We start from the raw sequence: 115,343 nt of genomic DNA on the forward strand, positions 1-115,343 counted from the left end.
GAAGTACTTCAACGCACGCTGACGTGTGTCTCGCTCAGCACACTGATCGGATAAGACGTACACTGGTCGGTCCACTGCAGGCCGGTTCCCAGCCCGGGAACCGGCCTGGTCGTCCCTCAAGGAGGTGCGCCCGGATGACCAGTACGGTCCCCGCGCTCGGAACCCGTACGGCCGAAGGCTCCGCCCTGCAGGCGGTGCTTCTGGACATGGACGGCACCCTGGTGGACACCGAGGGCTTCTGGTGGGACGTCGAGGTGGAGGTCTTCGCCACCCTCGGCCACACCCTCGACGAGACCTGGCGGCACGTCGTGGTCGGCGGCCCCATGACCCGCAGCGCCGGCTTCCTCATCGAGGCGACCGGCGCCGACATCACCCTGGCCGAACTCACCGTCCTGCTCAACGAGGGCTTCGAGGACCGCATCGGCCACGCCCTGCCGCTGATGCCGGGGGCCGCCCGGCTCCTCGCCGAGCTGCACGAGTACGAGATCCCGACCGCCCTGGTCTCCGCCTCCCACCGGCGCATCATCGACCGTGTGCTGACCGTGCTGGGCCCCCACCACTTCGCCCTCTCCATCGCCGGCGACGAGGTCTCGCGCACCAAGCCCTTCCCGGACCCCTATCTCCTCGCCGCCGCGGGACTGGGTGCGGATCCGGCCAGATGCGCCGTGATCGAGGACACCTCGACCGGAGTCGCCGCCGCCGAGGCCGCGGGCTGCCGGGTCGTCGCCGTACCCTCCGTCGCACCCATCGGCCCGGCCGAGGGGCGGACCGTCGTCTCGTCCCTGGAAGAGGTCGACCTGGCATTTCTCCGGGGCCTGATCACGCAAATGTCCTAGCCGTTCACTGGCGGTACCCCTGCACGTAGAGCAGGTGTGCAAAGTCCATTGGCCGCGCTGGACATATTTCCGGGGAAGTACACCGGACCGTAATTCGGAGCGTCCCCACCGGCCGAATTCTGCTGACCGGTCACACAGTTGGGGGTGTGACGTTCCCCACCTCGGACGCGCTCGACAACGTTGGCCAAGTGTGCTGAAGGGGCCTGTCTGTGCAGAAACCGAGGGACCTTGTGTCCCGATTGGTGGGATGCTGCACTAATCCTGCCGCTGTCGGGTTTTCGGTCTGTCCGCAGCCGGTTCCACTGCGTGATGGCGGGTCAACTCACGCGGCTGTGAACCCCGCTGCGGGCGCGGACTAATCTCATCGCGAGAACATCGCCGAAGAACCCCCGTGATCCGCCGCACCACCCATGCATGCCGGATACACGGACCCGAACAGCTCTGGAGAAACTCCCGCATGAACCGCAAGACTTTGGTGCTGCCGGCGGTGGCCGGCCTGCTCACCCCGGTTCTCGCCGCGTGCGGCGGGTCCGACAGCGGGAGCAAGAGCGGCGACGCCATCGTCGTCGGCACCACGGACCGGTTCACCGTCACCAAGGACGCCCCGGCGCCCCTCGACCCGGCCTACGCCTACGACGTCGGCACCTGGAACATCCTGCGCCAGTCCGTGCAGACGCTGATGGCCCAGCCCAAGGGCGAGGGCGACCCCGTCCCGGACGCCGCCGAGAGCTGCTCCTTCACCGACAGCGGCAGCGAACGCTACGCCTGCAAGCTGCGTGACGGACTGCAGTTCGCCAACGGTGACCCGGTGACCGCCGCGGACGTCAAGTACTCCATCGAGCGTGCGCTGCGCATCAACGCCGACAGCGGTGTCTCCGCCCTGCTGAACACCATCGACACGATCGAGACGCAGGGCGACCGCGAGGTCATCTTCCACCTCAGGACGGCCGACGCCACCTTCCCGTACAAGCTGTCCACCCCGGTCGCGGGCATCGTCAACCCGAAGGACTACGAGAAGGACAAGCTCCGCGACGGCTTCGTGGTCGACGGCTCCGGCCCCTACACCTTCCAGGCCGACGTCGAGGACGACGCGATCGTCAGCGCCACCTTCACCAAGAACCCTTCCTACAAGGGCAGCGTGCAGGTGAACAACGAGAAGGTCGAACTGCGCGCCTTCGCCGACGCCGACGCCATGAGCACCGCCATCGACAAGGGCGACATCGACGTCATGAGCCGCACCATGTCGCCCGCCCAGGTCCAGAAGCTGGACGGCGGCAGCAACAGCGACGTCGACCTCGTCGACATGCCGGGCCTCGAGATCCGCTACCTGGCCTTCAACACCAGCGCGACCAGCGTCAAGTCCAAGGCCGTACGCCAGGCCATGGCCCAGCTCATCAACCGTGGCGAGCTGACCTCCAAGGTCTACGGCACCCAGGCCGAACCGCTGTACTCGCTGGTCCCGGCCACCGTCACCGGCCACTCCAACTCGTTCTTCAACAAGTACGGCAACCCCAGCGCCGACAAGGCCAAGAGCCTGCTCGCCAAGGCCGGCATCACCACCCCGGTGAAGCTGACCCTGCACTACACCACCGACCACTACGGCTCGGCCACCAAGCAGGAGTTCCAGATCCTGCAGCGGCAGCTCAACGGCAGCGGCCTGTTCGACGTCTCCGTCGAGGGCCACCCCTGGGCGGAGTTCCGGCCCGCCGAGCAGAAGGGCGAGTACGACGTCTACGGCATGGGCTGGTTCCCCGACTTCCCGGACGCCGACAACTTCCTCGCGCCCTTCCTCGACAAGGACAACTTCCTGGGCTCGCCGTACTCCAACAGCACCATCCAGCGCTCGCTGATCCCGCAGTCGCGCCGTGAGGCCGACCGGCTCAGCGCCGCCAAGAGCCTGACCGCGATCCAGGACACCGTCGCAGAGGACGTCCCCGTCCTTCCGCTGTGGCAGGGCAAGCAGTACGTTGCCGCACGGGACGACATCACGGGCGTGTCCTACGCCCTCAACTCCTCCTCGACGCTTCAGCTGTGGGAGCTCGGCCGTGGTGTGAGCGGCTGACGGCTCTCTCACCCGGGGGCCAGGGACGGCTGCCCCGGGTCCCGGGGCCAGGACGGCGGCCCCGGGGTGACGAACCGACGACAAGGCACAATTCAAGTGAACATGCGCAACCAGTGGCCAGTCCTGCCCATCGTGGCGGGGCTGGCCTCCGGCCTGCTGACCGGCTGCGGCTCGGAGACCGGTGATTCCGGGGGGACCGGCTCGTCCATGGTGATGGGGATGTCCGACGACGTCCTCGCCACGGATCCGGCCTCCGGCTACGACCCCGGCTCCTGGCTGTTGTTCAACAACGTCTTCCAGTCCCTGCTCAACTTCCCCAAGGGCGCCACCGAACCCGAGCCCGAACTGGCGAAGCGGTGCAGCTTCACCGACACCCGGGCCATGGTCTACCGGTGCGAGCTGAAGGACGGCCTCAAGTTCAGCAACGGTGACCCCCTCACCTCCGCGGACGTGAAGTTCTCCTTCGAGCGCATCCTGAAGATCAACGACCCCGCCGGTCCCGCGATCATGTTCCCGATGCTGGACAAGATCGAGACACCGGACGCCAAGACGGCCGTCTTCCACCTGAAGGTGCCCGACGCCACCTTCCCCAGCAAGATCGCCTCCGGCGCCGGCTCCATCGTGGACCACCGCCAGTACGACGCGAACGGCCTGCGCACCGACCACAAGGCGGTCGGCTCCGGCCCCTACAAGCTGGACTCCTTCGACAAGGAGCAGGCGGTCTTCTCGGTCAACGACAACTACAAGGGCACCGTCAAGGTCAAGAACTCCGGCGTCACCCTCAAGTTCTTCCACGGCGACCGCCGCGCCCTGAAGCAGGCCCTGCTCGACGACAACATCGACATCGCCTACCGAGGCCTGACCGCGTCCGACATCACCGACCTCGACCAGCAGAACGACGACCAGGGCGTCGACGTCATCGAGGGCAGCAGCGCCGAGGTCCAGCACCTGGTCTTCAACATGAAGGACCCGGTCGCCGGCAAGCTCGGCGTCCGCAAGGCCATGGCCTACCTCATCGACCGCGACGCCCTGATGAAGGACGTCTACCAGGGCACCGCCACCCCGCTGTACTCGATCGTCCCGGCCGGCATCGCCGGCCACAACACGGCGTTCTTCGACACCTACGGCGCCCGCCCCTCCCGCGCCAAGGCCGCCGCCGCCCTGCACGCCGACGGCATCAACGGCAAGGTGAAGCTCACCCTGTGGTCCACGCCGTCCCGCTACGGCCCCGCCACCGACGAGGAACTGAAGGCCATCGCCGGCCAGCTCAACGCCAGCGGCCTGTTCGACGCCGACGTGAAGTCCATCGCCTTCGACCAGTACGAGAAGGACGTCGCGGCCGGCAAGTACGGCGTCTACATCAAGGGCTGGGTGCCGGACTACCCGGACGCCGACAACTTCACGGCCCCCTTCTTCGGCAAGGGCAACGTGCTGCAGAACAACTACAGCAACCGCACCATCACCGGAACCCTCCTCCCGGCCACGGCCGCACAGAGCGACCGCGCCTCGACCGACAGGGAGTTCGGCAAGCTCCAGGACATCGTCGCCGACGAGCTGCCCGTCCTGCCGGTCTGGCAGGCCAAGCAGTACGCGGTCGTCCGCGACGGCGTCTACGGCCTGGAGTACTGCCTGGACGCCTCGACGGTGTTCCGGTTCTGGGAACTCAGCAAGAGCTGACACCGGTCATGACAAGGGCGCCACTCCCACGGGAGGGGCGCCCTTCGCCGTCGCGGACCGAGACGCCGTACGACCGCCGCGCCCTTCCCCCCGACACCTCACCGGCCCCGGTCCTTCCCCCCCGACGCCTCACCGGCCCCGGTCCGTCCGCCCGACGCCTTACGGACCTGCGTCCCTCCGCCCGCGGCCCGCGTGCCTCACTGGGCGCCGGGCCGCACCAGCCCGCTCTCGTACGCGTACACCGCCGCCTGCACACGGTCCCGGAGACCCAGCTTGGTGAGCACATGTCCCACATGGGTCTTCACGGTCGTCTCGCTGACGAACAGATCGGCCGCGATCTCCGCGTTGGACAGCCCGCGCGCCACCAGCTTCAGCACCTCCACCTCACGGTCGGTGAGGGTGCCCAGGGTGTCCGGCACCGGCTCCTCGCCGGACGGCAGATGCGTGGCGTACTTGTCCAGCAGCCGCCGGGTGATGCTCGGGGCGAGCATGGCCTCACCGGCCGCGACGACCCGGATCGCCTGCACCAGCTCGTTGGCGGGCGCGTCCTTGAGCAGGAAGCCGCTCGCCCCGGCGCGCAGCGCCTCCACCACGTACTCGTCCAGGTCGAACGTGGTCAGCACCAGCACCTTGGCCGGGCCGTCCCGACCGGGGCCGGTGATCTGCCGGGTGGCCTCCACGCCGTCCATGCGGGGCATCCGGATGTCCATGAGCACGACATCGGGCTGCAGAGCGCGCACCTGGTCGAGGGCCTGCAGGCCGTCCCCGGCCTCGCCCACGACCGCGATGTCCTGCTCGGCCTCCAGGATCATCCGGAAACCCGTACGCAGCAGGGGCTGGTCGTCGACCAGTAGGACGCGGATGGCCACGTGACACTCCTTCGCTAGTCCGGCCCCAATTCTGCCCTGCGCCCGATCACCGGTTCACACCGGTTCACACGGTGTCGGACCCGGGCGCGCCCACCGGCAGCGGATAGGGCGGGGGAGTGCCGCCGAACTCCGGGCAGTGCGCCTGGTGGTCGCACCAACCGCACAGCCTGGTCGGCCGCGGCCGCCAGTTCCCGGTCTCCGTGGCCTGCCGGATGGCCTCCCACAGCGCGTGCAGCTTGCGCTCCACCCGCTCCAGGTCGGCGAGGACGGGGTCGTACGTCAGCACGTCCCCGCTGCCCAGGTAGACGAGCTGCAGCCGGCGCGGGATCACCCGCTTCAGCCGCCACACCACGAGGGCGTAGAACTTCATCTGGAACAGCGCGCCCTCCGCGTACTCCGGCCGCGGCGCCTTGCCCGTCTTGTAGTCGACGATCCGCACCTCGCCGGTCGGCGCCACGTCCACCCGGTCGATGATCCCGCGCAGCCGCAGGCCCGACTCCAGCTCGGCCTCCACGAACAGCTCCCGCTCGGCCGGCTCCAGCCGCGTCGGGTCCTCCAGCGTGAACCACCGCTCCACGAGCCGCTCGGCCTGCGCCAGCCAGCCGGCCATCCGCGCCCCGTCCGGATCGTCGGCGAACAGCTCGCCCACCTCCGGGCGGTTCTCCCGCAGCCGGTCCCACTGCCCCGGGATCAGCGCCTTGGCCCGCGGGGCGGTCCGCTCCCCGGCGGGCGCGTCGAACAACCGCTCCAGCACGGCATGCACCAGCGTCCCGCGCGTCGCCGCCTCGCTCGGCTTCTCGGGCAGCCGGTCGATCACCCGGAACCGGTACAGCAAGGGGCACTGCATGAAATCACTGGCCCGCGACGGCGACAGCGAGGTGGGCGCCACAGCGACCCGCTCCGCCCGGGCCGCCACCTCCGACGCCGGCACCGCTACCGACTCCGCCACCGCTTCGCCGGCTGCTTCCGAGGCGGTCGCCGGCACCGGTTCCGCGGCTGCTTCCGGGGCGGTCGCCGGCACAGGCTCCGCGGCTGCTTCCGGGGCGGTCGCCGGCACCGGTTCCGCGGCCGGTTCCGAGGACGCCTCCGGCACCGGTCCCGCGGCCGTTTCCGCCCCTGTCCCCGCGGTCGGGGGCACCGAGGGATCCGGCGGGGCCGCCCGGACCGGGGCCGCCGGTGGGGGGATCGCCGGCTGCCGCGGGGCGGCCGGTCCCGTCTGCTCGGCGCCGCCCTCCCGGGCCGCCGCCTCCTCGATGCTGCTGTCCATGTCCACAGACCATACGGCCCAGCACTGACAGTGACCCAGTCGCCGGGCGCATCGCCCGTGCGACCCCGGGGCAAACACAAGGGGTGCCGGGGCAGAACGCGCCACCAAGGCCGCATACCATCGACCAGAGACCCTTCCGGCCGTCAGGTACGGAAGACGCTTCGAACGAGGGGAAACCGTGGACGTGAGCGGCGGGAGCGGGCAGCCGCGGTCCGGTAACGACGAGCCGGCCGAGCACTCCGCAGACCCTACGACCCCGCCCGACCCCGCCCCCGCCGACCGCACGGCGGACGAACGCCCCACGGACACCACGCCCGACGGCACCACCGAGACCGAAGCCGAAGCCGCAGACCAGCAACCCGACGCCGCCGGAGCCGGCGCCGCCGACCAGCAGCCCCACGCCGCCGAAGCAGAAACCGGCGCCGCCGACCGGCACCCTCACGTCGCCGAAGCAGAAACCGGCGCCGCCGACCGGCACCCTCACGTCGCCGAAGCAGAAACCGGCGCCGCCGACCGGCACCCCCGGGCCACCGAAACCGGCGCCCCGGAACAGTGCCCCCAGGCCGCCGGCTCCACCCCCGCCGAGCACCGCACTCTCGCGCACTCCGGGATCGCCAAGGGGGAGCCGCCCCAGCCGCGCCCGCGGGAACCCGGCGGCGGCATCCTCATGGGGCGGCCCTTCGGCGTGCCCGTCTACGTCGCACCGAGCTGGTTCCTCGTCGCCGCGCTGATCACCTGGGTCTTCGGCGGACAGCTCGACCGCGTGCTGCCCGAACTGGGCGCCGCCCGTTACCTGGTCTCCCTGTTCTTCGCGGTCGCCTTCTACGCCTCCGTCCTGGTCCACGAACTGGCCCACACGGTCGCCGCCATCCGCTTCAAACTCCCGGTCCGCCGCATCCAGCTCCAGTTCTTCGGCGGCGTCTCGGAGATCGAGAAGGAGGCCGAGACCCCTGGCCGGGAGTTCGTCCTCGCCTTCGTCGGCCCCCTGCTCTCCCTCGTCCTGGCCGGCCTGTTCTACCTCGCCATGAAACCCGTCGAACCCGGCACCGTACCCGGCGTCCTCCTCGCCGGCCTCATGATCTCCAACCTCATCGTGGCGATCTTCAACCTCCTCCCCGGCCTCCCCCTCGACGGCGGCCGGATGCTCCGCGCCGTCGTCTGGAAACTGACCGGCAGGCCGATGAGCGGCACCGTCGCCGCCGCCTGGGTCGGCCGCGCCCTCGCCGTCACCGTCCTGATCGGCCTCCCGCTGCTCAACCAGTCCGGCGCCATCGGCAACGGCAACGAGGACGTCGGCGGCATGGACACCGTCACCGACGCCCTGCTCGCCGCCATCCTCGCCGCGATCATCTGGACCGGCGCCGGCAACAGCCTCCGCATGGCCCGGCTGCGCGAACACCTCCCCGAACTGCGCGCCCGCGCCCTCACCCGGCGCGCCGTACCCGTCGAGAACGACACCCCCCTCTCCGAAGCCCTGCGCCGCGCCAACGCCGCCGGCGCCCGCGCCCTCGTCGTCGTCGACGCCGACGGCAACCCCCTCGCCCTCGTCCGCGAGGCCGCCATCGTCGGCGTACCCGAACACCGCCGCCCCTGGGTGGCCGTCAGTGGCCTCGCCCAGGACCTGACCGACGGCATGCGGGTCTCCGCCGAGCTGGCCGGAGAAGACCTCCTGGACACCCTGCGCGCCACCCCCGCCACCGAGTACCTGGTGGTCGAGGAGACCGGCGAGATCTACGGCGTGCTCTCGGCCGCAGACGTGGAACGCGCCTTCGTCAAGGCGATGGCCCGGCCCGCCTGAGGCACCCCCGCCACTGGCCGAGCCCCCCGCACGGAACCGGTAGGCTGTTCACATGTCCGAACCGACCGGTGCCGCCCGCAGGCGCGGGCCCTTCAAGGTCGGGGACCAGGTACAGCTGACCGACCCCAAGGGCCGCCACTACACGTTCACGCTCGAAGCCGGAAAGAACTTCCACACCCACAAGGGTTCCTTCCCGCACGACGAACTGATCGGCGCTCCCGAGGGCAGCGTTGTCCGCACCACCGGCAACGTCGCCTACCTCGCGCTGCGCCCCCTGCTCCCCGACTACGTCCTGTCCATGCCCCGCGGGGCAGCCGTCGTCTACCCGAAGGACGCGGGGCAGATCCTCGCCTTCGCCGACATCTTCCCCGGCGCCCGCGTCGTGGAGGCCGGCGTCGGCTCCGGCTCGCTCAGCAGCTTCCTGCTGCGCGCCATCGGCGACCAGGGCATGCTGCACTCCTACGAGCGCCGCGAGGACTTCGCGGACATCGCCCGGCAGAACGTGGAGCGCTACTTCGGCGGCCCGCACCCCGCCTGGCAGCTCACCGTCGGCGACCTCCAGGACAACCTGTCCGACACCGACGTCGACCGCGTCATCCTCGACATGCTCGCCCCCTGGGAGTGCCTGGAGGCCGTCTCCAAGGCACTCGTCCCCGGCGGCATCCTCTGCTGCTACGTGGCCACCACCACCCAGCTCGCCCGGACCGTGGAGTCCATCCGCGAGATCGGCTGCTTCAACGAGCCGACCGCCTGGGAAACCATGATCCGCAACTGGCACATCGAGGGCCTGGCCGTCCGCCCCGACCACCGCATGATCGGCCACACCGGCTTCCTGCTCACCGCCCGCCGCCTCGCCGACGGCGTCGAGCCCCCCATGCGCCGCCGCCGCCCCGCCAAGGGCGCCTACGGCGAGGACTACGCCGGACCCAACGCCGACGGCGGCGCCGGCCGCTGACCGGCCACACACGCGAACAACACCAGGGCGCCGTGCCCGAGTTCCCACCCACTCACGGGAACTCGGCCACGGCGCCCGTCCGTTCACCCGGCACCAGGACCCCCGTCCGGCACCAGTATCCCGCGCCCGCACGCCCCGCGAAAGCGCCGAACCACGGGCCGTACGACCACGCGCCTGCCACCCGGGGGAAACCCGGACCCCGCCGTTCCCCCGCACCGTGACGTGTGGCAGCATGCAGGCCACCCCACCGGCACAGCCCTCACAGGAGACACTCCTCGTGCAGCAATCCGCCGTTCCGGAGCTCGCCCACACCCAGACCCGGCCCATCCACTGGGTCGCCACCGCCACGGCCCTCGCAGGCGTCGTGGCCCTCTCCTCCCTCGCCCGGCCCGGATCGGCCACAGCCGCCCAGTCCGCCACCGGCACGGACCCGAAATCCGCCCCCGCCGCCGTCGCACCACCGAGCACCGCCGGCGTGAAGTTCCCCCTCGAATGCGGACCCGTGAAACCCGTCGTCGTCAAGAAGGCCACCGGCGACCTGGACGGCGACGGCAGACCCGAAACCGTCGCCGTCGTGCACTGCGACGCCCCCATGGGCACCCCACCCGACGGCGTCTACGTCCTCACCCGCTCCGCCGACGGCAGCACACCACACGTGGTCGCCACCCTCGTCGAACCCCGGGACCGGTCCACCGTCACCGACTTCGCCATAGCCGCGCGCACCGTCTCCGCCACACTGCTCGGCTACTCCTCGGACGCCGTGCCCAGTTGCTGCCCCGACCAGAAGACCCCGGCCACCTGGCAGTGGAACGGCAACGCCTTCGTCCGCTCCACGCAGGCCGGGGCCCACAGCGTCTGAACCGGGCTCACTCCGCGTCGGGCCCGTACACCTCGACCCTGTCCGAAACCCGGCGCACATGGATGCAGTCGCCCGGACACTCCCTGGCCGAGTCCACCACGTCCGTCAGCAGCGGCAACGGCACCGGCGCGGTCGCCCCCGGCGCCTGGAGCAGCTCGTCGTCCGCTCCCTTCACATACGCCAGCCCGTCGATGTCCAGCTCGAACACCTCCGGGGCGTACTGGGCACAGATCCCGTCGCCGGTACACAGGTCCTGGTCGATCCAGACCTCCAGCGCCTCGCCGCCCGGGGCCTCCTGCTGCACGGTCACCTCTCCTGCCGTCGGTTTCGCCGGACGGCCCCGACGCCCCGAAGGCCAGCCCGGTCCGCTCCAGCGGCTGTTGAACAACCCCGACCCTACCCCTGCCCGGATTGCGGCCGGCTTCGGCCGGTTCGGGGTTTCCCCACCCGCCCCCTCGGGTACCAGCGCCCGACCGGGAAAGGGGACGCCCCAGCCGCCCGACCGATCAGTTCAGGCCGCTCCCCCAGTGACACCACCCACCCGAGTCGTCGCTCTGCGTGATGAACGCGGGAGCGCGCCGCGTGCTGCCCGCACGCCGGCCCGACCCCACCCCCGACCGGACAACTCCAGCCAGCCATGGCGGATTTTGACCACGCCACGCCCGGAACAGGCTGCTTTCCCCTCACGTTGAGTGGGTATCCCCTCGATGCGAGGGAGAGCGCACCGGGTGACCGACGACACACCTTGACAGTCTTTGTGATCTAGGGGTTTCAATCGACACCCACCCAGGTAGGGTCTGGAAGCGTCCAGCTCCCCTTGGAGGAGGTGAGGACCGTGGCAGCCCACGACGACGACATGAACCGCGGCATCCGCCCGGGACGCGGGTCCGACGACCCGGCCGGGCAGATCGCCTACCTTGAGCAGGAGATCGCCGTCCTGCGACGCAAGCTCGCCGACTCTCCGCGGCACACGAGGATTCTCGAGGAGCGGATCGTCGAGCTGCAGACCAATCTGGCCGGCGTCTCCGCACAGAACGAGCGACTGGCCAACACCCTCCGTGAGGCCCGCGACCAGATCGTGGCCCTCAAGGAAGAAGTCGACCGGCTCGCCCAGCCACCGGCCGGCTTCGGTGTCTTCCTGCAGGCCAACGAGGACGGCACCGCCGACATCTTCACCGGCGGCCGCAAACTCCGCGTGAACGTCAGCCCCAGCGTCGACCTCGACGACATGAGGCGCGGCCAGGAGGTCATGCTCAACGAGGCACTCAACGTGGTCGAAGCCATGGAGTTCGAGCGCGTCGGCGACATCGTCACCCTCAAGGAAATCCTCGAGGACGGCGAGCGCGCCCTCGTACTGGGGCACACCGACGAGGAACGGGTGGTACGGCTCGCCGAGCCGCTGCTGGACGTCACCATCCGCCCCGGCGACGCCCTCCTGCTCGAACCCCGCTCCGGCTACGTCTACGAAGTCGTGCCCAAGAGCGAGGTCGAAGAACTCGTCCTCGAAGAGGTCCCCGACATCGGCTACGAGCAGATCGGCGGCCTCGGCAACCAGATCGAGGCCATCCGCGACGCGGTCGAGCTGCCCTACCTCTACCCGGACCTGTTCAAGGAGCACGAGCTGCGCCCGCCCAAGGGCGTCCTGCTCTACGGCCCCCCCGGCTGCGGCAAGACACTCATCGCCAAGGCCGTCGCGAACTCGCTGGCCAAAAAGGTCGCCGAGGTCACCGGCCAGGCCGCGGGCAAGAGCTTCTTCCTCAACATCAAGGGCCCCGAGCTGCTCAACAAGTACGTCGGCGAGACCGAACGACAGATCCGCCTCGTCTTCCAGCGAGCCCGCGAAAAGGCCAGCGAGGGCACCCCCGTCATCGTCTTCTTCGACGAGATGGAATCCCTCTTCCGCACCCGCGGCTCCGGCGTCAGCTCGGACGTGGAGAACACCATCGTCCCCCAGCTCCTCGCCGAGATCGACGGCGTCGAAGGCCTGCAGAACGTCGTCGTCATCGGCGCCTCCAACCGCGAGGACATGATCGACCCCGCCATCCTGCGCCCCGGCCGGCTGGACGTGAAGATCAAGATCGAGCGCCCGGACGCCGAAGCGGCCAAGGACATCTTCGGCAAGTACCTCACCGAACGCCTCCCGCTCCACGGGGACGACCTCGGCGAGCACGGCGGCGACAAGGCCACCACCGTCCAGAGCATGATCCAGACGGCGGTCGAGCACATGTACGCCGAATCCGAGGAGAACCGCTTCCTGGAAGTCACCTACGCCAACGGCGACAAGGAAGTCCTCTACTTCAAGGACTTCAACTCCGGCGCCATGATCGAAAACATCGTGGGCCGCGCCAAGAAAATGGCCATCAAGGACTTCCTCGACAAGAGCCAGAAGGGCCTCCGCGTCTCCCACCTGCTCCAAGCCTGCGTGGACGAGTTCAAGGAGAACGAGGACCTGCCCAACACCACGAACCCGGACGACTGGGCCCGGATCTCCGGAAAGAAGGGCGAGCGGATCGTCTACATCCGCACCCTCATCACCGGAAAGCAGGGCGCGGACACCGGACGCTCCATCGACACGGTGGCGAACACCGGTCAGTACCTGTAACAGCAGGGCGGCTGCGGGTGCCCTCACCGGGGGTACCCGCAGCCGACTGTTTTTCGGGCCACGACCGGAGCAGCGAATGACGCAAATGATCTCCCCACCAGCGCAAAGGCGTTCTAGGCTCTTTCCTACCGCCGAGTCGCGCAGTGCGGGGACGGGCACCGCACACGCACCGGAGCGCCAGCGGTACGTGAGCGGCGCCCCCGACCGAGGGTGCCGCCGGGCAAGGAGGGCCGCATGACCGTACGGCGAGTAATGGGCATCGAGACGGAGTACGGGATCTCCGTCCCCGGCCACCCGAACGCCAATGCCATGCTCACCTCGTCCCAGATCGTCAACGCCTACGCGGCGGCGATGCACCGGGCCCGCCGGGCCCGCTGGGACTTCGAGGAGGAGAACCCGCTCCGGGACGCGCGAGGCTTCGACCTCGCCCGGGAAGCCGCCGACGCCAGCCAGCTCACCGACGAGGACATCGGCCTCGCCAACGTGATCCTCACCAACGGCGCACGGCTCTACGTCGACCACGCCCACCCCGAATACAGCGCCCCCGAAGTGACCAACCCCCGCGACGCCGTCCTCTGGGACAAGGCCGGCGAACGGATCATGGCCGAGGCCGCCGAGCGAGCCGCCCAGCTCCCCGGCGCCCAGCCCATCCACCTCTACAAGAACAACACCGACAACAAGGGCGCCTCCTACGGCACGCACGAGAACTACCTCATGAAGCGGGAGACCCCCTTCTCGGACATCGTGCGCCACCTCACCCCGTTCTTCGTCTCCCGCCAGGTCTTCGCCGGAGCCGGCCGCGTCGGCATCGGCCAGGACGGCCACGAGCACGGCTTCCAGCTCAGCCAGCGCGCGGACTACTTCGAGGTCGAGGTCGGGCTCGAGACCACCCTCAAGCGCCCGATCATCAACACCCGCGACGAGCCGCACGCGGACGCCGAGAAGTACCGCCGGCTCCACGTGATCATCGGCGACGCCAACCTCTCCGAGATCTCCACCTACCTCAAGCTGGGCACCACCGCCCTGGTCCTGTCCATGATCGAGGACGGCTTCATCGCCGTCGACCTGGCCGTCGACCAGCCCGTCCGCACCCTCCACCAGGTCTCCCACGACCCCTCGCTCAAGCGACTGATCACACTCCGCAGCGGCCGGACCCTCACCGCGGTCCAGCTCCAGATGGAGTACTACGAGCTGTCGCGCAAGTACGTCGAGGAACGCTTCGGCGCCGACGCCGACGACCAGACCAAGGACGTCCTCAGCCGCTGGGAGGACACCCTCACCCGGCTCGAGAACGACCCCATGAGCCTGGCCGGCGAACTCGACTGGGTCGCCAAACGGGAACTCATGGAGGGCTACCGCCGCCGCGACGGCCTCGACTGGGACGCCGCCCGGCTGCACCTGGTCGACCTCCAGTACGCCGACGTACGGGCCGAGAAAGGCCTCTACAACCGCCTGGCGGCCCGCGGACGCATGAAGCGGCTCCTGGACGAGTCCGAGGTCGACAGGGCCCGCACCAAGCCACCGGAGGACACCCGCGCCTATTTCCGGGGCCGCTGCCTGGAGCAGTACGCCGACGACGTCGCCGCGGCCAGCTGGGACTCGGTCATCTTCGACCTCCCCGGCCGGGACTCCCTCCAGCGCGTTCCAACCCTGGAACCGCTACGCGGAACGCGAAATCACGTCAAGGAGCTGCTCGACCGCTGCCGCACCGCGGAAGACCTGGTCAGGGTTCTCTCGGGCGGCTGAGCACGACCAGCGGGTACTCGTACCGCCCCGGGCGGACAGGGTGGAAACCCCACCGCCCGGGAATCATCGAGGTGGCCCCCGCACGTTGTGGAAACTGCGGGGCCGATGTCGGACCCGGCCTATAGGGTCTGATCATCACCGATCGGCAGGCGAACTGAGCGGGGTGAGGGATATGGCAACCAAGGACACCGGCGGCGGTCAGCAGAAGGCGACGCGCTCCACCGAGGAGGTCGAGGAGCAGGCGCAGGACGCGCAGGCTTCGGAGGACCTCAAGGAGCGGCACGAGAAGCTGTCGGACGACGTGGACTCCGTCCTGGACGAGATCGATGACGTACTCGAGGAAAACGCCGAGGATTTCGTGCGTTCCTTCGTGCAAAAAGGCGGGGAGTAGAGGCGCAACGGTCGCCTTGCCTTCGAAATGAAGGTAACGGGGGAGTTGGGTGGCTGAGGAGCCGGATGCGAAGGAGTGCAGGAAGTGCAGGCGTGATCTGCCGACTGCGGCCTTCGCGAGGGACAGGAATCGGCGCGACGGCCTCCAGGTGCATTGCCGGGAGTGCGTGGCGGAGTACAGCGCCGCGCACTACCGGCGCCGCCGGGAGGCCCTGGGCAAGCCGGTCCGGGAGAGGGTGGACGTCCCGGCCGGGCACAAGCTCTGTCGCATGTGCGGGGAGATCAAGCCGCACAGCGAGTGGCATCGAAACGCGACTGCTTCCGACGGGTTGTCGACGCGCTGCAAGGCGTGCCGTGCCGCGCTCGGACGCGAGGATCACTTGAGGCGCAGTTACGGCCTCACCAAAGCCGAACGCGACGCGTTGATCGCCTCTCAAGGGGGCGTCTGCTGCATATGTTTGGCGGCTGTGCCCGCACATGTGGATCACTGCCATGAGACGGGTAGGGTCCGTGGCGTACTGTGCTTCAGCTGCAACGCTGCGCTGGGGCAGTTCAAGGATCAGCCCGAAGCCATAAGGCGGGCTGCTGCATACGTGGAAGGAAACGCGTGGAAGCCAACACTCGTAGCACCGGGCGTCTACCAGCTGCCTTCCTGACGCCGGGATCCTCTTCCTTCATGGACTTCCTGTCGGAGCACCAGCCGGAGCTGCTGCCCGGCAACCGGCAGCTGCCGCCCACCAAGGGCGTGCTGGAGGCGCCGCACGGGACGACCATCGTGGCGGTGACGTTCCCCGGTGGCGTGGTGCTCGCCGGTGACCGCCGGGCCACGATGGGCAACGTCATCGCCCAGCGGGACATCGAGAAGGTCTTCCCGGCGGACGAGTACTCGGCCGTCGGGATCGCCGGCACCGCCGGCCTGGCCGTCGAGATGGTCAAGCTCTTCCAGCTGGAGCTGGAGCACTTCGAGAAGGTCGAGGGCGCCCAGCTGTCGCTGGAGGGCAAGGCGAACCGGCTGTCGACCATGATCCGCTCCAATCTGGGCATGGCCATGCAGGGCCTGGCCGTGGTGCCCTTGTTCGCCGGGTACGACCTGGACCGTGAGAAGGGGCGCATCTTCTCGTACGACGTCACGGGCGGCCGTTCCGAGGAGCACAACTTCGCGGCGACGGGTTCCGGGTCGATCTTCGCGCGGGGTGCGATGAAGAAGCTGTTCCGGGACGACCTGAGCGAGGAGCAGGCCACGACGCTCGTGGTTCAGGCCCTCTACGACGCGGCTGACGACGACTCGGCGACCGGTGGTCCCGATGTCGCCCGCCGGATCTATCCGATCATCACCGTGATCACCGAGGACGGTTTCCGCCGGCTCACCGAGGACGAGTCGTCCGGGCTGGCCCGTGCGGTGCTGCAGAAGCGCCTGGAGGAGCCGGACGGCCCCAAGGCCGCCCTGCTCTGAGCGCGGGCCCGGTTCTCATCGAGGTGATCCAGTGACCATGACAGAAAGGGACGGGTAACCGGTGTCGACGCCGTTCTATGTCTCCCCCCAGCAGGCCATGGCGGACCGCGCGGAGTACGCCCGCAAGGGCATCGCCCGCGGTCGCAGTCTGGTCGTGCTGCAGTACGCCGACGGCATCGTCTTCGTCGGCGAGAACCCGTCCCGTGCGCTGCACAAGTTCAGTGAGATCTACGACCGGATCGGTTTCGCGGCCGCCGGCAAGTACAACGAGTACGAGAATCTGCGGATCGGTGGTGTGCGCTATGCCGATCTGCGTGGTTACACCTACGACCGGGACGATGTGACCGCGCGCGGTCTCGCCAACGTGTATGCCCAGACGCTGGGCACGATCTTCTCCAGTGCGGCCGAGAAGCCGTACGAGGTGGAGCTGGTCGTCGCGGAGGTCGGGGAGACGCCCGAGGGTGACCAGATCTACCGGTTGCCGCACGACGGTTCCATCGTGGACGAGCACGGCTCGGTGGCGGTGGGTGGCAATGCCGAGCAGATCAGCAGCTTCCTGGACCAGCGGCATCGTGACGGTATGTCCCTCGCGGAGGCTCTGAAGCTGGCCGTGCAGGCTCTGTCGCGGGACACGAACGGGAGTGAGCGGGAGATTCCCGCCGAGCGCCTGGAGGTCGCGGTGCTGGACCGTACGCGTCCGCAGAAGCGGAAGTTCAAGCGCATCGTCGGCCGTCAGCTCGGCCGGCTGCTGGAGGCGGACGGCGCGGCCACGGAGGCGGAGAGCTCCGAGGAGGAGTGATCCCTCCGTGTCGCCTGGCGGTGCCCCGGCCGGTTTTCCGGCCGGGGCACTCGTCTTGTCCGGGGGTGACGGGGGGTGACGGGGTGACGGGGGTCGGGGGTCCGCCTGAGGACTCCTGCGACTCGTGGCGGGGGCTCGAGGGCCGCTTGAGGGGCTCTAGGACTCGCGGGGCGGGGCCGTGGAGCCCCTGACGACCAGCTCGACGGGGATGTCCCCGCTCTCCGGCTCGCGGCCGTCCAGGACGGCGAGCAGGGCCTGCATGCCTCGCTCTCCGAACAGCTCGGCGTCCAGGCGTACCGTCGTGAGTTCGGGGTCGATGGCGGTGGCGAGGGCCAGGTCGTCGAGGCCGGTGACGGAGATGTCGTCCGGGACGCGCAGGCCGAGGCGGCGCAGTGCTTTGTAGGCGCCGGCGGCGAGTTTGTCGTCGTCGCAGATGACGGCGGTGGGCCGGGGGCCGGGTGTGGTGAGTGCGGTCGTGGTGGCGGTGAGTGCGCCGTCGATGGAGATGGGTGCCCGGGTGGTGCGGACGTCGGTGCCGGGGACGGTGGCCATGTGTGCCGCGAGTTCCCGGGCGCGTACCTCGAAGGTCCAGGAGGGCACGTCCGCGGCGAGGTGCAGGACGCGGCGGTGGCCGAGGTCGAGCAGGTGCCGGGTGACCTGGCGGACGCCGTCGGCGATGTCGAGGTTGACGGTCGCGGCGCCGAGGCTGCCTTCGGGGTCGCTGTCGAGCATGACCAGGGGGAGTTGGTCGCCGCGGATGGCGGTGAGGGCGTCGGCGGCCATGGAGGAGGCGATGACGCCGTCCAGGGCGGCCTGGGCGGAGGCGAAGGGGTCGCGGGCGGGGCCGATGCCTTCGGGGGAGGGGTAGAGGACGACGCCGAAGCCGTTCTGGGCGGCCACGCGGGCGGCGCCGGTGTAGACGCCGGCGAAGAACTCGGTGGTCAGGGCGGGGACGACGAGCAGGACGGTGCGGGTGTGGCCGAGGCGGAGGTTGCGGGCGGCGAGGTTGGGGCGGTAGCCGAGTTCGCGTGCGGCCTCGCGGACCCGTTCGGCGGTGGCCTCGGAGACCCGGCCGCGCCATTTGTCGCCGAGGACGAGGGAGACGGCCGCCTGGGAGACCCCGGCCGCCTGGGCGACGTCACGGCTGGTCGGGCGCGTGCTGCTGGGTGCCACCGCGGGGTTGCTCCTCGTGTCGGTCGTTCGTCGTCTGGACGGGTGAACAGCGCACATGGTACGTATGGAAGAGGACGTTATACGTAACACTTCGGGGCGTTGGAGGGCAGGACATGGCCACGGGATACCTGGAGATCCTGAAGGCGAGGCACGCGCTCCGGCTCCTGACCGGCACTCTGGTCGGCCGGCTGCCGAACGCCACCGCGGCCATCGCCCTGGTGCTCTTCGTCCGTGCCGAGGGCGGCACCTACAGCCTCGCCGGCGGCCTGGCGGCCGTGTACGGCGTCGCCAACGCGGTCGGCCAGCCGGTGCTGGGCCGGCTGGTGGACCTGCACGGCCAGCCCCGCGTCCAGTTGCCCGCGGCCCTCCTCGCGGCGCTCTCCATGACGGTGCTCGCGTTCTGCGGCACCGATCCGCTGCCGCTCGCCTATCTGGCCGTGGCCGCGGCCGGCCTGTTCACCCCGCCCCTGGAGGGCGGTCTGCGGGCCCTGTGGCCGTCGGTGCTGCGCCGCGAGGAGCAGGTGCACACCGCGTACGCCATGGACGCGGTGGCGCAGGAGATCATGTTCACGGTCGGCCCGCTGCTGGTGACCCTGTGCGTGTCGGTGTGGGACGAGCGTGCCGCCCTGCTGGTGCTGAACCTGCTCGGGGTGCTCGGTGCGCTCTCGGTGGTCCTCTCGCCGCCCTCGCGCGCGTGGCGCTCGGCGCCGCGCGAGGCGCACTGGCTGGGCGCCCTGCGCTCGCCGGGGCTGCTCGCCCTGCTGGGCGCCTTCCTGTTCATCGGCATCGCGCTGGGTTCGATCACGGTCGCCTCGGTGTCGTACGCCGACGGGCACGGCGGTGACGCGGTCTACGGCTGGCTCATGGCAGGGCTCGGCCTCGGAGCGCTGGTCGGCGGGACGGGCTACGGTGCCCGCCGGTGGGCGGGTGTGCCCGAACGGCGACTGAGGGTGCTGGTGGCCCTGCTGGCGGTGTGTTACCTGCCGCTGATGCTGATGCCGGGCGCGTTCGCCATGGTGCTGCTCAGTGTGGTCTCGGGGGTGTTCCTGGCGCCGTGCATCGCCTGCGCCTTCATCATCGTCGACCGGCACGCGCCGCGCGGGACGGTCACCGAGGCGTTCTCCTGGCTCGTGACCACGTTCACGGTGGGTGCGTCGGTCGGAACGGGCCTGGCCGGGCCGGTGGTCCAGGCGGGTGGCACGGTGTGGGGTTTCGCGCTGCCGGGGGCGGCCGGGGCCGTGTCGTTGCTGGTCCTGCTCGCCTGCGGGCGGGTCCTCGCTGCTCCCGCGCGCGGGGCGGTCGTTGCGGCTTCATCGGAAAATGATCCAAATCGTGCTGTCGAACCCCGTTTCAGCTCGGGGGATCGGGCGTAATGTTCCCTCATGGACCGCCGCATTTTCGGGCTGGAGAACGAGTACGGCGTCACGTGCACGTTCAGGGGACAGCGGCGTCTGTCTCCTGACGAGGTGGCGCGGTACCTCTTCCGCCGTGTCGTGTCATGGGGCCGCAGCAGCAATGTCTTTCTGCGGAACGGCGCCCGGCTGTATCTCGACGTGGGCTCACATCCGGAATACGCGACTCCCGAATGTGACAACGTGACCGAACTGGTCACCCACGACAAGGCCGGCGAGCGCATTCTCGAGGGACTCCTGGTGGACGCGGAACGACGCCTGCACGAGGAAGGAATCGCGGGCGACGTCTACCTCTTCAAGAACAACACCGACTCGGCGGGCAACTCCTACGGCTGCCACGAGAACTACCTGGTGGCACGGCACGGGGAGTTCTCCCGGCTCGCGGACATCCTCATCCCGTTCCTGGTCACCCGGCAGCTGCTGTGCGGCGCGGGCAAGGTGCTGCAGACCCCGCGCGGCGCGGTCTACTGCGTCAGCCAGCGGGCGGAGCACATCTGGGAGGGCGTCTCCTCGGCGACGACCCGTTCCCGGCCCATCATCAACACCCGCGACGAACCGCACGCGGACGCCGAGCGTTACCGCCGGCTGCACGTCATCGTCGGTGACTCGAACATGTCCGAGACGACGATGCTGCTCAAGGTCGGGGCGACCGACCTGGTGCTGCGCATGATCGAGGCGGGCACCGTGATGCGCGACCTCACGCTGGAGAACCCGATCCGGGCGATCCGTGAGGTCAGCCACGACATCACCGGCCGGCGCAAGGTGCGTCTGGCCAGTGGCCGGGAGGCCTCCGCGCTGGAGGTGCAGCGCGAGTACTTCGACAAGGCCCTGGACTTCTGCGACCGCCGTGGCATCCGTACGGGGACGGTGGCGCAGGTGCTGGACCTGTGGGGCCGCACCCTGGAGGCGATCGAGAACGAGGAGCTCGACCGGATCGGGACCGAGATCGACTGGGTCATGAAGTACAAGCTCATCGAGCGGTACCGGGCCAAGCACAACATGACGATGTCGCATCCGCGGGTCGCCCAGATAGACCTCGCCTACCACGACATCCACCGCCGTCGTGGCCTGTACTACCTGCTGGAGAAGAAGGGGCAAGCCGCCCGGATCTGCAACGACTTGAAGATCTTCGAGGGCAAGTCGGTTCCGCCGCAGACCACTCGGGCCCGGCTGCGCGGTGACTTCATCCGGCGGGCGCAGGAGCAGCGCAGGGACTTCACGGTCGACTGGGTGCACCTCAAGCTCAATGACCAGGCGCAGCGCACCGTGTTGTGCAAGGACCCGTTCCGTTCGGTGGACGACCGGGTGGAGAAGCTGATCGCGGGAATGTAGCGAAAGGCAGGCGAGTCAAGCGTTTCCGGGCCGAAATGCCGGAACGCCACACGGGCGCCGTACGTTTCCCGTACGGCGCCCTTCTCACGTCGTAGAGTTGCGCGCACGCCATCCGCAAGATCGACCGATTACGAGGCTCTTCCGTGCGCCGACGCTCACTTCTCCTCGCCGCCGTACCCGCAGGACTGGCCACGCTCGCCGCGTGCGGTGACGACAAGTCCGACTCCAGCAAGGCCAGTGCGTCACCGTCGGCGTCGTCCTCGCCCCCGCCCAAGATCGTGGACGGGCCGTTGCCGGCGGTCACGGCGGGGACGAAGTTCGGTGAGAAGCCGACCGTCGCCAAGGGGCCGGGTGCCCCGTCGAAGGACCTGGCGGTCAAGACGCTGATCGCGGGCAGTGGGCGCACGGTCGCGGAGAACGACTTCATCCAGGCGAACTACCTCGGTCAGATCTGGTCGACGGCCAAGGTCTTCGACAACTCCTACGACAAGAAGCGTCCGCTGGTCATGCAGCTCGCCCAGGGCAGCATCATCGACGGCTGGCGGTTCGCCCTGGCGGGCAAGAAGACGGGCAGCCGGGTGCAGATCGCGGTCCCGCCGGACCTGGGCTACGGCAAGTCGGGGAACTCGCAGGCGGGCATCAAGGGCACCGACACGCTGGTGTTCGTCATCGATGTGATCGATTCGTACAACTCCAAGAGTTCCGCCACGGGCAAGCCGGTGCCGCAGGAGGACGGGGATCTGCCGAAGGTGGCCACCAACACCGACGGGCAGGTGCCCAAGGTGACGATCCCCAAGACGGACCCGCCGAAGAAGCTCGTGTCGGAGTACGTGCTGGAGGGCGACGGCGCCGAGCTGAAGGCCGACCAGGTGGTGCTGTGCCAGTTCCAGGGCCTGGTCTGGGACGGCGGCAAAACCTTCCAGCGGACCTACGGCTCCGGCCGGCTCAGCCAGTTCTCGCTGGAGCAGATGCAGCAGGCGGTCAAGGGACTCGCGCAGGGCCTGACCGGCAAGAAGGTGGGCAGCAGGGTCCTGATCGTGGTGCCGCCGGACCTGGGGTACGGGGACAATCCGCCGAGCGGCGGGCCGATCAAGAAGGGGTCCACTCTGGTGTTCACGGTGGACATCCTCGCCGCGATGTAGTGCCCGGTGCGCCCGTGGCGGGCGGGAGGGCCGGGGAGATGAAAGACTGTCCGCGTTTCGTGTCGTACACAAGCAGGAGCTTTTGACGTGAGCATCGAGAAGCCCGAGATCGACTTCCCGGAGGGCGAGCCGCCGGCGGACCTTGAGATCAAGGACATCTGGGAGGGTGACGGGCCGGTCGCCGAGGCGGGTCACAACGTCACCGTCCACTACGTCGGCGTCGCTTTCAGCACCGGCGAGGAGTTCGACGCCAGCTGGAACCGGGGCACCCCGTTCCGCTTCCCGCTCGGCGGGGGCCGTGTCATCAAGGGCTGGGACCGGGGCGTGCAGGGCATGAAGGTCGGTGGCCGTCGCCAGCTGACCATCCCCGCCCACCTCGCCTACGGCGACCAGAGCCCGACCGCGGCGATCAAGCCCGGTGAGACCCTCATCTTCGTGGTGGACCTGCTCGGCGTCTGATCCGCCGCCCGGGTCCGACCGGATCCGATCATCTGGGGCCCATGCCTGTTCGGGCATGGGCCCTCGGCTTTTGTCCCCGCGCCGCGGAGCGGTACGGTCATCGGTCAGAAGCACCATAGGGAAGGCGAAGGGCGTCGATGGCCATTGCCAAGGCCGAGCGGCTGATGAACCTCGCGCTGTGTCTGCTCGGCACACGCCGGCCGCTCAGCAAGCGTGAGCTGCGCGATTCCATTGAGGCGTACGTCGAGGCCGTCAGGCCGGTGAATGGTGCAGCCGGGAGCGAGGACTCCTTCAACCGCATGTTCGAGCGGGACAAGGACGATCTGCGCGAGCTGGGCCTGGTCATCGAGACCGTCGAGAACCTGGACGGCGAGGTCGGCTATCTCGCCCGCCGGGACAGCAACCGCCTGCCCCCCATCACCCTGGACGCCGAGGAGGCCGCCGCCCTCGGCCTCGCCGCCAAGGTCTGGCAGCAGGCCCGGCTGGCCGGCGCGGCCAGCGGTGCCCTGCAGAAGCTGCGTGCCGCCGGGCTGCCCGACGGCGTCGACCCGTACGAGGCGCACGGTGCGCTGGAGCCGCGCATCCCGGTGCACGAGGCCGCCTTCGAGCCGCTGATGCTGGCCTGCCGCGACCGCCGCCCGGTCCTCTTCGACTACCGCAAGGCGTCCGCCGCCCGCCCCGAGCCCCGGCACGTCGAGCCGTGGGCCCTGGAGTGCTGGCGCGGCCACTGGTACCTGGCCGGCTTCGACCGCGACCGGGGCGCCGAGCGTGTCTTCCGGCTGTCGCGGATCACCGGCAGGGTCCGCTCGCGCGGCACGGGGTTCACCGCGCCGGTGCCGGACGTCGTCACCGTGCGGGAGACCGTCGCGAGCTGGGCCGGTGAGATCGCCGACCGCTCGGCGCTGATCCGGCTGCGTTCCGGGGCCGGTTACCCCCTTCGGGCGAAGGCCACGGAGGTCCGGGAACTCGGCGACGGCTGGGACGAGTTGGAGATTCCGTACGGGCACGGCCTGGACGCCTGGCTGGTGGAGTTCGGGCCGGACGTGGTGGTCCTGGAGCCGGCCGAGCTGCGGGCCGACGTGGTGGACCGGCTGCGTGCCGTGGCCAAGGGCTGAGGGGGAGCAGGACTGTGGCAGGCAAACCGGCCAGGACCGTCAACGCCATCGACCAGACCCGGCGGATGCTCTCCCTGGTGACGTATCTGCGGGAGCGTCCCGGTGCGCGGATCGCCGATGTCGCGCGCGCCTTCGGTATCAGCGAGGACGAGCTGGTCGCCGACCTCGACCTGCTGCCCATGTGCGGCACCAGCTTCCGCGGCGGCGACCTGCTGGACATCGACACCGACGGCGAGCGCATCTGGTGGCACAATCCGGCCGCGCTCGGCGAGGAGGCGGCCGAACCGCTCCGGCTCGCCGCCGACGAGGCCACGGCGCTGCTGGTCGCCGCCCGCGCGGTCTCGACCCTGCCCGGGCTGCGCGAGGGCGACCGTCAGGCTCTGCTGCGGGCCACGGCCAAGGTGGAGACCGCGGCCGGTGAGGCGGCCGGCGCCAGTTCCCGCCTGTCGGTGACCTTCGAGTCCGAGGGGGGTGTGTTCGCCGACGTCGACCGGGCGATCTCCGAGCGCCGCAGGCTGTGGATCCGCTACTACTCCCCGGCCCGCGACGAGGTCACCGAGCGCGAGATCGACCCCATCCGGCTGGTCAGCGTCGGCCACACCTATGTCGAGGCCTGGTGCCGGCGTTCCGAGGCCCGGCGCACCTTCCGGCTCGACCGGGTCGCCGAGATCCGGATCCTCGACGAGCCGTCCGCTCCGCCGGAGATAGAACTGCGTGACCTGTCCGAGGGGCTGGTGCAGCCGGCCGCCGAGGACCCGGAGGTCGTGGTCGAGGTCGGCCCCGGCGGGCGCTGGGTCGCCGAGTACTACCCGCACGACAGTGCCGATGAGCTTCCCGACGGCGGGCTGCGTATCACCCTGCGCACCCCCGATCCGGCCTCCCTGCGCCGGCTGGCGCTGCGGCTCGGCCCGGACGGCCGGATCGTCTCCCCGCCGGACCTGGCCGAGAGCGCCCGCCGGGCGGCCCGCGAGGCCCTGGCGGCGTACGACGGCCCGGTGGGCGCGGTGCCGGGTGCCGGCGGGGGCCGGTCCGAGCGGTCCGCGTGAGCCGAGGCCGTGGCACCGGCGGCGACCAGAGCGACCAGAGAAGAGGAGCGAGTGCTGTGAGCGAGTCTCCGACGGCCGGTGCGGGTGAGATGACGGTGGCGACCGCCTTCGCGGGGATGCGGAGAGCGGTCCCCGTGGTGTTCAAGGCCGGCTGTCCGGACTGCCGGGGCCGTTTCGAACTCGGCGCGGGCGCCCTGCGGCTCGCCATCGGCGCCAGCAGCCGGACGACGTTCTACTCCTTCACCTGTCCCGACTGCGGTTCCGCGGTCCGCAAGCCCGCCGGGGAGCGGATCGTCGAACTGCTCACCGGCGGCGGGGTCAGTACGCTGCGGCTGCACTCCACGGTCTAGTCTCGGGGCATGTTCTGGCCGATGTTCGCGGTAGCCGTGAGTTTCCTGGGTCTCGCCGTCCTGGGGGTGCTCGCCGTCCGGGTGTTCCTGGAGGCGCGGCGCCTCGGGCAGCAGGTCTCGGACTCCGCACGCCGTATCAACCGGGCCGCCGAGGACCTGGAGCGGGCGGCGGGTTCCGCCGCCCGGGCCGTGGACGCCCTGTGAGCCGTGACGGGCGATGTCGGTGAGTCGTACGGTACAAGCGGTTTGCGTCACTTCGCCCTGTCATCCGGCCCTACGGGACAGGTACGCTGCTGGTCGTGGTGTGGTGAACGAGGCCCGCACCGTGGACCGGGAGTACGCACGGGGATTGCCCGACGTTTACCCCTGAGCGTTACGATCGCTGCCAGCACGACCTCGGACACATGTCCGACTGGTCGGACAGCACCCACCCAGCCGCCTCGGTGAGAAGGTAAAGATTCATGTTCGGTGGAAAAATCGGCGCTCCCGAGATCATCCTGATCCTCGTCGTCGTCATTCTGCTGTTCGGCGCGAAGAAGCTGCCGGACATGGCCCGCTCGCTCGGCAAGTCCGCGCGCATCCTCAAGAGCGAGGCCAAGGCGATGAAGGAAGAGAGCAACGCTTCCACCCAGGCCTCCGGCTCCAACGAGCAGTCCGCGGCCCAGCGCACCATCCAGGCGGCTCCCGGCGACGTGGCCAGCTCCCGGCCGGTCAACGAGCCGACGGACACCACCCAGCGCTGACACAGGGCCGGACGGTCCCGGCCTGCCGCACGAGATGAGGACGTGGGTTGCTCAAGCCTGCCCGCAAGAAGGAGAAGGATCCCGAGGGGCGGATGCCCCTTGCGGATCACCTTCGTGAGCTCCGCAACCGGCTCGCGAAGGCGATGCTGGCCATCGTCATCGTGACGATCGTCGCGGCCTTCTACTACAACGACATCATCAATTTCCTGACGAAGCCGATCCTCGACTCGGTCGGCTGCCGGGAAACGTTCGAACAGCTGGCGAAGTCCAGCGGCAAGACCCAGTGCGCGGAGATCACCATCAACGGTCTCCTCGCTCCGTTCACGCTGGCCCTCCAGGTCTCGCTGATGGCGGGCGTCGTGCTCGCGTCGCCGATCTGGCTCTACCAGCTGTGGGCCTTCGTGGCGCCGGGTCTGCACCGGCACGAGAAGAAGTACGCGTACGCCTTCGTCTTCACCGGCGCCCCGCTGTTCTTCGGCGGCGCCTTCTTCGCGTACAAGCTGCTTCCGACCACCGCCAAGGTGCTGATCGACTTCACGCCGAGCGGCGACATCAAGAACCTGCTGCCGCTCGACGACCTGCTCCAGCTGGTCACGCGCATGGTGATCGTCTTCGGCCTCTCCTTCGAGCTGCCACTGCTGCTGATCATGCTCAACCTGACCGGGGTGCTGTCCGGCAAGCGCATGATGGGCTGGTGGCGCGGCATGATCCTCGGCATCACGGTCTTCGCGGCCGTGGCCACGCCGAGCACCGACCCGCTGTCCATGCTCGCCCTCGCCGGGCCGATCTGGGTGCTGTACTTCGCCGCGGTCGCCTTCTCACTGCTCAACGACAAGCGCAGGAGCCGTCGCGAGGCCGAGGGCCCGGCCGACCACGAGGCCTCCGAGCTTGACCTCACGCCCGAGGACATCGGCGAGGTCGAGCCCGTCCCGGCCACCCGGGCGCTGCCCGAGCAGTCGGGCACGGACCGGGTCAACGGCTACGACGACGTGACCTGACCCGTTCACCGAACCGTGTGACGATGCCCCCGTCCGGCAGGACGGGGGCATCCGTCTTCGTCGATCAGCCCATGTTCCGGATAATGATCGTCCTGTTGTCAGTGGGGCCCGGTACGCTCGAAAGCACGATGACAGAGGACCTCTCACCGGCCGAGCGGTATGCGGCAGCCCGGCGACGGGCTGCCGAGCAGGCCACCGCACTCGCGTCCTTCCGCGAGATGTACGACTTCGGCCTCGACCCCTTCCAGATCGAGGCCTGCCAGGCACTCGAAGCGGGGAAGGGCGTGCTGGTGGCCGCCCCCACCGGCTCGGGCAAGACGATCGTGGGCGAGTTCGCCGTCCACCTCGCCCTGCGCCAGGGCAAGAAGTGCTTCTACACGACACCCATCAAGGCGCTGTCGAACCAGAAGTACGCCGACCTGTGCCGCCGCTACGGCGCGGCCAAGGTCGGCCTGCTGACCGGCGACAACAGCGTGAACTCCGACGCCCCGGTGGTCGTGATGACCACCGAGGTGCTGCGGAACATGCTCTACGCCGGCTCGCAGACCCTGCTCGGCCTCGGCTACGTGGTCATGGACGAGGTGCACTACCTCTCCGACCGCTTCCGTGGCGCCGTCTGGGAGGAGGTGATCATCCACCTGCCCGAGTCGGTGACCCTGGTCTCGCTCTCCGCGACCGTGTCCAACGCGGAGGAGTTCGGCGACTGGCTGGACACCGTCCGCGGCGACACCGAGGTGATCGTCTCCGAGCACCGGCCCGTGCCGCTGTTCCAGCACGTGCTCGCCGGCCGCCGGATCTACGACCTGTTCGAGGAGGGCGAGGGCCACAAGAAGGCCGTCAATCCCGACCTGGTCCGGCTGGCCCGCATGGAGGCCACCCGGCCGTCGTACCAGGACCGCAGGCGCGGCCGGTCGATGCGCGAGGCCGACCGGGAGCGGGAGCGCAGACAGCGCTCGCGCGTCTGGACCCCGGGCCGCCCCGAGGTCATCGAGCGGCTGGACGCCGAGGGCCTGCTGCCCGCCATCACCTTCATCTTCAGCCGCGCCGCCTGCGAGGCCGCCGTCCAGCAGTGCCTGTACGCGGGCCTCAGGCTCAACGACGAGGACGCGCGGGAGAAGGTCCGCGCCCTGGTCGAGGAGCGCACCGCCGCCATCCCGTCGGAGGACCTGCACGTCCTCGGCTACTACGAGTGGCTGGAGGGCCTGGAGCGGGGCATCGCCGCCCACCACGCGGGCATGCTCCCGACCTTCAAGGAGGTCGTCGAGGAGCTGTTCGTACGCGGCCTGGTGAAGGCCGTGTTCGCCACCGAGACCCTCGCGCTGGGCATCAACATGCCCGCCCGTTCGGTGGTGCTGGAGAAGCTCGTCAAGTGGAACGGCGAGCAGCACGCCGACATCACGCCCGGCGAGTACACCCAGCTGACGGGCCGTGCGGGCCGCCGGGGCATCGACGTCGAGGGCCACGCGGTCGTCCTGTGGCAGCGCGGCATGAGTCCCGAGCACCTCGCCGGCCTCGCGGGCACGCGTACCTATCCGCTGCGGTCCAGCTTCAAGCCGTCGTACAACATGGCGGTCAACCTGGTCGAGCAGTTCGGCCGGCACCGCTCGCGCGAGCTGCTGGAGACCTCCTTCGCGCAGTTCCAGGCCGACAAGTCGGTCGTCGGGATCTCCCGGCAGGTGCAGCGCAACGAGGAGGGGCTGCAGGGCTACAAGGCCTCCATGACCTGCCACCTCGGCGACTTCGACGAGTACGCCCGGCTGCGCCGCGAACTGAAGGACCGGGAGACCGAGCTGGCCCGGCAGGGGGCCGCCCAGCGCCGCGCCGAGGCCGCCGTCGCCCTGGAGAAGCTCAAGCCGGGCGACGTCATCCACGTGCCCACGGGCAAGTACGCGGGCCTCGCCCTCGTTCTCGACCCCGGTCTGCCCGCGGGCCGCTCCAACGGCCACCGCGGCTTCGACCACCACGACGGGCCGCGCCCGCTGGTGCTGACCGCGGAGCGGCAGGTCAAGCGGCTGGCCTCGATGGACTTCCCGGTGCCGGTCGAGGCGCTGGACCGGATGCGGATCCCGAAGACCTTCAACCCGCGCTCGCCGCAGTCCCGTCGGGACCTCGCCTCCGCGCTGCGCTCCAAGGCCGGGCACATCCCGCCGGAGCGGGCTCGCAAGAAGCGGTCCCAGGCCGCCGACGACCGGGAGATCGCGCAGCTGCGCACGGCGATCCGCGCGCATCCCTGCCATGGCTGCGACGACCGTGAGGACCACGCCCGCTGGGCCGAGCGCTACCACCGGCTGCTGCGCGACACCTCGCAGCTGGAGCGCCGGATCGAGGGCCGTACCAACACCATCGCGCGGACCTTCGACCGGATCGTCGCGCTGCTGACCGAGCTGGACTACCTGCGCGGGGACGAGGTCACCGAGCACGGCAAGCGGCTGGCGCGGCTCTACGGCGAACTGGACCTGCTGGCCAGCGAGTGCCTGCGCGCGGGCGTCTGGGAGGGGCTCGCCCCCGCCGAACTGGCCGCCTGTGTCTCGGCGCTGGTGTACGAGGCCCGGGTGGGCGACGACGCCATGGCGCCGAAGCTGCCCTCGGGCAAGGCGAAGGCCGCGCTCGGGGAGATGGTCCGGATCTGGGGCCGGCTCGACGGTCTGGAGGAGGACTTCCGGATCAACCAGACCGAGGGCGTCGGCCAGCGCGAGCCGGATCTCGGGTTCGCCTGGGCCGCGTACATGTGGGCGTCCGGCAAGGGCCTCGACGAGGTGCTGCGCGAGGCGGAGATGCCGGCCGGTGACTTCGTGCGCTGGTGCAAGCAGGTCATCGACGTCCTCGGGCAGATCTCCGCGGCCGCTCCCGCCGAGGGCTCGACCGTGGCCAGGAACGCGCGCAAGGCCGTGGACCAGTTGCTGCGGGGCGTCGTGGCCTACTCGTCGGTGGGCTGAGCCGGCCCACTAGTCGACGGTCCGGCCTGATCGTTCCCCGGGCGCGGGCGCACTGTGGCTGATCGCGCAGTGGCCCGCGCCCTCGGCATTGCCGCCCGCTGTCCCCGGAGATGCCCGGGCGGTGCGGGACGTGACCCGGTGTGGCGGTCACGGTGAGGGGAACGGCCACCGGCCGCGTCGAGGAGCGGTCCCGGCCCCTGATTCACTCTTCACGGTGAGGGGCTCTCGTACGCCCGTGCGTCGTCACGGAGTGTGTGCGAGCGGAAGCCTGGCGTGTAAAAGAAGTTGAGCGTACTCCTGTCGCCGGGGCGATTTCAGGTGCTTGCCGAATATGACACGGCGATGATCCGGTCGGACTAAGCTCGCCCGCGGCGCACCGAGTTGAGGTAATTCGTGCGCTTGTTCCCAAACACGAAGTAGATCCCGACAGTTCCCATGAACCTTCCCCCCGAAAGCTCTCCCGACACCCAGCCGACTCGTCTCAGAAGGCATCCATGGTGAGTGTGCAGAAGCCTCCCCGCGGCCGTGAACGTCCCTATGCGCGCGTGCTGTTGCCGCCGGCCATAGTGATGGCCGCCGCCACCGGGGCAGCCGTGGCCCTGGTACCGCACTCCGCCCGGCTCGCCGTCGGCGTGTGCGGGGCGCTGGCCGTACTGCTGGTCCTCGGCACGGCCGGGGAGGCCGCCCGCCGCGGCCGTCGGCTCCGTGAGGCGCAGGCCGAACACGCCCGTCACGCCACGTACCTGGAAAACCAGATCCTCGCCCACCAGCAGGTGGTCGACACCTTCATCGGCGACGTGCTGCCCACCGGCTTCCTCCGGCTGCGCCGCGGCGAGGCGCTCCGTGACGTCGTGCGCAACGTCTACGACGCGGACCCCGCGCTGCGCGGCCTGCCCGAGCCCTACCGGGACCTGGTGCGTATGGCGCTGCGCGGCGCCGACCACGAGATCTCGATGCGCGACGCCACCGAGCGCTCGTACGTGAGCATCGCCCGCCGCGTCCAGGCCATCGTCCACCAGCAGGCCAAGGAACTCCGCGAGATGGAGGAGGACCACGGCCGCAACCCCGAAGTCTTCGACGACCTGCTGCGCATCGACCACGGCACCTCGCTGATCGGCCGCCTCGCCGACACCATCTCCGTCCTCGGCGGCGGCCGGCCCGGCCGCCAGTGGCCCCTGCCGGTCTCCCTCTACAGCGTGCTGCGCGGCGCGATGTCCCGGATCCTGGAGTACCGCCGCATCGAGCTGAGCAGCATCATCAACATCAACATCAAGGGCACCGCCGTCGAGCCGGTCATCCACGCCGCCGCCGAACTCCTCGACAACGCCACCCGCTACTCGCCGCCCACCACCAAGGTGCACGTCACCGCCTCCGAGGTGCAGGCCGGCATCGCCATCGAGATCGAGGACGCGGGCGTCAGCCTGAGCGAGGAGTCCCGAGCCCGGATCGAGAAGGCCATCGAGGACGCCAAGAACCTCGACGACGCGGACAACCTCGGCGAGAACCCGCGCCTCGGCCTCGCCGTCGTCGGCCGGCTCTGCAAGCAGTTCGACATGGAGGTCTCGCTGCGCGCCTCCGCCTACGGCGGCGTCCGCGCGATCCTCATCGTGCCGCGCGTCATGACGACCACCGAGCCCGGCGTCGGCGCCGCGCACGGCATCGGTGCCACCGGCATCCCGAAGCCCGAACTCGGCGCCGTCGAAGGCCCCAAGCGCCCGCCCAAGAAGCGCCGCCCCACCAGCCCCAAGATCCCGGCCGGGATCTCCATGGAAGACGACGTCCCGGAGGTCACCGAGTGGACCGCGGGCGGTCTGCCGCAGCGCCGCAGCCGGGTGAAGACCCCGCTCAGCCAGCGGATCGCGGAACAGGCCGCCATCGAGCGCGCCGAGCGTGAGGGCCGGCCGACCATCTGGTCCCAGACCCGCGCGGAACCGGAACCCGAGCCCGAGATCGACCCCGAGCGCAAGAAGCTCATGGACCAGCCGCCGGGAGCCGGGATCGAAGCCTTCTGGGAGGGCCTGCGCAAGGGCATGCCCCCGGACGCCACCGGACCCGAGCTGACCGACTTCACCCGGAACCCGACCAAGTACCTGCATCTGCTCAACGATTCGGACGGCCTCCCCGAGGGCGCCGCCGACGATGACGACGAGAGGGACCTCAAGTGATCCAGCAGCGAGGCAACCTGGACTGGATGCTCAAGCAGCTGAACGACGGTGTGCCGGGCATCGAGATGATCGTGGTCCTCTCCGCCGACGGACTGCGCATCGCCCGCTACGGCGGCGACCCCGACGCCGCCGACCGGGTGGCCGCGGCCTGCGCGGGCGTGCAGAGCCTGGCCGGCGCCATCATCCAGGAGCTTCCGGGGGCCGGCGAGATGCGGGTCGTGGTCTTCGAGATCGAGGGCGGCTACTTCTACCTCATGAACGCCGGACCCAACGCCTTCCTCGCCGTGCTCGCCGACGTCACCTGCGAACCCGGCCGGATGAGCGGCATGATGCGCGACCTCGTCGTCCGGATCGGCGCCCATCTCACCAGTCCGCCCCGGCGGAACGGGCAGACCGTATGACACCTCCACGACGCAAACGGCGCCAGCCGCGACATCTTCCGCCCCCGCCGCCACCGCTGCCCTCCCCGGCACCGGCGGACGGCCAGGAGCGACCCCGAAACCCCGAGCGGCTCTACACCATTGCCGCAGGCGCCGACGGCGCCCGCGCCGAACTCGACCTGGTGACCCTGATCGTGGCGCGCTCCGGGCCCACGCCGTCCGCCTCGCCGGAGGAAGCGGCCGTGCTCCGGCTCTGTATCGCCCCCCTGTCCATGGCCGAGCTGGCGGCCTACCTCCAACTGCCGTTCAGCGCGATGACCGTACTGATCACCGAGCTGATCGCGGCCGAACTGGTGCAGGCGCGTGCCCCGATCGTCCGCCAGGCGGTTCCCGACCGATCACTCCTCGAAGCGGTGATGCATGGACTTCAAAGGCTTTGACGCGTTCCCCGGCCCGCGCACCGAGGACCAGCTGCCGCACACGGCCCAGACCGCGGTGAAGATCGTGATCGTGGGCGGCTTCGGCGTCGGCAAGACCACCATGGTCGGTTCGGTCAGCGAGATCAGACCGCTGACCACCGAGGAGACCATGACCCAGGCCGGCATCGGCGTCGACGACAACTACGGCTCCGACTCCAAGACGGCCACCACCGTGGCCATGGACTTCGGCCGCATCAGCATCACCGAGAAGCTGGTGCTCTACCTCTTCGGCACCCCCGGCCAGGAGCGCTTCTGGTTCCTGTGGAACGGCCTGTTCGAAGGCGCTCTCGGCGCCGTCGTCCTGGTCGACACCCGGCGGCTGGAAGTCAGCTTCGACGTCATGGGCCGGCTGGAGGAACGCGGCGTGCCGTTCGTCGTCGCCGTCAACACCTTCCCCGACGCGCCCCGTTACCCGGTCGAGGAACTGCGCACCGCGCTGGACCTGACCCCGGAGATCCCGATCATCGACTGCGACGTGCGCCGTCGGGCCTCCAGCAAGGACGTGCTGCTGACCCTCACGCGCTTCCTGCACTCCCTCGCCCTCTCCGGCTCCCTGACCTGAACCACGCCGACCGACCGCCCCCACCCCATCCGTTCCGGAGCGACACCGTGACGTCTGAATCCCCATCCCTGACCGGCACCGACCCCACGTCCGGCCCGCCGCCGGGCTGCCCGGCGCACCGCCTCGGGCCCGGGGGAGTGCACCGGATCTACGGCCCCGACGCCGAGGACCTCGGCGGCCTCTACGAGCGGCTGCGCGAGGAGCACGGTCCCGTGGCCCCCGTACTGCTCCACGACGACGTACCGATGTGGGTCGTGCTCGGGCACGCCGAGAACCTGCAACTGGTGCGCAGTCCCTCGCAGTACACCCGGGACAGCCGGATCTGGACCCCGCTGCGGGAGGGCATGGTCAAGCCCGACCACCCGCTCATGCCGCACATCGCCTGGCAGCCCATCTGCTCGCACGCCGAGGGCGACGAGCACGAGCGGCTGCGCGAGGCGGTCACCTCGGCCATGGCCACGATCGACCACCGCAGTGTCCGCCGGCACATCGGCCGCCACACCCAGGGCCTGGTCAACGGCTTCTGCGAGCTGGGCCGGGCCGAGCTGGTCTCGCAGTTCGCCGAGCACCTGCCGATGGCCGTCATGTGCGAGGTCCTCGGCATGCCCGAGGAGTACAACGACCGGATGGTGCAGGCCGCCCGGGACGCCCTCAAGGGCACCGAGACCGCCATCCAGAGCCACACCTACGTCATGGACGCGCTGAGCCGGCTCACCGCCCGGCGGCGCACCCGGCCCGAGGACGACTTCACCAGTCACCTCATCACCCACCCGGCCGGGCTCACCGACGACGAGGTCCGCGAACACCTGCGGCTCGTCCTCTTCGCGGCCTACGAGGCCACCGCCAACCTCCTCGCCAACGCGCTGCGCATGGTCCTCACCGAGCCCGGCTTCCGCGCCCAGCTCAACGGCGGCCAGATGACCGTGCCGGAGGCGATCGAACAGTCCCTGTGGGACGAGCCGCCGTTCAGCACCGTCCTCGGCTACTACGCCAAGCAGGACACCGAACTGGGCGGCCGGCGCATCCGCAAGGGCGACGGGCTGCTCTTCGCGCCCGCCCCGGGCAACGTCGACCCGCGGGTGCGGCCCGACCTGTCCGCGAGCATGCAGGGCAACCGCTCGCACCTGGCGTTCGGCGGCGGCCCGCACGAATGCCCCGGCCAGGACATCGGCCGTGCCATCGCCGACGTCGGCGTCGACGCGCTGCTGACCCGGCTGTCCGACATCCAGCTGGACTGCCCGGAGGAGGACCTGCGCTGGCGCTCGTCCATCGCCTCCCGGCACCTGGTGGCCCTGCCGGTGCGCTTCGAACCCAAGCCGCAGCAGGACGTCGACCTGCCGCCGCGCGCCGTGCCGCTGCCGCCGCAGCGGTCCGGATGGCAGGTCGGCACGCTGAGCAGCGACCCGGTGCCGACCGTCCCGGCGCAGCCGACGCCACCCCGGCCGCCGCACGTGCCGCAGGCCCTTCCGTCCCCTGCGCAGCCGGCACGGCGGCGGGGTGTGTGGCGGCGCCTGGTGGACTGGTGGCGCGGCGAGTGACAGCGCCCCGGCCCCTCCGCGGAGGGGCCGGCACCGCCCGGCGACGGCGAGCGCTCCCTGGCGGGGCAGCCTGCGCGGGCCCTCTCTTTGACGGCGAGCGCTCCCTGGCGGGGCAGCCTGCGCGGGCCCTCTCTTTGACGGCGAGCGCTCCCTGGCGGGACAGACAGCCTGCGCGGCCCACTCTTCGACGGTGAGCGCTCCCGGGCGGGTCAGCCCTCCGCGGTCCACTCCTCGTACGACGTCCACGCCCTCAGTTCGCGCCCGCTGACGAACGCGTGCTGCCTGCCGGTGACCGGGTCGGTGAACTCCAGCCTGCGGGCGAGCAGTTGCAGCGGGCGCCGGAAGTCGCCGGCCGGTACCGGGTCCGTCACCTCGGGATACAGCGGATCGCCGAGTATGGGCACGCCGAGCGCGTTCAGGTGCACCCGCAGCTGATGGGTCTGCCCGGTCGCCGGCAGGAGCCGGTAGCGGCCCAGGCCGCCCCGGTGCCCGGCCGGTTCCACGCGCGTCTCGGCGTTGGGCTCGCCGGGGACCTCCCGGGCGGCAGGCACCCCGCGCTCCTTCACGATCCTGCTGCGCACCGTGCGGGGCAGGCTGAGCGAGGGGTCGTACGGCGCGATCGCCTCGTACTCCTTGCGTACCCGGCGGTCCCGGAACAGTGTCTGGTAGGCGCCGCGCTCCCCGGGCCGGACGGTGAACAGCACCAGGCCCGCGGTGAGCCGGTCCAGGCGGTGCGCCGCTGTCAGCGCCGGAAGCCCCAGCTCGTGCCGGAGCCGGGCCAGCGCGGTCTGCGCGACGTGGGTGCCGCGCGGGGTCGTGGCCAGGAAGTGCGGCTTGTCGGCGACCACGATGTGCTCGTCCCGGTACACCACCTCCACCGGGAACGGCACGGGCACCTCGGCGGGCAGGTCCCGGTGGAACCAGACGAACATCCCCGGCCGGTACGGCGCGTCCGGCGCCACGGCCCGTCCGTCGGCGCCGACCACCAGGCCCGCGTCGAACATCGACGCCACCACTCCGGGTCCGGCGCCCGTGAGCCGCTCCACCAGATGCTCCCGCACGGTCGCCCAGGCCCCGTCAACGGGCAGCCGCACCCGCACGGGATCGACACCGGCGCGCTGGGGGAGCGGGGAGGGCGGGGGAGGGGTACGGCGTCTCATCGGGGCCAAGGGTACGGCGGCAGGCCGTCGCCGGCGGGGAGGGCGGGCTGCGGAGTCCGGGCGAGGGCCCGGGGGGGCAGGACCGGGCCGGTGAGAAAGGGCATGATCCACGCCCTGCCGACGGCCGGCCGTGCGGCCCACCGGTCTTCGGCCGCGCCCGCGGCGACCTGAGCGTACCTTGCGGAGCCTGCCCCGCCCGCTGCTTCGTGGTCTCAGGCTGCCGCTGCCGTGCCGTCCTCCTGCTCGGCCTCGATGCGGGCGTTCCAGTCCCGCTTGGAGGCCTGCCAGCCGTCCTCGTTGTGGCCGAGGCGCCAGTAGCCGGAGATCGACAGGTTCTCGCGCGGGATCTGCCGCTCGACCCGCAGCAGCCGGCGCAGCTCCTTCACGAAGCCCGCCTCGCCGTGCACGAACGCGTGCAGCCGGCCCTCCGGGAACTCCAGCCCACGCACGGCCTCCAGCAGGGCCTCGCCGACCGGCCGGTCCCCGCGGTGCAGCCAGACGACCGGCACCTCGGAGTCGATCTTCTGTTCCTCCTCGGGCCCGGACACCTCGACGAAGGCGTGCGCACGGGCGTCGGCGGGCAGGGTCTCCAGGGAGCGGGCGATCGCGGGCAAGGCGCTCTCGTCACCGGCGAGCAGATGCCAGTCGGCCTCCGGGTCGGGCGCGTACGCGCCGCCGGGCCCCATGAAGCGCACGGTCTCGCCGGGCCGTGCCCGGGCGGCCCACGGCCCGGCCAGCCCCTCGTCACCGTGGATCACGAAGTCGAGGGTGAGTTCCCGCTGCACCGGATCCCAGGCGCGCACGGTGTACGTCCGGGTCACCGGCCACTGCTCGCGCGGGAGTTCGGCACGGATCCGCTCCAGGTCGAAGGGCTCCGGGTAGGTCACGCCGGCCGCGCCGAACAGCAGCTTCACATAGTGGTCGGTGCACGTGTCCGCGGAGAATCCGGCCAGGCCCTCGCCGCCGAGCACCACCCGCTGCATGTGCGGAGTCAGCCGTTCCGTGCGTACGACCTGAGCGGTATGGGGTTTGCGCGGCTTCCGTCCCGGACGCTCTGCCATCACGGCCTCCTGCAGGGGTTGGTTAGGTTTACCTAAGTTAGCACCTCGCTCGGCGTCAACACCTCTTTCCCGAGGCCCTGGTGAGAGCCCTTTGCCGGAATATTCCGTCCGGTCAGCGGCCGAGCGTGGTGAGCAGCCGCTCCAGCGAGCCGCCCAGCCCCCACCGGCGCGCCAGCTCCTGCAGTGCCACGGGGTCCCGCGGGGCCCCCGGCAGGGCGGTGTCGACGTCCGGCAGCGGCACGTCGCCGGCCACCCGCACCACCTTCGGCGCGACCGCGACATACGGCCGCGCCTCGGTGAGCCGCTTGCGCTGCGACGGCGTCAGCTTCGCGCCCGGGTCGTCGACGGCCGCCATGATCCCGGCCAGGTCACCGAACTGGGCGAGCAGCTTGGCCGCCGTCTTCTCGCCGATGCCGGCCACGCCCGGCAGGCCGTCGCTCGGGTCACCGCGCAGCAGTGCCAGATCCGCGTACCCCCGCCCGTCGACGCCATACTTCTCGCGCAGCACCGCCTCGTCGGTGAGCTGCAGCGTGCCGACCCCCTTCAGCGGGTACAGCACCCGGATCCCGCGCACGTCGTCCACCAGCTGGTAGAGGTCGCGGTCGCCCGTGACGATGTCCACCGGGCCCTCGGCGCGAGCGGTGAACGTGCCGATCACATCGTCCGCCTCGTACCCCGCGACGCCGACCCGGGCGATCCCGATCGCGTCCAGCACGTCCTCGATGACCGGCACCTGAGGGGCGAGGGTGTCCGGCACCTCCTCCTCGTCCGGTGCACCCTCGTGCTCCTCGGCGACCCGGTGCGCCTTGTAGGTGGGGATGAGGTCCACCCGCCACTGCGGCCGCCAGTCGGCGTCCATGCAGGCCACCAGTCGCTCCGGCCGGTGGTCCTTGACCAGCCGGTCGATGAAGTCGAGCAGTCCGCGCACGGCGTTCACGGGCGTGCCGTCCGGCGCCTTCACGGAGTCCGGCACGCCGAAGTAGGCGCGGAAGTACAGCGAGGCGGTGTCGAGAAGCATGAGTCGTCCGGTCACGCTCGCATCATGCCGTACGGCACCGACAGTCCCGCCGCGCCCCGGAATACGTTGCATGACGCGCACCGCCGCCCGGAGGGCACGTACGAGGCGGCGACGGCCGCCCGCCGGCTTCTCGACGCTCGCTGCGGGCCGCGCGCTCCACGCCGGGCCGCCGACGCCCGACGTCGGCCCGCGGAGGTCCCGCCTGCGGCAAGGGCCGCCGAGGTTTCACCTACGGCAAGGATCAGGCCAATCACTCACGGTGACGGGCACTGGCCTGTGCCGGGGCACTCGGCCCAGCTGGCGGCATATTCACCCCGCAGGGGTACCCGGTACCGGAGCGTTCCCCGTCCCCGGGACACTGGCGCGAACTGTGAGGGTGGGGAACCACCTCCTGTCAGGGATGTGACAGGCACGTGAAACGGTTTGCCGAACATGCGTAGGGTGCAGAGAAGTCATCAGACGTGTGGTGCGCCGGCGCGGGCACCCGGTCGGCGGCACGACGAGTGAGGGAGGGAGCCGGAGCGATGGGCGACCACAAAGAGCAGCAGCCCGTACGGGTGGGCGCGGCCGTCCGGCGGCGCCGCCGTGCACTGGAGCTGACCCTCGCCGTCGTGGCCGAGCGCACCGGGCTCTCCGTGCCCTTCCTCAGCCAGGTCGAGAACGACCGGGCACGCCCGAGCCGTACGTCCCTGGAGAAGCTGGCCGACGCCCTGCGGACCACGGCCGTCGAGCTGCTCGCCGCCGCCGACCCGGCCGCCAGCGTGGACCTCGTCCGTGCCGAACCCGCCGCCGAGGACGACTTCACCCCGCGGACCCGCTCCCTGGTCCGGGGCCACCACCAGCTGCACGCCTCCGAGTTCACCGGCGACCACGACGCCGGCCGCGAGTTCCAGCACCGCAACGACGAGCTGATGTACGTCGCCGACGGCGCGGTGGAGATCGAGGCCGAGGGCCGTGCGTACCGGCTCGGCCGGGGCGACACGCTGTACCTGACCGGCGGGGTCCGGCACCGGTGGCGGGCGACGGTTCCCGATACGCGGGTCGTCGTCGTCGCGGTGGCGGAGCACATCGAGGCCGTGCAGGACAGGTCCCGCTAGGTGCGCCACGGAAGGGGCCGCCGGCCGTCCACGGGCCCGTCACGGCTCGCCGCGCGGTGCCCCGCGCCCGCGAGGGGCACCACCCCGGCCGGAGCCGCGTAGTGCGCGTCGTCTCCCTGGTCCCCTCGCTCAGCGAGGCCGTGGCCCTGACGGTCCCCGGCGCCCTGGTCGGCGCGACCGACTGGTGCACCCACCCGGCCGGCCTCGACGTCACCCGGATCGGCGGGACGAAGAACCCCGACGTGACACGGATCCTCGCCCTGGCCCCCGATCTGGTGATCGCCAACGAGGAGGAGAACCGCGCCCCCGACCTGGACGCCCTGCGACAGGCGGGCCTGGAGGTGCTGGTCACCGAGGTGCGGAACGTCCCGCAGGCCTTCACCGAGCTGGACCGGGTGCTCGGCGCGTGCGGCGCGCCGGGCCGGCCCGGCTGGCTGGCCGAGGCGGAGGGGGCCTGGACGTCCCTGCCGGAGCCGCGGCGGCGTACGACAGCGGTCGTACCGGTCTGGCGCCGCCCCTGGATGGTCCTGGGCCGGGACACCTTCGCCGGAGACGTCCTGGCCCGCCTCGGCGTGGACCACCTGTACACCGGCCACCCCGAGCGCTACCCCCGCGTCCCGCTGGATGAGCTGCGCGCCGCCGCCCCGGACCTGGTCGTCCTCCCCGACGAGCCCTACCGCTTCACGGCCGAGGACGGCCCGGAGGCCTTCCCCGGCCTGCCCTGCGCGGTGGTCAGCGGACGGCACCTGACCTGGTACGGGCCGTCGCTGGCGCGGGCGCCACGGGTGCTGGCCGAGGCCCTGCGAGCAGCTCACCGCTGAGCAGGCCCCGTACGGTCCCGGAGGCCGCCGCGAGCCAGCCTGCGAACAGGGCGCCGTACAGCACGAAGGCCAGGACGTCGTACATCACGAGGCCGGTGTGCCGGGCGAGGGCCGCGGCGCCGGTGACGCAGGTGCCCACCGGGAAGGTGAACGCCCACCAGGTCATCGCGAACCCCATGCCGTGCCGGCGCGCCCGCACCACGTGCACGGTCGCGAACGCCAGCCACAGCAGCGCGAACCCCATGACGGGCACGCCGTAGAGCAGGACGAACACCGCCAGGCCACGGTCGTAGGGAGCCGGTACGACCCCGGGCGCGGCGTCGGCGACCAGTCCGACGGCGGTGGTGGACTGTCCGAGCGGGCCGAGGACCAGCAGCAGGGCCGGGGTCAGCGCGAGCGGCAGCGGCCCGGAGGTGATCAGCCGGGCGAAGACCAGCGGCAGCATCAGCAGCACCGCCAGCAGGCTCAGCCCGAACAGCGCCAGACAGGCCAGCAGCAGGGACTCCCGGGGCTGGCCCGGCGGCAGATGGGGCACCAGGAGCGGACCGACGGCGGCCGACACCATGGGTGCGACCAGGGGCAGCAGCCACACCGGGGAAGCCTGGCCGGGTTCGACGCGATGCCGTACGGCCATGAGGTACGGCACGGCCACGGCGGACGCGAGCCCCACCGCCGTACCGAGGGTGAACAGCACCGAGTCCAGGGCGACGGCGGCCGGGGTGCCGATCACGCCCTGCCCGGTGGTCAGGGCGCCGCCGCCCACCGCCAGCAGGGCCATGGCCAGGCAGCCGTAGAAGGGCGCCGCCCCCGGGTTGAGGAGGTCGGCGCGGGCCTGGTCGCGGTGCCGGGCCCAGTGCCGCGCCCGGCCGCACAGCAGGGCCGCGAGCATCAGCAGGGACAGTGCCCAGAAGGCCGCGAAGACACCGTTCAGCGCGTGCACGGGCCCGGGCAGGGCGATACCGGCCGAGCCGACGACGGCGGTACCCATCACGGAGGCGTACCAGTTCGGCCCGAGGTGGCGGACCGAGGCCGCCCGGCGGAGGGAGAGAGGTGGGACTGCGGTGACCATGGGTCCACCGTCCCGCCCACGGTCCGCCCTGACCAGGGAGTTCTCCTCTATCAGGGCATAAGCTGGTCTTATGAGTGAGGCGGAGGAACAGCACGGGCGGACCCGGTCGCTGGCGCACCGGGTGCCGGACCTCGCCGCGCTGGAGCTGCTGCTGGCGGTGGCGCGGCTGGGCAGTCTCGGGGCGGCGGCACGGGAGGTCGGCATCACCCAGCCGGCCGCCAGCAGCCGGATCCGCTCCATGGAACGGCAGCTGGGCGTGGCCCTGGTCGACCGCTCGCCGCGCGGCTCCCGGCTCACCGATGCGGGCGCCCTGGTGACGGACTGGGCCCGCCGGGTGGTGGAGGCGGCGGCGGCCTTCGACGTCGGCGCGCAGGCGCTGCGGGACCGGCGGGACTCGCGGCTCCGGGTCGCCGCGAGCATGACCATCGCCGAGTACCTGCTTCCCGGGTGGCTCCTCGCCCTGCACGCGGAGCGGCCCGACACCGCGGTGTCCCTGCTCGCCGGCAACTCGGCGAAGGTGGCGGAACTGCTGCTGGCCGGCGAGGCGGACCTGGGGTTCGTGGAGGGGCTGTCGGTTCCGGCGGGCCTGGACTCGGCGGTCATCGCCCGGGACCGCCTGATCGTGGTCACCGCCCCCGGTCACCCGTGGGCGCGCCGCCGGCGGCCCGTGACGGCGGACGAACTGTCCGCGACCCCGCTCATCCTCCGGGAACGCGGCTCCGGCACCCGCCAGGTCCTCGACGCGGCGCTCGGCGGTCTGGCGAGGCCCCTGATCGAGCTGTCCTCGACCACGGCGGTGAAGGCGTCCGCGGTCAGCGGGGCCGGGCCCTCGGTCCTCAGCGAACTCGCCGTGGGCGAGGAACTGGCCATGCGCCGGCTGGTGAGCATCCCCGTGGAGGGCGTCACCCTGGGCCGGGACCTACGAGCGGTATGGCCGACGGGCCACCGCCCCACGGGCCCGGCACGGGAACTGCTGTCCTTGACCCGCGGCTGAGCGCCCCAGAACCACTCGCCGGCGCCCCCAGGGGCGCGGGAACTGCACGAGTGTCCGCGAGCCACCGGCACCTGGCGGAGGCCGGCGCCGTCCTTCCTCAGGGGTGCGGGGAACTGCGCGAGAACCCGCGGCGCACCCGCGCCTCGCGGAGGCCGGCGCCGTCCTTCCTCAGGGGTGCGGGGAACTGCGCGAGAACCCGCGGCGCACCCGCACCCGGCAAGCGGCCGTCGCCCTCCGTCGCGCTCAAGAACCCGCCGTCACCAGCCCCCGCATCACCCGTAGGTCCTCCCCCATCTCCGGATGCCACTGCACCCCGAGCACCCACCCCCGCTGCGGCGGCAGTTCGACCGCCTCCACCGTGCCGTCCTCGGCATAGGCCGACGGGACGAGACCCTCGCCGAGGCGTTCCACCGCCTGGTGGTGGTACGTCGGCACCATCAGCTCCTCCGGGACGATCCCGGCGTAGAGCGTGCCCGGTACCGGCTTCACCGGGTGCCCGCCGAAGACGCCGACCACCTCCGCGTGTCCGTCCAGGTGCTGGACGAGCGTTCCGCCGAGGGCCACGTTCAGCAGCTGCATCCCCCGGCAGACACCCAGCAGCGGCGTCCCGGCGTCCAGCGCGGCCCGGATCAGGGCGAGTTCCCACGTGTCACGTGCCGTCGCGGGCGGCCCGGTCCGCGGGTCGCGCTCGGCGCCGTACCGGGCCGGATCCACGTCCGGGCCGCCCGCGATCACCAGCCCGTCCAGCCGGGCCACCGCCGCCGCCGCATGCTCGGGCGCGTCCGGGGGCAGCATCGCGGCGAGCCCCCCGGCCCGCTGCACCAGCCGGGGGTATCCGGCCGGCAGCAGCGCCGCGTCCAGCTCCCACACGCCCCAGCGCGCGCCGCTCTCCAGATACGTGCTCACACCGATCAGCGGCCGTACGGTCATGCTGCCCTCCACCGAGTCCAAAGGTTCACGCGCATACCTTTGCAGAGCCGGCTCACGTCAGGAAGCCCCGCAGCAGGGCCGCCGTCCCCGCGCAGTGCTCGCGCATCATCTCCCTCGCCCCGTCCGCGTCCCCGTCCAGCACCGCCTCCACCAGCGCGGTGTGCTGCCGCTGGGAGTGCTCCAGGTTGCGCACCAGCAGCGGGATGCAGTCCAGGAGGTCGTTGACCGTGGCCCGGACCGCCGCGTACTGCGCGGTCAGCGACGGTGAGCCGCACAGCTCGGCCAGCGTCAGGTGGAGCAGCGTGTCCGCCCGCCGGTAGTCCGTGAGCGGGGCCCCGTGGGTGCGGTCCAGTGCCTCGCGCAGCCGGCCGGCCTGCTCCTCCGTCAGCCCGTGCGCCGCGCACAGCCCGGCCGCGCCCACCTCGAGCACCTCGCGGAACCGCAGCACGTCCTCGACGTCGACCTCGGCGATCCGCCGCCGCAGCTCGTCCTCGCCGGCCCCCTCCGTGCGCGGCAGCACGAACGTTCCGCCGTACCGCCCGCGGCGCGCCTCCACCAGCCCCTGGTCCTGCAGCACCTTCAGGACCTCGCGCAGCGTCACCCGGCTGATCCCGAGCCGCTCCGCCAGCTCCCGCTCGGCCGGCAGCCGCTCGCCGCCCGGCACCAGGCCCAGCCGGACGACCTGGAGGATCTGCTCCAGCGCCTCCTCGAAGCCGTTGCCCGCCCGCACCGGCCGCAGCACCGGAGCGAGCCGGTCGTCCAGCCCGCTGAACTCCATGTCCTGCGACATCCGGCGTACCCCCTTCCCAAGCAATGGTTCTCCGCAATACCTTATGGCTCCCGGCCCGGCAGAAAAAGCGCGATGGCGCCGAAGGAGGCTCTCCCGTGGCAGACCGCACACCCCCGCTCAGCGTCGAGGAACTGCACGCCCTCGTCGCGAGCGGTGAGATCGACACTGTCGTCCTGGCCTTCCCCGACATGCAAGGGCGGCTCCAGGGCAAGCGGTTCGCCGCCCGCTTCTTCCTCGACGAGGTCCTGCAGCACGGTACCGAGGGCTGCAACTACCTCCTCGCCGTCGACACCGAGATGAACACCGTCGACGGCTACGCGATGTCCTCCTGGGACCGCGGCTACGGCGACTTCGCCATGCACCCCGACCTGCACACGCTGCGCCGGATCCCCTGGCACCCCGGCACCGCCCTGCTCGTCGCCGACCTCGCCTGGAACGACGGCTCCCCGGTGGCCGCCGCCCCGCGCCAGATCCTGCGCCGCCAGCTCGACCGCCTCGCCGAACTCGGCTACACCGCCCAGGTCGGCACCGAGCTGGAGTTCATCGTCTTCAAGGACAGCTACGAACAGGCCTGGGACGCGGGCTACCGGGGGCTCACCCCGGCCAACCAGTACAACATCGACTACTCCATCCTCGGCACCGGCCGCATCGAGCCCCTGCTGCGCCGCCTGCGCAACGACATGGCCGGCGCCGGCCTCACGGTCGAGTCCGCCAAGGGCGAGTGCAACCCCGGCCAGCACGAGATCGCCTTCCGCTACGACGAGGCCCTCACCACCTGCGACCAGCACGCCCTGTACAAGACCGGCGCCAAGGAGATCGCCGCCCAGGAGGGCGTCTCGATCACCTTCATGGCCAAGTACAACGAGCGCGAGGGCAACTCCTGCCACATCCACCTCTCGCTCGCCGACGCCGACGGCTCCAACGCCATGGCCGGCGAGGGCGAGGGCGGCATGTCCGACGTCATGCGGCACTTCCTCGCCGGACAGCTCGCCGCCCTGCGCGACTTCTCGCTGCTCTACGCGCCGAACATCAACTCCTACAAACGCTTCCAGCCCGGCTCCTTCGCGCCCACCGCCGTCGCCTGGGGGCACGACAACCGCACCTGCGCCCTCCGCGTGGTCGGCCACGGCCGCTCCCTGCGCTTCGAGAACCGCCTCCCCGGCGGCGACGTCAACCCGTACCTGGCCGTCGCCGGACTCGTCGCGGCCGGCCTGCACGGCATCGAGCAGAAGCTGGAACTCCCCGAGCCCTGCCCCGGCAACGCCTACACCGCGGACTTCGAGCACGTCCCGACCACCCTGCGCGAGGCCGCCGAACTCTGGGAGAACAGCCCCGTCGCCAAGGCCGCCTTCGGCGACGAGGTCGTGGCCCACTACCGCAACATGGCGCGCGTCGAACTCGAGGCCTTCGACGCCGCGGTCACCGACTGGGAGCTGCGCCGCTCCTTCGAACGCTTGTGAGGCATGACGTGTCCCAACCGTACGAACTCGACGTTCTCAACCCCGCGACGGAAGAGGTGATCGCGACCGTACCCGGAGCGGCCGAACAGGACGTCGACGCGGCTGCGTCCCGGGCCGAACGAGCCCAGCGAACGTGGGCGGCCCTCGCGCCCGGCGACCGGGCCCGGCTGCTGCGCCGGTTCGCCACCGTCGTCGACGACCACATCGAGGAACTCGCCCGGCTGGAGGTGCGCGAGGCCGGCCACACCATCGGCAACGCCCGCTGGGAAGCCGGCAACGTCCGCGATCTGCTGGACTACGCGGCGGGCGGCGTGGAACGGCTGACCGGCCGGCAGATCCCCGTCGCCGGCGGTCTGGACGTCACGCTTCTCGAACCGCTCGGGGTGGTCGGGGTCATCGCGCCCTGGAACTTCCCCATGCCGATCGCCGCCTGGGGCATGGCCCCGGCGCTCGCGGCGGGAAACGCGGTCCTCCTGAAGCCCGCCGAGACCACTCCGCTGACGGCCCTGCGGCTCGCCGAACTCGCGCTCGAGGCGGGACTGCCCGAGCACCTGTTCCAGGTCCTGCCGGGTCGCGGTGACATCGCGGGCGACGCCCTGGTCCGGAACCCACGCGTCGCCAAGATCGTCTTCACCGGCTCCACCCGGGTCGGCAGGCGCATCATGGCGCTCTGCGCGGACCAGACCAAGCGCCTCACCCTCGAACTCGGCGGCAAGAGCCCCAATGTCGTCTTCGCCGACGCCGATCTGGAGGCCGCCCTCGACCCCTTCTCGTTCCTGGACAACTCCGGGCAGGACTGCTGCGCCCGCACCCGCGTCCTGGTCCAGGAGCCGGTGTACGAGGAGGCCCGCGAGTTCCTCGCCGACGCGCTGGCCGCCGTGGTGGTCGGCGACCCGGCCGACGAGAAGACGCAGATGGGCCCGCTGATCTCCGGGCAGCAGCTGGAACGCGTACGGTCCTACGTCCCCGAGGACGCCCCCGCCCTGCGCGGCACGGCCCCCGACGGGCCAGGCTTCTGGTTCCCGCCGACCGTCCTCACCGGGGAGCGGCACGACAGTGCCGCGGCCCGTGAGGAGATCTTCGGCCCCGTCGCCGTCCTCCTGCCGTTCACCGACGAGCAGGACGCCGTCCGCCTCGCCAACGACACCCCCTACGGCCTCTCCGGCTCCATCTGGACCCGGGACGTGGGCCGCGCGCTGCGCGTCTCCCAGGCCGTCCGCGCGGGCAACCTGTCCGTCAACTCCCACTCCAGCGTCCGCTACTCCACACCGTTCGGCGGCTTCCAGCAGTCCGGCCTCGGCCGCGAACTCGGCCCCGACGCCCTGACCGCCTTCACCGAAACCAAGAACGTCTTCATCAGTACGGAGGGCCCCGCACAGTGACCGCTACGACCGCAGAGACCGTCTGCCGCCGCCTGGTCGGCCGTACCGCCGTCGTCACCGGAGCCGGCAGCGGCATCGGACTCGCCGCCGCCCGCCGGCTCGCCTCCGAGGGCGCGAACGTCGTCTGCGCCGACGTCGACGAGGCCCGCGGCAAGGCCGCCGCCGACGAGGTGGGCGGACTCTTCGTCAAGGTCGACGTCACCGACTCCGAGCAGGTCGAGGCGCTGTTCAAGGCGGCGTACGACACCTACGGCAGCGTCGACATCGCCTTCAACAACGCCGGTATCTCGCCGCCCGACGACGACTCCATCCTGGAGACCGGCCTGGAGGCCTGGAAGCGCGTCCAGGAGGTCAACCTCACCTCCGTCTACCTGTGCTGCAAGGCCGCCATCCCCTACATGCGCCGCCAGGGCAAGGGCTCCATCATCAACACCGCGTCCTTCGTGGCGAGGATGGGCGCGGCCACGTCCCAGATCTCGTACACGGCCTCCAAGGGCGGTGTCCTCGCCATGTCCCGCGAACTCGGCGTGCAGTTCGCCCGCGAGGGCATCCGGGTCAACGCCCTCTGCCCGGGCCCGGTGAACACCCCGCTCCTGCAGGAGCTGTTCGCCAAGGACCCGGAGCGGGCCGCCCGCCGCCTCGTGCACATCCCGGTCGGCCGGTTCGCCGAGGCCGAGGAGATCGCCGCCGCGGTCGCCTTCCTGGCCAGCGACGACTCGTCCTTCGTCAACGCCACCGACTTCCTGGTGGACGGCGGGATCGCGGGCGCGTACGTCACGCCGATGTAGGGACAAAGGTGTACGGTCCGCGCATATGCGACACCTTCTCGCGTGGACCCTGGCAGCGGCCGCCACCCTGGCGGCCGCGCCCACCGCAGCACCGGCCGCGCCCACCGCAGCACCGGCCGCGCCCACCGCAGCACCGGCCGCGCCCACCGCAGCACCGGCCGCCTCCGACTGCCCCCGGCTGAGCACCCGTTGGTACGGCGACAACCGCGCCCGCCTGCAACACGTCATCGACGCGTACGGCAGCTGCTCCGGGCGCAAGGGCGCGGTCGCCGTCTTCGACTGGGACAACACGGTCACCAAGAACGACGTCACCGACGCCACCCTCTCCTGGGCCCTCCGCCACGACGCACTGCTGCGCCCCGCCCGCTGGAAGGACACCAGCGCCTGGCTGACGGACGCCGCCGACCGGGCCCTCACCGCCGCCTGCGGCACCGGCCCGGGCGTGCCCCTGAGGACCTCCGCCGAGCCGCGCTGCGCGGACGAGATCCTCGAGATCCGCGAGAACGCCACCACCATGAGCGGCGCCCCCGCCTTCACGGGCCGCTGGAACCACCGGCGCACGATCCCGCAGTACGCCTGGGTGCCCCAGCTCTTCGCCGGCCGCACCCCCGCCGACCTCGCCGCCTACACCGGCGCCGCCCGCCGCGAGGCCCTGGCCGCCCCCGTCGGCGCGACCCGCACCCTCGGCAGCCACACCGTCCCCGCCTACGTCCGCTACTACGCCCAGCAGACCGACCTGATCCGCACCCTGCGCCGCGCCGGGTTCCGGGTCTACGTGGTCTCGGCGGGCGTCGAGGCCGTCACCGAGGTCTGGTCCCGCGCGGTCGGCGTGGACGCGGCACACACCGTCGCCATCCGCCCGGTCCTCGACGGCCGGGGCCGGATCACCGTGCGCACCGAGGGCTGCGGCGGCGTCCCGGGCGGCCGCGGCACGGTCATCCCGTACATCGACGGCAAACGCTGCTGGATCAACCAGGAGGTCTACGGCGTCCGGGGCGCGCGTGCCTGGCAGCGCCGGCCCGCGGCGCAGCGGCCCGCCCTCGCCGCCGGCGACGCCGACACCGACGTCACCTTCGTCGGCGACGCCACCGGAGCCCACCTCGTGATCAACCGCAACAAGCCGGAGCTGATGTGCCGGGCCTACGCCGACGCGGACGGCCGCTGGCTGGTCAACCCCATGTTCCTCGCCCCGCTGCCGCGCCGGCCCGCGTCCTACCCGTGCTCGACCACGGCGTACACCGCACCCGACGGCACGCACGGACCGGTCCGCCGCGCCGACGGCTCACCGCTGCCCGACCAGCCGGACACGGCGTACTGAGGGCGGCTCACAGGAAGGTGCGGCCCTCCCCCCGGTAGGTCGGTACGGTCGCCGTCACGGTGTCGCCCTCGATCAGGTGCAGCGTGTCGAACCGCTCGCACAGCTCGCCCGCCTTGGCGTGCCGGAACCACACCTTGTCGCCGACGAGCAGATCGTCGGCCGGTGAGCCGAGCAGCGGGGTCTGCACCTCGCCGGGGCCCTCCTGCGGGTCGTACCGCAGCCCCTCCGGCAGGTACGGCACCGGAAGCCGGTCGGGACCCGCGACACCGGAGGCCGGGTAGCCGCCGCCGAGCACGGTGACCACACCGACGCCGGGCCGGCGGACGACCGGCTGGGCGAAGAGCGCGGCGGGCCGGCCCGTGAACGAGGTGTAGTTGTCGAACAGGCGCGGCACGTACAGCCCCGAGCCGGCCGCGATCTCCGTCACCGCGTCCTCGGCGGCGGTGTGCTGCACGCTGCCGGTACCGCCGCCGTTCACGAACTCCAGGTCCGGCACGACGGCCCGGACCGCCCGGACGACCGCGGCCCGCCGCTCCGCCAGCTCCCGCCGTGCGGTCGCCTGCATCAGCCGGATGACCCGCGACCGCAGCGGCCGTCCGGCGACCGCGTCCCCGACCCCGGCTATGTGCCCCTCGTACGCCATGATCCCGACCAGCCGGAACCCCGGCCGCCGGGCCACTGACCGGGCCAGCTCGGCGAGTTGGCCGGGGGAGCGCAGGGGCGAGCGCCGGGCCCCGACCCGCACCCGGCCGCCGAACATCTGCAGCGAGGTGTCCAACTCCAGGCAGACCCGCACCACTTCACGCCCGCCGTCGCGGGCGGCGTCGATGAGATCGAGCTGGGCCGGGTCGTCGATCATCACGGTGACGGCGGCGGCCGGCTTGGGATCGGCGGCCAGTTCCGCGAACCCGGCCCGGTCGGCCGACGGGTAGGCCAGCAGCACGTCGTCGAACCCGGAACGCGCGAGCCACAGCGACTCGGCCAGGGTGAACGACATGATGCCCCGGAAGCCCTCCATGGCCAGGACCCGCTCCAGCAGGGCCCGGCAGCGCACCGACTTGCTGGCGACCCGGACCGGTTTGCCGGCGGCGCGGCGCACCAGATCGGCGGCATTGGCGGCGAACGCGTCCAGGTCCACGATCGCGAGAGGGGCGTCGAGATGGGCGGTGGCCCGGTCGTAACGGGCCCGGTCGGCGGCAGGCGCAGTCATGACGGAAGCCTGCCAGAGACGATTACCGCAGGGTAGGGGGACGTTCCGGGCAGATGCCCCGGGCCTGCGGACCGGTTCCGTCCCGGCCCCCGACAGCCCGTAGAGTGACGCGCACGAACGGCGGAACGCGCCTGGCGCACCACATGAACCGGGATGCCGCTCCGGCCGTACGGGTATGCGTGCCCGGAAGGAGCTTGAGCACCGGGCGCGGCCGAGCAGCACAGCGGCCCGCGTACGAAAGAGCGGCCCGGGCACGAGGAAACGGGGGGTGCATGAGCACGGAAGCGCGGCACGCCCCCGTCCCGCGACGTCCGTCGACCCCGCCCGGACAGTCCACTGACAACGGCGTCGAACCGGCACCCCCGGGTACGGCGCCGCGCGTGCCGCCGGGCCCCCCGCCCCAGCGCCCACCGATGCCGTCCGCACCCCCACGCCCGTTCCGCCGGCCACCGGACGTCGACCCCGACGACGAACCTTCCGTCTTCACCCCACGAGAGTCCTCCCGCACCACGCCCTGGGACACCTCCCGCACCACGCCAGGCGACGGCTCGCGCACGACACCCGGCGACACCGCCCGCACCTCGCCCGGCGACGGCTCGCGCACCTCGCCCGGCGACACCGCCCGCACATCGCCCGGCGGCGGCTCGCGCACCTCGCCCGGCGGCGGCTCCGGCGCCACGCCCGGCGGCCGGCCCTTCGCCGACAGCGCGCCCGCCGGCCGGTCCGGCCCCGCGAGGGCCGCCGGTCAGCCGCGTGTCCCGGCATCACGGCAGTCGGCCGTGCCCGAGGTCCCCGCCCCCGCGAGCCCGCCCCCGCCCCCCGCCTCGGCCCGCTTCCCCGACGCACGCCCGAGCGCCGGCCCCGCCCCACGCCGTGACGGAACCGGCACGGCAGATCCGGCCCGCCCGGACGCGCAGCCGCGCCGGCCGGGGGCTCCGGTGGGGGCGGCCGGTGCTGATCGCCAGGTGCGTCGGCCGGTGGTGCGGGTGGACGAGACCGGTCCAAGTGGGCGGGTTCGCCGGCCAGGGGCTCCGGGGGAGTCCGCTGGTGCTGGTGCTGGTGCTGGTGCTGGTGCCGGTGGTGCTCATGGTGCCGATGGTGCCGGCGCCGGGTGGGTGGGTCAGCCGGTGGCTCCTTCCGAGGCGGCCGCGGAGACGACGGCCCGGCTGCGGCCCCGCAGCGGCGCACGCGGCCAGGGCGCCCCGGCGGAAACACCGTCGGAGACCACGGCCCGGCTCCGCCCGATCCCCCCGGACGCCTCCGCTTCCCCGGCGCACCCGGCTCGCTCAGCTCCCTCCTCCGCCGCGTCGGCCCCGGCCGTCTCATCCGCGCCGTCGGCCGGTGTCCGACACCCCGCGCCCGCGGCCGGTCGCCCGGCGTCGGTGGAGCCGGCCGCCGACCCCCGTAGCGGGTCCGCACCGGCACCCGCCGTCGTCCCCGCACCCGCCGTCGTCCCCGCACCCGGCGTCGTCCCCGCCTCTGGGACCGGTGCCCCCGGGACCGGTGCCCCCGCGAGCGGTGGTCGTGCGAGCGGTGGTCGTGTGCGGGGCCAGGAGGGGCCTGCCTGGCGGCCGGTGGAGCCGGCGCAGCCCGGGAGGCCCGGGCCCGATCCGGCGCACTCGTGGAGCGCCGGGTCCGCCGCCCAGCCCGTCGGGTCCTTCACGGAACCCGCGACCTCCGGTGAACGGACCCGGCACCGCGTCGGCCCCCGTACCGCCGCTGCCGCCGCCTGCCTGGTGCTCGGCCTCGGTCTCATCGGCGGTGCCGTGACCGGGAGCTGGCTCACCGGGGACGGCGCGGACGAGAGCGCCGGCAACGCCTTCAGCACCGCCGGGACGCTCTGGCACAACGTGCCCGTGGACGAGCTGTTCCCGCCCACCGTCCAGGGCACCGGCGCAGGCCCCGGCGGCGCCGACCGCACCTGGACCCGGATCGCCGTCGCCCCCGACACCGGCTGCGCCCACGCCTTCGACCCCCTCCTGCACAAGGCCCTCGCCCCGGTCGGCTGCCGGAGACTGCTGCGCGCCACCTACACCGACGCCACCCAGACCTACGTCACCACCGTCGGCCTGCTCTTCACCAAGGCCGACCCCGCCGCGATGTCCGCGCTCGCCGCCCGCTTCCGCGACGAGCACCTGGACCGCCGCGCCGACCTCATGCCCCGGGCCTACCACGCCCCGGACACGGCCGCCGCCGTCTTCGGCGACAAGCAGCGCGCGTCCTGGACCGTCTCCGTCCTCACCGACGCCCCCGTCGTCGCCTTCGCCGTCTCCGGCTGGGCCGACGGCCGCACCGTCGACTCGCCGGAACCCGCCGCGGAGGCGGTCCGCTCCGGCGTCACCACGGCACCGGCCCAGGCCGGCCTCGGCAACGAGGCCCAGGGCCTGGCCGACCGCATCGAACGGCGCCTGCGCAAGACCGTCGGCACGGCAACGGAGAAGCCCTCGTGAAGCGACCGATCAGCGCCGCCCGCACTATCAGCGCGGCGGTGAGCCTGCTGCTCGCCGGCGCCCTCGCGCTGCTGCCGGCCACCGCCGCCCGCGCCGACGGCATCCGCGCCCAGCAGTGGGCCCTGTCCGGCCTCCACCTGGAGGAGGCCTGGCGGACCACCAAGGGGCAGGGCGTCACGGTCGCCGTCCTGGACACCGGCGTCGACGCCGACCACCCGGACCTCGCCGGGAACGTCCTGCAGGCCAAGGACATGATCGGCTTCGGCGCCCGGCGCTACGACCGCACCTGGGCCCGGCACGGCACCGCCATGGCCGGCATCATCGCGGGACACGGTCACGGCCCCGGCCACGGCGAAGGCGTGCTGGGGGTCGCCCCCGAGGCCCGCATCCTGCCCGTGCGGGTCATCCTGGAGGACGGCGACCCGGCCCGCACCAAAGCCCGCACCACCCGGGGCAACGCCCTCGCCGACGGCATCCGCTGGGCCGCCGACCACGGCGCCGACGTCATCAACCTCTCGCTGGGCGACGACTCCGACTCCGCGCACCCGGAGCCGAGCGAGGACGAGGCCGTGCAGTACGCCCTCAAGAAGGGCGTGGTCGTGGTGGCCTCCGCGGGCAACGGCGGCGACAAGGGCGACCACGTCTCGTACCCGGCGGCCTATCCCGGCGTCATCGCCGCCACCGCCGTCGACCGCTACGGCACCCGGGCCTCCTTCTCCACCCGCCGCTGGTACGCCGCGGTCAGCGCGCCCGGCGTGGACATCGTCATCGCCGACCCGGACCACGAGTACTACCAGGGCTGGGGCACGTCGGCCGCCTCCGCCTTCGTCTCCGGGGCGGCGGCGCTGATCAGGTCCGCGCACCCGGACCTGTCCCCGGCCCAGATCAAGAAACTCCTGGAGGACAGCGCGCGGGACGCCCCGGTGGGTGGCCGTGACGACTCCCGGGGCTTCGGCATGATCGACCCGGCGGCGGCCCTGAGGAAGGCGGCCCGCCTCACGCCCAAGGAACTGCACTCCGCCTCGTACGGCGACAAGTACTTCGGCGCCGGCCCGGACACGGCCCGGGCCACCGGCGTTGCCTCCGACTGGGCGGCCCCGCTCGCCGGCGGCGCGGGCGGAGTCCTCCTGGTGGCCGGGGTGGTCCTCTGGCGGAGCCGCAGACGGTCGATCTGACCCGCCCCAGCCCCCGGACCGCTCAGCCCCTAAGGCGACGGCCCCGAAGGTGACGGCCCCGAGGTGACGGCCCCGAACCGCTCAGCCCCGAAGGTGACGGCCCCGGACCGCTCAGCCCCGGAGGCGACGGCCCCGGACCGCTCAGCCCCGGAGGCGACGGCCCCGAACCGCTCAGCCCCGAGGGTGACAGCCCCGAAGGCGACGGTCCCGAAGGCGGCGGCCCCGGAGACGACGGCCCCGGAGGCGGCCGACTCGAAGCGTCCGGTCGCGGAAGCGATGGCTCACGTGGCGGTGAATGCCGCCAACGCCGCTCCCGCCGCCGCCTCCACCAGCGTGATGCCCTGCTCCAGGGTCCCGGTGCCCTTCGACAGCACCGCCACCAGGTAGCCGGTGCCGTCCACGGTCACCCGTCCGATGCTGTTCACGTCCCACAGCCCCGTCGTGCTACGCGGCAGCCACCCGTTCTTCAGCGCCCAGGAACCGCCCCGTGCGGCGGCCGAGACCCCCCACCGCTGGTCGGCCTCCACCCCCTCCATCAGCCCCTGGACATACGCCCGCGAAGCAGCGCTCAGCTTCGAGTCCGCCCCGAACACCTGCCGCAGCAGCACCAGTTGGTCCGCGGCCGTGGTCTGCGTCAGCCCCCACAGCCCACCCTCGCCGCCGGAGGTCCCCGTCAGGCCGAAGCGCTCGTTCGCCGCGTCGAGCCCGGCCGCCCGTCCGATCGTGTGCCACAGCTCAGTCGCCGACGTGTTGTCGCTGTTCTCGATCATCTTCGTGGCGTACGCCTGCTCGGCCCCCGTCAGCCCCCGCCCCGCGTCCTGCGCCTGGAGCAGCAGCGCTGCCAGGATGTCGACCTTGACGATGCTTGCCGTGTCGAAGGCGGCGTCGCCGTACACCGCGCGTTCGCCGGAGACAGGCTCCAGCACCGCCACCGACACCCCCGCACCCGACGGCACCGTCACCCCGGCCATCGCCGTGCTCAGCAGTGCGTCCCGGTCCGCAGCCGGCTCGGTCACGGATGCCTCCTCACCCGCCCCGGCCGAGACGGAGGCCGAGGACGACGCCGCCGACGATACGGCCCCGGAGCGCGCCCGCTCTTCCCGTAGGCCCCGCAGCGCGCCCGCTCCTTCCCGTGGACCGTGCCGCCGGCCGTGACCCCGCCGACGGCGACGGGCGACGGCGGCGAGCGCCGCGCACAGGGCACGTCCGCGGACGAAGGCGTGTGGGCGGCCACAGGGCGGGTCTGGGCCCGACCGGCCCCACGCCGGGGCGGCCGCTTCCCCCCTATAGGGTCGTGACCGTGGCGAACAAGAACATTCCCGACCCCGGCTTCTCCGACGACGACGGCTCCGCCGATCCCCGGCTGAGCGCCGCGCTCGCCGGCTGGGCCGAGGACCGCAGCGCCCTCGGGCCCGTCCTGGCGGCGCTCAAGAGCGCCCGCCTGCTCGTCCCCGTCGTCGCCGTGGTCGGCGAGGTGGAGGAGGACGAGAACGGGCTGCGCCGCGAGAAGACCAGCGACATGGCCGTCCCCACCCTGAAGGCCGGCGACCGCACCGCGCTGCCCGCCTTCACCTCCACGGACTCCCTCGCCCGCTGGGATCCCGCGGCCCGCCCGGTGGCCGTACCGCTGCACCAGGCGCTGGAGGCAGCCGCGCACGAGAAGGCCGACACGGTCGTGCTCGACCTCGCCGGACCGGTGCCCTTCGAGCTGACCGGGCCCGCGCTGCTCGCCCTCGCCGAGGGCCGCACCAGCACCGACCCGCTCGCGGACCCGGCCGTCGTCGAGGCCGTCCGTACGGCGGTGGCGGCCGAGCCCGCCGTACTGCGCGCGCACCTCGGGCCGGGGCAGGCCGACGGCACCCTCGCCCTCGTCCTCGACCCGGCCGCGGCGCCCGCCGAGGCCGCCCGCGCGGTCGCGCAGCGCCTGGCGGCCGACGAAACACTGCGGGCCCGCCTGGTGCGCGGCCTCGACCTGGCACTGCTGCCGGCCGGGGTCACGCCTCCGGGCGAGCCCTTGTACGTGAAGGAGTAGGTCAGCCGTAGACGGGTCCGGTGTACTTCTCACCGGGGCCCTGGCCCGGCTCGTCCGGGACGACCGACGCCTCGCGGAAGGCCAGCTGCAGCGACTTCAAGCCGTCGCGCAGCGGCGCCGCGTGGAAGGAGCTGACCTCGGTCGCGCTCGCGTCCAGGAGGCCGGCGAGCGCGGTGATCAGCTTGCGGGCCTCGTCCAGGTCCTTGTACTTGTCGCCCTCCTCGCTGAGCCCGAGCTTCACGGCGGAGGCGCTCATCAGGTTGACGGCGACCGTCACGATCACCTCGACGGCGGGGACCTCGGCGATGTCCCGGGTCATCGCGTCGAAGTCGGGGGACTCGGCAGGGGTGTCACTCATGCCCCACACCATAGGCGGTGCCGCCCGGCCCCCCTCAATTAGCCCTTGTCAAGCGATCCTGGTAATCTGGGAGACGACCGGCCGGACATTCATGTGCCCGGCCCACAAGTGGAGGCTCCGATCTCCCACCTGACCGCCCCCCGGGGCGGCGGGTCACCCGGTCAGGCGGCCACCATCGTTCCGTACGGACGATGGAGTCGCCCGAAAGTGCGCCCCGCGGCATCGCGGCGGTGCTCCGGTTGTGTTTTGGAGCCCCGCCTGTGATCGTCCGGGGCATTTTTTGTGCTTCGGCGCGGTTAGGTCTTACGAACACAGACGTTACGCGGTTGTCCGCCAGACACTCGCGTGGTGCTACCGAGGAGGATCCATCAGCGCCGAGCCCCGCATCAACGACCGGATTCGCGTTCCCGAGGTGCGACTTGTCGGTCCCAGTGGCGAGCAGGTGGGCATCGTCCCGCTCGCTAAGGCACTGGAGCTTGCGCAGGAGTACGACCTGGACCTGGTCGAGGTCGCGGCGAACGCCCGTCCGCCCGTCTGCAAGCTCATGGACTACGGGAAGTTCAAGTACGAGTCGGCCATGAAGGCCCGTGAGGCGCGCAAGAACCAGGCGCACACGGTCATCAAGGAGATGAAGCTCCGGCCGAAGATCGACCCGCACGACTATGACACCAAGAAGGGTCACGTCGTCCGGTTCCTCAAGCAGGGCGACAAGGTCAAGATCACGATCATGTTCCGTGGTCGCGAGCAGTCCCGCCCCGAGCTGGGCTACCGACTGCTGCAGCGTCTCGCGGAGGACGTCCAGGACCTCGGTTTCGTGGAGTCGAACCCGAAGCAGGACGGCCGGAACATGATCATGGTTCTCGGTCCGCACAAGAAGAAGACCGAGGCGATGGCCGAGGCCCGTCAGGCGCAGGAGGCCCGCAAGGCGGAGGCGAAGGCCAACCCCGGTCGCTCGCAGAACCCCGCCGAGGCCGAGGCGTCCGCCGAGGAACCTGCCGAGGCGTGATCCCGGGGGACATCCGTCCCCGAGGATGTAACCGAAACAAGAGAGCGACGCTCCACCGTGCCCGGTTCCAGGACCGGGCACCGGAGCGCCACCGACGAGGAGAGAACGGCGCTATGCCGAAGAACAAGTCGCACAGCGGTGCCAGCAAGCGCTTCAAGGTCACCGGCTCCGGCAAGGTGCTCCGTGAGCGCGCCGGCAAGCGCCACCTGCTCGAGCACAAGTCGTCCCGTGTCACGCGTCGCCTCACCGGCAACGCCGAGATGGCCCCGGGCGACGCCGCGAAGATCAAGAAGCTTCTCGGCAAGTGACGTAGCGGCGCTCGCCATCCACTGAGCGCCGTACGCCAGGACCGGGACCCAGTCGTTTCCGGGTCGTGTGAGTACACCCACGACCCCGCTACAAGGAGTTAACAAGTGGCACGCGTCAAGCGGGCAGTCAACGCCCACAAGAAGCGCCGGGCGATCCTCGAGCAGGCCTCCGGCTACCGCGGTCAGCGTTCGCGCCTGTACCGCAAGGCCAAGGAGCAGGTCACCCACTCGCTGGTCTACAACTACAACGACCGCAAGAAGCGCAAGGGCGACTTCCGTCAGCTGTGGATCCAGCGCATCAACGCCGCTGCCCGCGCCAACGGCATCACCTACAACCGCTTCATCCAGGGTCTGAAGGCCGCGAACGTCGAGGTCGACCGCAAGATCCTGGCCGAGCTGGCCGTCAACGACGCGGGCGCCTTCGCGGCGCTGGTCGAGGTCGCGCAGAAGGCGCTGCCGTCGGACGTCAACGCCCCCAAGGCTGCGTGACGCTGCGCTGGCTTTGAGCCGACGTGACCGAAGGACCCGCAGGCTGTATGGCTTGCGGGTCCTGTCGTTGCCCCGGCGGTCCGGCCGCCGGCCGGCTGCCGGTGCGTCGTGGCCGTTCGCGCAGTTCCCCGCGCCCCTTTCGGGTGCGTCGTGGCCGGTCGCGGAGTTCCCCGCGCCCCTTCGGGGCGGCAGTCCCGTCGGCGTCATGAAGAGAAGACTCCCCTGAAGGTGAAGAGCATGTCCCCCGTCAGCCCCGAGCTGATCTCCTCCCGGTCCGCCCGTGTCTCCGCCGCCCGGCGGCTCGCCAAGCGGAACTTCCGGGGGAAGGACCGGCTGTTCCTCGCGGAGGGGCCGCAGGCCGTCAGGGAAGCGGCCGGACACCGTGCCGGCGGGCAGGCCACCCTGGTCGAGCTGTTCGCCACCGTGGAGGCCGCGGAGCGGTACGCCGACATCGTCGGGGAGGCCCGCAGCGCCGGCGCCCGGGTGCACCTGGCCTCGGAAGAGGTCATCGCCGAGATCTCCACCACCGTCACCCCGCAGGGGCTGGTCGGGGTCTGCCGGTTCCTGGACACCCCCTTCGAGGACATCCTCGCCGCCCGGCCCAGGCTGGTCGCCGTCCTCGCCCACGTGCGCGACCCCGGGAACGCCGGCACCGTGCTCCGCTGCGCCGACGCCGCCGGCGCCGAGGCCGTCGTCCTGACCGACGCCTCCGTCGACCTGTACAACCCCAAGGCCGTACGGGCCTCCGTCGGCTCCCTGTTCCACCTCCCGGTGGCCGTCGGCGTCCCGGTCGAGGAGGCCGTCGAGGGACTCAAGGCCGCCGGCGTGCGCATCCTCGCCGCCGACGGAGCCGGGGACCGCGACCTCGACGAGGAACTGGACAAGGGCACCATGGGCGGGCCCAGCGCCTGGGTGTTCGGCAACGAGGCCTGGGGGCTCCCGGAGGAGACCCGCGCCCTCGCCGACGCCGTCGTCCGCGTCCCCATCCACGGAAAAGCCGAGAGCCTGAACCTCGCCACGGCCGCCGCCGTATGTCTCTACGCATCGGCCCGGGCACAGCGCGCCTCCGGAGGGTGCCGAACCGTCACCCAGAGCTAGTAGGCTGACCAGCTCGGGGCCCTGCGCCGTCTGAGAGGTGGGGTACGGGGATGAGTGTGGCCGGCACAAGCACCACGCCGGAGGGACGGGACATGCAGTGCACACCCGCGCCGGGACAGGGCGAGCCCGGCCTCGCCGTCGACCCCGACGAGCTGCCCGACGGCCTCGTCGTCGCCGACGCGCACGGCCGCGTGGTCTGCTTCAACGCCGCCGCCGCCCGCATCACCGCCGTACGGCCCGCGGAAGCCCTCGGACAGTCCCTGGAGAAGGCGCTGCCGTTAGAGGATCTCGAGGGGCGCCGCTGGTGGCAGCTCACCGACCCCTACGGCGGGCTCGCCATCCGCAAGCGGCAGCCCGAGCGCAACCTGCTGCTGCCCGGCGGCCGGGAGGTCCTCGTCTCCGCCCGCTACGTGCGCGACGAGCCGTTGGGGCCGGTGCGGCGCGTCGCCGTCTCCGTGCGGGACACCGAGGCCCGCCGCCGCACCGAGCGCAGCCACGCCGAGCTGATCGCCACCGTCGCGCACGAGCTGCGCTCCCCGCTGACCTCCGTGAAGGGCTTCACCGCCACCCTCCTCGCCAAGTGGGAACGCTTCACCGACGACCAGAAGCGCCTCATGCTGGAGACCGTGGACGCCGACGCCGACCGCGTCACCCGGCTCATCGCCGAGCTGCTCGACATCTCCCGGATCGATTCCGGACGGCTGGAGGTGCGCCGCCAGCCCGTCGACATCGGAGCCGCCGTCTCCCGGCACATCCAGGCCTACGTCGCCGCCGGCCAGCGCGCCGACCGCTTCCTGCTCCGCATCGAGCAGCCGCTGCCCGACCTGTGGGCCGACCCCGACAAGATCGACCAGGTCCTCAGCAACCTCATCGAAAATGCCGTGCGGCACGGCGAGGGAACCGTCACCATTGACGTCACGCCCTCGGCGTCCCCGCGCGAGGGCGAGGAAACCGGCACGTCGGTCACGGTGAGCGACGAGGGGCCCGGCATCCCGGAGGAGTCCATGAACCGCGTCTTCACCCGCTTCTGGCGGGGCAGCAAGCGCGGCGGCACCGGTCTCGGGCTGTACATCGTCAAAGGCATCGTGGAGGCCCACGGCGGCACCATCACCGTCGGCCGCGCCCCCGAAGGCGGCGCCGAGTTCCGGTTTACGCTGCCCGTGAGCGCGCCGGCGTATCTCGCCTAGCGGCCCACGGGCCATTCGTCCACCCCCACCCCGTTAGACTCGGCCTTTGGCACCTTTGTGTCCTTCACACGGCCCGCGCAGAAGCCCGGCGAGTTTCTGGGAGTGCCTGAGTCGGTGACGGGGACCGTCCGCCAGCCAATCGGAAGCACGGGAAGAGATGTCGGCACCCAATAAGTCGTACGACCCTGTCGAGGTCGAGGCGTTGAAACCGGAAGAGATCGAGCGCATGCGGGACGAGGCGCTCGCCGCCTTCGCCGCCGCGGACTCCCTCGACGCGCTCCACGAGGCCAAGGTCGCCCACACCGGCCCCGCCTCCCCGCTGGCCCTCGCCAACCGCGAGATCGGCGCCCTGCCCCCGCACGCCAAGGCCGAGGCCGGCAAGCGCGTCGGCATGGCCCGCGGCGCCGTCAACAAGGCCCTCGCCGCCCGCCAGGCCGAACTGGAGGCCGAGCGGGACGCCCGCGTGCTGGTCGAGGAGGACGTCGACGTCACGCTGCCGTACGACCGCGTCCCGGCCGGCGCCCGGCACCCGCTGACCACGCTCTCGGACCGCATCGAGGACATCTTCGTGGCCATGGGCTACGAGGTCGCCGAGGGTCCGCAGGTCGAGGCCGAGTGGTTCAACTTCGACGCCCTCAACATCGGCCCGGACCACCCGGCCCGCGGCGAGGCCGACACCTTCTTCGTGCAGGGCCCCGACGGCGGCACGGAGTCCGGTGTCGTGCTGCGCACCCACACCTCGCCCGTGCAGATCCGCTCGCTGCTCGACCGTGAGCTGCCGGTCTACGTGATCTGCCCCGGCCGGGTGTACCGCACCGACGAGCTGGACGCCACGCACACCCCGGTCTTCCACCAGGTCGAGCTGCTCGCCGTCGACGAGGGCCTGACCATGGCCGACCTCAAGGGCACCCTGGACCACATGGTCCAGTCGCTGTTCGGCGAGGGCATGAAGACCCGGCTGCGGCCGAACTTCTTCCCCTTCACCGAGCCGAGCGCCGAGATGGACATGCTCTGCTACGTGTGCAAGGGCGAGTCCGTCGGCAACCCCGACCGGCCCTGCCGCACCTGCTCCAGCGAAGGCTGGATCGAGCTGGGCGGCTGCGGCATGGTCAACCCGCGGGTGCTGGCCGCCTGCGGCGTCGACCCGGAGAAGTACAGCGGTTTCGCCTTCGGGTTCGGCATCGAGCGGATGCTGATGTTCCGCCACAACGTCGAAGACATGCGAGACATGGTCGAGGGTGACGTCCGGTTCACCCGGCCGTTCGGGATGGAGATCTGATGCGGGTCCCGCTTTCTTGGCTGCGGGAGTACGTCGACCTGCCGGCCACCGAGACCGGCCGTGACGTCCAGGCCAAGCTCATCTCGGCAGGCCTGGAGGTCGAGACCGTCGAGCAGCTCGGCGCCGACCTCAAGGGCCCGCTGGTCGTCGGCCAGGTGCTGACCATCGAGGAACTGGAGGGCTTCAAGAAGCCGATCCGGTTCTGCACCGTCGACGTGGGCCAGGCCAACGGCACCGGCGAGCCCCAGGAGATCGTCTGCGGCGCCCGCAACTTCGCCGTCGGCGACAAGGTCGTCGTGGTCCTCCCCGGCGCCACGCTGCCCGGCGGCTTCTCCATCGCCGCCCGCAAGACCTACGGCAAGACGTCCCACGGCATGATCTGCTCCAGCGACGAGCTGGGCATGGGCGACGACGGCAACCACGGCATCATCGTGCTGCCCCCCGAGACCGAGGTCGGCAAGGACGCCATCGAGCTGCTCGAGCTGGTCGACGAGGTCCTGGACATCGCCGTCACCGCCAACCGCGGCGACTGCCTGTCCATCCGCGGTGTCGCCCGTGAGACGGCCATCGCCTACGGCCTGCCGCTGCGCGACCCGGCCCTGATCGACGTCCCGGCCCCGAACGCCTACGGCTACCCGGTGCAGGTCTCCGACGCCGCGGGCTGCGACCGCTTCACCGCCCGCACGGTCACCGGCCTGAGCCCCGAGGCACGCTCCCCGATCTGGCTGCAGCGCCGGCTGCAGAAGGTCGGCATGCGCCCGATCTCGCTCGCCGTCGACATCACCAACTACGTGATGATGGAGCTGGGCCAGCCGCTGCACGCCTACGACCGGGCCCTGGTCCAGGGCACCATCGGCGTCCGCCGGGCCCAGGAGGGCGAGAAGCTCGTCACCCTCGACGGCGTCGAGCGCAAGCTGCACGCCGAGGACCTGGTCATCACCGACGAGCGCGGCCCCATCGGCCTCGCCGGCGTCATGGGCGGCGCCAACACGGAGATCGCCGACCACGACGCCACGGGGAACGGGGCGAACGCCACCACCGACGTGGTCATCGAGGCGGCCCACTTCAACGCCGTGTCGGTCGCCCGCACCGGCCGCCGCCACAAGCTGCTGTCCGAGGCGTCCCGCCGCTTCGAGCGCGGCGTCGACCCGCAGGCCGCCGCGGCCGCCGCGCAGCGCACCGTGGACCTGCTGGTGCTCCTCGCGGGCGGCACCGCGGAGGCCGGCGTCACCGAGATCATCGCGCCCTCGGCCCCGCACACGATCACCGTCCCGGCCGACCACCCGGACAAGGTGGCGGGCGTCGAGTACGGCCGCGAGACGGTCGTGCGCCGCCTCCAGGAGGTCGGCTGCGACGTGTACGGGCAGGACGAGCTGATCGTCACCGTCCCGTCCTGGCGCCCCGACCTCGTCGACGCCAACGACCTGGCCGAAGAGGTCATCCGGCTGGAGGGCTACGAGAACCTGCCCTCCACGCTGCCCAAGCTGCCCTCGCAGCGCGGTCTGACCCACCGCCAGCGGCTGCACCGCCGGGTCGGCCGGGCCCTGGCCGGCGCGGGCTACGTCGAGGCGCCGAACTACCCGTTCATCGGCGAGCAGGTCTTCGACCAGCTCGGCCTGGAGGCCGACGACCCGGCCCGCCGCGTCGTGAAGCTGGTCAACCCGCTCAACGACGAGGAGCCCGCGCTGCGCACCACGCTGCTGCCGGGTCTGCTCGGTGCGCTGCGGCGCAACGCCGGCCGGGGCGCGCACGACCTCGCCCTGTTCGAGACCGGGCTGGTCTTCCTCCCGCGCGCGGAGCAGCGCGTCGCCACGCACCTGCCCGTCGACCGGCGTCCCACCGACGAGGAGCTGGCCGCGCTGAACGCAGCGCTGCCCGACCAGCCGCGGCACGTCGCCGCCGTCCTCACGGGCGCTCGCGAGCAGTCCGGCTGGTGGGGCGGCGGCCGTCCGGCCGGGTGGGCCGACGCCGTCGAGGCGGCCCGCGCCGTGGCGCGCGAGGCCGGCGCGGAGCTGGTCGTGCGCAAGGGCGCCTACGGTCCCTGGCACCCCGGCCGCTGCGCCGAGCTGGTGGTCGTCGCCGACGGCACCGAGCAGGTCGTGGGACACGCAGGAGAACTGCACCCGCGTGTCCTGAAGGCCCTGGGCCTGCCCGAGCGCACGTGCGCGATGGAGCTGGACCTGGACGCCCTGGAGGCGGTGGGCGACGGTGCTCCGCAGGCGCCGAGCATCTCCACGTTCCCGGTGGCCACGCAGGACGTCGCTCTCGTCGTCGACAAGCCGGTACCCGCGGCCGAGGTCGAGGCGGCGCTGCGCGAGGGCGCGGGCGAGCTGCTGGAGTCCATCCGGCTGTTCGACGTGTACGAGAACGCCGAGCAGCTGGGCGACGGCAAGAAGTCGCTGGCGTACGCGCTGCGGTTCCGGGCCGGTGACCGGACGCTGACGGTGGACGAGGCGTCGGCCGCGCGGGATGCGGCGGTCGCCCTCGCGGGCGAGCGGACGGGTGCGGTGCTGCGCGGCTGAGCGCCGCACGGGGTTGTGCGCGCGGGCCGGCTGCGGGTGTGCCGTGGCCGGCCCGCGCAGTTCCCCGCGCCCTCCGGGGCCCGCCGACCCCGGTGTCAGCTGCATAAATGCAGGTTGCCTCGGGTTATCTCACTCGTTCGGGTGGGAACGGACGGCGATCCGGCCCACCCGGGTCGTGCGATGGACAGAATCGGACCGGCCTTTCGGGGTCGGTCCGTCTGCTTGTCAGGGCCCACATGGGGGACCAGAGGCATGATCCGCATCAAGGCACGGGCGCCCACCGCGCGAGGAGCCGTTCTGCCCACGGTCTGGGGAGCAGTGGCCGTCGGCTACAAGTTCGGTTGCCCGCTCGCCCAGCAGGACGGGCTCGGGGCGCGCATCGCCACCAGCGCCGTGTTCTTCGCCGTCGGCACCGGTCTCATACTCCATGTCCGCCGCACCCTGCTGCGGGAGCTGCGGCTCGCCCGGCGGGCGGCACGGGCCGCGCAGAACGTCGTGCTGCGCCCGCTGCCGCCGCGTCTCGACGGGCTCAACGTGGCAGCCGCCCAGCTGTCCGCCGACCGGGGCGCGAGCGTCGGCGGTGATCTGTACGAGGCCGTCGCCACCGAGCACGGGGTGCGCGTGGTGATGGGGGACGTACGGGGGCACGGGCTGGCCGCTCTCGGCACGGTCGCCGCCCTGCTCGGCAGCTTCCGCGAGGCCGCCCACGACGAGCCCGAACTGGGCCGGGTGCTGGGCAGACTGGACCGGGCCCTCGCTCGGCACCTGCGGGAACGCGCCCGGGCCGAGCACCCGGCGAGCGGCGCCTCGGACCCCGACAACCCGGTCGCCGAGGAGTTCGTCACCGTACTGCTCCTGGAGATCGGCAGGGACGGCGAGCTGCGGGTCCTCAACTGCGGCCATCCGTGGCCTTACCTGCTCCGGGGTGCGCGGGTCGACCCGCTGACCCGTGCCGAGCCACTGCCGCCGCTGGGGCCGTTCCCGCTGCCCGCGGAGCTGCAGGCACGTCCGTGCGGCCGTCTGCTGCCGGGCGAGTCGCTCGTGCTGTTCACGGACGGCGCGGAGGACGCACGGGACGGCCGCGGCCGGTTCTTCTCGCTGCCGCGGACCCTGCGGGAAGCCGTACGGGATCACCCCGTCTCTCCCCAGACGGTCCTGCGCACGCTCTTCACCGCGCTGCTGCACCACACGGGCGGCAGGCCGACGGACGACGTGGCCGTACTGGTGCTGCGCAACGACCGTCGCGTCCCGGCGGCGGGCCCGGCCAAGCCACCGCTTTTCGAGGGGGAGCCGGCGGCTTGGCCGGCATCTCAGTGAAGCGTGGCGACACGCTGAGCGACAGTGCGTGCACGCCGCGGATGCGGGCACTCCGTTCACACCCCGTGTGAACCCGTACGCACTACGCTGACCGCACCAGGCCACTCGGGGGGCATTCCATGCAGCCCAACACTCTGCTCGACGCCATCCTGGACGAGGCGGGGATCTCGCACGCCGGTCTCGCCGCCCACGTCAACCAGGCGGGACGCGCACGCGGTCTCGCGCTGCGCTACGAACACACCGCCGTGGCGCGCTGGTTGAAGGGCCAGCGGCCCCGCGGCCAGGTGCCCGACCTGATCTGCGAGGTGCTGGCCGCCCGGCTGCACCGGCCCGTCACCCTGGACGACATCGGCCTCGGAGTGCCCGGCGAGCCGAGCGCACCGCACGCCGGTTCCCTGTCCGGCTTCGTGGAGCGGGCCACCGCCCTGTGGCGCTCGGACGAACAGCAGCGCCCCCACGTGCTCGGCGCCCAGGCCGTCACCGGCACCCCGGCCGTGATGCCGGTGTGGGAGTGGGAGAACCCGCCCGAGGACGTCGACGTCTCCCGGGGCGGGCGGCACCAGGTCACCGCGGCCGACATCGAGATGCTGCGCGCCGCCCGCACGCACTACGAGCAGCTGTACCGGAAGGCCGGCGGCATCGCGACGCGGACGCGGATCGTCGGTTTCCTCAACGCCGAGGCCGCGCCGCTGCTGCGGGGCAGCTACACCGATGCCACCGGGCGCCAACTGCACCGCACGACGGGCGGGTTGGTGGCGATCGCGGGCATCTGTGCGTACGACTCCGACGCCCACGGGCTCGCCCAGCGCTATTTCCACCAGGCGCTGCGGCTCGCGAAGGCCAGCGGCGACCGCGGACTCGGCGCGTACGTGATCGCCCTCCTGGTCAACCAGTCGCTGTTCATGCGGGAGTACCGGCAGGCCGTCGCCTTCGCCGAGGCGGCGCTGCGGGCCGCCGGCCGGCACATCACCCCGGCGCTCGCCTCCGACCTGTACGCGATGCAGGCCAAGGCGTACGCGCACCTCGGTGACGGCGGCAGCGCGCTGTCCTGCATCCGCCGTGCGGAGGCGGCGGCCGAGCGGATCCGGCGCGGGTACGAGCCGGACGAGACCGGTTACGTGCAGCCGGGGCTCGTCAATGTGCAGGTGGCCGAGGCCCTGCTGAGCCTCGGGGAACTCGCCGCCGCCCGGGAGCATGCCGCGGCGGCCGTCGACAACCCCGCCCACGACCGGGGGCGGGTGCACCGGCTGGCGATGCTCAGCACCATCGAACTGCGCCAGGGCAACGCCGAGAAGGCGGTGGTCAGCGCCGTGCAGATGGCCGAGCAGGCGCGCGGGATGGAGTCGCAGCGGCTGCGTGACAGACTCCGCGCGGTACGCGAGCATCTGGTGCGCTGCGGCTCGGCCGACACCGCCGAGGCCGCCGAACTCATCGACGGGGCATTGCGCGTACCGCTGTAGGCCCACTGTGGGAGCACCGTCGCTGCTGCGATATTGCCACTTACTCGGCGGAAGGTGGCAGAACCGTGCAGTGGACGAAACAGAACGAACAAACTGTGTATGAAAACCGCTGGTTCAGCGTCAATCTCGCAGATGTCGAGCTGCCGGACGGCCGGCACCTGGACCACTTCCTGATCCGGCTGCGTCCCGTGGCCGTGGCCACGGTCGTCAACGAGGCGAACGAAGTGCTGCTGCTGTGGCGGCACCGCTTCATCACCGACAGCTGGGGCTGGGAACTGGCCGCGGGCGTGGTCGAGGACGGCGAGGACATCGCGAGGGCGGCGGCCAGGGAACTGGAGGAGGAGACCGGCTGGCGGCCGGGGCCCCTGCACCACCTCATGAGCGTGGAGCCGTCCAACGGCCTCACCGACGCCCGGCACCACATCTACTGGTCCGACCGGGGCGAGTACGTGGGACATCCCGTGGACGACTTCGAGTCGGACCGGCGGGAATGGGTGCCCCTCAAAGTCGTCCCCGACCTGATCGCCCGTGGGGAGGTCCCGGCCGCCAACATGGCGGCCGCGTTACTCCTCCTGCACCACCTCAGGCTCGCCGAGGGCTAGTGGGTCCCCAGCGCCTGCCAGACCGTCACCACGAGCGCGCCGAGCGCGGTCAGCACGGCGAGCGAGGGCAGCGGCCAGCGTGCGTGTTCCAGCGAGGCCATCCGGGAGTTCAGCTCGTCCAGCTCCTTGGCGGTCTCCTCCGTACGGTGGCGGAGCAGCGCCAGCCCTCCCTCCACACGGGTGTAGGCCACGTCCAGGCGGCGCCGTAACTCTGCGAGTTCTCCATGGACCACGGGATGCTCCGGGTCGGCGGTCACGGGTCCGCTCCTTTCGGTAGTCGAAATGGATGGTTCCGCATCCCTTGCATGCGCATGAAGAGTCAACTCGCCTGGTGGGCGCATGGGGAGCGTGTGCGAAGGGCATATGCGTGCCCGGCGCGCACACGGTGTGTGAAACGGACGGGCCCGGCACCGAAGTCCGGTGCCGGGCCCGTAGGCGTCGCTCTTCGTAATCAGCCGTAGGTGTAGAAGCCGGAGCCGGTCTTCCGGCCGAGCCGGCCGGCCTCGACCATGCGCTGCAGCAGCGGGGGAGCGGCGTACAACGGCTCCTTGTACTCGGTGTACATGGAGTTGGCGATGGACACGACGGTGTCCAGGCCGATCAGGTCGGACAGCTTCAGCGGGCCCATCGGGTGGGCGCAGCCCATCTCCATGCCGTTGTCGATGTCCTCGCGGCTCGCGATGCCCGACTCGAACATCCGGATCGCGGACAGCAGGTAGGGCACGAGCAGCGCGTTCACCACGAAACCGGAGCGGTCCTGGGCGCGGATGGCGTGCTTGCCGAGCACCTTCTCGGCGAAGAGCTGGGCGCGGCTGAGGGTGCCCTCGGAGGTGGTGAGCGCCGGGATCAGCTCGACCAGGTTCTGCACCGGGGCCGGGTTGAAGAAGTGGATGCCGACGACGTGGTCCGGGCGCGACGTGGTGACCGCCAGCTTCACCAGCGGGATCGAGGAGGTGTTGGAGGCCAGGATCGCGTCGGCCCGGGTCACCACCTGGTCGAGCACCTGGAAGATCTCGGTCTTCACCTGCTCGTTCTCGACGACGGCCTCGATCACCAGGTCCCGGTCGGCGAACTCGCCGAGATCCGTGGTGAAGCTCAGCCGCGCCTGCGTGTCGTCCCGCTCCGCCTCACTGATCTTGCCGCGCTCGGCGGCCTTGGCCAGGGAGTTGAACAGCCGGGTACGGCCGATCTCCAAGGCCTCGCCGGTGGTCTCGGCGACCTTCACGTCCAGTCCCGCGCGGGCGCACACCTCGGCGATGCCCGCGCCCATCTGGCCGCAGCCCACGACTCCGACGCGCGCAATGTCTCCCGATGGGAAGTCCGTCACATCGACCCCTTCGCTGGTTCTCCGGCTCGCTGGCAGACCTCCGGGTCGGCGCCTGCTCCGAACGTGCACGTTACCGTCAAGTATCGATGATCGATCGCGCGGGTGGAGGCATCCTGGAGCGCGGAACGATCCGTGACGGAGCGGATCCGGAGCGTACGGGGGTGCGCATGGGGCGCATGTCACGCCGGGCCTTCGCCCTGGCCGCGCTGTCCACGCTGGCCACGGCACCGCGCGCGGCGGCCGGGGGTGCCGGGTCCGGCGCGAGCGCCGCGATGCGGGGCGTCTGGATCGCCACCGTCGTCAACCGGGACTGGCCCTCGCGGCCCGGCCTCACGGCGAACGCGCAGCGCAAGGAACTGATCGCCCACCTCGACCGGGCGGTCCGTGACCGGCTCAACACGGTGATCCTCCAGGTCCGGCCCACGGCCGACGCCCTGTGGCCGTCGCCGTACGAACCCTGGTCCGAGTACCTCACCGGCACCCAGGGCAAGCACCCCGGCTGGGACCCGCTGGGCACGGCCGTCGCGGAGGCCCACGCCCGCGGACTGCAACTGCACGCCTGGTTCAATCCGTACCGGATCGCCAACCACGCCGATCCGGGCCGGCTGGCCGCCTCCCACCCGGCCCGCAAGCACCCCGGCTGGGTGGTGCCCTACGGCGGCCGGCTCTACTACGACCCCGGTCTGCCCGAGGTCCGCGCCTTCGTGCAGCGGGCGATCCTCGACGCGGTCGCCCGCTATCCGGTCGACGCCGTCCACTTCGACGACTACTTCTACCCCTACCCGGTCGCCGGGCAGACCTTCGACGACGACGACGCCTACGACCGTCACGGCGGCGCGTTCTCCGGCCGGGCCGCCTGGCGACGGGACAACGTCGACCGGCTGGTGCAGGAGACGGCAGCGGGGATCAAGCGGGTCCGGCCCGGCACCCGGTTCGGGATCAGCCCCTTCGGCGTGTGGCGCAACGCCTCGTCCGACGCGCGGGGCTCCGACACGCAGGCGGGCGTCGAGACGTACGACGACATGCACGCGGACACCCGCAAGTGGGTCCGCAACCACTGGATCGACTACATCGTCCCGCAGCTGTACTGGCACCTGGGCAACGCCGCGGCCGACTACGCGAAGCTGGTCGAGTGGTGGGCCGGGGTCGCCGAGGGGACCAGGACACACCTGTACGTCGGCGAGGCCCTGTACCGGGCCGGGGCCGCCGGGCAGCCCGCCGCCTGGCGGGACCCGGTCGAGCTGTCCCGGCACCTCACGCTGGCCGCGAAGCACCCGCAGGTGCGCGGCCACGTGTTCTTCGCCGCCAAGGACCTGGCGGCCGATCGGATCGGGGCGATGGCACGGGTGGTCGCCGACCACTACCCGGGGCCGGCGAAACCACCGCGCTGACTACTGCTGTTGCAGGTCGTCCCGGTGCCGGACCTCGCAGTCGGGGCCGGGGGACATCACGGCCTCGCGCCCGTCCGGGAAGCGGACCCGGTAGGGCGGATTACCCTCCTGGCCCATCACTTCGACTACTTCCGTGATCTGGTCGTGTTGGCCGACCACCCTGCCGTGCTGGACAAGGCGGTCGCCCTTGGATGCGCGCATGTGACAGGCCCTCCTCATGATCACGACCGCTGCGTGACGGCGATGCACACGAGCACGGCCAGGGCGGTCAGGGGAGCGGCCACCGTGAGGTGCTCGCCCAGCAGCAGCGCCGACCACACCAGTGTGAGCAGGGGCTGGGCCAACTGCAACTGGCTGGCCCGCGGGATGCCGATGGCCGCCATGCCCCGGTACCACACGAGCAGCCCCAGGAAGGTCGAACCGACCGCCACCCACACCAGCCCCGCCACGCCGTGGACGGTCAGGCGCACCGGCTCGTGGGCCAGCGCGAGTGCCGCGGCGGGCACGGTCAGCGGCAGGCACAGCACCAGCGCCCAGCCGATGACCTGCCAGCCCGGCATGACCCGGGCCAGCCGGCCGCCCTCGGTGTAGCCGGCCGCACACACCAGCAGCGCCCCGAACAGGTACGCGTCGGCCGCGGTGAGCGCGCCGCCGCTCTGGGCGACGGTGAAGGCGAGCACGGCCACCGCGCCGGCCACCGCGGCGAGCCAGAACCGGCGGGAGGGACGGGCGCCGGTGCGCAGGGCCGAGAACACGGCGGTGGTCAGCGGCAGCAGGCCCACCACGACGGCCGCGTGCGCGGTGGTGGACGTCTGCAGGGCGAGCGTGGTCAGCATCGGGAAGCCCAGCACCACTCCGGCGGCGACCACGGCCAGCCCGGCGAGATGGCGCCGCGCCGGGAGCCGTACGCGCAGGGCGAGCAGACAGCCGCCGGCGACGGTCGCGGCGAGGACCCCGCGCACCGCCACGAGCGACCAGGGGCCGAAGCTCTCCAGGCCCCAGGCCGTCGAGGGAAAGGTCAGCGAGAAGGCGACCACGCCCAGGGCGGCCTGGAGGGTGCCGAGGCCGCGGATCTCCCGTGGAGCGGTGACTGCTATCGGGCTGGCGGTAGTAGCGCTACTCTGTGTCCTCATGCAACAGCGTAGCAGTGTGGCTGAACTGGCAGAACAGTTGCGGCAAGAGTTGGACCGCTACTCACCTGGTGGAAAGCTGCCGTCGAGTCGGGTGCTGGTCGAACGGTTCCGGGTGAGCCCGGTGACCGTCTCGCGCGCCCTGGCCCAGCTCGCCGCCGAGGGCCTGGTGGTCACCCGGCCCGGAGCCGGCGCCTTCCGGGCCCGGCCGCACAGCGCACAGCACCCCGCCGGTGACACCTCCTGGCAGGAGGTCACCTTGAGCGCCGACGGCGCCCCCGACCTCGTACCGCGCACGGTGGACGCTTCCGGTGTCACGGTCTCGCTGGCCGCTCCGGCCCCCGGCGTGCTGGAGTTCAACGGTGGCTATCTGCACTCCTCCCTCCAGCCGGAGCGGGCCATGGCGGCGGCGCTCGCCCGGGCCGGCCGGCGGCCGGGAGCCTGGACGCGGCCACCGCTGGAGGGGCTGCCGGAGCTGCGGGAGTGGTTCGCGCGCGGGATCGGCGGTGCCGTCACGGCGGCCGAGGTGCTGATCGCGGCGGGCGGCCAGTCCGCGCTGGCCACCGCCCTGCGCGCGCTCGCCCCGCCCGGCGCCCCGGTGCTCGTGGAATCACCCACCTACCCGGGCATGCTGGCCCTCGCCCGCGCGGCCGGCCTGCGGGCCGTGCCGGTGCCGGTGGACCCCGACGGCGTACGGCCCGGCCTGCTCGCGGACGCCTTCCGGGCCACCGGCGCCCGGGTCTTCGTCTGCCAGCCGCTGTTCCAGAACCCGACCGGCGCCGTCCTGGCTCCCGGCCGGCGGGCGGAGGTGCTGCGCATCGCCCGCGAGGCCGGCGCGTTCGTCGTCGAGGACGACTTCGTCCGCCGGCTCGTGCACGCCGATGCCGGACCGCTGCCCCGCCCGCTGGCCGCCGACGACCCTGACGGCGTCGTGGTGCACGTCGGCTCGCTGACCAAGGCGACCTCGCCGAGCTTCCGGGTGAGCGCCCTGGCCGCCCGCGGGCCGGTGCTCGAGCGGCTGCGCGCCATCCAGGTCGTGGACACCTTCTTCGTCCCGCGGCCGCTGCAGGAGGCCGCGCTGGAACTGGTCGGTTCCCCGGCCTGGCCCCGCCACCTGCGCGCGCTCTCCGCCGAGCTGAAGACCCGGCGCGACGCCATGACCGGCGCGCTCGCCCGGTACCTGCCCGAACCGGCCCTGCCGCACATCCCCTCCGGCGGCTACCACCTGTGGCTGCGGCTGCCCGAGGGCACCGACGAGGCCGCCCTGGCCGCGGCGGCCCTGCGCGCGGGCGTCGCCCTCACCCCCGGCCGCCCCTACTTCAGCGCCGAGCCCCCCGCCGCCCACCTGCGCCTGAGCTTCGCGGCGGTGGCCGGCACCGGGGAGATCGCGGAAGGGGTGCGGCGGCTGCGGGCCGCCTGGGACGAGGTGGTGCGAAATCCGGTCGTGCCGGACCGGGCGGGCCTGTGAGGATCACCCCATGAGCGACACACCCGACCTCCCCGAGGGGTACGAGTTCTCCGCCGACCCCGGCCGCGTCGACGTGGACCGCGTCCACGGCTGGCTGTCGAACGACGCGTACTGGGCGCTCGGCCGGCCGCGCGAGCAGCACGCCCGGGCGATGGCGTCCTCCCTGAACTTCGGCGTCTACGCGACGGGGACCGGGGAGCAGGTGGCGTTCGCGCGCGTGGTCACCGACCGGGCGCTGTTCGCCTGGCTCGCCGACGTGTACGTCGACCCCTCGGTGCGCGGCAAGGGCGTCGGCACGGCGTTCGTCGGGCGCATCCGCGATCACCTGGCGCCGTTCGGGCTGCGCCGGCTGATGCTGGCGACCGAGGACGCGCACGAGATTTACCGGAAGCTCGGCTTCCGGTCGCTGGACCGCCCGGAGCAGTGGATGATCCACAGCTTCGGCCGAACGGACGCCAAGTGATCGAACGTCCCTGGTAACCCCTAGGTAACAGCCTCTTGACCTGCTCTCCGTGGCGGCTCACCATCACCGCATGCCACTGAGGGTGACGTTCGTCGCCGCGGCGCGCAGTGCCCCGCTGCTCGCCGAGCGCTTCGAGGACGACCGGCCGCTGGACCAGGCCGGCTGGGACGAGGTGCAGCGCGTCGCCGGGGATCTGCTGCCGCTCGCGGCGGCCGAGCTGCGCTACTGCTCGCCGACACCGCGCAGCCGGGCCACGGGCGACGCCCTGGGCTACGCCCCGCTGGTCCAGCCGGCGCTCCGCGACTGCGGCATGGGCCGCTGGCGCGGGCTGACGCTGGGCGAGGCGATGGCCAGGGAGCCGCAGGCGGTGGACGCCTGGCTCGCCGACCCGCGGTCCACCCCGCACGGCGGCGAGTCCCTGCTGGAGTTCATCTCCCGGGTCGGTGGCTGGCTGGACACCCGGCCGGCCGACGACGGCGGCCGGATCGTCGCGGTGGCGGAGCCGGCCGTGATCCGGGCGGCCCTGGTCTACGCGCTGAAGGCGCCGCCCACCAGCTACTGGAACATCGACGTCCGCCCGCTCTCCATGACCTCGGTCACCGGTCGCGCGGGCCGCTGGAACCTCCGCTTCGACGGGGCGGGCGCTCAGCCCTCGCGCACGTAGCCGGTGGTCAGGACGAGGTCCTTCGCCGGACCGCCGACCCGCCACACCGTGCGCCAGTGGTCGGCGTCGCGGACGGTGAACTCGCCCCGGTAGAGGTCGGCCGCGCACGGGTGGTCGGCGACGTACCGCCCCGTGGTCAGGTCCAGCTCGTGGAAGGGCCGCCCGTCCGCGAACCGCACGTCCGCGCTGCCGGGTACGGGGCCCGGCAGGAACCGCAGCGTCCGGGTGGCCGGCCGCGCCACGCCCTGCCAGGTGAAGGTGCCGGACTCCTCGTGCAGCAGGCCGCCGTCCGGCAGCGGGCGGAAGACCGTCACGCCGGTGAAGTGTCCTTCGTCCGCGCCGGCGAGGTCCCGCACGATGCGCTCGACCCGCCAGCTTCCGGCCAGGTGGGCCAGTACGTCGGGTACCGGCCAGTACTCCTCCATCACCGTGCCTTTCCTCGTGTGCACCGGGGGTCCTTCCGGCGGCCGTCCAGGGGTCCATCCTGGCCGAGGCCGGCCGGGCCGACCACCCGGACCCCGCGCACCTCGGCGAGCAGCTCCAGGGCGCGGGCGGTGAGCGTCTCCTCGTACGCCGCCACCTCGGCCATGCCCAGCGATGCCGTTCGGGCCGAGCACCTTGTGCCCGGAGAAGGCCAGGAAGTCCGCGCCCAGCTCCCGCACGTCGACCGGGCGGTGCGCACGGACTGGGCGCCGTCCACGACCACCAGCGCGCCGGATGCGTGGGCCCGGTCGGTGAGTTCCCGGACCGGGTTGAGGGTGCCGAGGACGTTGGACTGGTGGGTGAGGGCCAGCACCTTGGTGCGCTCGTCCAGCAGCTCGTCCGCCCGGGAGAGGTCGAGCCGGCGAGTGCGCCGCACAGGGCTGCGCCCGCTGGTTCCTGCGCTCCCACGGCGCCCGCCGCTGGTGCACGACACAGTGCGGCAACCGGGTCCGGGCCGCCCGGGCGTACGCGACCCGCAAGGCCGGTTCACCTTGAGCACACCTCCCGGAAATCCAAAATTCTCCGGGAGGACATGAAATTCACGCGGCGTTTCCCGTATTCGGAAGAAGTCGCCTCACTTCCGGGTGAGCGCACAACCAACCGGAATCACGCTCCGTCTAAGTCGGCGACTTCCATGGGGCACACATTCTGTGAGGACTGCCGAAAATGCACCGCACCACTCCGCCCGGCGAAAGCGGCATTGCACACGGGAACAGGCGACGGCACCCCGACGGGGCCCGGGTGTGAAATCAATGCCCCGCCCCGATCGGGCCGCCGCCGTGCTGGCCGCAGCCCTCGCGACCGCCGCCCTGTGTGCCGGTGACGTACTGGCCCGCAGCTACCCTTTCGGCCCCCGCACCCGCAGCGTCAACGACCTGGGCAACCAGTACGTGCCTTTCCACGCCCACCTGTGGGACCTGCTGCACGGCAGGGCCGACGGCGGCCTCCTCGTCGACTGGCAGTCCGGGTACGGCTCCAGCTTCCTGCCCGACCTCGGTACGTACCTGGGCAGCCCGTTCGCGCCGCTGGTCGCCCTCTTCCCGCGGGACGAGATCGACCTCGCGGTGTACGTGATCACTCTTCTGAAGATCGCCTGCGCGGCCGCGGCCATGGCCTGGCTGCTGCTCACCTTGCGGCCGGGCCGCTGGTGGGCGGCGGGCCTGCTCGGCGCCTCGTACGCGCTGTGCGGCTGGACCCTCGCCGACGCCGACTACAACCCGATGTGGCTCGACGGCCTCATCGCCTTCCCCCTGCTGTGCCTGGTCGGCGAACGGGCCCTCACCGGCCGCCGACGGCTGCCCGGCGTCCTGATCGTCGCCCTCGCCTGGACCGCCAACTTCTACACGGCCTACATGGCCACCCTCGGTGCCGCCCTGGTCCTGCTGCTGCGCCTCCTGCTCGACCGTCCGCCGCTGCGCCGGGCCCTCGCCACGGCCGGCCGCGCCGCCCTGACCACCGCCCTCGGCGTGGGCCTCGCCGCCCCCCTCGTCACGGTCGTCTACTTCGGCACCCGCCACGCCCACCCGGGCCGGGAGCGCCGGTTCAGCCCGGTGCCGGCCGAGGACGTCCTGGCCAGACTGCTGCCCACGACGTACGGCTTCGGCTCCCCGGCCCTCTACGTCGGCGTCACCGCCCTGCTGCTCGCCCTCGCCCTGCCCTTCCACCGGGCCGTCCCGGGCCGGGTCCGGGCGGGCTGGACGGCCCTGGTGCTCGCAGTGGCGCTGTCCCTCCAGTGGGAACCGACCCACCTGCTCTGGCACGCCTTCGCCACCCCGCAGGGCAGCGCCTACCGGCAGACCTTCGTCCTGTGCGGGCTGCTCGTCGTCGCCGCCTGGCAGGCACTGTCCCACGGCCCGCCGGACCGTCGCGCCCTCGGTGCCGCGACCGCGCTGCTCGTCCTGATCACGGCCCTCGCGAGCCGCAGCGGCCTGGTACGGATCTTCACCTGGCCGGTGCTGCTGCTCGCCGTCGCCGGCGCCGTCGGCGGGCTCGTCCTGCTGGCCCGCTCCGCACCGCGCGGCCGGCCCGCCGCCCTGGCGGTCGTGCTCCTGCTCGGCGCGCAGCTCGGCGAGACCGCCGCCACCTCCGCCGTGGCCGGCCGCATGCGCCTCGGACACATGGACGACTACGCCCCGTGGGGCGAACGGCAGGAGCGACAGGCCGCGCTGATCGCCGAGGCGGACGGCTGGCCCCGGTACCGCGCCGACCCGGGCCGCGAGCAGACCGTCGGCAACGACCCGATGCTCGTGGGCGGCCAGGGCGCCCAGTACTACAGCAGCCTGACCTCCGACGTGCTCAGCCGTACCCTCACCGCGCTCGGCGACGGCTGGACCTCGCGCGGGCGGAGCGTGCAGAGCCTGGACAACGCCGTCACCGATGTCATCTTCTCCGTCGGCGCCCGGGTCCACTCACCCCCCGACCCGCACCAGAAGCACGTGCCGCCGGGCGGGACCCCGGCGACCCTGACCCGGCGGGGCGTCCCGCCCCTGGTGACGGTACGGCCCGTACCGGACCGCCGGCCCTTCGGCCCCTCGCCGTACCGCAACCAGGAGATCCTGCTGGGCAGCCGCGTCTACACCGTGCCCCGGACCGCCGTGCAGGACGACGCCGGCAAGCCGGTCCCCTCGCGCCGGGTCGGCTCCGGGAACGCCCTGTCCGGCCCGACGGTCACCGCCCGCTGCCCGGCCGGGAGCCAGGTGTACCTGTGGGCGCCGCACTACGCCGGCACCGCCCGGCTCGCCGGCACCGCGACCGGGACCGGTGCGGTCTTCCGGTTCGAGCACCCGCGCAACCGCGCCGCCATGGCACCGCTCGGCACGGCCCCGGACTCCGGACGGCTGCGGATCCGGCTCACCCCGAAGCTGCCCGGCCGGATCCCGCCCGGTGCGATCGGCTGCCTGGACACCGCCCGGCTGCGCACCGCCGCCGCGCACCTCACCTCCGGCGGCGCCACGCACGTCAGCGTCTCCGACGGGACCGTGCGGGCCGTGCTGCCCGCCGGCAGCAAGGGCACCGCGGTCGTCGCCGTGCCCCGGATCGCCGGCTGGCGGTGCGCGACCGGCGACCGCCCGGCCCGGCCCGCGGGGGAGTACCACGGCCTCGTCGCCGTCCCGCTCGACGCCGCGTCCACCAGCCTGACCTGCACCTTCCACCCACCCGGCCTGCGGCTGGGCACGACCGTCGGGGCCGCCTCGCTGCTCACCCTCGTCGTGCTCACCGCCCTCACCGCCGTCCGCCGCCGGCGCGTCCCGGCGTCACCCACGACCACATCGCCGCGCGAGCGCGAGACCGCCGCTCTCTGACCGCGCCCAAGGGGGACCCGCCATGCTCATATCGATCGTCGCGCCCTGCTACAACGAGGAAGACGTCCTCGCCCGCTTCCACGAGGAGATCCAGAAGGTCGCCGAGGAACTGCTGCCCCTCGGCCACGACATGGAGTTCGTCTACGTCGACGACGGCAGCCGGGACCGCACGCTCGCCGTCCTGAAGCACCTCGCGGACCGCGACTCCCGGGTGCGCTACGTCTCCTTCAGCCGCAACTTCGGCAAGGAGGCGGCCCTGCTCGCCGGCCTGCGGAACGCCTCCGGCGACTCGGTGATCGTCATGGACGCCGACCTGCAACACCCGCCGGAGCTGGTCAAGCGCATGGTGGAGCTGCGCGAGCAGGGTCACGACCAGGTCATCGCCAGGCGCACCCGCACCGGCGACCGGCTCTCCCGGACCCTCACCGCGCGGCTGTACTACCGGCTCGTCAACCGCCTGGTCGACGTGGAACTGGTCGACGGCGTGGGGGACTTCCGGCTGCTGTCGCGCCGGGTGGTGGACGCGGTCCTGGCCCTCACCGAGTACAACCGCTTCTCCAAGGGCCTGTTCGCCTGGGTCGGCTTCCCGAGCGTCACCTTCGAGTACCGCAACGCCGTCCGCGAGGCCGGCCGCAGCTCCTGGAACCTGCGCGGACTGCTGAACTACGGCCTCGACGGCCTGCTGTCCTTCAACAACCGCCCGCTGCGCGCGGCACTCTGGCTCGGCGTGGGCCTGCTGCTGTGCGCGGGCCTCTACACCGCCTGGATCGTGGGCGCGGCGCTCGTCAACGGCGTCCAGACACCCGGCTATGTGACCATCATCACCGCCGTGACCGCCCTCGCGGGGGTCCAGATGGTCATGCTGGGAGTCATCGGGGAGTACACCGGCCGCATCTACTACGAGGTGAAGGGGCGCCCGCACTTCCTGGTGAAGGCGACCAACGTGGAACGGACGAAAGATCTCATCCCCTGATGCGGCAGATTCTCACCTTCGGCGCGGTCGGTGTCGTCAACACGGCGACCTACTACTTCCTCTACCTGATTTTTCTGAACGCTTTGCCTTATCTGGCCGCACACATCCTGGCATTCGTACTCAGTATGGTCGGGTCCTTTTTCCTGAACGCGCGCTTCACCTACCGGACGCGGCCCACCTGGCGTAAATTCCTGCTGTTCCCGCTGACGAACGTCACGAATTTCCTGGTCACCACCGCCGGTGTCTACGTGATCGTCGACCTCCTGCACGCCGGCAGCCGCTTCGCCCCGCTGATCGCCTCGGCGGCGGCGATCCCGGTCACCTTCGTCGTCTCGCGCCGGGTCATGCTCCCCGGCTCCGAGCGCGAGTCGATTGCATAAACGTGCATCGATACGTATAGTCATGCCATCCAGAGGAGGATGGACATGGCAGTACGTGCGGCGGTGGCCGGAGCGAGCGGATACGCGGGCGGAGAGCTTCTGCGTCTGCTCCTCGCGCACCCCGAGGTCGAGATCGGCGCCCTGACCGGACACTCCAACGCCGGCCAGCGGCTCGGCGCGCTGCAGCCGCACCTGCTGCCGCTGGCCGACCGCGTCCTCGCCGAGACCACACCCGAGGCGCTCGCCGGGCACGACGTGGTCTTCCTGGCGCTGCCGCACGGCCAGTCCGCCGCCGTCGCCGAGCAGCTCGGCCCGGACGTCCTCGTGGTCGACATGGGCGCCGACTTCCGGCTGCGGGAGGCGGCCGACTGGGAGACGTTCTACGGCTCCGCACACGCCGGCACCTGGCCCTACGGCCTCCCCGAACTTCCGGGCGCCCGCGCCGCGCTGGAGGGGTCCAAGCGCATCGCGGTGCCCGGTTGCTACCCGACCGCGGTCTCCCTCGCCCTGTTCCCGGCCTACGCGGCGGGGCTCGCCGGGCCCGAGGCGGTGATCGTCGCCGCGTCCGGCACCTCCGGCGCGGGCAAGGCGCCCAAGCCCCACCTGCTGGGCAGCGAGGTCATGGGCTCCATGTCGCCGTACGGCGTCGGCGGCGGCCACCGGCACACCCCCGAGATGATCCAGAACCTCAGCGCGGTGGCGGGGCAGCGGATCTCCGTCTCCTTCACGCCGACCCTCGCCCCGATGCCCCGCGGCATCCTGGCCACGTGCAGCGCGTCCGCCGTCGCGGGGGTCACCGCCGAGTCCGTCCGCGCCGCCTACGAGAAGGCCTACGCCGACGAACCCTTCGTCCGTCTGCTGCCCGGGGGACAGTGGCCGGCGACGGCGTCCGTCTACGGTTCCAACGCCGTTCAGGTGCAGGTCGCGTACGACGCCGCCGTGGGCCGCATCATCGCGATCAGCGCCATCGACAACCTGACCAAGGGCACCGCGGGCGGTGCCGTCCAGAGCATGAACATCGCCCTGGGTCTCGACGAGACCACGGGACTTTCCACGATCGGAGTCGCACCGTGAGCGTCACGGCAGCCAAAGGGTTCACGGCGGCGGGGATCGCCGCCGGGATCAAGGAGAACGGCAACCCCGACCTCGCCCTCGTGGTCAACAACGGGCCCCGCCGTGCCGCCGCGGGCGTCTTCACCTCCAACCGTGTGAAGGCGGCGCCGGTGCTCTGGTCCGAGCAGGTCCTCAAGGGCGGCCAGGTCTCGGCCGTCGTCCTCAACTCCGGCGGTGCCAACGCCTGCACCGGCCCCAAGGGCTTCCAGGACACGCACGCCACCGCCGAGAAGGCCGCCGAGGTGCTCGGCCGGGGCGCCATCGAGGTGGCCGTGTGCTCCACCGGTCTCATCGGCGTCCTGCTGCCCATGGACAAGCTCCTGGCCGGTGTCGAGAAGGCCGCCGCCGGGCTGTCCGAGCACGGCGGCGAGAAGGCGGCCATCGCCATCAAGACCACCGACACGGTGCACAAGACGTCCGTCGTGAGCCGGGGAGGCTGGACGGTCGGCGGCATGGCCAAGGGCGCGGGCATGCTGGCCCCCGGCCTCGCCACCATGCTCGTCGTCCTGACCACCGACGCCGACCTCGGCGACGAGGAACTGGACAAGGCCCTGCGCGCCGCCACCAAGGTCACCTTCGACCGGGTCGACTCCGACGGCTGCATGTCCACCAACGACACCGTGCTGCTGCTCGCCTCCGGCTCCTCCGGCATCACCCCGGAGTACGAGGAGTTCGCCGAGGCCGTGCGCGCCGTCTGCGACGACCTCGGACAGCAGCTCATCCGGGACGCCGAGGGCGCGAGCAAGGACATCAAGGTCGAGGTGGTCAACGCGGCGAGCGAGGAGGACGCCGTCGAGGTGGGCCGCTCCATCGCCCGCAACAACCTCCTCAAGTGCGCGATCCACGGCGAGGACCCCAACTGGGGCCGCGTCCTGTCCGCCATCGGCACCACGAAGGCCGCATTCGAGCCCGACCAGCTCAACGTCGCCATCAACGGCGTCTGGGTCTGCGAGAACGGCGGTGTCGGCGAGGACCGCGAGCTGGTCGACATGCGCTACCGCGAGGTCCACATCGTCGCCGACCTCGCCGCCGGCACCGAGACCGCGACCATCTGGACCAACGACCTGACCGCCGACTACGTCCACGAGAACAGCGCCTACTCGTCATGAGCACTCGCAAGCACACCGCCCTGCCCAAAGCCCAGATCCTGATCGAGGCGCTGCCCTGGCTGACCCGGCACCACGGCAAGACCGTCGTCATCAAGTTCGGCGGCAACGCCATGGTGAACGAGGACCTGAAGGCCGCCTTCGCCCAGGACGTCGTCTTCCTGCGGCACGCCGGCCTCAAGCCGGTCGTCGTGCACGGCGGCGGCCCGCAGATCAGCGCCGCCCTAGACAGGCACGGCATCGTCAGCGAGTTCAAGGCGGGTCTGCGCGTCACCACCGAGGACGCCATGGACGTCGTGCGGATGGTGCTCGCCGGGCAGGTACAGCGCGAGCTGGTCGGCCTGCTCAACCAGCACGGCCCCCTCGCCGTCGGCCTCACCGGTGAGGACGCGCACACCATCTCCGCCACCCGGCACACCCCCGAGATCGACGGCGAGCCGGTCGACATCGGGCGGGTCGGCGAGATCACCGCCATCGACACCGGTGCCATCGAGGCGCTGCTCGCCGACGGCCGCATCCCGGTCGTCTCCTCGATCGCCCGCTCCGAGGACGACGGACATGTCTACAACGTCAATGCTGATACGGCGGCTGCGGCACTCGCTGCGGCACTGGGCGCCGAGACCCTCATGGTCCTCACCGACGTCGAGGGCCTCTACGAGGACTGGCCGAACTCCGACGAGGTGATCAGCCGCCTCACCGCGGCCCAGCTGGAGAAACTCCTGCCGGAGCTGTCCGCCGGCATGGTGCCGAAGATGGAGGGCTGCCTGCACGCCGTGCGCAACGGCGTGCGGACCGCCCGTGTCATCGACGGCCGGGTCCAGCACTCGATCCTGCTGGAGATCTTCACCGACGAGGGCATCGGCACGATGGTCGTGCCCGACGAGCACCAGGGGGAGTCGTGAGCAACCAGGAACTGACCGCGCGGTGGCAGGGCGCGCTCATGCACAACTACGGCACCCCCCGTCTGCCCCTCGTCCGCGGCGAGGGCCTGAAGGTGTGGGACGCCGAAGGCCGCGAGTACCTCGACTTCGTCGGCGGCATCGCCACCAACGCGCTCGGCCACGCCCACCCCGCCGTCGTGGCGGCCGTCAGCACGCAGATCGCCTCCCTCGGGCACATCTCCAACTTCTTCCTGGCCGAACCCACCGTCGCCCTCGCCGAACGGCTCCTGACGCTCTTCGGCCGGGAGGGGCGGGTCTTCTTCTGCAACTCCGGCGCCGAGGCCAACGAGGCCGCCTTCAAGATCGGCCGGCTCACCGGGCGCACCCACATGGTCGCCACCGACGGCGGGTTCCACGGCCGGACGACGGGCGCCCTCGCGCTCACCGGCCAGCCCGCCAAGCAGGACCCCTTCCGGCCGCTGCCCGGCGATGTCACCCACGTCCCCTACGGCGACGCCCAGGCGCTGGCCGCCGCGGTCACCGAGAAGACGGCCCTGGTGATCATCGAGCCGGTCCAGGGCGAGAACGGCGTCGTCGTACCGCCGGCCGGCTACCTCAAGGCGGCCCGCGCGATCACCGCCGCCACCGGCGCGCTGCTGGTCCTGGACGAGGTGCAGACCGGCATCGGCCGGACCGGCACCTGGTTCGAGTACCAGGCCCACGAGGGCGTGCTCCCCGATGTCGTCACCCTCGCCAAGCAGCTCGGCGGCGGCCTGCCGCTCGGCGCGACCGTGGCCTTCGGCCGGGCCGCCGAACTGTTCCAGCCGGGTCACCACGGCACGACCTTCGGCGGCAACCCCGTCGCCTGCGCCGCCGGCCTCGCCGTGCTCGACACCATCGCCGAGGAAGGCCTGCTGGAGAACGTCAAGCGGCAGAGCGAGAGGTTGCGGGAGGGAATCGAGGGCCTGAACCACCCGTCGATCGGCTATGTCCGGGGCGCGGGCCTGCTCCTGGGTATCGTGCTCACCGGGCCGCTCGCGCCGCAGGTGCAGCAGGCGGCCCAGGAAGCCGGGTTCCTGGTGAACGCGCCCGCCCCCGACGTCGTACGGCTCATGCCGCCGTTGAACCTCCGCGACGACGAGGCGGGAGCGCTGATCCAGGCGCTGCCCGGCATCCTCGACGCAGCGAACGGGGACGGACGATCCGGGGAATGAGACGACGATGAGCCAGGCGCAGGACCACGAGCAGGCGGCGGGCGCCGGGCCCGCCGTGCCGCAGACCCGCACCGCACGGCACCGCCGGATCGTGGACATCCTCAACCGGCAGCCGGTGCGGTCACAGAGCCAGCTGGCGAAGCTGCTCGCCGACGACGGGCTGAACGTCACCCAGGCGACGCTGTCGCGGGACCTCGACGAGCTGAACGCGGTGAAGATCCGCAACACCGACGGCGACCTGATCTACGCGGTGCCGAGCGAGGGCGGTTTCCGCACGCCCCGCGCGCCGCTGGGGGAATCGGCGAAGGAGGAGCGGATGCGGCGCCTCTCGCAGGAGCTGCTGATCTCCGCGGAGGCCTCGGCCAACCTGGTGGTCCTGCGCACCCCGCCGGGCGCGGCCCAGTTCCTGGCCTCGGCCATCGACCAGGCCGAGCTGCACGACATCCTGGGCACCATCGCCGGTGACGACACGCTCCTGCTGATCAGCCGGCAGCCGACCGGTGGTCAGGCCCTGGCGGACCACCTGCTGCGACTCGCCCAGAACGGCCACTGACCCGCCGGCCGGCTGACGGCCACCGACCCACCGCGCGGCCCGCCCGCGCCGCCCCTGAGCCCACCCGCCGCCGACGCCGGACCCGGCTCGGTGCACCCTCGAGCCGGCCTGGTGCATCCCCAGTCGGCTAGGTGCATCCCCAGGTCGGCTACGTCCACCCCCGAGCCGCCCGGTGCATTCGGCACCGGGAGCCGGTGCGGGACGGCGGCGTCCGCCGGGAGGCGGCCCCGGTCGCCGCGCTGCGCCGGGGCGGGGCGGACGGTGCTGTCCGGGGATCAGCCCAGGCGGGCCGCGAGGCCTCCGGTGCAGCGCACCTCGTCGCCCGCCGTGATCAGCAGGGCCTCCACGTCCGGCAGGGCGTCCAGCCACGCCAGGCCGGCCCGCGACCCCATCGCGAACGCCGCCGTGGCCCAGCAGTCCGCCCAGGTCAGCCGGGGCGCCACGACCGTGACCGCCACCAGGTCGGTCACCGCGGGCCGACCGGTGCGCGGATCCACGATGTGCGCACCGCGCTCCGCCGTACCGGACGTCGCCACCGCCAGCTCCGCCACGCCGGCCGCCGAGATCACCGCCGCCAGCCCGCCCGGCCGGAGCGGATCGGCGACGCCCACCCGCCAGGGCCGCTGCGGCTCAGGCGCCCCGAGCATCTGGACGTCGCCGCCCCCGTTGACGCTGACCCCGGACACCCCGTCGACCCGCGCCAGCAGCCGCGCCGCCCGCTCGGCCGCCCAGCCCTTGACGATGCCGGTGGGATCCAGCGAGCCCCGGTAGCGCGTGCTGAACCAGCCCTCGCTCACCCGCTCCGCCTCGGCGGCCAGCTCCAGCACCTCGGCCGTCTCCGGAGCGCACCCGGCCACGCTCAGCTCCCCCCGGGCCAGCCGGGACACCTCGCTGTCCTCGCGGTAGGTGCTGAAGACGGCGTCCGCCCGGTGCAGCCCCGACACGGCCCGGGCGAGTGCCTCGCGTACCGCGGCCGGTTCCCCGCCCCGGACGTCGAAGGAGAACACGGTCCCCATGACCTCTTCCGCGTGACGCACCGCGGCGGGCGTCCGCGCCGGCTCGGCCTCGGTCACCGTGTCAGCCACCGGCCTGGTCCAGTGCCGACTGCAGGGACTTCTTGTAGCCCTCGCTGGTGTAGGTGGCTCCGGAGACGGTGTCGATGTCGGCGTTCTGGGCCGTCACCGCTTCCTGGTTGAGCTTGGGTACGGCGAGCTGGGTCTTCTGGTCGCTGACGCCGCCCTTGGGTGCCTGGACGGCCTCCGCCTTGGTGATCTTCCCGCCGCTGACCGTGATCCGGACCTGGACCGGCCCGTACTGGGTCTGCGTCGCCTTCCCGGTGACCGTGCGGGCCTGCGCCGCGCCGGACGACGAACCCGAGGACGCCGGCTTCACCTTGTCCAGTGCCGACTGCAGGGACTTCTTGTAGCCCTCGCTGGTGTAGGTGGCTCCGGAGACGGTGTCGATGTCGGCGTTCTGGGCCGTCACCGCTTCCTGGTTGAGCTTGGGTACGGCGAGCTGGGTCTTCTGGTCGCTGACGCCGCCCTTGGGTGCCTGGACGGCCTCCGCCTTGGTGATCTTCCCGCCGCTGACGGTCAGCCGCACCTGCACGGCACCGTACTGCGTCTGCGCCGCGTCACCGGTCACCGTGCCGGAGCCGGCCGGGGCCTGTGCACCGCCCTGCGGCGAGTCCTGCGCCCCCGCCGTCTGCTGCGGCGCCGCGCCCGCCGTCGACGCGGCGGCCGGGTCCGACGCCGGCTTCAGCGACAGCAGCAGCACGACACCGGACACGGTCGCCGCGGTGGCCAGCACGACCCGCCGAACGGGGTGGCTCTTCCTCATCGCTTCGCAGCTCCGCTCACATCTCGAACGACTCGTGGTGGATACGGCGGGCGGGCACACCCGCGCCGCGCAGTGCCTCGAACACCGACTGCGCGAACCCGGGCGGGCCGCACATGAAGACGTCGTGCGTCTCGATGTCCGGGATCTTGCGCTGGAGGTTCTCCGCGGAGATGTCGGGCCGCTCGCCCTCCGGGCTGTTCACCGCGTACATCAGCCGGGCACCCCGCTCCTTGGCGATCGCCGCCAGTTCGTCCCAGAGCGCCAGGTCGTTGGTGGTGTTGGCCCGGTACAGGAGGGTGATGTCCCCGGCCGCCCCGGGCAGCGTCTCGAACAGCGCCCGCATCGGGGTGATACCGACACCGCCCGCGACCAGCAGCACCTTGCCCTTGCTGCGGCGCTGGGCGGTCAGCGCGCCGTAGGGGCCCTCCGCCCACACCTTCGTACCGGGCGTCAGCTCCCGCAGCCGGGCGCTGTGGTCGCCGATCGCCTTCACCGTGATCCGCAGCATGTCGGGGCGCGGAGCGGCCGAGAGGGAGTACGGGTGGGAGCTGAAGCGCATGCCGGGGGCGAGGAACCGCCAGCGGAAGAACTGGCCGGCCTCCGCGCCCATCCGGTGCAGCCGCCGCCCGCCGATCAGCACCGAGACGATGCCCGGCGTCTCCTCGATGACCGCCTCGACCCGCATCCGGTGACGGAGGTTCAGCCGGACCGGGGTGAGGATCCGGTACCAGAGCACCAGCGCGGTGACCGCGCCGTACAGCGCGTACCAGAAGGTCTTCGCCGCGGGCTCGACCGCGAAGTCGTTGCCGGTGGTGATCTGGTGCCAGAACGTCAGGAACACCGCCGCGTAGGTCAGCAGGTGGACGTGGTACCAGGTGTCGTACGGCAGCAGACGGCGGATCCCGCCGATAGACGTCAGCCCGATCAGCACGAACAGTCCCGTGCCGATGGCGGCCTTGCCCATGTCCGGCAGTTGGTCGACGGAGTCCAGCGTCTGCTGGACGATGTCGCCGAGCGACTTGCCCGCCTGGCGCGCGTACCCCCACATGGTGAGGAAGACGTGCGCGACGATCAGGCAGAGCGTGTACCGGCCGCTCATCGCGTGCCAGCGGGCCACCCGGTCCGAGCCGACCCGCCGTTCCAGTGCCGGGACGCGGGCCATCTGCAGCACGACCAGGGCCATCAGATAGCCGGCCAGCAGGCCGGTGATCCGGCCCGCGTTGAGGATCCGGCTGGTGTCGTCCGCGATGGACGGCGTGTTGTGCCACCAGAGCCACAGCACGGCCGCCGCGCCCGCCCAGACGGCGAGCAGCAGCGGGACGGCCGGGGAACGGCGCGGGCGGATGCGGCGCATCGTCTGTCGGCGGGCGGCACGTCCGCCTGCGAGCGTGGTGGTCACGGTTCCTCCGTGGGGACTTGACCCTTGGCCCACAGATACGCGCCGCACGCGCCGAGTGTTCAGCGGCCCCCCGAGCCGGCAGCGGACGGCGGCGACCGGCGGCGGACCGCGGCGACCGGCAGCCGACCGCGGCGGCGGACCGCGGAGACCGGCAGCCGACCGCGGCGGCGGACCGCGGCGACCGGCGCCCGTGCCCGCCGCCGGGGACACCGTGCCGGCCGGCCGTGCCGCGAGGGGCGGGGCCGCGGCGGGGCCGGAGTCAGTACCGTGTGACCGCTGTCGCCCCGTCCGTCGTCCCGATCGCGATGTGCGGCTTCTTCCCGGGTTCCGCCCACCGCAGGATCCGCTGCATCGCGTCCTCCGGCACGGACACGCACCCCGCCGTCGCCCCGAGCCCGTTGACGTGCAGGAAGATCCCGGCGCCCCGGCCGCGCACCGGCCGGTCGTAGTTGAACGCGATGACGAGTCCGTACGCGTACTGCGTCGCGTAGCCGGCCAGATGCTCGGACTCGGCCGCACGGCAGTCGGCCGGCAGCGGATCGACCCACCGGTTGTACGCGGCCGAGTCGTTGTCCTGGCACCACCAGGAACTGTCCTTGACGGCCCGGTACTCGACCGTCGTCCCCTCCGGTGCCGCCTTGAGCCCGAAGGCGAAGGGGAGCCCGTACAGCCCGGTCGGCGTGGTGTTCGTGCCCTGCGTGCGTCCGCTGCCCTCGACCAGCCCGCGGGACCCGAACCGGGCCGGCGCGGAACCGGCCCGGGTCCACCGCCCGTCCCGCAGGTCCCACCAGCTGACCGTGCCCTCCGTGGCCGCGGTGTCCGGGGCTTCGGCGACGATCAGCTGGCTGCCGCCGCCGGTGTCCGCCATCCGCGCGGGCAGCGGCTCCGGCTCGCGGCCGGGCGCGGTGCCGAGCAGGGCGAGGCAGGAGGCGGAGACGAGGGCGAGGACCACACCGGTGCGCATGGCTCAGACGCTAGACGGCGGCAGCGGCGACGGCAGCCCGGGTGGTCCGTCCAGGCTGGTCGCGATGTGCTCCGTGCCGCACTCACCCGGCGGGCGTGCGGGCGGCCTCGTCGTGTCACTCGAAGCGGTGATTGACGAATCATGCAGAGCCCTGCATACTCATGCATGTCAGCGAATGCACTGTGAGGAGAAACCCGTGACCGAGCGCGTCGTACTCGCCTATTCAGGCGGTCTGGACACCTCCGTCGCCATCGGCTGGATCGCCGAGGAGACGGGCGCCGAGGTCATCGCCGTTGCGGTCGACGTCGGCCAGGGCGGCGAGGACCTGGACGTCATCCGCAAGCGCGCCCTCGCGTGCGGTGCGGTGGAGGCCGAGGTCGCCGACGCCAGGGACGAGTTCGCCGACGAGTACTGCCTGCCGGCGATCAAGGCCAACGCCCTGTACATGGACCGCTACCCCCTGGTCTCCGCCCTCTCCCGGCCGACGATCGTCAAGCACCTCGTCGCCGCCGCCAAGAAGCACGGCGCCACCACGGTCGCCCACGGCTGCACCGGCAAGGGCAACGACCAGGTCCGCTTCGAGGCCGGCATCGTCGCGCTCGCCCCCGACCTGAAGTGCATCGCCCCGGTCCGCGACTACGCGATGACCCGGGACAAGGCGATCGCCTTCTGCGAGGCCAAGCAGCTCCCGATCGCCACCACCAAGAAGTCCCCGTACTCCATCGACCAGAACGTCTTCGGGCGCGCGGTCGAGACGGGCTTCCTGGAGGACATCTGGAACGCCCCGATCGAGGACATCTACGAGTACACCTCCAACCCGGCCCTGCCGCGTGAGGCCGACGAGGTCGTCATCTCCTTCAAGGAGGGCGCCCCGGTCGCGATCGACGGCAAGCCCGTCACCGTGCTCCAGGCCATCCAGCAGCTCAACGAGCGCGCCGGCGCCCAGGGGATCGGCCGGATCGACATGGTCGAGGACCGCCTCGTCGGCATCAAGTCCCGCGAGGTCTACGAGGCCCCCGGCGCGATCGCGCTCATCACGGCCCACCAGGAGCTGGAGAACGTCACCGTCGAGCGCGAACTGGCCCGCTACAAGCGGCAGGTCGAGCAGCGCTGGGGCGAGCTGGTCTACGACGGTCAGTGGTTCTCCCCGCTCAAGCGCGCCCTGGACGGATTCATCGACGAGGCCAACCAGCACGTCACCGGCGACGTCCGGATGACCCTGCACGGCGGCCGCGCGGTCGTCACCGGCCGGCGCTCGGAGTCGTCCCTGTACGACTTCAACCTGGCCACCTACGACACCGGCGACACCTTCGACCAGGCCGCGGCCAAGGGCTTCATCGACATCTACAGCCTGTCGTCGAAGATCGCGGCCAAGCGGGACCTGGCGTAACCCCCAGCGGTCACCCGCGCGGGTCCACCTCACACGCACCGGCCTGACAGCCGCCTCCCCGCCTGGAAGGGTGGGGAGGCGGTGGCACATCAAGAGCTTGTACATCGACGGCTTCGAGGAGCAACGCAAGTGAGCAGCAACAGCGGTGACGTACGGCTCTGGGGCGGCCGTTTCGCCGACGGTCCGGCCGAGGCCCTGGCGAAGCTGTCCGCCTCCGTCCACTTCGACTGGCGGCTCGCGCCCTACGACATCGCCGGCTCGCGTGCCCACGCACGCGTGCTGCACACGGCGGGTCTCCTCACCGAGGACGAGCTGCACCGCATGATCGCCGGGCTCGACCGGCTGGAGGCGGACGTCGCCTCCGGCGCCTTCGTCGGCACCATCGCCGACGAGGACGTGCACACCGCCCTCGAGCGCGGACTGCTGGAGCGCCTCGGCCCCGACCTCGGCGGCAAGCTCCGCGCCGGCCGGTCCCGCAACGATCAGGTCGCCACCCTCTTCCGGATGTACCTGCGCGACCACGCCCGGATCATCGGCGGTCTGATCGCCGACCTCCAGGACGCGCTGGTCGGCCTCGCCGAGGCCCATCCGGACGTGGCCATGCCCGGCCGCACCCACCTCCAGCACGCCCAGCCGGTGCTCTTCGCCCACCACGTGCTCGCCCATGTGCAGTCCCTGTCCCGGGACGCCGAGCGGCTGCGGCAGTGGGACGAGCGGACGGCCGTCTCGCCGTACGGCTCCGGTGCCCTCGCGGGCTCCTCCCTCGGCCTGGACCCGGAGGCGGTCGCCCGTGACCTTGGCTTCGAGCACGGCAGCGTCGGCAACTCCATCGACGGCACGGCCTCGCGCGACTTCGTCGCGGAGTTCGCCTTCATCACCGCGATGATCGGCGTGAACCTCTCCCGGATCGCCGAGGAGATCATCATCTGGAACACGAAGGAGTTCTCCTTCGTGACCCTGCACGACGCCTTCTCCACCGGCTCGTCGATCATGCCGCAGAAGAAGAACCCGGACATCGCGGAGCTGGCGCGCGGCAAGAGCGGCCGTCTCATCGGCAACCTCACCGGGCTGATGGCCACGCTCAAGGCCCTCCCGCTCGCCTACAACCGCGACCTCCAGGAGGACAAGGAGCCGGTGTTCGACTCCATCGACCAGCTGGAGGTCCTGCTCCCCGCCTTCACCGGCATGACGGCGACGCTCACCGTGCACCGCGAGCGCATGGAGGAACTGGCCCCGGCCGGCTTCTCGCTCGCCACCGACATCGCCGAGTGGCTGGTCAAGCAGGGCGTGCCGTTCCGCGTGGCGCACGAGGTCGCCGGCGAGTGCGTCAAGGTCGCCGAGGCCGAGGGCAAGGAGCTGGACGACCTCACGGACGAACAGTTCGCGAAGATCTCCGCCCACCTCACCCCCGAGGTCCGTACGGTCCTCAGCGTCCCCGGCGCCCTGGCCTCCCGCGACGGCCGCGGCGGTACGGCACCGAGCGCTGTCGCCGTACAGCTGGCGGAGGTCAGGGCGGACGTGGCGCGGCAGCACGCATGGGCGGACGCGAAGAAGCAGAGCTGATCCCGCGCCCGGCGGCCCGCGCCCCGCAGGGGGCGCGGGGAACCGCGCGAGCAACCACGAAGCACCCGCACCCGCCGGCGCACCGAACACCCGGGCCGTCGGGCGGACTCGAAGAGCATCGCAGGTTACGTTGGTCGCAAGCCGTACCGGAGCCGACCCGAAACGGAGCCCGCGATGCCCTTCACCCGCCTCGCGACAGCAACCACGCCGACCTGCCACATCGGTCTCGGCCTGGCCGCGGTCGGCCGCCCCGGTTACATCAACCTCGGCCGGGACGAGGACCTCGGGGACAACCGCAGCGTCGACGCCCTGCGCGAGCGCTCGCACGAACTCCTCGACGCCGCCTACGCCCAGGGCGTCCGCTACTTCGACGTCGCCCGCTCCTACGGCCGCTCCGAGGAGTTCCTCGCCGACTGGCTCAACGCCCGCCCCGACGTCGACGACGTGGTCGTCGGCAGCAAGTGGGGCTACACGTACACCGCCGGCTGGTCCACCGAGGCCGAGCGGCACGAGGTCAAGGACCACAGCGCGGCGACGTACGAGCGGCAGCGCGCCGAGACCGACGCCCTGCTCGGGGACCGGCTCGACCTCTACCAGATCCACTCGGTGACCCCGGACAGCCCGGCCCTCACCGACAAGGACCTGCACGCCAGGCTGGCGGAGGCCGCCGCCCAGGGGCTCACCGTCGGATTCTCCACCAGCGGTCCCGCCCAGGCCGACGCGATCCGCGCCGCGCTCGCCGTGACCGTCGACGGCGAACCCCTCTTCCGTACCGTCCAGTCGACGTACAACGCCCTGGAGACCTCGGCCGGGCCCGCGCTCGCCGAGGCGCACGACGCCGGGCTCACCGTGATCGTCAAGGAGGGCATGGCCAACGGCCGGCTCGCCGCACCGTACGCCCCGGACATGCTGAAGGCGGTGGCCGAGGAGACCTCCCTCGGCTGCGACGCCGTCGCCCTCGCGTGGATCCTGCGGCAGCCCTGGGCCGGCGTCGTCCTCTCCGGCGCGGCGACGGTCCCCCAGCTCCTGTCCAATCTGCACGCCCCCGCCGTCGACCTCGACGTGGACCAGCTGACCCGGCTCGCCACGCTGCGCGAGGACCCGCACACCTACTGGGAGCAGCGCGGCCGGCTGCCCTGGCACTGACGAGCACCCGCTCTGACCAGCGGCGATGAGTCACGCATGCCTATTGTGAGACAAAAATGTCTCACATGGGCTACTCTTGTCTCATGGCCCTCGATCGTGACCAGGTGCTGCGCAGCGCAGCCGCCCTGCTGACCCGCAAATCCACCGCGACCATGGACGAGGTCGCCAAGGCCGCGGGGATCAGCCGGGCGACGCTGCACCGCCACTTCGCCGGCCGCGACGCCCTCGTGCGCGCACTGGAGTCGCTCGGCATCGCGGAGTGCGAAGCGGCACTGGACGCGGCCCGCCCGGAGGACGGACCCGCGAGCGAGGCCGTGCGCCGGCTGATCCGCGCGTTCGAACCCTCCGCCGGACTCCTCGCCTTCCTCTACACCGAGAACCAGCTCTTCGAGGGCGAGGAGCAGAACCAGGGCTGGGCCCGCATCGACGAACGGCTCACGGCCCTGTTCCGGCGCGGCCAGGAGGCCGGCGAGTTCCGGATCGACCTCAGCCCCGCCTGGCTCACCGAGGCGCTGTACGGCCTGCTGGCCTCCGGCGCCTGGGCCGTGAGCGACGGCCGCGTGGCCGCCAAGGACTTCACCCACATGATCGCAGAGCTGCTGCTCGGCGGCGCACGACGTACCGACGCGTGAGCGCACGACGCACCGCGCGCACAGAAGAGAGGAATCATGACCAGCACCCTGCAGCCGGCCCCCGCGACCGAGGCGGTGAAGCGCCCCGGCCGCTGGCTGGCGCTGTCCGTGCTCGTCCTGGCCGTGCTGCTGGTGGCCGTCGACGCCACCGTCCTCGGCCTCGCGACCCCCTACATCACCGAAGACCTCGACCCCTCCGGCACCCAGCTCCTGTGGATCGGTGACGTCTACTCCTTCGTCATCGCCGGTCTGCTGGTCTCCATGGGCAGCCTCGGCGACCGCATCGGCCGCAAGCGGATCCTGCTGGTCGGCGCCACGGCGTTCGGCGCGCTGTCCGTCCTCAACGCGTATGCGACGACCCCCGAACTGATGATCCTGGCCCGGGCGCTGCTCGGCGTCGCGGGCGCGACCCTGATGCCCGCCACCCTCGCCCTGATCCGCAACATCTTCCACGACCCGCGCGAACGCAGCCTCGCCGTCGGCATCTGGGGCGCCACCGCATCGGCCGGCACGGCCGTCGGCCCGATCACCGGCGGATTCCTGCTGGAGCACTTCTGGTGGGGCTCGGTCTTCCTCATCAACCTGCCGGTGATGGCCGTCCTGGTGCTGGTCGGCATCCGCACCCTGCCCGAGTCCCGCAACCCCCACCCGGGCCCCTGGGACCTGGTCAGCGTGGTCCTGTCGCTCGTCGGCATGATCGCCCTCGTGTACGCGGTCAAGGAGGCCGCCACCCACGGCTTCACCTGGACGACCCTCGGCACCGGCCTGCTGGGCGCGGCCGCCCTCCACGGGTTCGTCCGCCGCCAGCTCACCATGCCCGTCCCGCTGCTGGACATGCGCCTGTTCCGGCGCCGTGGCTTCAGCGGCGCGGTCCTCGCCGACCTGCTGACCGTCCTCGGCATGTCCGGTCTGGTGTTCTTCCTCTCCCAGTTCCTGCAACTGGTCCAGGACAGGCGCCCGTTCGAGGCGGGCCTCGCCGAACTGCCCGCCGCCGTCGGCGCGGTGGCGGCCGGTCTGGTCGCCGGACGCGCGGCCCGGCGCTTCTCGGTCCGCACGGTGGTCGCGGGCGGCCTGGCCGCGGTCGGAGTCGCCCTGGCCGTCCTGACGACGGTCGGCCGGTCCAGCGGCTACCCGATGCTCGGCGCAGCCCTGCTGGTCGTGGGTGTCGGCGCCGGCTTCTCCTTCACGGTGACCGCCGACGTCATCCTCTCCAGCGTCCCCAGGGACCAGGCGGGCGCCGCCTCGGCGGTCTCCGAGACGGCGTACGAACTCGGCGCGGCCCTGGGCATCGCCCTGCTGGGCTCGATCGTGACCGGCGTCTACCGCGACTTCTCGGGGCCGGCCGGCACACCGGCCGGCGCCCACGAGTCCCTGGGCGCGGCCGTCGAGGCCTCGGCGAGCATGCCCTCGCACCAGGCGGAGGCGCTGCTTCACGCGGCCCGTGACGCCTTCGTCCACGGCCTGCACCTGGCCGCGGGGGCCGGAGCCGCCGTCCTGCTGGCCGCCGCGGCCGTGGCGTGGTTCCTGCTGAAGGGCCAGAAACTGGAGACTGCCGGCTGAGGTGACCCGGGAGCCGGCGAGCGCCGACTGCGCTGCCCCGGGAGCCGGCGACCGCCGGCTGAGGTGGCCCGGAAGCCGGCGAGCGCCGACCGAGGCGATTCCGTGCGCGCGCCGGACCGTGCTCCCCGTGCGGCGACACCCGCGCGGGCCGGGGAGCCACGGCGCCCGGTGCCCGCTCGCGCACCCGCCGCGGAGCGGACCACCCGGGGATCACTTCTTGTAGCCGAGCACCGTCATCATCCCGCTCTCCGAGTGGTACTGGTTGTGGCAGTGCAGCATCCACAGCCCCGGATTGTCGGCGTCGAAGTCGATCACCAGCTTCCGGTGCGGCAGCACGAGCGCGGTGTCCTTGCGCGCGCCCACCGAGTCCAGGCCCACGACCGAGAACGTGTGGCCGTGCAGGTGCATCGGATGCCACATGCTCGTGGCGTTGATGAGGGTGAGCCGCACCCGTTCACCGGCGCGGACCGGGTGGCGCTCCTTGGCGTCGTAGAGCTTGTGGTCGAACCCCCAGTCGAACTTCTCCATGCTGCCGGTGATCCTGATGCGCAGCTCGCGGTCGGGGTCACGCTCGGGAAGGGCCACCGAGTCGTGGGGCAGCAGGCGGCGCGCCGGGACGGTGTTCCCGTCGAGTTCGTCCGGGCGGACATCCGTCGGGGGCAGGCCCTTGCCCTTGTCGGTGCGCAGGACGGCGAGGGCCTGGCCCTTCTTGCCCTCGGCGAGGGCGACCAGCGGAAAGACGCCGTCCCGGGCGGTGACCAGGACGTCGTAGCGCTCCGCCATGCCGACCAGCAGGGCGTCCGTCCTCTTGTGCTTCACCGGATAGCCGTCGGTGTGCGTGACGGTCATCTCGTGGCCGCCCAGCGCCACCCGGAAGGCGGTCTCGGAACCGGCGTTGATGATGCGCAGCCGCACCCGGTCGCCGGGCCGGCAGCGGAACACCGACGGATTGCCCGGCAGGCGTCCGTTGACCAGGTAGTGGGGATAGGCGACGCTCCCGCCCTCGCCGTGGAGCATGCGGCTGTGGGAGTCGTGCAGCACCCGGTTCGGGCCACCCGTGGACTTCTTGGACGAGTGTGCGTGCGCGCTCGCCGACCGGCTGGGGCCGGAGCCGGGGTGGCCGGGCCCCATGGCCATGTGTCCGGCCGAACCACCCGGCGTGAGCTGGCTCAGCACCCCCTCGGGCGTGGAGCCCTCCACACCGTCGAGCCAGTCGTCCAGGATGACGAGCCACTCCGCGTCGTAGGAGAGGGGCTCCCTGGGATCGTCGACGATGAGCGGGGCGTACAGGGCCCGGTCGGGCTGCATCCCCACGTGGGAGTGGAGCAGGTAGGTTCCGGGGTGCTTGACGGTGAAGCGGTAGCGGAAGTCGGAACCGGGTTGGATGGCCTCCTGGGTCAGATCCGGCACGCCGTCCATGTCGCAGCGCAGGCGCACCCCGTGGGAGTGCAGCGTGGTCGTGGCGGGCAGCCGGTTGGCCAGCGTCAGATCGAGCACCTCACCGGCGGTGACCCGCACCAGGGGCCCCGGCACCTCCTCGTTGTACGCCCACGTCCGGACCGACAGCCCGCCCAGGTCCAGCTTGGACTCGGCCGAGGTGAAACTGAAGGTGCGTACGCGGCCGGCCCCGCGTTTCCGCTCGGCTGCGAGAACCTCCGGATCTGACGGGTTGACGTACCCCTTGGGTCCGGCGGGGACGAACTTGTCCGCACCGGTCGCATGTTGGGGGCCGGATCCCGGCTGGGAGGCGGAGCTGGTGCAGGCTGCCAGGAATCCCGCGCCGGCGGCGGCGATCGGGGTGCGGAGCAGAGTGCGCCGAGAAGGTTTGTACATGTCTGAATCAGACATGTTATGTGGTCATATGGCCGCTTCATAGGGCCGAATGCCCGATGTGTCGGCGACAGATTCCACCGGCAGGCGGACGGACGCGGGCCCCGCGCCGGTCCGCCGGATGGCTCTAGGCCGCCTTCGCCTTCGTGGCGTACATGTCCACGTACTCCTGGCCGGACAGCCGCATGACCTCCGTCATCACGGAGTCGGTGACGGCCCGCAGCACGTACCGGTCCCGGTCCATGCCGTCGTACCGGGAGAACTCCATGGCCTCGCCGAACCGGACGGTGACCCGGCCGGGCCGCGGGATGCCCCGGCCACCCGGCTGCAGCTTGTCGGTGCCGATCATGGCGAACGGGACCACCGGCGCGCCGGTCATCAGCGTCAGCCGTGCGATGCCGGTGCGCCCCCGGTACAGCCGGCCGTCGGGGGAGCGGGTGCCCTCGGGGTAGATGCCGAAGACCTTGCCCTCCTCCAGGATCCGGCGCCCCGTCATCAGCGCGGCGACGCCGCCGCTGGCCCCGTCCCGGTCCACCGGGATCATGCCGACGCCCGTGAAGAACCAGGCCATCAGCCGGCCCTTGACGCCCTTTCCGGTGACGTACTCGTCCTTGCCGATGAAGAACACCTGCCGCTTGGTGACCAGTGGCAGCACGATCGAGTCGATGAACGTGAGGTGATTACCGGCCAGAATGACGGGACCGTCTCCCGGGATGTGCTCCGCGCCCTCCACCTGTGGGCGGAACATCAGGCGCATGATCGGTCCGAGCACTGCCTTGATGAGCGCGAAGCGGGACAACGGGTCCTCCGATGTCAAGGGGGGCGATATGAGTCTGTGCAGGTGAGGACATTACTCGCGGCCCCCTGCCGCGCGCACATCGGGGCCGCCCGGTTCACCGAGGTCTTACGAAGTGTTGACGCGGGTTTACCTGCGGTGGCGTGCGGGAGACGGCCTGTAACCTCCTTGCGACGATGTGACGGACATCGCCCGCAGTCGCGCACCGGCGCCGACGGCCCGTCACCTCGCGCCTCCCACCCGTCATACGGTGTCACCCGCGCGTTCGAACCGAAGCCTCCCTTCGGACACGTGTCCGCCCCTACGATCGGCCGGCACCGAAGGACGAAGGCGGCAGGAGGGCGCTCATGGACGGCGACCAGGCGAACGGGCAGACGCAGGGAACGGGACGGCGGGCGCTCCTCGGCGCCGCGGTGCTCGGCGCGAGCGGAGCGGTCCTCGGACTGCCCGGCACGGCCCGGGCCGCCGAGACCCGGACGGCCGGCCACGGCGGCCGCGGGCTGAAGAGCCTGCCGGTGCCGACGATCATCGGCCACCGGGGAGCCAGCGGCTACCGCCCCGAGCACACCTTCGGCTCCTACAACCTGGCCCTGGACCTGGGCGCCGACGTGGTCGAGGCGGGTGACCTGGTGCCCACCAAGGACGGGCATCTGGTCTGCCGTCACGAACCGGAGATCGGCGGCACCACGGACGTGGCCGCGCATCCCGAGTTCGCCGACCGCAGGACGACCAAGGTCCTGGACGGCGTCTCCACCACCGGCTGGTTCACCGAGGACTTCACCCTCGCCGAACTGAAGACGCTGCGGGCCGTCGAGCGCATCCCGGCCAACCGGCCGCACAACACGCTCTACAACGGCCGCTGGGAGATCCCCACCTTCGAAGAGGTCCTGCAATGGCAGGACGAGCAGACGCGCAAGCGCGGCCGGCAGGTCTGGATCTACCCCGAGACCAAGCACCCCACCTACTTCCGCAAGCTGGGCCTCGGCCTGGAGGAGCGGGTGGCGAAGCTGCTGCGCAAGTACGGCAAGGACACCCGGAACTCGCCGGTCATCCTGCAGTCCTTCGAGCCCAGCAGCATCCAGAAGCTGAACCAGCTGGTGGACAACCCGCTCGTCGTCCTGCTCTCCTCGGCGAACAGCCGGCCCTGGGACTTCGTCGAGGCGAACGACCCGCGCACGGTCGCCGACCTCGTCACGCCCAGGGGCCTGCGCGAGATCGCCGGCTACGCCCAGGGCATCGGCCCGACGCTGGACCTGGTCATCCCGAAGAAGGCCGACGGCACCCTGGCCGAGCCGACCACGCTGGTCTCCGACGCGCACCGGGTGGGCCTGGTCCTGCACCCCTACACCATGCGCAACGAGAACCCGTTCCTGCCGGCCGAGTACCGCAAGGGCAGCGCGGCCGACGCCTACGGTGACGTCTTCGGCGCGTTCAAGACGTACTTCGCCACCGGTATCGACGGAGTCTTCACCGACAACGCCGACACCGGCCTGCTCGCCCGCGCCGACTTCCTGAAGGGCTGAACCCGACTGTTCCTGAAGGGCTGAGCCCGCCTGCCGGAGGGCCGAACCCGCCTGCCGGAGGGCCGAACCGGCCGTCCGGCGGGGCGGCCCCTCCCCGAGGGCCGAGCCGGCCCGCCGAGGGACCGGCCGCGTCAACCGCCGCAACCTCCGGCACCCGTTCCGGGCGACTGTCCGCCGCCCCGGCAACCCGCTGCCGGGGCGGCTCGTCGTTCCGCATATGACGCACGACCTGGTAGCCGCCCTGCGCCCCCTGCTCACCGCCGAGGCCTCGGCCGAGGCACATGCCTGCGGAGGCGAGCCGGGGGACCTGGAGCAGGCCGTCTGGGTCCGGCTCCTGGAGCGGCTGGAGACCGACGGGCCGCCGCGCGACCCGCAGGGCTGGCTGCGCAGGGCCGTCCGGGCCGAGGCGCGCCGCAGCCGCCGCACCACCCACCGCGAGCGACCGTACGACGCCGAACCGGCGGACGACCTGCGGGCCGGGCCGGAACAGCTCGCGCTGACCGCCGCCCGCCACCGCGCCCTGCGCGACGCGGTCCGCCGCCTGCCCGGCCGCTGTCCCCGTCTGCTGGAGGCGCTGCTCTCCCCGAAGGACCTCACATACCGGGAGATCGCGGGGGAGTTGGGTATCTCACAGGGCAGTCTTGGCCCGGAACGTTCCCGATGTCTTGGATGTCTGCGTCGTTTGCTCGCGCCGGAGGTTGCGGCGTGCGAAGCGCGGGGATAGGAGTGTGGGACGACAGGTGATCAGGTGAGCGGGAGGCGTGCGCACATGGGCATGAGCGTGACCATCTCGGTGGCGACCGAGCAGGACGCGGAGCAGATCTTCAGGCTCCAGTACCTGTGCTTCCAGGGTGAGGCGGCGCTGTACGGCAACTACCGCATCGAGCCGCTCGTCCAGACCCTGGACTCCCTGCGCCAGGAGGTCGCCTCCGACTGCGTCTTCGTCGCCCGGCTCGGCGACGAGGTGGTCGGCTCGGTGCGCGGCAAGGCGACCGAGGACGGCTCGGCGGCCATCAGCAGGCTCTGTGTGCACCCGCGCCTGCAGGGCCACGGCATCGGCGCCCGGCTGCTGCGCGCGGCCGAGTCGGCGCTCGCCGAGGAGCGGGGCGCCACGAGGTTCCGCCTCGTCGCCGGTCACCGCAGCGAGGGCAACCTGCGCCTGTACCGGCGGGTGGGCTACCAGGCGGTGGGCAGGGCCAAGGGCTCCGACGGGGTCGAGATGATCGTCCTGGAGAAGCCGGCCGGCCAGTACGCGCAGACGGCCTGAGCGGCGGCGCCCGGCAGGGGCGCCGGGCATGCGCGGCCGGCCCTTCCGGACCGGTCGCCGCTGCTCCTCAGACGCCCCTTGGATCCCGCGCCCTGCGCAGCCAGTACATGGCGGACAGCGGCAGTAGCACGGGGATGAAGACGTACCCCATGCCGTAGTCGGACCACACCGTCGTGTCCGGGAACGCGGACGGCTCCACCAGGGTCCACGTACCGACGATCAGCACACCCGCGAGTTCGGCGGCACAGCACACCATCGCCGCCCGCCGGGCGGTCTCCCCGCCCCGCACCAGTGTGCAGGTGATGAACCCGTACACCAGTCCGGCCACAGCGGACAGCGTGTAGGCGAGCGGCGCCCGGTCGAACTCGGTGGAGATCTGGAACGCGGAACGCGACAGCGCGCCCACGACCATCACGCCGTAGAACCAGACGAGCAGCATCCCCGGCCCGGTGATCAGCCGGGCCGGCTTCTCCTGCGCCGACGTCATCTCAGCCTCCCCAGATGTCGAAGAGCCGCACCTCGAGGACGGCCAGCACCACACCGCCCGCGGCCACCGTCACCGAGCCCCAGCGGGACCGCTCGCTCAGCGACATCAGGCCCGCCGCAGGGATCGACGCGAGCGCGCCCAGCAGATACGCCACGAAGATCGTCGTGCCCTGCTCCGGCTTCTCGCCCCGCGCCAGCAGCACGACGCCGATCACCAGCTGGACCACGGCCAGCAGCGACACGACGGCCATGCCGATGAAGTGCCAGTCCTTGGTCGGCTGGTCGCGATAGGCGGCCCAGCCGCACCAGGCGGCGAGCAACAGCGCGGCGACACCGGTCACCAGCGTCAGGGCATTGAGCATGCGGTGACCCTATTACGGCGGAAGCGGGCGGAAGCCGCCGCCCCCGTCCAACGTCGTAGGGTCTAGACCATGACGATCCACGCACACGCCCTCCTGTTCGACAACGACGGCACCCTCGTCTCCTCCCTCGACTCCGTCGAGCGCTGCTGGACCCGCTGGGCCCGGGAGTACGGGATCACCGCCGAGGCGTTCGGGCGCGTGGAACTGCACGGCCGCACCGCGGCCGAGATAGTCGCCGACCTGCTGCCCGGACACCTCGTGCCGGAGGCCGTCGCCAGGGTCGAGCAACTGGAGGTCGAGGACGTACCGAACGGCGGGGTGCACCTGCTCCCCGGCACCCGCGACTTCCTGGACTCCCTGCCCGCCGACCGGTGGGCCGTGGTCACCTCCGCCACCCGCCGCCTGGCCGAGGCCCGCCTCGACGCCGTGGGCATCCGCCCGAAGGCGCTGGTCTCGGCCGACGACGTCACCCGCGGCAAGCCCGACCCCGAGCCCTACCTGCTCGCCGCCCGGCAGCTCGGCGTGGACCCGGCCCGCTGCGTGGTCTTCGAGGACGCACCCGCCGGACTCCGGGCGGGCCGGGCGGCCGGCATGACCACCGTGGCCTTGGCCACAACCCACCGGGCGGCGGAGCTGACCGCCGACCTCGTGGTGAAGGACCTGTCCGCCCTGTCGGCACTGGTCACGGACGGGGGCGTGGAGATCTCGGTCCGGGACTGAGCGAGCGGCCGCGGCTGTCCGCCGCTGTCCACCATGCGGACAGCGGCGGCCGGTAAGGAGTGTCCGTCTGGTTTACTGATCGCATGACCACGACGAGCTGCCGCATCCTTGCGACCGAGGCGACCATGACGCCCGGTGCTCGTTGTATGTGTCGCCTGATGTGTCGAATGTGCGCCTTCTAGAGGGCCCCCGCATCAGCTGAGCCTCGCGCCCCGAAGCGAGAGCCGTGGCCTGTCCGTACGCCGTAGGCCGTACGAGACGCACAACCACTCTCCATGCCTGAACCGCATGCACCCGTGCCCGGGCACACCCACGCCCGCGCACTCGACAGTGACGGAAACCCACGTGATCACCACCTCGGGCCTGACGAAAATCTACCGGGCTCACCGCTCCCACGGCCGTGAGGTCACCGCCCTCGACGGCGTCGATCTGCACGTCCGCGAAGGCGAGGTCTACGGCGTCATCGGCCAGTCCGGCGCCGGCAAGTCCTCCCTCATCCGCTGCGTCAACCTGCTGGAGCGCCCCACCTCCGGCACCGTGACCGTCGCCGGACAGGACCTCACCGCCCTGGCCGGCCGCGGCCCCCGCGCCGGCCGGGAACTGCGCCGGGCGCGCAGCCGCATCGGCATGGTCTTCCAGCACTTCAACCTGCTGTCCTCGCGGACCGTGCAGGACAACATCGAGCTGCCGCTGGAGATCCTCGGCCAGGCGGGCCGGGCACGCTCCCTCAAGGCGCTGGAGCTGCTGGACCTGGTGGGCCTCGCCGACAAGGCCAAGGCCTACCCCGCCCAGCTCTCCGGCGGCCAGAAGCAGCGCGTCGGCATCGCCCGCGCCCTCGCCGGCGACCCCAAGGTGCTGCTCTCCGACGAGGCCACCAGCGCCCTCGACCCGGAGACCACCCGCTCCATCCTCCAGCTGCTGCGCGACCTGAACCGGCAGCTGGGTCTGACCGTCCTGCTCATCACCCACGAGATGGACGTCGTGAAGTCGGTCTGTGACTCCGCCGCCCTCATGGAGAAGGGCCGGATCGTGGAGTCAGGCACCGTCAGCGAACTGCTGGCCACCCCGGGCTCGGAACTCGCCGCCGCGCTCTTCCCGGTGAGCGGCGAGGCCACCGGCACCGACCGGACCGTCCTCGACGTCACCTTCCACGGCGAGTCCGCGACCCAGCCGGTCGTCTCCCAGCTCGCGCGCACCTACAACATCGACATCTCGATCCTCGGCGCCGCCATCGACACCGTCGGCGGCCTCCAGATCGGCCGCATGCGCATCGAACTGCCCGGCCGCTACGAGGACAACGTGGTGCCGATCGGCTTCCTGCGCGAACAGGGCCTGCAGATCGATGTCGTCGGACCCGCGGGCGAGGTGCCCGTGCTGGTCGAGGAGGGTGCGAAGTGACCTGGTCGGAAATGCAGCCGGTGCTGTCCCAGGCGTGTTGGGACACCCTCTACATGGTCGGCTGGTCCACGCTGATCGCCATCGTCGCCGGGCTCCCCCTCGGTATCCTCCTCGTCCTCACGGACAAGGGCGGGCTGCTGCAGAACGTCGTCGTCAACAAGGCCATCGGGCAGATCGTGAACATCGCCCGCTCCATGCCGTTCATCATCCTGATGGTGGCGCTGATGACGTTCACCCGCTGGATCACCGGCACCACCATCGGCCGCGAGGCCGCGATCGTGCCGCTCGCCATCGGGGCCATCCCCTTCTTCGCCCGCCTGGTGGAGATGTCCGTCCGCGAGGTCGACGGCGGGCTCGTCGAAGCCGTGCAGTCCATGGGCGGCAGCACCTGGAAGGTCGTCCGCAGCGTCCTCGTGCCCGAGTCGCTCCCCTCGCTCATCTCGGGTGCCACCACCACGGTCATCGCCCTCATCGGCTACTCCGCCATGGCGGGCACCGTCGGCGCCGGCGGCCTCGGCGACGTGGCCGTCCGCTACGGCTACCAGCGCTTCGAGACCGGCATGATGTGGATCACCGTGGCCATCCTGGCCGTCGTCATCTCGCTGCTCCAGTTCGCCGGCGACTACGCGGCCCGCTCGCTGCACCGCCGCAGCGGCAAGACCGGCGGACTGCTCCTCTTCAAGCCGCTGCGCGGGATCTTCCCCGGCACCGTCGCCACCGACGCCGTGAAGAAGAGCTGACCGCCCCCCTGAACCCCCCGTTCACCCATACACGGGGTCGCACCACCCTTAAGGAAAGGCACTTTTCGTGCGTAACACCGCCAAGCTCACCACCGCCGTCCTCGCCACCGGAGCCCTCACCCTCGGGCTGACCGCCTGCGGCTCCGGCAAGGACTCCGGCTCCTCCGACACCAGCGGCCCGCTCGTCGTCGCCGCGAGCCCGACCCCGCACGCCGAGATCCTCGACTTCGTCAAGGACAAGCTGGCGAAGAAGGCGGGCCTCGACCTGGAGGTCCGGGAGTTCACCGACTACATCGCGCCGAACACGGCGACCGAAGACGGCGACGTGGACGCCAACTACTTCCAGAACCAGCCGTACCTCGACGACTTCAACAAGAAGCGCGGCACCCACATCGCGCCCGTCGTCACGGTGCACCTGGAACCGCTCGGCCTCTACTCCCACAAGGTCAAGAAGGCCGACGCGCTCAAGAGCGGTGCGACCATCGCCGTCCCGAACGACTCCGTCAACGAGGCCCGCGCCCTGAAGCTGCTCGCCGCCAACGGGCTCATCACCCTCAAGGACGGTGTCGGCACCGAGGCCACCCCGCGGGACATCGCCAAGAACCCCAAGAACCTCACGTTCAAGGAGGTCGAGGCGGCCCAGACCCCGCGTTCCCTGGACGACGTGGACGCGGCCGTGATCAACGGCAACTACGCGATCTCCTCCGGCCTGAAGCCGGCCGAGGAGGCCCTCGTCCTGGAGTCCGCGAAGGACAACCCCTACGGCAACTTCCTGGCCGTGAAGAAGGGCAACGAGGACGACCCCCGGGTGAAGAAGCTCGCGAAGCTCCTCACCTCGCCCGAGGTCAAGAAGTTCATCGAGGACAAGTACCAGGGCTCGGTCATCCCCTCCTTCTGAGCCGCCGGGCGGCACGGGTCCGACGTGCCGTGAGCGACGGCTGACGGCACCCGCACACGGCGTGTCGCGACGCACGGGGTCCACACCCTCACGGGGTGTGGACCCCGTTGTGCGGTTCAGTGGTTTCATGCTGCATGCTGGGCAGTTCAGCAGGCCTGACGGCCCTGACGGTCGTCCCAGGAATCCCCGAAGGTTACGGAGCGGCGCATGACGAGCACCTTCCCCAACATCTCCATCAGCACGGAGCGGTTGGTGCTGCGTCCCCTCGACGAGGACGACGTGCCCGCCCTGGCCGAGATGATGAACGACGAGCAGGTCGTCGCCTGGACCACCGTGCCCCACCCCTACACCGAGGACGACGCCCGCCGGTGGATCGCCCGCACCGCCCCGGACGAACGCACCGGAGGCCGCGGCATCGTCCTCGCCGTCACCGAGTTCCTCACCCAGCGCCTCGTCGGCCTGGTCCACCTGAGGAACACCGACTGGCGCGTCCGCTCCAGCGAGATCGCCTACGCCATCGCCCCCTGGGCCCGCGGTGAGGGCTACGCCTCCGAAGCCGCCCTGGCCACCGCCCAGTGGCTCTTCCACGACCAGAAGTTCGAGCGGCTCGAACTGCGCACCGCCGCCGACAACACCGCCTCCCAGCAGGTCGCCCAGAAGATCGGCTGCATCAGCGAGGGCGTGCTCCGCAACGCCTGGATAGCACGCACCAGGACCGGCGACGGTGCCTGGACCGACGTGCGCACGGACGTCATCGTCTGGAGCCTGCTGCCGGAGGACCTCGCCGGGGTGAGCGACCAGCTGGCCGACGCGGACGGATTCACGTCCTACTCGGACTGGAACTGAGCCCGCGGGCGACGAGCCCCCCACCTTCACCGGGTACTCTCACGGAGCCCGTCCGGGCGCCCCCAAGACCCGCGCACAACCCCCTGGAGACTGACGACCATGGCCGACCGGGTCACGGTGATCGGCTGGGACGGCTCGCCGCTGACCGCCGCGGCACGCGCCGCCCTCGGCGCCGCCACCCTGGTGGCCGGTGCCGCCCACCACCTGGCGCTGCCCGAGGTGCCGCCCGCCGCCGAACGCATCCGCCTCGGCAGCCTCGCCCTGGCCGCCCGCCGCATCGCCGCCCACCGCGGCAGCGCGGTGGTCCTCGCCGACGGCGACCCCGGGTTCTTCGGCGTCGTACGGACCCTGCGCGCCCCGGAGTTCGGCCTGGAGGTCGAGGTCGTCCCCGCCGTGTCCGCCGTCGCCGCCGCCTTCGCCCGGGCCGGCATGCCCTGGGACGACGCCCAGGTCGTCGTCGCCCACCCGCGCACCCTGCGCCGGGCCGTGAACGTCTGCCGCGCCCACCCCAAGGTCGCCGTCCTCACCGCTCCCGGCGCCGGCCCCGCCGAACTCGGGCTGCTCCTGGAGGGCGTGCACCGCACCTTCGTCATCTGCGAGGAACTGGGCACCGAACGCGAGCAGGTCACCGTCGTCACCTCCGACAAGGCGCCCGACCACACCTGGCGCGACCCCAACGTGGTCATCGTCATCGGCGGCCCGGCCGGTGCCGGTGAGGGCGGCGGCTGGATCGCCGGCCGCAACCCGGGCGCCGGCCCGCGCGGCTGGGTGCAGCCCGACGAGACCTACGGCGGCCGGCTCGGCGAGGGCGAGACACAGCTGCTGCGCGCCGCCCAACTCGCCCGCCTGGGGCCCCGGGTCGGCGACCTGGTCTGGGACATCGGCTGCGGCAGCGGTGCGTTCGCCGCGGAGGCCGCACGTGCCGGCGCCGCCGTCATCGCCGTCGACCACGACGCGGCGGCCTGCGTCCGCACCGAGGGAGCCGGGCGCCGGTACGGCGTCCACCTCCAGATCGTCCACGGCACCGCCCCGCACGTCCTCGAAAACCTGCCCGAACCCGACGTCGTACGGGTCGGCGGCGGGGGACCGGCCGTCGTCTCCGCGGTCGCCGACCGGCGTCCGCAGCGCATCGTCACGCACGCCGCCACCCGGGACGCGGCCGAACGCGTCGGCCGCGATCTGACCGAGCACGGATACCGGGTCGAGTGCGCCCTGCTCCAGTCCGTCGAACTCGACACACGGGCCTGGACGGAGACCGAGCGGAACGTAGCGTTCCTGCTCAGCGGGGTACTGCCCGATCGCGCCCCGTGATCCTGTTGTCGTACCGCGCGCGGTAGGCTGGCCGATCGTTGTACCGCACCGGTGGCCCGAACTTCGTTCGCCAATGTCCGGAACGCGCGCCCGTTTTGGGGTGGGTGTGGTACGGCGGACCGGAGGACGCGCAACGTGGCGCAGTCCACAGCGGACTGTCGCGGATCATGCTGTCGCGACGGCGCAACGACCGGGACAATGCCACTGAATGGCTTTGTCGCCTTTTCCGGCGGGTCGTTCGTGCCGCTGGGCGCGGACGCTCGTTCTTCACTGCGGGGCGGTCGGTGCGCCGTTCCGGGCGAGCTGGTCGTAGAAGCACTAACCGATGGGCGAGGGGTACGCATGACCGACACCGGCCAGGTCCCGGGCGAGGGACAGCCGGAGAGCGCAGGCATGGTGGAGCAGCCGGGCGTCCCCGCGCACGGTGCGTACACCTACCTCTCCGAGGCGCCCGCCGAGGACGAAGACCTGCTGCTGCCGGGTGCCCAGGGCGCGTGGGGCAACGAGGTGCCGCCACCCGCTCCGGAACCGGTGGTGGAGGCCGTCCACGAGCCGGGCCCGCACGAGACGGCCGGCCGCGACAGCGGTTCGGTCGACCTCAGCGGCGTCCGCCTGCCCAGCCCGGCCCCGGCGTCGGTACCGCCGTCGCCGATCCTGTCGGCCCCGCACGACCCGACCGCGGTCCCGCAGCCGGCCCGCCGCCCGCTGCACCTCGGCCCGCCGATCCCCGACGCCTCCGCGAGCCCGGTCCGCTCCCTCGCCGACCGCGGCCCCGCCGACGCGCCGGTGCGGCAGCCCGGCCCGCCGGCCACGGGGCCCGAGTACCTCGACGTGCAGCCGCTGCGCGAGATGACCCCGCAGAGCGCCGCCCCCTGGGGTGCGGCCCCGGCCCAGGTCGCCGCACAGGCCCCGGCTGCCGAAACGGTTGTCCCGGGGGAACCGGCCGACGCCGCCCAGGCCGCCGTGGCCCGCCTCACCAGCCAGGCCGCCGCCCAGGCACAGCCCGCGGACCTCGGCCGGACCCAGGTCGTCCACGGCCACGACGGGGTCCAGCCGGCGCACGGCCACGACGGGGTGTACAGCGCGCCGGCCGTGACGGGGGCAGCCGCAGAGGACGCCCGGGCCGGGGCGGACAGCGAGGCCGCAGATGACCTGCAGGCCGGGGCGCACGCGCAGGCCGCGGAAGACGTGCAGGCCGGGGCGGACGCGCAGGCCGCGGAAGACGTGCAGACCGAAGTGGACGCCGCCGGCGTGAGCCCGGCGGGTCCGGGTCCTGTGGGCGTGCAGATGCCGGCGGGCCAGGGCGCCGAGGGCCCGGTGGTGCAGGGCGGCGAAGGATCCGTGGCGCCGGTGGCTCAGGGCGGCGAGGGCGCTGAGATCCCTGCGGGCCAGGAGGCTGAGGGCCTGCCGCTCCCGGCGGGGGCTGAGAGCGTCGAGGGCGTTCCGGTGGCCGGGGTTGCGGGTGCTGACGGTGCCGAGGCTCCGGTGGTGCAGGGCGGCGAGACCGCTGAGATCCCTGCGGGCCAGGGGGCCGAGGGGCTCCAGGCCGCCTCGGTCGCGGGGGCTGCCGGCGTCGGGACTCCGGCGGTGCACGGCGTCGAAGGGGCCGAGATCCCTGCGGCCCGGGGTGCCGAGGGAGACGCGGCTCCGGCGGCACAGGGCCCCGAAGGTGCTCAGGGGGTGCCGGCCGGGCGGGTCAGCGAGGGGGCGCCGGGTTCGGTGTCCGTGGCAGACGCCGCTCCCGGTACCGACGGGGCCGTCGCCGGCGGCGCTTCCGTGGCCGGGGCGTCCCCGGTGGAGCAGGCCGCACAGGCTGCCGACACCGCGGTACCCGCGGCCGGGGGCGTAGCGCCGGGATCGGCGCCCGCCGAGCCGGAGCAGGTCGCCGACATGCCGGAGCAGTTCGCCGACATGCCGCCGGAGCAGTTCGCCGACGTGCCGCCGGAGCAGTTCGCCGGCGCGCCGGACGGAGCCCAGGACCCCGCGCTCGTTCAGGGAGCCGCGGCATCCGCCGGGCAGGACATGCCCGGCCAGGCGTCCCCGGCGCCGGAGGCGTCCGTGGCGGACCCGGCGGACCCGGCGGACCAGACCCTGCCGGCCCAGGAGACCCCCGGTCAGGCCGTACCGGGCCAGGCCCCGGACACCGTGCAGGCCGCCGACGCCCCCACGGACGCCTCGGAGGCCGGTACGGCGGCCGAGACGGCTCAGCCGACCGCGTCCGCGGTGCCGGCCGAAGGCGTACAGCCCGCCGAGGGTGAGCATCCCGGTGACGCCGCGCGGCTCGCCGACGCCGCGCGGTCAACGGACGTGGTCCAGGCCGCCGTTGACGCAGGGACGCAAGCCCCCGCGGAGGTCCGGGCAGCTGCCGCAGCCCAGGCTTCCGGGGATGCGCACGTGTCCGCATCCGCTGAACCGCGGGCGGCTGCCGCAGTCCGAGCCACTGCCGACGCCCAGGAGTCTGCCGGCGCCCAGGAGTCTGCGGGCGCTCAGTCGTCTGCCGGCGCTCAGCCGTCTGCGGCGGCCCAGCAGCCTGCCGCGGCCCAGGTGCCCGCCGGGGCCCAGGCGCCTGCGGACGCTGAGGCGCCCCTCGCTGCCCGGGGCGCCGTCGCATCCGCCGACGGGGCTGCCGTACCCGGGGGTGTCGCGGCTGCCGGTGCGCCCGCACCCGAGGCTCTCCCGGGTGCCGTACCCGAGGGTCTCGTGGCTGCTGACGGGGCTGCCGTGCCCGAAGACCTCGCGCCTGCTGATGCGGCCGCCGTACCTGAAGGCCTCCCGGCGGCCGGTGAGGCTGTCGCACGGGAGGGTGCCCCGACCGTCGGCGCCGCTCCTACCGTGGGCACGGCCGCCGCCGTCGACCCGACGGCCCCCGGGACCACCGCCTCCGTCGCTCCGGCCGAGCCGGGCACCGACCTCCCCGGCACCGTTGCGGACGCTCCCGGCGTCGTGACGACCGCCGAGCCTGTTACCGCGGACGCCCCGGAGCGCGTCGCGTCGGCCGTGGAAGCGCCGCACGCCGAGTCCGCACAGCCCGTCGCCGCCGCGGCCCAGGATGGCGTGGCCGCCGACTCCGCGGGTGCTGTTGCGGCAGACTCCGCCGAGGTGGGGTCCCCGGTCGTGCTCCAGGCCCAGGGTCCGCAGCTCGCCGAGCACGCACCGTCGGAGGCGGACGGCACGGCCGTGCCCACCGGACCACAGCACCCGTCGCCAGTGCCCGGAGCCCAGCCGGGCGCCGCGCCTGCGCCGGCCACCGCAGCCGATTCGGCCACCGCACCCGAGGCGGCTGTCGGTCTCGCGCCGGCCGCCGGCCCCGCGCCCGCCGTCGGCCCGCAGCTCCGACCGGGGGCGCAGAGCACCGTCGTACCGGACGCCGCCGTACCGGGCGCGCACGCGCCCGACGCGGAGCAGCTGCTCGGTCAGTTCGTGCCGGTGGAGGGACAGGTTCCCACCACCCCGCACCTGGCGCCCACGCCGCCCCAGCCCCTCGTCCTGCCCACGGAAGGCGTGCCCATGGAAGGCCTGCCCGCAGCCGGCCTGCCCGCGGAAGGCCTGCCCAGTGCGGGCCTGCCTGCGGAAAGCCTGCCGACCGAAGGCCTGCCCGCAGCCGGCCTGCCGACCGAAGGCCTCCCCGCCCACGGCCTCCCCGTACACGGCCGGCCCGCGGAAGCCCTGCCCGCCGAAGCCCTCCCTGCGGAGGGCACCCGGAGCATCCCGGCGGCCCAGGGCGTTCAGGGCGTCCAGGGTCCGCAGGAGCAGCCGGAGCCGGTGGCCACCGTGCCCGCGCCCCGGGAGGGCGAGCCGGCCGTCGTGGCGGCCGCGCCGGAGGGGGAGCCCGGCCACGACGTCGTCCAGCACGCGGAGGACCTGGAGACCCGGGCCGCCGACCAGGAAGAGAGCACGGCCGCCGTGGCGGAAGCACGACAGTCCACCGGTCCCGCCGCACCCGGCTACGCCGACGCCGAGCGCGAGGCCGTCCTGAAGGTCATGCGCGAGCGCCGCGACATCCGCAACGGCTTCCGCAGCGACCCCATCCCGCACGAGGTGCTGCTCAGAGTCCTGGAGGCCGCGCACACCGCGCCGTCCGTCGGGCACTCGCAGCCCTGGGACTTCGTCGTCATCCGGTCCGCCGAGACCCGGCGGACCATGCACGAACTGGCGATGCGTCAGCGGGAGGCGTACGCCAAGTCGTTGCCGAAGGGCCGGGCCAAGCAGTTCAAGGAACTGAAGATCGAGGCCATCCTCGACACCCCGGTCAACATCGTCGTCACGGCCGACCCCACCCGCGGCGGCCGTCACACACTCGGCCGTCACACCCAGCCGCAGATGGCGCCCTACTCCTCGGCGCTCGCGGTGGAGAACCTCTGGCTCGCCGCCCGCGCCGAAGGCCTCGGCGTCGGCTGGGTCAGCTTCTTCGACGAACGGGAGATGGTCCGTGCGCTCGGTCTGCCCGAGCACCTGGAGGTCGTCGCCTACCTGTGTGTCGGGTACGTCGACGAGTTCCCGGACGAGCCCGAGCTGATGCAGGCCGGCTGGTCCAAGCGGCGCCCCCTGTCCTGGGTGGTGCACGAGGAGACGTACGGCCGACGTGCCCTGCCCGGAGAGGAACCCCACGACCTGCTTGCCGAGACCGTCGCACAGATCCGCCCGCTCGACGCCAAGGCGCTCGGCGAGGCATGGGAGCGCCAGAAGCGCATGACCAAGCCGGCCGGCGCGCTGGGCATGCTGGAGATCATCTCCGCCCAGCTGTCCGGGCTGTCCCGGCAGTGCCCGCCGCCGATCCCGGAGCCCGCCGCCGTGGCCATCTTCGCCGGCGACCACGGCGTGCACGCCCAGGGCGTCACCCCCTGGCCGCAGGAGGTCACCGCCCAGATGGTGGCCAACTTCCTCGGCGGGGGAGCGGTCTGCAACGCCTTCGCCACCCAGGTAGGCGCCGAGGTCTGCGTCGTGGACGTGGGCGTGGCCGCCGACCTCCCCGCCACCCCCGGCCTGCTGCCCCGCAAGATCCGCGGCGGCACCTCCGACATGACCACCGGCCCCGCGATGACCCGCGAGGAGGCCAAGGCGGCCATCGAGGTGGGCATCGAGACCGCCCGCGACCTGGTCGCGGCCGGCAACAAGGCGCTGCTCACCGGCGAGATGGGCATCGCCAACACCACCGCGTCCGCCGCGCTGATCTCCGTCTTCACCGGCGCCGACCCGGCCGAGGTCACAGGCCGCGGCACGGGCATCAACGACGAGACGCTGGCCCGCAAGACCGACGTGGTCCGCCGCGCCCTGGAACTCCACCAGCCGGACCCGGCCGACCCCATCGGCGTCCTCGCGGCCCTCGGCGGCTTCGAGCACGCGGCCATGGTCGGCCTGCTCCTCGGCGGCGCCTCGCTGCGCACGCCGGTGATCCTGGACGGCGTCAGTGCCGGTGCCGCGGCCCTCGTGGCCCGGGCCATCGCCCCCGAGGTGCTCGCGGCCTGCATCGCCGGCCACCGCAGCGCCGAGCCGGGCCACGTGGCCGCCCTGAACAAGCTGGGCCTGCGCCCCCTGGTCGATCTCGACCTGCGGCTCGGCGAGGGCACGGGCGCGCTGCTCGCGCTGCCGCTGGTGCAGAGCACGGCGCGGGCGATGCACGAGGTGGCGACGTTCGACTCGGCGGGTGTCACCGAGAAGTAGTCACCGAGAAGTAGTCACCGCCGTAGTCATCGAGAAGCAGCCGTCGGACGACGGGGTGGTCCGGTGCCCAGCTGCCGGACCACCCGTGCCGTCTGCCGTGTCCACGGCTTAAAATCCGCACGTCAGGGCCGCTCCGAAGGTGCAGCGCGCCCAACTCACAGCTGCACGAGGAGCCGTACCTCATGGCCGAACACCCCGCCTACCCCGTAGGCCTCCGCCTCTCCGGCCGCCGCGTGGTCGTCCTCGGCGGCGGTCAGGTGGCCCAGCGGCGTCTGCCGGCGCTCATCGCCGCGGGTGCGGACATCGTGCTCGTCTCTCCCGAGGCGACGCCGTCCGTCGAGGCCATGGCGGACACGGGCGAGATCACCTGGCAGCGGCGGCCGTACGCGGAAGGCGACCTCGCCGAGGCCTGGTACGCCCTCATCGCCACCAGCGACCCCCGGGCCAACGCGCAGGCCTCCGCCGAGGCCGAGCGGCACCGGGTCTGGTGCGTGCGCTCCGACGACGCCGACCAGGCGACCGCCTGGACCCCGGCGACCGGTCACAGCGAAGGTGTCACCGTCGCCGTGCTCACCACGGACGCGCGCGGCCGCGACCCCCGTCACACCGCCGCCATCCGCGACGCGGTCGTCGAGGGCCTGCGCGACGGCACGCTCGTCGCCCCCCACCACCGCACCCGCACCGCCGGCGTGGCCCTGGTCGGCGGCGGCCCCGGCGACCCCGACCTGATCACGGTCCGCGGGCGGCGCCTCCTCGCCGAGGCGGACGTCGTCATCGCCGACCGGCTGGGCCCGCGCGACCTGCTCGCCGAACTCCCGCCGCACGTCGAGGTGATCGACGCGGCGAAGATCCCGTACGGCCGCTACATGGCCCAGGAGGCCATCAACAACGCGCTCGTCGAGCACGCCAGGCAGGGCAAGGCGGTCGTCCGGCTGAAGGGCGGCGACCCGTTCGTGTTCGGCCGGGGCATGGAGGAGGTCCAGGCGCTCGCCGAGGCCGGCATCCCGTGCACGGTGGTCCCCGGCATCTCCAGCTCCATCTCGGTACCGGGCGCGGCCGGCATCCCGGTCACCCACCGCGGGGTCGCCCATGAGTTCACCGTGGTCAGCGGCCACGTGGCACCGGACGACGAGCGTTCCCTGGTCGACTGGCCGTCGCTGGCCAGGCTCACCGGCACGCTGGTGATCCTCATGGGCGTCGACAAGATCGGGAAGATCGCGGAGACGCTCGTCGCGCACGGCAAGTCGCCTGAGACGCCGGTCGCGCTGGTCCAGGAGGGCACGACGGCCGCTCAGCGCCGGGTCGACGCCACCCTGGCCACGGTCGCGGAGACGGTACGGGCCGAGGACGTGAAGCCGCCCGCGGTCATCGTCGTCGGCGCGGTCGTCGGCGTCGGACCCCACCCCACCGCTTGATCAAGCGTAACCCGGGGTAACCCGGTCGTTCCCAGCCGTTGGCAGCACACCCAGGACAAGGCAGTATCACCCTGTGGCCGATCTCATCACCGTCGAGGACCCCGACGACCCGCGCCTCTCCGACTACACGGGCCTGACCGACGTCGAGCTGCGCCGCAAGCGCGAGCCGGCCGAGGGCCTGTTCATCGCCGAGGGCGAGAAGGTCATCCGCAGGGCCAAGGAAGCCGGCTACGAGATGCGCTCGATGCTGCTCTCGGCCAAGTGGATCGACGTCATGCGCGACGTCATCGACGAACTCCCGGCCCCGGTGTACGCCGTCAGCCCGGAACTCGCCGAGCGGGTCACCGGCTACCACGTGCACCGCGGAGCCCTCGCCTCCATGCAGCGCAGGCCGCTGCCGACGGCCGGTGAACTGCTCCGCTCCGCCCGCCGCGTCGTGATCATGGAGTCGGTCAACGACCACACCAACATCGGCGCGATCTTCCGCTCGGCCGCGGCCCTCGGCATGGACGCGGTCCTGCTGTCGCCCGACTGCGCCGACCCGCTGTACCGGCGGAGCGTCAAGGTCTCCATGGGCGCGGTGTTCTCGGTGCCGTACGCCCGCCTGGACACCTGGCCGAAGGGCCTGGACTCGGTCCGCGAGGCGGGCTTCACGCTCCTCGCACTCACCCCCGACGAGAAGGCCCGCAGCCTCGACGAGGCCGCCCCGCACCGGATGGACCGGGTCGCCCTCATGCTCGGCGCCGAGGGCGACGGGCTGTCCACCCAGGCACTGGTCGCCGCCGACGAATGGGTCCGCATCCCGATGTCCCACGGCGTCGACTCCCTCAATGTGGGCGCGGCGGCCGCGGTGGCCTTCTACGCGGTGGCCACGGGCCGTCCGAAGTCCTGACCGTCCCAGTGGGGCCGCGCCCCGGGACGGCCGAAGACCTGACCGGCTCCGCGGGGCCGCGGCCCGGGGCGGGCGAGTCCTGACCGTCCCCGTGGGGCCGCGCTCCGGGGCGGGCGAGTCCTGGCCGTCCTTGCGGGGCCGTTCTGTGGGACGGGCGAGTCCTGACCGTCCCCGTGGGCCGTGGTCCGGCGTGGTCCCGGGTCAGTTCCCGGCGTCGCGGCTCAAGGTCGACTTGTACTGCTCCGGCACCACCTTGCCGTCCAGCGGCGGATAGCTGGGCTGCGCGTTCCGCTGGGGCCGGACACCGCTGTCGTCGCCGTGGCCGCGCGCCGGCCCCTGGCAGCCCTGGGCCACCGCGATGCCGAGCGCCACCAGCAGCGTCACCACCACGAACACGAACAGCCGCTGCCGCAGCAGCCGCGGATTGGCCGGCCGCAGCCCGATCCCGTAGGGGCGCACCCCCGGCCGCCGGGAACCGCTGCGCGGAGCGGGCCGGCCGCCGCTGCCGGAGCGCGGGGCGCCGCCGCGGGGCACCGGCGTGGGACGCGCCGAGCCCGGCCGCGAGCCGGCACCCGTGCCGCGCGCACCGCTGCCGCCGCGCGAGGGCACCGCGCCCCGGGACGGCACATCGCCGCGCGGGGACACCCCGCCGCGCGAGGGCACACCGCCCCGGGACGGCGTGGTCCCTCGCGGTGGCGGCGTACCGGGCGAGGTACGCCGCTGGGTGCGCTGC

At 72.2% G+C, this 115,343-nt stretch carries 106 protein-coding genes and 1 pseudogene (1 of these 107 running past the window's edge); 79 read left to right on the top strand and 28 right to left on the bottom strand.

Features of this window, described 5'->3' with window-relative positions; translation table 11 throughout:
- Window positions 1-134 precede the first annotated feature (134 nt).
- The 3 genes from JK359_RS25220 (at window position 135) to JK359_RS25230 (ending at window position 4,575) form a co-directional block, all read left to right on the top strand.
- Window positions 135-836 (top strand): HAD family hydrolase, encoded by a 702-nt coding sequence (locus tag JK359_RS25220; protein ID WP_201840027.1) that lies wholly within the window; start codon window positions 135-137, stop codon window positions 834-836.
- A gap of 457 nt (window positions 837-1,293) precedes the next feature.
- A complete protein-coding gene (locus tag JK359_RS25225) occupies window positions 1,294-2,898 on the top strand; it encodes an ABC transporter substrate-binding protein (RefSeq protein WP_201840029.1) in 1,605 nt (534 codons plus the stop codon).
- Window positions 2,899-2,994: 96 nt separating this feature from the next.
- Entirely contained in the window at window positions 2,995-4,575 is a 1,581-nt protein-coding gene (locus JK359_RS25230; RefSeq protein ID WP_201840031.1) for an ABC transporter substrate-binding protein, read from the top strand.
- A 197-nt stretch (window positions 4,576-4,772) separates the two neighbouring features.
- Here JK359_RS25230 and JK359_RS25235 read toward each other — a convergent pair whose 3' ends face one another.
- Both JK359_RS25235 and JK359_RS25240 read right to left on the bottom strand, forming a co-directional pair.
- Complete coding sequence (locus JK359_RS25235; RefSeq protein WP_201840033.1) at window positions 4,773-5,444, bottom strand: response regulator; 672 nt, start codon at window positions 5,442-5,444, stop codon at window positions 4,773-4,775.
- A 64-nt stretch (window positions 5,445-5,508) separates the two neighbouring features.
- The gene (locus JK359_RS25240) at window positions 5,509-6,393 is read right to left on the bottom strand and encodes a RecB family exonuclease (RefSeq protein ID WP_372445480.1); all 885 of its coding nucleotides are present in this window, start codon (window positions 6,391-6,393) and stop codon (window positions 5,509-5,511) included.
- Here JK359_RS25240 and JK359_RS39330 point away from each other — a divergent pair.
- The 4 genes from JK359_RS39330 (at window position 6,290) to JK359_RS25255 (ending at window position 10,323) form a co-directional block, all read left to right on the top strand.
- Window positions 6,290-6,739: a hypothetical protein gene (locus JK359_RS39330; RefSeq protein WP_236678477.1), complete on the top strand. Its 450-nt coding sequence runs from the start codon at window positions 6,290-6,292 to the stop codon at window positions 6,737-6,739. The genes JK359_RS25240 and JK359_RS39330 overlap by 104 nt on opposite strands.
- Before the next feature lie 150 nt (window positions 6,740-6,889).
- Complete coding sequence (locus JK359_RS25245) at window positions 6,890-8,509, top strand: site-2 protease family protein (protein ID WP_201840035.1); 1,620 nt, start codon at window positions 6,890-6,892, stop codon at window positions 8,507-8,509.
- Between the two features lie 52 nt (window positions 8,510-8,561).
- On the top strand, window positions 8,562-9,464 hold the full coding sequence (locus JK359_RS25250) for a tRNA (adenine-N1)-methyltransferase (protein WP_014671696.1): 903 nt from the start codon (window positions 8,562-8,564) through the stop codon (window positions 9,462-9,464).
- 277 nt (window positions 9,465-9,741) lie between these two features.
- Window positions 9,742-10,323: a hypothetical protein gene (locus JK359_RS25255; RefSeq protein WP_201840037.1), complete on the top strand. Its 582-nt coding sequence runs from the start codon at window positions 9,742-9,744 to the stop codon at window positions 10,321-10,323.
- 7 nt (window positions 10,324-10,330) lie between these two features.
- Here JK359_RS25255 and JK359_RS25260 read toward each other — a convergent pair whose 3' ends face one another.
- Entirely contained in the window at window positions 10,331-10,633 is a 303-nt protein-coding gene (locus tag JK359_RS25260; protein ID WP_201840038.1) for a ferredoxin, read from the bottom strand.
- Between the two features lie 525 nt (window positions 10,634-11,158).
- Between JK359_RS25260 and arc the strand changes: the two genes are divergently transcribed.
- From arc to prcA, 6 genes are all read left to right on the top strand, one after another.
- Window positions 11,159-12,925 (top strand): proteasome ATPase, encoded by a 1,767-nt coding sequence (gene arc, locus JK359_RS25265; protein ID WP_201840041.1) that lies wholly within the window; start codon window positions 11,159-11,161, stop codon window positions 12,923-12,925.
- Between the two features lie 234 nt (window positions 12,926-13,159).
- Window positions 13,160-14,671, top strand: a complete 1,512-nt coding sequence (gene dop, locus JK359_RS25270; protein WP_372445472.1) for a depupylase/deamidase Dop — start codon at window positions 13,160-13,162, stop codon at window positions 14,669-14,671.
- A gap of 172 nt (window positions 14,672-14,843) precedes the next feature.
- A complete protein-coding gene (locus tag JK359_RS25275; RefSeq protein ID WP_020939002.1) occupies window positions 14,844-15,062 on the top strand; it encodes a ubiquitin-like protein Pup in 219 nt (72 codons plus the stop codon).
- A 49-nt stretch (window positions 15,063-15,111) separates the two neighbouring features.
- Window positions 15,112-15,717 (top strand): endonuclease VII domain-containing protein, encoded by a 606-nt coding sequence (locus JK359_RS25280; RefSeq protein WP_201840044.1) that lies wholly within the window; start codon window positions 15,112-15,114, stop codon window positions 15,715-15,717.
- Window positions 15,669-16,514 carry a proteasome subunit beta gene (prcB, locus tag JK359_RS25285; protein ID WP_201840047.1) on the top strand — a complete coding sequence of 282 codons (846 nt, stop codon included), beginning with the start codon at window positions 15,669-15,671 and terminating at the stop codon, window positions 16,512-16,514. The genes JK359_RS25280 and prcB overlap by 49 nt, the downstream gene beginning before the upstream one ends.
- 61 nt (window positions 16,515-16,575) lie before the next feature.
- On the top strand, window positions 16,576-17,313 hold the full coding sequence (gene prcA, locus JK359_RS25290) for a proteasome subunit alpha (protein WP_201840050.1): 738 nt from the start codon (window positions 16,576-16,578) through the stop codon (window positions 17,311-17,313).
- Window positions 17,314-17,469: 156 nt separating this feature from the next.
- Here prcA and JK359_RS25295 read toward each other — a convergent pair whose 3' ends face one another.
- A complete protein-coding gene (locus JK359_RS25295) occupies window positions 17,470-18,486 on the bottom strand; it encodes a LacI family DNA-binding transcriptional regulator (RefSeq protein WP_201840053.1) in 1,017 nt (338 codons plus the stop codon).
- 113 nt (window positions 18,487-18,599) lie between these two features.
- Here JK359_RS25295 and JK359_RS25300 point away from each other — a divergent pair, with 113 nt between their 5' ends.
- The 16 genes from JK359_RS25300 to JK359_RS25375 all read left to right on the top strand — a co-directional run bounded on the left by JK359_RS25300 (window position 18,600) and on the right by JK359_RS25375 (window position 35,143).
- Complete coding sequence (locus JK359_RS25300) at window positions 18,600-19,859, top strand: MFS transporter (RefSeq protein ID WP_201840057.1); 1,260 nt, start codon at window positions 18,600-18,602, stop codon at window positions 19,857-19,859.
- A 9-nt stretch (window positions 19,860-19,868) separates the two neighbouring features.
- A complete protein-coding gene (pafA, locus tag JK359_RS25305) occupies window positions 19,869-21,230 on the top strand; it encodes a Pup--protein ligase (RefSeq protein ID WP_201840061.1) in 1,362 nt (453 codons plus the stop codon).
- Between the two features lie 143 nt (window positions 21,231-21,373).
- Window positions 21,374-22,372: an FKBP-type peptidyl-prolyl cis-trans isomerase gene (locus tag JK359_RS25310; protein ID WP_201840064.1), complete on the top strand. Its 999-nt coding sequence runs from the start codon at window positions 21,374-21,376 to the stop codon at window positions 22,370-22,372.
- Between the two features lie 87 nt (window positions 22,373-22,459).
- On the top strand, window positions 22,460-22,831 hold the full coding sequence (locus JK359_RS25315; RefSeq protein ID WP_201840066.1) for an FKBP-type peptidyl-prolyl cis-trans isomerase: 372 nt from the start codon (window positions 22,460-22,462) through the stop codon (window positions 22,829-22,831).
- Between the two features lie 137 nt (window positions 22,832-22,968).
- Complete coding sequence (locus tag JK359_RS25320; protein WP_201840069.1) at window positions 22,969-23,946, top strand: helix-turn-helix transcriptional regulator; 978 nt, start codon at window positions 22,969-22,971, stop codon at window positions 23,944-23,946.
- Window positions 23,947-23,960: 14 nt separating this feature from the next.
- Entirely contained in the window at window positions 23,961-24,992 is a 1,032-nt protein-coding gene (locus tag JK359_RS25325) for a helix-turn-helix transcriptional regulator (protein WP_201840072.1), read from the top strand.
- An 89-nt stretch (window positions 24,993-25,081) separates the two neighbouring features.
- Window positions 25,082-25,342: a hypothetical protein gene (locus JK359_RS25330; RefSeq protein WP_236678441.1), complete on the top strand. Its 261-nt coding sequence runs from the start codon at window positions 25,082-25,084 to the stop codon at window positions 25,340-25,342.
- A gap of 9 nt (window positions 25,343-25,351) precedes the next feature.
- Window positions 25,352-25,546, top strand: coding sequence for a hypothetical protein (locus tag JK359_RS25335; RefSeq protein ID WP_201840076.1), 195 nt, complete (start codon window positions 25,352-25,354; stop codon window positions 25,544-25,546).
- 257 nt (window positions 25,547-25,803) lie between these two features.
- Window positions 25,804-26,085, top strand: a complete 282-nt coding sequence (gene tatA / locus JK359_RS25340) for a Sec-independent protein translocase subunit TatA (protein WP_201840078.1) — start codon at window positions 25,804-25,806, stop codon at window positions 26,083-26,085.
- Between the two features lie 47 nt (window positions 26,086-26,132).
- Window positions 26,133-27,083, top strand: coding sequence for a twin-arginine translocase subunit TatC (gene tatC / locus JK359_RS25345; protein ID WP_201840080.1), 951 nt, complete (start codon window positions 26,133-26,135; stop codon window positions 27,081-27,083).
- A gap of 83 nt (window positions 27,084-27,166) precedes the next feature.
- Complete coding sequence (locus JK359_RS25350; RefSeq protein ID WP_201840422.1) at window positions 27,167-30,019, top strand: DEAD/DEAH box helicase; 2,853 nt, start codon at window positions 27,167-27,169, stop codon at window positions 30,017-30,019.
- 494 nt (window positions 30,020-30,513) lie between these two features.
- Window positions 30,514-32,184: a sensor histidine kinase gene (locus tag JK359_RS25355; RefSeq protein WP_236678422.1), complete on the top strand. Its 1,671-nt coding sequence runs from the start codon at window positions 30,514-30,516 to the stop codon at window positions 32,182-32,184.
- Window positions 32,181-32,585 carry a roadblock/LC7 domain-containing protein gene (locus JK359_RS25360; RefSeq protein WP_201840082.1) on the top strand — a complete coding sequence of 135 codons (405 nt, stop codon included), beginning with the start codon at window positions 32,181-32,183 and terminating at the stop codon, window positions 32,583-32,585. The genes JK359_RS25355 and JK359_RS25360 overlap by 4 nt, the downstream gene beginning before the upstream one ends.
- The gene (locus JK359_RS25365) at window positions 32,582-33,004 is read left to right on the top strand and encodes a DUF742 domain-containing protein (RefSeq protein WP_201840085.1); all 423 of its coding nucleotides are present in this window, start codon (window positions 32,582-32,584) and stop codon (window positions 33,002-33,004) included. The genes JK359_RS25360 and JK359_RS25365 overlap by 4 nt, the downstream gene beginning before the upstream one ends.
- Complete coding sequence (locus JK359_RS25370; RefSeq protein ID WP_201840088.1) at window positions 32,985-33,605, top strand: GTP-binding protein; 621 nt, start codon at window positions 32,985-32,987, stop codon at window positions 33,603-33,605. Before JK359_RS25365 ends, JK359_RS25370 begins: the two co-directional genes overlap by 20 nt.
- Before the next feature lie 47 nt (window positions 33,606-33,652).
- Window positions 33,653-35,143 carry a cytochrome P450 gene (locus JK359_RS25375; protein WP_201840091.1) on the top strand — a complete coding sequence of 497 codons (1,491 nt, stop codon included), beginning with the start codon at window positions 33,653-33,655 and terminating at the stop codon, window positions 35,141-35,143.
- A gap of 209 nt (window positions 35,144-35,352) precedes the next feature.
- Here the strand turns inward: JK359_RS25375 and JK359_RS25380 are convergent, their stop codons facing one another.
- The 3 genes from JK359_RS25380 to JK359_RS25390 all read right to left on the bottom strand — a co-directional run bounded on the left by JK359_RS25380 (window position 35,353) and on the right by JK359_RS25390 (window position 38,397).
- Window positions 35,353-36,303, bottom strand: coding sequence for a pseudouridine synthase (locus tag JK359_RS25380; RefSeq protein ID WP_201840094.1), 951 nt, complete (start codon window positions 36,301-36,303; stop codon window positions 35,353-35,355).
- A 212-nt stretch (window positions 36,304-36,515) separates the two neighbouring features.
- A complete protein-coding gene (locus JK359_RS25385; protein ID WP_201840097.1) occupies window positions 36,516-37,364 on the bottom strand; it encodes a siderophore-interacting protein in 849 nt (282 codons plus the stop codon).
- A gap of 112 nt (window positions 37,365-37,476) precedes the next feature.
- Entirely contained in the window at window positions 37,477-38,397 is a 921-nt protein-coding gene (locus JK359_RS25390) for a 5'-3' exonuclease (RefSeq protein WP_307788276.1), read from the bottom strand.
- A 509-nt stretch (window positions 38,398-38,906) separates the two neighbouring features.
- On the opposite strand from JK359_RS25390, the gene JK359_RS25395 reads away from it, so the two are divergent.
- Window positions 38,907-39,479, top strand: a complete 573-nt coding sequence (locus tag JK359_RS25395; protein WP_201840101.1) for a helix-turn-helix domain-containing protein — start codon at window positions 38,907-38,909, stop codon at window positions 39,477-39,479.
- 101 nt (window positions 39,480-39,580) lie between these two features.
- On the top strand, window positions 39,581-40,300 hold the full coding sequence (locus tag JK359_RS25400; RefSeq protein WP_201840104.1) for a helical backbone metal receptor: 720 nt from the start codon (window positions 39,581-39,583) through the stop codon (window positions 40,298-40,300).
- On the opposite strand, the gene JK359_RS25405 is transcribed toward JK359_RS25400, so the two are convergent.
- Window positions 40,212-41,369 (bottom strand): TDT family transporter, encoded by a 1,158-nt coding sequence (locus JK359_RS25405; protein WP_201840107.1) that lies wholly within the window; start codon window positions 41,367-41,369, stop codon window positions 40,212-40,214. The two genes, JK359_RS25400 and JK359_RS25405, sit on opposite strands and share 89 nt — an antisense overlap.
- 70 nt (window positions 41,370-41,439) lie before the next feature.
- Here JK359_RS25405 and JK359_RS25410 point away from each other — a divergent pair, with 70 nt between their 5' ends.
- A complete protein-coding gene (locus JK359_RS25410; protein WP_201840110.1) occupies window positions 41,440-42,363 on the top strand; it encodes a LysR family transcriptional regulator in 924 nt (307 codons plus the stop codon).
- 243 nt (window positions 42,364-42,606) lie between these two features.
- On the opposite strand, the gene JK359_RS25415 is transcribed toward JK359_RS25410, so the two are convergent.
- Window positions 42,607-43,293, bottom strand: a complete 687-nt coding sequence (locus JK359_RS25415; RefSeq protein ID WP_201840112.1) for a gamma-glutamyl-gamma-aminobutyrate hydrolase family protein — start codon at window positions 43,291-43,293, stop codon at window positions 42,607-42,609.
- Between the two features lie 52 nt (window positions 43,294-43,345).
- Window positions 43,346-44,083 carry a FadR/GntR family transcriptional regulator gene (locus JK359_RS25420; RefSeq protein ID WP_201840115.1) on the bottom strand — a complete coding sequence of 246 codons (738 nt, stop codon included), beginning with the start codon at window positions 44,081-44,083 and terminating at the stop codon, window positions 43,346-43,348.
- 95 nt (window positions 44,084-44,178) lie between these two features.
- Here JK359_RS25420 and JK359_RS25425 point away from each other — a divergent pair, with 95 nt between their 5' ends.
- The 4 genes from JK359_RS25425 to JK359_RS25440 are packed head-to-tail and all read left to right on the top strand — an operon-like array spanning window position 44,179 to window position 49,031.
- Complete coding sequence (locus JK359_RS25425; RefSeq protein WP_201840117.1) at window positions 44,179-45,543, top strand: glutamine synthetase family protein; 1,365 nt, start codon at window positions 44,179-44,181, stop codon at window positions 45,541-45,543.
- Between the two features lie 8 nt (window positions 45,544-45,551).
- The gene (locus JK359_RS25430; RefSeq protein WP_201840119.1) at window positions 45,552-46,925 is read left to right on the top strand and encodes an aldehyde dehydrogenase family protein; all 1,374 of its coding nucleotides are present in this window, start codon (window positions 45,552-45,554) and stop codon (window positions 46,923-46,925) included.
- Window positions 46,922-47,713, top strand: a complete 792-nt coding sequence (locus JK359_RS25435) for a 3-oxoacyl-ACP reductase (RefSeq protein WP_201840121.1) — start codon at window positions 46,922-46,924, stop codon at window positions 47,711-47,713. Before JK359_RS25430 ends, JK359_RS25435 begins: the two co-directional genes overlap by 4 nt.
- A 25-nt stretch (window positions 47,714-47,738) precedes the next feature.
- Window positions 47,739-49,031, top strand: coding sequence for an HAD family hydrolase (locus tag JK359_RS25440; RefSeq protein WP_201840123.1), 1,293 nt, complete (start codon window positions 47,739-47,741; stop codon window positions 49,029-49,031).
- A 7-nt stretch (window positions 49,032-49,038) separates the two neighbouring features.
- Here JK359_RS25440 and JK359_RS25445 read toward each other — a convergent pair whose 3' ends face one another.
- Complete coding sequence (locus tag JK359_RS25445) at window positions 49,039-50,241, bottom strand: amino acid deaminase/aldolase (protein WP_201840125.1); 1,203 nt, start codon at window positions 50,239-50,241, stop codon at window positions 49,039-49,041.
- Window positions 50,242-51,782: 1,541 nt separating this feature from the next.
- On the opposite strand from JK359_RS25445, the gene JK359_RS25450 reads away from it, so the two are divergent.
- Both JK359_RS25450 and mycP read left to right on the top strand, forming a co-directional pair.
- On the top strand, window positions 51,783-52,691 hold the full coding sequence (locus tag JK359_RS25450) for a hypothetical protein (RefSeq protein WP_307788277.1): 909 nt from the start codon (window positions 51,783-51,785) through the stop codon (window positions 52,689-52,691).
- On the top strand, window positions 52,688-53,866 hold the full coding sequence (gene mycP / locus JK359_RS25455) for a type VII secretion-associated serine protease mycosin (protein ID WP_201840127.1): 1,179 nt from the start codon (window positions 52,688-52,690) through the stop codon (window positions 53,864-53,866). The genes JK359_RS25450 and mycP overlap by 4 nt, the downstream gene beginning before the upstream one ends.
- Window positions 53,867-54,147: 281 nt before the next feature.
- On the opposite strand, the gene JK359_RS25460 is transcribed toward mycP, so the two are convergent.
- Window positions 54,148-54,882: a serine hydrolase gene (locus JK359_RS25460; RefSeq protein ID WP_372445473.1), complete on the bottom strand. Its 735-nt coding sequence runs from the start codon at window positions 54,880-54,882 to the stop codon at window positions 54,148-54,150.
- Window positions 54,883-55,166: 284 nt separating this feature from the next.
- On the opposite strand from JK359_RS25460, the gene JK359_RS25465 reads away from it, so the two are divergent.
- Window positions 55,167-55,898, top strand: coding sequence for an SseB family protein (locus tag JK359_RS25465; RefSeq protein ID WP_201840130.1), 732 nt, complete (start codon window positions 55,167-55,169; stop codon window positions 55,896-55,898).
- Window position 55,899: 1 nt separating this feature from the next.
- Here JK359_RS25465 and JK359_RS25470 read toward each other — a convergent pair whose 3' ends face one another.
- Entirely contained in the window at window positions 55,900-56,256 is a 357-nt protein-coding gene (locus JK359_RS25470; protein ID WP_201840133.1) for a DUF1844 domain-containing protein, read from the bottom strand.
- 367 nt (window positions 56,257-56,623) lie between these two features.
- Here JK359_RS25470 and infC point away from each other — a divergent pair, with 367 nt between their 5' ends.
- The 10 genes from infC to JK359_RS25520 all read left to right on the top strand — a co-directional run bounded on the left by infC (window position 56,624) and on the right by JK359_RS25520 (window position 67,524).
- A complete protein-coding gene (infC, locus tag JK359_RS25475) occupies window positions 56,624-57,262 on the top strand; it encodes a translation initiation factor IF-3 (protein WP_229854162.1) in 639 nt (212 codons plus the stop codon).
- Between the two features lie 113 nt (window positions 57,263-57,375).
- Complete coding sequence (gene rpmI, locus JK359_RS25480) at window positions 57,376-57,570, top strand: 50S ribosomal protein L35 (protein ID WP_004933563.1); 195 nt, start codon at window positions 57,376-57,378, stop codon at window positions 57,568-57,570.
- 105 nt (window positions 57,571-57,675) lie between these two features.
- Window positions 57,676-58,059: a 50S ribosomal protein L20 gene (gene rplT, locus JK359_RS25485; protein WP_004002577.1), complete on the top strand. Its 384-nt coding sequence runs from the start codon at window positions 57,676-57,678 to the stop codon at window positions 58,057-58,059.
- Window positions 58,060-58,296: 237 nt separating this feature from the next.
- Window positions 58,297-59,157, top strand: a complete 861-nt coding sequence (locus JK359_RS25490) for a TrmH family RNA methyltransferase (RefSeq protein WP_201840136.1) — start codon at window positions 58,297-58,299, stop codon at window positions 59,155-59,157.
- Window positions 59,158-59,207: 50 nt separating this feature from the next.
- On the top strand, window positions 59,208-60,344 hold the full coding sequence (locus JK359_RS25495) for a sensor histidine kinase (RefSeq protein ID WP_201840139.1): 1,137 nt from the start codon (window positions 59,208-59,210) through the stop codon (window positions 60,342-60,344).
- Between the two features lie 157 nt (window positions 60,345-60,501).
- The gene (pheS, locus tag JK359_RS25500; protein ID WP_201840142.1) at window positions 60,502-61,623 is read left to right on the top strand and encodes a phenylalanine--tRNA ligase subunit alpha; all 1,122 of its coding nucleotides are present in this window, start codon (window positions 60,502-60,504) and stop codon (window positions 61,621-61,623) included.
- Window positions 61,623-64,145, top strand: coding sequence for a phenylalanine--tRNA ligase subunit beta (gene pheT / locus JK359_RS25505; protein ID WP_201840145.1), 2,523 nt, complete (start codon window positions 61,623-61,625; stop codon window positions 64,143-64,145). Before pheS ends, pheT begins: the two co-directional genes overlap by 1 nt.
- Window positions 64,146-64,397: 252 nt before the next feature.
- Window positions 64,398-65,462 carry a PP2C family protein-serine/threonine phosphatase gene (locus JK359_RS25510; RefSeq protein WP_201840148.1) on the top strand — a complete coding sequence of 355 codons (1,065 nt, stop codon included), beginning with the start codon at window positions 64,398-64,400 and terminating at the stop codon, window positions 65,460-65,462.
- Window positions 65,463-65,581: 119 nt separating this feature from the next.
- Window positions 65,582-66,922 carry an NsdA family TPR-like regulatory protein gene (locus JK359_RS25515; RefSeq protein WP_201840150.1) on the top strand — a complete coding sequence of 447 codons (1,341 nt, stop codon included), beginning with the start codon at window positions 65,582-65,584 and terminating at the stop codon, window positions 66,920-66,922.
- Window positions 66,923-66,987: 65 nt separating this feature from the next.
- Complete coding sequence (locus JK359_RS25520) at window positions 66,988-67,524, top strand: NUDIX hydrolase (protein ID WP_201840154.1); 537 nt, start codon at window positions 66,988-66,990, stop codon at window positions 67,522-67,524.
- Here the strand turns inward: JK359_RS25520 and JK359_RS25525 are convergent.
- Window positions 67,521-67,781 (bottom strand): hypothetical protein, encoded by a 261-nt coding sequence (locus tag JK359_RS25525; protein WP_201840156.1) that lies wholly within the window; start codon window positions 67,779-67,781, stop codon window positions 67,521-67,523. The genes JK359_RS25520 and JK359_RS25525 overlap by 4 nt on opposite strands.
- Before the next feature lie 194 nt (window positions 67,782-67,975).
- On the bottom strand, window positions 67,976-68,851 hold the full coding sequence (locus JK359_RS25530; RefSeq protein ID WP_201840159.1) for a 3-hydroxybutyryl-CoA dehydrogenase: 876 nt from the start codon (window positions 68,849-68,851) through the stop codon (window positions 67,976-67,978).
- A 167-nt stretch (window positions 68,852-69,018) separates the two neighbouring features.
- Between JK359_RS25530 and JK359_RS25535 the strand changes: the two genes are divergently transcribed.
- Window positions 69,019-70,242 carry a glycoside hydrolase family 10-like protein gene (locus JK359_RS25535; protein WP_201840162.1) on the top strand — a complete coding sequence of 408 codons (1,224 nt, stop codon included), beginning with the start codon at window positions 69,019-69,021 and terminating at the stop codon, window positions 70,240-70,242.
- On the opposite strand, the gene JK359_RS25540 is transcribed toward JK359_RS25535, so the two are convergent.
- Together JK359_RS25540 and JK359_RS25545 are read right to left on the bottom strand one after the other, a co-directional pair.
- Entirely contained in the window at window positions 70,243-70,443 is a 201-nt protein-coding gene (locus JK359_RS25540) for a DUF1918 domain-containing protein (protein ID WP_201840165.1), read from the bottom strand.
- 20 nt (window positions 70,444-70,463) lie between these two features.
- Window positions 70,464-71,375 carry a DMT family transporter gene (locus tag JK359_RS25545; protein WP_201840167.1) on the bottom strand — a complete coding sequence of 304 codons (912 nt, stop codon included), beginning with the start codon at window positions 71,373-71,375 and terminating at the stop codon, window positions 70,464-70,466.
- Here JK359_RS25545 and JK359_RS25550 point away from each other — a divergent pair.
- The 3 genes from JK359_RS25550 (at window position 71,374) to JK359_RS25560 (ending at window position 73,967) form a co-directional block, all read left to right on the top strand.
- Window positions 71,374-72,840, top strand: a complete 1,467-nt coding sequence (locus tag JK359_RS25550; RefSeq protein ID WP_201840169.1) for an aminotransferase-like domain-containing protein — start codon at window positions 71,374-71,376, stop codon at window positions 72,838-72,840. The genes JK359_RS25545 and JK359_RS25550 overlap by 2 nt on opposite strands.
- A 10-nt stretch (window positions 72,841-72,850) precedes the next feature.
- Window positions 72,851-73,303, top strand: coding sequence for a GNAT family N-acetyltransferase (locus JK359_RS25555; RefSeq protein WP_201840171.1), 453 nt, complete (start codon window positions 72,851-72,853; stop codon window positions 73,301-73,303).
- 70 nt (window positions 73,304-73,373) lie between these two features.
- A complete protein-coding gene (locus tag JK359_RS25560) occupies window positions 73,374-73,967 on the top strand; it encodes a histidine phosphatase family protein (protein ID WP_201840173.1) in 594 nt (197 codons plus the stop codon).
- Here the strand turns inward: JK359_RS25560 and JK359_RS25565 are convergent.
- Together JK359_RS25565 and JK359_RS39335 are read right to left on the bottom strand one after the other, a co-directional pair.
- Window positions 73,949-74,392, bottom strand: a complete 444-nt coding sequence (locus JK359_RS25565; protein WP_201840438.1) for a DUF6314 family protein — start codon at window positions 74,390-74,392, stop codon at window positions 73,949-73,951. The two genes, JK359_RS25560 and JK359_RS25565, sit on opposite strands and share 19 nt — an antisense overlap.
- Window positions 74,393-74,623: 231 nt before the next feature.
- Window positions 74,624-74,883, bottom strand: a pseudogene (locus JK359_RS39335) (aminotransferase class V-fold PLP-dependent enzyme); the annotation flags it as partial.
- Here JK359_RS39335 and JK359_RS25575 point away from each other — a divergent pair.
- From JK359_RS25575 to JK359_RS25615, 9 genes are all read left to right on the top strand, one after another.
- Window positions 74,847-74,945, top strand: a complete 99-nt coding sequence (locus JK359_RS25575; RefSeq protein WP_372445481.1) for a CGNR zinc finger domain-containing protein — start codon at window positions 74,847-74,849, stop codon at window positions 74,943-74,945. The pseudogene JK359_RS39335 and the gene JK359_RS25575 sit on opposite strands and share 37 nt — an antisense overlap.
- 257 nt (window positions 74,946-75,202) lie before the next feature.
- Window positions 75,203-77,752 (top strand): YfhO family protein, encoded by a 2,550-nt coding sequence (locus JK359_RS25580; RefSeq protein ID WP_201840175.1) that lies wholly within the window; start codon window positions 75,203-75,205, stop codon window positions 77,750-77,752.
- A gap of 22 nt (window positions 77,753-77,774) precedes the next feature.
- Entirely contained in the window at window positions 77,775-78,725 is a 951-nt protein-coding gene (locus tag JK359_RS25585; RefSeq protein WP_201840177.1) for a glycosyltransferase family 2 protein, read from the top strand.
- Entirely contained in the window at window positions 78,725-79,105 is a 381-nt protein-coding gene (locus JK359_RS25590; RefSeq protein ID WP_201840179.1) for a GtrA family protein, read from the top strand. The genes JK359_RS25585 and JK359_RS25590 overlap by 1 nt, the downstream gene beginning before the upstream one ends.
- 45 nt (window positions 79,106-79,150) lie before the next feature.
- Complete coding sequence (gene argC, locus JK359_RS25595; RefSeq protein WP_201840182.1) at window positions 79,151-80,179, top strand: N-acetyl-gamma-glutamyl-phosphate reductase; 1,029 nt, start codon at window positions 79,151-79,153, stop codon at window positions 80,177-80,179.
- A complete protein-coding gene (gene argJ / locus JK359_RS25600; protein WP_201840185.1) occupies window positions 80,176-81,327 on the top strand; it encodes a bifunctional glutamate N-acetyltransferase/amino-acid acetyltransferase ArgJ in 1,152 nt (383 codons plus the stop codon). The genes argC and argJ overlap by 4 nt, the downstream gene beginning before the upstream one ends.
- Entirely contained in the window at window positions 81,324-82,226 is a 903-nt protein-coding gene (gene argB / locus JK359_RS25605) for an acetylglutamate kinase (RefSeq protein ID WP_201840188.1), read from the top strand. The genes argJ and argB overlap by 4 nt, the downstream gene beginning before the upstream one ends.
- A complete protein-coding gene (locus JK359_RS25610; protein ID WP_201840191.1) occupies window positions 82,223-83,419 on the top strand; it encodes an acetylornithine transaminase in 1,197 nt (398 codons plus the stop codon). The genes argB and JK359_RS25610 overlap by 4 nt, the downstream gene beginning before the upstream one ends.
- A 7-nt stretch (window positions 83,420-83,426) precedes the next feature.
- The gene (locus JK359_RS25615) at window positions 83,427-83,972 is read left to right on the top strand and encodes an arginine repressor (protein WP_201840194.1); all 546 of its coding nucleotides are present in this window, start codon (window positions 83,427-83,429) and stop codon (window positions 83,970-83,972) included.
- Window positions 83,973-84,247: 275 nt separating this feature from the next.
- On the opposite strand, the gene JK359_RS25620 is transcribed toward JK359_RS25615, so the two are convergent.
- The 4 genes from JK359_RS25620 to JK359_RS25635 all read right to left on the bottom strand — a co-directional run bounded on the left by JK359_RS25620 (window position 84,248) and on the right by JK359_RS25635 (window position 88,174).
- A complete protein-coding gene (locus JK359_RS25620; protein WP_307788279.1) occupies window positions 84,248-85,057 on the bottom strand; it encodes an FAD:protein FMN transferase in 810 nt (269 codons plus the stop codon).
- Window positions 85,050-85,811, bottom strand: coding sequence for an FMN-binding protein (locus JK359_RS25625; RefSeq protein WP_201840198.1), 762 nt, complete (start codon window positions 85,809-85,811; stop codon window positions 85,050-85,052). Before JK359_RS25625 ends, JK359_RS25620 begins: the two co-directional genes overlap by 8 nt.
- Before the next feature lie 16 nt (window positions 85,812-85,827).
- A complete protein-coding gene (locus JK359_RS25630) occupies window positions 85,828-87,210 on the bottom strand; it encodes a ferredoxin reductase family protein (protein ID WP_201840200.1) in 1,383 nt (460 codons plus the stop codon).
- A 259-nt stretch (window positions 87,211-87,469) separates the two neighbouring features.
- Window positions 87,470-88,174, bottom strand: a complete 705-nt coding sequence (locus tag JK359_RS25635; protein WP_201840202.1) for a L,D-transpeptidase family protein — start codon at window positions 88,172-88,174, stop codon at window positions 87,470-87,472.
- 196 nt (window positions 88,175-88,370) lie between these two features.
- Here JK359_RS25635 and JK359_RS25640 point away from each other — a divergent pair, with 196 nt between their 5' ends.
- From JK359_RS25640 to JK359_RS25660, 5 genes are all read left to right on the top strand, one after another.
- Window positions 88,371-89,564 (top strand): argininosuccinate synthase, encoded by a 1,194-nt coding sequence (locus JK359_RS25640; RefSeq protein WP_201840204.1) that lies wholly within the window; start codon window positions 88,371-88,373, stop codon window positions 89,562-89,564.
- Window positions 89,565-89,693: 129 nt separating this feature from the next.
- Window positions 89,694-91,127 (top strand): argininosuccinate lyase, encoded by a 1,434-nt coding sequence (gene argH, locus JK359_RS25645; RefSeq protein ID WP_201840206.1) that lies wholly within the window; start codon window positions 89,694-89,696, stop codon window positions 91,125-91,127.
- Window positions 91,128-91,301: 174 nt separating this feature from the next.
- Window positions 91,302-92,273, top strand: a complete 972-nt coding sequence (locus JK359_RS25650; protein ID WP_201840208.1) for an aldo/keto reductase — start codon at window positions 91,302-91,304, stop codon at window positions 92,271-92,273.
- A gap of 83 nt (window positions 92,274-92,356) precedes the next feature.
- Window positions 92,357-92,905 carry a TetR/AcrR family transcriptional regulator gene (locus JK359_RS25655; RefSeq protein WP_201840210.1) on the top strand — a complete coding sequence of 183 codons (549 nt, stop codon included), beginning with the start codon at window positions 92,357-92,359 and terminating at the stop codon, window positions 92,903-92,905.
- 36 nt (window positions 92,906-92,941) lie between these two features.
- Window positions 92,942-94,465 carry an MFS transporter gene (locus JK359_RS25660; RefSeq protein WP_201840212.1) on the top strand — a complete coding sequence of 508 codons (1,524 nt, stop codon included), beginning with the start codon at window positions 92,942-92,944 and terminating at the stop codon, window positions 94,463-94,465.
- Window positions 94,466-94,675: 210 nt separating this feature from the next.
- Here JK359_RS25660 and JK359_RS25665 read toward each other — a convergent pair whose 3' ends face one another.
- Together JK359_RS25665 and JK359_RS25670 are read right to left on the bottom strand one after the other, a co-directional pair.
- Window positions 94,676-96,298, bottom strand: coding sequence for a multicopper oxidase family protein (locus tag JK359_RS25665; protein WP_201840214.1), 1,623 nt, complete (start codon window positions 96,296-96,298; stop codon window positions 94,676-94,678).
- A gap of 124 nt (window positions 96,299-96,422) precedes the next feature.
- A complete protein-coding gene (locus tag JK359_RS25670; RefSeq protein WP_201840216.1) occupies window positions 96,423-97,112 on the bottom strand; it encodes a lysophospholipid acyltransferase family protein in 690 nt (229 codons plus the stop codon).
- A 326-nt stretch (window positions 97,113-97,438) separates the two neighbouring features.
- Between JK359_RS25670 and JK359_RS25675 the strand changes: the two genes are divergently transcribed.
- The 3 genes from JK359_RS25675 to JK359_RS25685 all read left to right on the top strand — a co-directional run bounded on the left by JK359_RS25675 (window position 97,439) and on the right by JK359_RS25685 (window position 99,881).
- A complete protein-coding gene (locus JK359_RS25675) occupies window positions 97,439-98,614 on the top strand; it encodes a glycerophosphodiester phosphodiesterase (protein ID WP_201840219.1) in 1,176 nt (391 codons plus the stop codon).
- A 217-nt stretch (window positions 98,615-98,831) separates the two neighbouring features.
- On the top strand, window positions 98,832-99,338 hold the full coding sequence (locus JK359_RS25680; RefSeq protein WP_201840222.1) for an RNA polymerase sigma factor: 507 nt from the start codon (window positions 98,832-98,834) through the stop codon (window positions 99,336-99,338).
- 45 nt (window positions 99,339-99,383) lie between these two features.
- Window positions 99,384-99,881 (top strand): GNAT family N-acetyltransferase, encoded by a 498-nt coding sequence (locus tag JK359_RS25685; RefSeq protein ID WP_201840443.1) that lies wholly within the window; start codon window positions 99,384-99,386, stop codon window positions 99,879-99,881.
- Window positions 99,882-99,948: 67 nt separating this feature from the next.
- On the opposite strand, the gene JK359_RS25690 is transcribed toward JK359_RS25685, so the two are convergent.
- Both JK359_RS25690 and JK359_RS25695 read right to left on the bottom strand, forming a co-directional pair.
- Entirely contained in the window at window positions 99,949-100,368 is a 420-nt protein-coding gene (locus JK359_RS25690; RefSeq protein ID WP_201840224.1) for a hypothetical protein, read from the bottom strand.
- 1 nt (window position 100,369) lies between these two features.
- A complete protein-coding gene (locus JK359_RS25695; RefSeq protein WP_201840226.1) occupies window positions 100,370-100,729 on the bottom strand; it encodes a hypothetical protein in 360 nt (119 codons plus the stop codon).
- Between the two features lie 69 nt (window positions 100,730-100,798).
- On the opposite strand from JK359_RS25695, the gene JK359_RS25700 reads away from it, so the two are divergent.
- From JK359_RS25700 to JK359_RS25740, 9 genes are all read left to right on the top strand, one after another.
- The gene (locus JK359_RS25700; protein ID WP_201840228.1) at window positions 100,799-101,449 is read left to right on the top strand and encodes an HAD family hydrolase; all 651 of its coding nucleotides are present in this window, start codon (window positions 100,799-100,801) and stop codon (window positions 101,447-101,449) included.
- A 345-nt stretch (window positions 101,450-101,794) separates the two neighbouring features.
- Window positions 101,795-102,847: a methionine ABC transporter ATP-binding protein gene (locus tag JK359_RS25705; RefSeq protein WP_201840239.1), complete on the top strand. Its 1,053-nt coding sequence runs from the start codon at window positions 101,795-101,797 to the stop codon at window positions 102,845-102,847.
- A complete protein-coding gene (locus JK359_RS25710; protein WP_201840242.1) occupies window positions 102,844-103,587 on the top strand; it encodes a methionine ABC transporter permease in 744 nt (247 codons plus the stop codon). Before JK359_RS25705 ends, JK359_RS25710 begins: the two co-directional genes overlap by 4 nt.
- Before the next feature lie 67 nt (window positions 103,588-103,654).
- The gene (locus JK359_RS25715; RefSeq protein ID WP_201840244.1) at window positions 103,655-104,485 is read left to right on the top strand and encodes a MetQ/NlpA family ABC transporter substrate-binding protein; all 831 of its coding nucleotides are present in this window, start codon (window positions 103,655-103,657) and stop codon (window positions 104,483-104,485) included.
- A 207-nt stretch (window positions 104,486-104,692) separates the two neighbouring features.
- Complete coding sequence (locus tag JK359_RS25720; RefSeq protein WP_201840246.1) at window positions 104,693-105,331, top strand: GNAT family N-acetyltransferase; 639 nt, start codon at window positions 104,693-104,695, stop codon at window positions 105,329-105,331.
- A gap of 99 nt (window positions 105,332-105,430) precedes the next feature.
- Window positions 105,431-106,642, top strand: a complete 1,212-nt coding sequence (cbiE, locus tag JK359_RS25725; protein ID WP_201840248.1) for a precorrin-6y C5,15-methyltransferase (decarboxylating) subunit CbiE — start codon at window positions 105,431-105,433, stop codon at window positions 106,640-106,642.
- Window positions 106,643-106,984: 342 nt separating this feature from the next.
- Window positions 106,985-112,303, top strand: a complete 5,319-nt coding sequence (gene cobT, locus JK359_RS25730) for a nicotinate-nucleotide--dimethylbenzimidazole phosphoribosyltransferase (protein ID WP_372445477.1) — start codon at window positions 106,985-106,987, stop codon at window positions 112,301-112,303.
- A 182-nt stretch (window positions 112,304-112,485) separates the two neighbouring features.
- The gene (gene cobA, locus JK359_RS25735; RefSeq protein ID WP_201840250.1) at window positions 112,486-113,718 is read left to right on the top strand and encodes a uroporphyrinogen-III C-methyltransferase; all 1,233 of its coding nucleotides are present in this window, start codon (window positions 112,486-112,488) and stop codon (window positions 113,716-113,718) included.
- Between the two features lie 73 nt (window positions 113,719-113,791).
- Entirely contained in the window at window positions 113,792-114,610 is an 819-nt protein-coding gene (locus JK359_RS25740) for a TrmH family RNA methyltransferase (RefSeq protein ID WP_201840252.1), read from the top strand.
- 201 nt (window positions 114,611-114,811) lie between these two features.
- Here the strand turns inward: JK359_RS25740 and JK359_RS25745 are convergent, their stop codons facing one another.
- A protein-coding gene (locus tag JK359_RS25745; RefSeq protein WP_201840255.1) for a serine/threonine-protein kinase crosses the window boundary here: on the bottom strand, window positions 114,812-115,343 show its 3' portion. The gene runs 914 nt beyond the window's last position; the window shows 532 of its 1,446 coding nt (coding positions 915-1,446); its start codon lies off the right edge, out of view; it ends in the stop codon at window positions 114,812-114,814.

The sequence above is a fragment of the Streptomyces actinomycinicus genome, assembly GCF_016741775.1.
Classification (GTDB): domain Bacteria; phylum Actinomycetota; class Actinomycetes; order Streptomycetales; family Streptomycetaceae; genus Streptomyces; species Streptomyces actinomycinicus.

Excerpts from the sequence above, each read along its gene's own strand:
- JK359_RS25220 (WP_201840027.1), top strand. The coding sequence starts at position 135 with ATGACCAGTACGGTCCCCGCGCTCGGAACCCGTACGGCCGAAGGCTCC.
- JK359_RS25660 (WP_201840212.1), top strand. The coding sequence starts at position 92,942 with ATGACCAGCACCCTGCAGCCGGCCCCCGCGACCGAGGCGGTGAAGCGC.
- JK359_RS25415 (WP_201840112.1), bottom strand. The coding sequence starts at position 43,293 with ATGACCGTACGGCCGCTGATCGGTGTGAGCACGTATCTGGAGAGCGGC.
- JK359_RS25420 (WP_201840115.1), bottom strand. The coding sequence starts at position 44,083 with ATGTCGCAGGACATGGAGTTCAGCGGGCTGGACGACCGGCTCGCTCCG.
- JK359_RS25355 (WP_236678422.1), top strand. The coding sequence starts at position 30,514 with ATGGTGAGTGTGCAGAAGCCTCCCCGCGGCCGTGAACGTCCCTATGCG.
- JK359_RS25490 (WP_201840136.1), top strand. The coding sequence starts at position 58,297 with ATGTCCCCCGTCAGCCCCGAGCTGATCTCCTCCCGGTCCGCCCGTGTC.
- JK359_RS25565 (WP_201840438.1), bottom strand. The coding sequence starts at position 74,392 with ATGGAGGAGTACTGGCCGGTACCCGACGTACTGGCCCACCTGGCCGGA.
- argC (WP_201840182.1), top strand. The coding sequence starts at position 79,151 with ATGGCAGTACGTGCGGCGGTGGCCGGAGCGAGCGGATACGCGGGCGGA.
- pafA (WP_201840061.1), top strand. The coding sequence starts at position 19,869 with ATGGACCGCCGCATTTTCGGGCTGGAGAACGAGTACGGCGTCACGTGC.
- JK359_RS25370 (WP_201840088.1), top strand. The coding sequence starts at position 32,985 with ATGGACTTCAAAGGCTTTGACGCGTTCCCCGGCCCGCGCACCGAGGAC.
- JK359_RS25615 (WP_201840194.1), top strand. The coding sequence starts at position 83,427 with ATGAGCCAGGCGCAGGACCACGAGCAGGCGGCGGGCGCCGGGCCCGCC.
- argB (WP_201840188.1), top strand. The coding sequence starts at position 81,324 with ATGAGCACTCGCAAGCACACCGCCCTGCCCAAAGCCCAGATCCTGATC.
- JK359_RS25650 (WP_201840208.1), top strand. The coding sequence starts at position 91,302 with ATGCCCTTCACCCGCCTCGCGACAGCAACCACGCCGACCTGCCACATC.
- pheT (WP_201840145.1), top strand. The coding sequence starts at position 61,623 with ATGCGGGTCCCGCTTTCTTGGCTGCGGGAGTACGTCGACCTGCCGGCC.
- JK359_RS25395 (WP_201840101.1), top strand. The coding sequence starts at position 38,907 with ATGGGCGACCACAAAGAGCAGCAGCCCGTACGGGTGGGCGCGGCCGTC.
- JK359_RS25225 (WP_201840029.1), top strand. The coding sequence starts at position 1,294 with ATGAACCGCAAGACTTTGGTGCTGCCGGCGGTGGCCGGCCTGCTCACC.
- JK359_RS25275 (WP_020939002.1), top strand. The coding sequence starts at position 14,844 with ATGGCAACCAAGGACACCGGCGGCGGTCAGCAGAAGGCGACGCGCTCC.
- JK359_RS25555 (WP_201840171.1), top strand. The coding sequence starts at position 72,851 with ATGAGCGACACACCCGACCTCCCCGAGGGGTACGAGTTCTCCGCCGAC.
- JK359_RS25495 (WP_201840139.1), top strand. The coding sequence starts at position 59,208 with ATGAGTGTGGCCGGCACAAGCACCACGCCGGAGGGACGGGACATGCAG.
- JK359_RS25365 (WP_201840085.1), top strand. The coding sequence starts at position 32,582 with ATGACACCTCCACGACGCAAACGGCGCCAGCCGCGACATCTTCCGCCC.
- JK359_RS25300 (WP_201840057.1), top strand. The coding sequence starts at position 18,600 with ATGGCCACGGGATACCTGGAGATCCTGAAGGCGAGGCACGCGCTCCGG.
- JK359_RS25625 (WP_201840198.1), bottom strand. The coding sequence starts at position 85,811 with ATGAGGAAGAGCCACCCCGTTCGGCGGGTCGTGCTGGCCACCGCGGCG.
- JK359_RS25515 (WP_201840150.1), top strand. The coding sequence starts at position 65,582 with ATGCAGCCCAACACTCTGCTCGACGCCATCCTGGACGAGGCGGGGATC.
- JK359_RS25330 (WP_236678441.1), top strand. The coding sequence starts at position 25,082 with ATGACGGTGGCGACCGCCTTCGCGGGGATGCGGAGAGCGGTCCCCGTG.
- cobT (WP_372445477.1), top strand. The coding sequence starts at position 106,985 with ATGACCGACACCGGCCAGGTCCCGGGCGAGGGACAGCCGGAGAGCGCA.
- JK359_RS25695 (WP_201840226.1), bottom strand. The coding sequence starts at position 100,729 with ATGCTCAATGCCCTGACGCTGGTGACCGGTGTCGCCGCGCTGTTGCTC.
- tatA (WP_201840078.1), top strand. The coding sequence starts at position 25,804 with ATGTTCGGTGGAAAAATCGGCGCTCCCGAGATCATCCTGATCCTCGTC.
- JK359_RS25535 (WP_201840162.1), top strand. The coding sequence starts at position 69,019 with ATGGGGCGCATGTCACGCCGGGCCTTCGCCCTGGCCGCGCTGTCCACG.
- JK359_RS25635 (WP_201840202.1), bottom strand. The coding sequence starts at position 88,174 with ATGCGCACCGGTGTGGTCCTCGCCCTCGTCTCCGCCTCCTGCCTCGCC.
- JK359_RS25320 (WP_201840069.1), top strand. The coding sequence starts at position 22,969 with ATGGCCATTGCCAAGGCCGAGCGGCTGATGAACCTCGCGCTGTGTCTG.
- JK359_RS25550 (WP_201840169.1), top strand. The coding sequence starts at position 71,374 with ATGCAACAGCGTAGCAGTGTGGCTGAACTGGCAGAACAGTTGCGGCAA.
- JK359_RS25580 (WP_201840175.1), top strand. The coding sequence starts at position 75,203 with ATGCCCCGCCCCGATCGGGCCGCCGCCGTGCTGGCCGCAGCCCTCGCG.
- JK359_RS25655 (WP_201840210.1), top strand. The coding sequence starts at position 92,357 with ATGGCCCTCGATCGTGACCAGGTGCTGCGCAGCGCAGCCGCCCTGCTG.
- JK359_RS25510 (WP_201840148.1), top strand. The coding sequence starts at position 64,398 with ATGATCCGCATCAAGGCACGGGCGCCCACCGCGCGAGGAGCCGTTCTG.
- JK359_RS25720 (WP_201840246.1), top strand. The coding sequence starts at position 104,693 with ATGACGAGCACCTTCCCCAACATCTCCATCAGCACGGAGCGGTTGGTG.
- JK359_RS25680 (WP_201840222.1), top strand. The coding sequence starts at position 98,832 with ATGACGCACGACCTGGTAGCCGCCCTGCGCCCCCTGCTCACCGCCGAG.
- JK359_RS25445 (WP_201840125.1), bottom strand. The coding sequence starts at position 50,241 with ATGACTGCGCCTGCCGCCGACCGGGCCCGTTACGACCGGGCCACCGCC.
- pheS (WP_201840142.1), top strand. The coding sequence starts at position 60,502 with ATGTCGGCACCCAATAAGTCGTACGACCCTGTCGAGGTCGAGGCGTTG.
- JK359_RS25675 (WP_201840219.1), top strand. The coding sequence starts at position 97,439 with ATGGACGGCGACCAGGCGAACGGGCAGACGCAGGGAACGGGACGGCGG.
- JK359_RS25560 (WP_201840173.1), top strand. The coding sequence starts at position 73,374 with ATGCCACTGAGGGTGACGTTCGTCGCCGCGGCGCGCAGTGCCCCGCTG.
- JK359_RS25700 (WP_201840228.1), top strand. The coding sequence starts at position 100,799 with ATGACGATCCACGCACACGCCCTCCTGTTCGACAACGACGGCACCCTC.
- JK359_RS25410 (WP_201840110.1), top strand. The coding sequence starts at position 41,440 with ATGAGTGAGGCGGAGGAACAGCACGGGCGGACCCGGTCGCTGGCGCAC.
- rpmI (WP_004933563.1), top strand. The coding sequence starts at position 57,376 with ATGCCGAAGAACAAGTCGCACAGCGGTGCCAGCAAGCGCTTCAAGGTC.
- cobA (WP_201840250.1), top strand. The coding sequence starts at position 112,486 with ATGGCCGAACACCCCGCCTACCCCGTAGGCCTCCGCCTCTCCGGCCGC.
- JK359_RS39330 (WP_236678477.1), top strand. The coding sequence starts at position 6,290 with ATGAAATCACTGGCCCGCGACGGCGACAGCGAGGTGGGCGCCACAGCG.
- cbiE (WP_201840248.1), top strand. The coding sequence starts at position 105,431 with ATGGCCGACCGGGTCACGGTGATCGGCTGGGACGGCTCGCCGCTGACC.
- JK359_RS25690 (WP_201840224.1), bottom strand. The coding sequence starts at position 100,368 with ATGACGTCGGCGCAGGAGAAGCCGGCCCGGCTGATCACCGGGCCGGGG.
- dop (WP_372445472.1), top strand. The coding sequence starts at position 13,160 with ATGACCGTACGGCGAGTAATGGGCATCGAGACGGAGTACGGGATCTCC.
- JK359_RS25380 (WP_201840094.1), bottom strand. The coding sequence starts at position 36,303 with ATGAGACGCCGTACCCCTCCCCCGCCCTCCCCGCTCCCCCAGCGCGCC.
- JK359_RS25545 (WP_201840167.1), bottom strand. The coding sequence starts at position 71,375 with ATGAGGACACAGAGTAGCGCTACTACCGCCAGCCCGATAGCAGTCACC.
- JK359_RS25350 (WP_201840422.1), top strand. The coding sequence starts at position 27,167 with ATGATCGTCCTGTTGTCAGTGGGGCCCGGTACGCTCGAAAGCACGATG.
- JK359_RS25250 (WP_014671696.1), top strand. The coding sequence starts at position 8,562 with ATGTCCGAACCGACCGGTGCCGCCCGCAGGCGCGGGCCCTTCAAGGTC.
- JK359_RS25585 (WP_201840177.1), top strand. The coding sequence starts at position 77,775 with ATGCTCATATCGATCGTCGCGCCCTGCTACAACGAGGAAGACGTCCTC.
- JK359_RS25685 (WP_201840443.1), top strand. The coding sequence starts at position 99,384 with ATGGGCATGAGCGTGACCATCTCGGTGGCGACCGAGCAGGACGCGGAG.
- JK359_RS25405 (WP_201840107.1), bottom strand. The coding sequence starts at position 41,369 with ATGGTCACCGCAGTCCCACCTCTCTCCCTCCGCCGGGCGGCCTCGGTC.
- JK359_RS25665 (WP_201840214.1), bottom strand. The coding sequence starts at position 96,298 with ATGTACAAACCTTCTCGGCGCACTCTGCTCCGCACCCCGATCGCCGCC.
- JK359_RS25335 (WP_201840076.1), top strand. The coding sequence starts at position 25,352 with ATGTTCTGGCCGATGTTCGCGGTAGCCGTGAGTTTCCTGGGTCTCGCC.
- JK359_RS25590 (WP_201840179.1), top strand. The coding sequence starts at position 78,725 with ATGCGGCAGATTCTCACCTTCGGCGCGGTCGGTGTCGTCAACACGGCG.
- JK359_RS25540 (WP_201840165.1), bottom strand. The coding sequence starts at position 70,443 with ATGCGCGCATCCAAGGGCGACCGCCTTGTCCAGCACGGCAGGGTGGTC.
- JK359_RS25385 (WP_201840097.1), bottom strand. The coding sequence starts at position 37,364 with ATGGCAGAGCGTCCGGGACGGAAGCCGCGCAAACCCCATACCGCTCAG.
- JK359_RS25440 (WP_201840123.1), top strand. The coding sequence starts at position 47,739 with ATGCGACACCTTCTCGCGTGGACCCTGGCAGCGGCCGCCACCCTGGCG.
- JK359_RS25470 (WP_201840133.1), bottom strand. The coding sequence starts at position 56,256 with ATGAGTGACACCCCTGCCGAGTCCCCCGACTTCGACGCGATGACCCGG.